At 70.5% G+C, this 109,014-nt stretch carries 123 protein-coding genes, 2 tRNA genes and 1 riboswitch (1 of these 126 only partly in view); of the genes, 74 read left to right on the plus strand and 51 right to left on the minus strand.

Annotated features, from left to right (window positions below; all coding sequences use genetic code 11):
• Window positions 1-148: 148 nt before the first annotated feature.
• The 3 genes from P0084_RS04220 to P0084_RS04230 all read right to left on the minus strand — a co-directional run bounded on the left by P0084_RS04220 (window position 149) and on the right by P0084_RS04230 (window position 3,697).
• Complete coding sequence (locus P0084_RS04220; protein WP_308915566.1) at window positions 149-688, minus strand: hypothetical protein; 540 nt, start codon at window positions 686-688, stop codon at window positions 149-151.
• Window positions 689-777: 89 nt separating this feature from the next.
• Window positions 778-1,200, minus strand: coding sequence for a response regulator (locus tag P0084_RS04225; RefSeq protein ID WP_308915567.1), 423 nt, complete (start codon window positions 1,198-1,200; stop codon window positions 778-780).
• Window positions 1,201-1,384: 184 nt separating this feature from the next.
• A complete protein-coding gene (locus P0084_RS04230) occupies window positions 1,385-3,697 on the minus strand; it encodes a DNA topoisomerase IV subunit A (RefSeq protein ID WP_308915568.1) in 2,313 nt (770 codons plus the stop codon).
• A gap of 158 nt (window positions 3,698-3,855) precedes the next feature.
• Here P0084_RS04230 and P0084_RS04235 point away from each other — a divergent pair, with 158 nt between their 5' ends.
• The 7 genes from P0084_RS04235 to P0084_RS04265 all read left to right on the plus strand — a co-directional run bounded on the left by P0084_RS04235 (window position 3,856) and on the right by P0084_RS04265 (window position 8,410).
• Entirely contained in the window at window positions 3,856-4,443 is a 588-nt protein-coding gene (locus tag P0084_RS04235; RefSeq protein ID WP_308915569.1) for an SH3 domain-containing protein, read from the plus strand.
• Between the two features lie 22 nt (window positions 4,444-4,465).
• Window positions 4,466-5,287 carry an SDR family NAD(P)-dependent oxidoreductase gene (locus P0084_RS04240; RefSeq protein WP_308915570.1) on the plus strand — a complete coding sequence of 274 codons (822 nt, stop codon included), beginning with the start codon at window positions 4,466-4,468 and terminating at the stop codon, window positions 5,285-5,287.
• Between the two features lie 22 nt (window positions 5,288-5,309).
• A complete protein-coding gene (locus P0084_RS04245; RefSeq protein WP_308915571.1) occupies window positions 5,310-5,519 on the plus strand; it encodes a twin transmembrane helix small protein in 210 nt (69 codons plus the stop codon).
• The gene (locus tag P0084_RS04250; protein WP_308915816.1) at window positions 5,519-6,091 is read left to right on the plus strand and encodes a cob(I)yrinic acid a,c-diamide adenosyltransferase; all 573 of its coding nucleotides are present in this window, start codon (window positions 5,519-5,521) and stop codon (window positions 6,089-6,091) included. The genes P0084_RS04245 and P0084_RS04250 overlap by 1 nt, the downstream gene beginning before the upstream one ends.
• A gap of 218 nt (window positions 6,092-6,309) precedes the next feature.
• Complete coding sequence (locus P0084_RS04255) at window positions 6,310-7,068, plus strand: electron transfer flavoprotein subunit beta/FixA family protein (RefSeq protein ID WP_308915572.1); 759 nt, start codon at window positions 6,310-6,312, stop codon at window positions 7,066-7,068.
• The gene (locus tag P0084_RS04260; protein WP_308915573.1) at window positions 7,069-7,995 is read left to right on the plus strand and encodes an electron transfer flavoprotein subunit alpha/FixB family protein; all 927 of its coding nucleotides are present in this window, start codon (window positions 7,069-7,071) and stop codon (window positions 7,993-7,995) included.
• A 139-nt stretch (window positions 7,996-8,134) separates the two neighbouring features.
• Window positions 8,135-8,410: a hypothetical protein gene (locus P0084_RS04265; protein WP_308915574.1), complete on the plus strand. Its 276-nt coding sequence runs from the start codon at window positions 8,135-8,137 to the stop codon at window positions 8,408-8,410.
• On the opposite strand, the gene P0084_RS04270 is transcribed toward P0084_RS04265, so the two are convergent.
• The 4 genes from P0084_RS04270 to P0084_RS04285 form a co-directional block, all read right to left on the minus strand.
• Window positions 8,407-9,087, minus strand: a complete 681-nt coding sequence (locus tag P0084_RS04270) for a Crp/Fnr family transcriptional regulator (protein WP_308915575.1) — start codon at window positions 9,085-9,087, stop codon at window positions 8,407-8,409. The genes P0084_RS04265 and P0084_RS04270 overlap by 4 nt on opposite strands.
• Entirely contained in the window at window positions 9,084-10,943 is a 1,860-nt protein-coding gene (locus P0084_RS04275; protein WP_308915576.1) for a CHASE2 domain-containing protein, read from the minus strand. The genes P0084_RS04270 and P0084_RS04275 overlap by 4 nt, the downstream gene beginning before the upstream one ends.
• Complete coding sequence (locus tag P0084_RS04280; protein WP_308915577.1) at window positions 10,940-11,557, minus strand: FecR family protein; 618 nt, start codon at window positions 11,555-11,557, stop codon at window positions 10,940-10,942. Before P0084_RS04280 ends, P0084_RS04275 begins: the two co-directional genes overlap by 4 nt.
• 106 nt (window positions 11,558-11,663) lie before the next feature.
• On the minus strand, window positions 11,664-12,560 hold the full coding sequence (locus tag P0084_RS04285; protein WP_308915578.1) for a DUF6473 family protein: 897 nt from the start codon (window positions 12,558-12,560) through the stop codon (window positions 11,664-11,666).
• 169 nt (window positions 12,561-12,729) lie between these two features.
• Here P0084_RS04285 and P0084_RS04290 point away from each other — a divergent pair, with 169 nt between their 5' ends.
• Together P0084_RS04290 and P0084_RS04295 are read left to right on the plus strand one after the other, a co-directional pair.
• Window positions 12,730-13,608 (plus strand): 3-hydroxybutyryl-CoA dehydrogenase, encoded by an 879-nt coding sequence (locus P0084_RS04290; RefSeq protein ID WP_308915579.1) that lies wholly within the window; start codon window positions 12,730-12,732, stop codon window positions 13,606-13,608.
• A gap of 338 nt (window positions 13,609-13,946) precedes the next feature.
• Complete coding sequence (locus P0084_RS04295; protein WP_308915580.1) at window positions 13,947-14,564, plus strand: hypothetical protein; 618 nt, start codon at window positions 13,947-13,949, stop codon at window positions 14,562-14,564.
• Between the two features lie 81 nt (window positions 14,565-14,645).
• Here P0084_RS04295 and P0084_RS04300 read toward each other — a convergent pair whose 3' ends face one another.
• From P0084_RS04300 to P0084_RS04325, 6 genes are all read right to left on the minus strand, one after another.
• Complete coding sequence (locus tag P0084_RS04300; protein ID WP_308915581.1) at window positions 14,646-14,915, minus strand: HPr family phosphocarrier protein; 270 nt, start codon at window positions 14,913-14,915, stop codon at window positions 14,646-14,648.
• A 27-nt stretch (window positions 14,916-14,942) separates the two neighbouring features.
• Window positions 14,943-15,335 (minus strand): PTS sugar transporter subunit IIA, encoded by a 393-nt coding sequence (locus P0084_RS04305; RefSeq protein ID WP_308915582.1) that lies wholly within the window; start codon window positions 15,333-15,335, stop codon window positions 14,943-14,945.
• The gene (rapZ, locus tag P0084_RS04310; RefSeq protein ID WP_308915583.1) at window positions 15,332-16,246 is read right to left on the minus strand and encodes an RNase adapter RapZ; all 915 of its coding nucleotides are present in this window, start codon (window positions 16,244-16,246) and stop codon (window positions 15,332-15,334) included. Before rapZ ends, P0084_RS04305 begins: the two co-directional genes overlap by 4 nt.
• 7 nt (window positions 16,247-16,253) lie before the next feature.
• The gene (locus P0084_RS04315; RefSeq protein WP_308915584.1) at window positions 16,254-16,754 is read right to left on the minus strand and encodes an HPr kinase/phosphorylase; all 501 of its coding nucleotides are present in this window, start codon (window positions 16,752-16,754) and stop codon (window positions 16,254-16,256) included.
• A gap of 4 nt (window positions 16,755-16,758) precedes the next feature.
• On the minus strand, window positions 16,759-18,405 hold the full coding sequence (locus tag P0084_RS04320) for a sensor histidine kinase (protein ID WP_308915817.1): 1,647 nt from the start codon (window positions 18,403-18,405) through the stop codon (window positions 16,759-16,761).
• 97 nt (window positions 18,406-18,502) lie between these two features.
• Entirely contained in the window at window positions 18,503-19,204 is a 702-nt protein-coding gene (locus P0084_RS04325) for a response regulator transcription factor (RefSeq protein WP_308915585.1), read from the minus strand.
• Between the two features lie 333 nt (window positions 19,205-19,537).
• On the opposite strand from P0084_RS04325, the gene P0084_RS04330 reads away from it, so the two are divergent.
• The 3 genes from P0084_RS04330 (at window position 19,538) to P0084_RS04340 (ending at window position 22,763) form a co-directional block, all read left to right on the plus strand.
• Window positions 19,538-21,151, plus strand: coding sequence for a phosphoenolpyruvate carboxykinase (locus P0084_RS04330; RefSeq protein ID WP_308915586.1), 1,614 nt, complete (start codon window positions 19,538-19,540; stop codon window positions 21,149-21,151).
• Window positions 21,136-21,663 (plus strand): DUF3859 domain-containing protein, encoded by a 528-nt coding sequence (locus tag P0084_RS04335; RefSeq protein ID WP_308915587.1) that lies wholly within the window; start codon window positions 21,136-21,138, stop codon window positions 21,661-21,663. Before P0084_RS04330 ends, P0084_RS04335 begins: the two co-directional genes overlap by 16 nt.
• Window positions 21,664-21,821: 158 nt before the next feature.
• Complete coding sequence (locus P0084_RS04340) at window positions 21,822-22,763, plus strand: DUF4394 domain-containing protein (RefSeq protein ID WP_308915588.1); 942 nt, start codon at window positions 21,822-21,824, stop codon at window positions 22,761-22,763.
• Window positions 22,764-22,831: 68 nt separating this feature from the next.
• Here P0084_RS04340 and P0084_RS04345 read toward each other — a convergent pair whose 3' ends face one another.
• Window positions 22,832-23,623 (minus strand): sulfite exporter TauE/SafE family protein, encoded by a 792-nt coding sequence (locus P0084_RS04345; RefSeq protein ID WP_308915589.1) that lies wholly within the window; start codon window positions 23,621-23,623, stop codon window positions 22,832-22,834.
• A gap of 557 nt (window positions 23,624-24,180) precedes the next feature.
• On the opposite strand from P0084_RS04345, the gene P0084_RS18515 reads away from it, so the two are divergent.
• Window positions 24,181-24,537 carry an acyl-CoA dehydrogenase family protein gene (locus P0084_RS18515; RefSeq protein ID WP_374213593.1) on the plus strand — a complete coding sequence of 119 codons (357 nt, stop codon included), beginning with the start codon at window positions 24,181-24,183 and terminating at the stop codon, window positions 24,535-24,537.
• Window positions 24,432-24,827 carry an META domain-containing protein gene (locus P0084_RS04350; RefSeq protein WP_308915590.1) on the plus strand — a complete coding sequence of 132 codons (396 nt, stop codon included), beginning with the start codon at window positions 24,432-24,434 and terminating at the stop codon, window positions 24,825-24,827. Before P0084_RS18515 ends, P0084_RS04350 begins: the two co-directional genes overlap by 106 nt.
• Here the strand turns inward: P0084_RS04350 and P0084_RS04355 are convergent.
• Window positions 24,802-25,818, minus strand: a complete 1,017-nt coding sequence (locus P0084_RS04355; protein ID WP_374213594.1) for an NAD(P)/FAD-dependent oxidoreductase — start codon at window positions 25,816-25,818, stop codon at window positions 24,802-24,804. The two genes, P0084_RS04350 and P0084_RS04355, sit on opposite strands and share 26 nt — an antisense overlap.
• 47 nt (window positions 25,819-25,865) lie before the next feature.
• Here P0084_RS04355 and mnmC2 point away from each other — a divergent pair, with 47 nt between their 5' ends.
• A complete protein-coding gene (mnmC2, locus tag P0084_RS04360) occupies window positions 25,866-26,528 on the plus strand; it encodes a tRNA (5-methylaminomethyl-2-thiouridine)(34)-methyltransferase MnmC2 (RefSeq protein WP_308915592.1) in 663 nt (220 codons plus the stop codon).
• Window positions 26,525-27,424: a DMT family transporter gene (locus P0084_RS04365; protein ID WP_308915593.1), complete on the plus strand. Its 900-nt coding sequence runs from the start codon at window positions 26,525-26,527 to the stop codon at window positions 27,422-27,424. Before mnmC2 ends, P0084_RS04365 begins: the two co-directional genes overlap by 4 nt.
• A gap of 33 nt (window positions 27,425-27,457) precedes the next feature.
• Here P0084_RS04365 and modC read toward each other — a convergent pair whose 3' ends face one another.
• Genes modC through P0084_RS04390 form a run of 5 tightly spaced genes read right to left on the minus strand, consistent with a single transcriptional unit; the run spans window position 27,458 to window position 30,938 of the window.
• Window positions 27,458-28,498, minus strand: coding sequence for a molybdenum ABC transporter ATP-binding protein (modC, locus tag P0084_RS04370; RefSeq protein WP_308915594.1), 1,041 nt, complete (start codon window positions 28,496-28,498; stop codon window positions 27,458-27,460).
• Window positions 28,495-29,190: a molybdate ABC transporter permease subunit gene (gene modB / locus P0084_RS04375; protein WP_308915595.1), complete on the minus strand. Its 696-nt coding sequence runs from the start codon at window positions 29,188-29,190 to the stop codon at window positions 28,495-28,497. The genes modC and modB overlap by 4 nt, the downstream gene beginning before the upstream one ends.
• A complete protein-coding gene (modA, locus tag P0084_RS04380) occupies window positions 29,187-29,915 on the minus strand; it encodes a molybdate ABC transporter substrate-binding protein (RefSeq protein WP_308915596.1) in 729 nt (242 codons plus the stop codon). The genes modB and modA overlap by 4 nt, the downstream gene beginning before the upstream one ends.
• Window positions 29,893-30,516 (minus strand): SDR family NAD(P)-dependent oxidoreductase, encoded by a 624-nt coding sequence (locus P0084_RS04385; RefSeq protein WP_308915597.1) that lies wholly within the window; start codon window positions 30,514-30,516, stop codon window positions 29,893-29,895. Before P0084_RS04385 ends, modA begins: the two co-directional genes overlap by 23 nt.
• Window positions 30,516-30,938 (minus strand): DUF1178 family protein, encoded by a 423-nt coding sequence (locus P0084_RS04390; RefSeq protein WP_308915598.1) that lies wholly within the window; start codon window positions 30,936-30,938, stop codon window positions 30,516-30,518. Before P0084_RS04390 ends, P0084_RS04385 begins: the two co-directional genes overlap by 1 nt.
• A gap of 72 nt (window positions 30,939-31,010) precedes the next feature.
• On the opposite strand from P0084_RS04390, the gene P0084_RS04395 reads away from it, so the two are divergent.
• Both P0084_RS04395 and P0084_RS04400 read left to right on the plus strand, forming a co-directional pair.
• On the plus strand, window positions 31,011-31,514 hold the full coding sequence (locus P0084_RS04395) for a glutathione peroxidase (RefSeq protein WP_308915599.1): 504 nt from the start codon (window positions 31,011-31,013) through the stop codon (window positions 31,512-31,514).
• Window positions 31,515-31,528: 14 nt separating this feature from the next.
• Window positions 31,529-32,638: an arginase family protein gene (locus P0084_RS04400; RefSeq protein WP_308915818.1), complete on the plus strand. Its 1,110-nt coding sequence runs from the start codon at window positions 31,529-31,531 to the stop codon at window positions 32,636-32,638.
• 311 nt (window positions 32,639-32,949) lie between these two features.
• On the opposite strand, the gene P0084_RS04405 is transcribed toward P0084_RS04400, so the two are convergent.
• The 8 genes from P0084_RS04405 to P0084_RS04440 all read right to left on the minus strand — a co-directional run bounded on the left by P0084_RS04405 (window position 32,950) and on the right by P0084_RS04440 (window position 40,876).
• On the minus strand, window positions 32,950-33,486 hold the full coding sequence (locus tag P0084_RS04405) for an RSP_2648 family PIN domain-containing protein (protein WP_308915600.1): 537 nt from the start codon (window positions 33,484-33,486) through the stop codon (window positions 32,950-32,952).
• 4 nt (window positions 33,487-33,490) lie between these two features.
• The gene (locus P0084_RS04410) at window positions 33,491-34,690 is read right to left on the minus strand and encodes an RSP_2647 family RNA methyltransferase (protein WP_308915601.1); all 1,200 of its coding nucleotides are present in this window, start codon (window positions 34,688-34,690) and stop codon (window positions 33,491-33,493) included.
• Between the two features lie 43 nt (window positions 34,691-34,733).
• Window positions 34,734-34,886 (minus strand): RSP_7527 family protein, encoded by a 153-nt coding sequence (locus P0084_RS04415; protein ID WP_308915602.1) that lies wholly within the window; start codon window positions 34,884-34,886, stop codon window positions 34,734-34,736.
• Window positions 34,887-35,036: 150 nt separating this feature from the next.
• Entirely contained in the window at window positions 35,037-36,161 is a 1,125-nt protein-coding gene (locus P0084_RS04420) for a hypothetical protein (RefSeq protein WP_308915603.1), read from the minus strand.
• A 142-nt stretch (window positions 36,162-36,303) separates the two neighbouring features.
• On the minus strand, window positions 36,304-38,961 hold the full coding sequence (locus P0084_RS04425) for an ATP-binding protein (RefSeq protein ID WP_308915604.1): 2,658 nt from the start codon (window positions 38,959-38,961) through the stop codon (window positions 36,304-36,306).
• A gap of 7 nt (window positions 38,962-38,968) precedes the next feature.
• Window positions 38,969-39,163: a hypothetical protein gene (locus tag P0084_RS04430; RefSeq protein ID WP_308915605.1), complete on the minus strand. Its 195-nt coding sequence runs from the start codon at window positions 39,161-39,163 to the stop codon at window positions 38,969-38,971.
• Window positions 39,160-39,588: a response regulator transcription factor gene (locus P0084_RS04435; RefSeq protein WP_308915606.1), complete on the minus strand. Its 429-nt coding sequence runs from the start codon at window positions 39,586-39,588 to the stop codon at window positions 39,160-39,162. Before P0084_RS04435 ends, P0084_RS04430 begins: the two co-directional genes overlap by 4 nt.
• A 37-nt stretch (window positions 39,589-39,625) precedes the next feature.
• Window positions 39,626-40,876, minus strand: a complete 1,251-nt coding sequence (locus tag P0084_RS04440; RefSeq protein ID WP_308915607.1) for a short-chain fatty acyl-CoA regulator family protein — start codon at window positions 40,874-40,876, stop codon at window positions 39,626-39,628.
• A gap of 231 nt (window positions 40,877-41,107) precedes the next feature.
• On the opposite strand from P0084_RS04440, the gene P0084_RS04445 reads away from it, so the two are divergent.
• The 7 genes from P0084_RS04445 to P0084_RS04475 all read left to right on the plus strand — a co-directional run bounded on the left by P0084_RS04445 (window position 41,108) and on the right by P0084_RS04475 (window position 49,359).
• On the plus strand, window positions 41,108-42,484 hold the full coding sequence (locus P0084_RS04445; RefSeq protein WP_308915608.1) for a substrate-binding protein: 1,377 nt from the start codon (window positions 41,108-41,110) through the stop codon (window positions 42,482-42,484).
• A 142-nt stretch (window positions 42,485-42,626) separates the two neighbouring features.
• Window positions 42,627-43,658: a branched-chain amino acid ABC transporter permease gene (locus tag P0084_RS04450; RefSeq protein WP_308915609.1), complete on the plus strand. Its 1,032-nt coding sequence runs from the start codon at window positions 42,627-42,629 to the stop codon at window positions 43,656-43,658.
• 136 nt (window positions 43,659-43,794) lie between these two features.
• Complete coding sequence (locus P0084_RS04455) at window positions 43,795-44,949, plus strand: branched-chain amino acid ABC transporter permease (RefSeq protein ID WP_308915819.1); 1,155 nt, start codon at window positions 43,795-43,797, stop codon at window positions 44,947-44,949.
• Between the two features lie 2 nt (window positions 44,950-44,951).
• On the plus strand, window positions 44,952-45,713 hold the full coding sequence (locus P0084_RS04460; protein ID WP_308915610.1) for an ABC transporter ATP-binding protein: 762 nt from the start codon (window positions 44,952-44,954) through the stop codon (window positions 45,711-45,713).
• 78 nt (window positions 45,714-45,791) lie between these two features.
• On the plus strand, window positions 45,792-46,547 hold the full coding sequence (locus P0084_RS04465) for an ABC transporter ATP-binding protein (protein WP_308915611.1): 756 nt from the start codon (window positions 45,792-45,794) through the stop codon (window positions 46,545-46,547).
• A 67-nt stretch (window positions 46,548-46,614) separates the two neighbouring features.
• Entirely contained in the window at window positions 46,615-48,576 is a 1,962-nt protein-coding gene (acs, locus tag P0084_RS04470) for an acetate--CoA ligase (protein WP_308915612.1), read from the plus strand.
• 186 nt (window positions 48,577-48,762) lie between these two features.
• A complete protein-coding gene (locus P0084_RS04475; protein WP_308915613.1) occupies window positions 48,763-49,359 on the plus strand; it encodes a hypothetical protein in 597 nt (198 codons plus the stop codon).
• A 79-nt stretch (window positions 49,360-49,438) separates the two neighbouring features.
• Here the strand turns inward: P0084_RS04475 and P0084_RS04480 are convergent, their stop codons facing one another.
• The 5 genes from P0084_RS04480 to P0084_RS04500 all read right to left on the minus strand — a co-directional run bounded on the left by P0084_RS04480 (window position 49,439) and on the right by P0084_RS04500 (window position 53,786).
• Window positions 49,439-49,687: a hypothetical protein gene (locus P0084_RS04480; protein ID WP_308915614.1), complete on the minus strand. Its 249-nt coding sequence runs from the start codon at window positions 49,685-49,687 to the stop codon at window positions 49,439-49,441.
• A 158-nt stretch (window positions 49,688-49,845) separates the two neighbouring features.
• Window positions 49,846-49,922, minus strand: a tRNA-Arg gene (locus P0084_RS04485).
• A gap of 56 nt (window positions 49,923-49,978) precedes the next feature.
• The gene (locus P0084_RS04490; RefSeq protein WP_308915615.1) at window positions 49,979-51,370 is read right to left on the minus strand and encodes a sensor histidine kinase; all 1,392 of its coding nucleotides are present in this window, start codon (window positions 51,368-51,370) and stop codon (window positions 49,979-49,981) included.
• Between the two features lie 203 nt (window positions 51,371-51,573).
• Window positions 51,574-53,052 carry a dihydrolipoyl dehydrogenase family protein gene (locus tag P0084_RS04495; protein ID WP_308915616.1) on the minus strand — a complete coding sequence of 493 codons (1,479 nt, stop codon included), beginning with the start codon at window positions 53,050-53,052 and terminating at the stop codon, window positions 51,574-51,576.
• Window positions 53,049-53,786, minus strand: a complete 738-nt coding sequence (locus P0084_RS04500) for a TVP38/TMEM64 family protein (RefSeq protein WP_308915617.1) — start codon at window positions 53,784-53,786, stop codon at window positions 53,049-53,051. The genes P0084_RS04495 and P0084_RS04500 overlap by 4 nt, the downstream gene beginning before the upstream one ends.
• A gap of 242 nt (window positions 53,787-54,028) precedes the next feature.
• On the opposite strand from P0084_RS04500, the gene P0084_RS04505 reads away from it, so the two are divergent.
• The 5 genes from P0084_RS04505 (at window position 54,029) to yidD (ending at window position 55,567) form a co-directional block, all read left to right on the plus strand.
• Window positions 54,029-54,319 (plus strand): BrnT family toxin, encoded by a 291-nt coding sequence (locus P0084_RS04505; protein ID WP_308915618.1) that lies wholly within the window; start codon window positions 54,029-54,031, stop codon window positions 54,317-54,319.
• A 19-nt stretch (window positions 54,320-54,338) separates the two neighbouring features.
• A complete protein-coding gene (locus tag P0084_RS04510; RefSeq protein ID WP_308915619.1) occupies window positions 54,339-54,596 on the plus strand; it encodes a BrnA antitoxin family protein in 258 nt (85 codons plus the stop codon).
• A gap of 109 nt (window positions 54,597-54,705) precedes the next feature.
• Window positions 54,706-54,840, plus strand: coding sequence for a 50S ribosomal protein L34 (gene rpmH, locus P0084_RS04515; RefSeq protein ID WP_012177012.1), 135 nt, complete (start codon window positions 54,706-54,708; stop codon window positions 54,838-54,840).
• 95 nt (window positions 54,841-54,935) lie between these two features.
• Window positions 54,936-55,265 (plus strand): ribonuclease P protein component, encoded by a 330-nt coding sequence (gene rnpA, locus P0084_RS04520; RefSeq protein ID WP_374213595.1) that lies wholly within the window; start codon window positions 54,936-54,938, stop codon window positions 55,263-55,265.
• Window positions 55,266-55,366: 101 nt separating this feature from the next.
• A complete protein-coding gene (gene yidD, locus P0084_RS04525; protein WP_308915821.1) occupies window positions 55,367-55,567 on the plus strand; it encodes a membrane protein insertion efficiency factor YidD in 201 nt (66 codons plus the stop codon).
• 93 nt (window positions 55,568-55,660) lie between these two features.
• Here the strand turns inward: yidD and trpA are convergent, their stop codons facing one another.
• The gene (gene trpA, locus P0084_RS04530) at window positions 55,661-56,458 is read right to left on the minus strand and encodes a tryptophan synthase subunit alpha (RefSeq protein ID WP_308915620.1); all 798 of its coding nucleotides are present in this window, start codon (window positions 56,456-56,458) and stop codon (window positions 55,661-55,663) included.
• A gap of 60 nt (window positions 56,459-56,518) precedes the next feature.
• On the minus strand, window positions 56,519-56,914 hold the full coding sequence (locus tag P0084_RS04535; RefSeq protein ID WP_308915621.1) for a VOC family protein: 396 nt from the start codon (window positions 56,912-56,914) through the stop codon (window positions 56,519-56,521).
• Between the two features lie 56 nt (window positions 56,915-56,970).
• On the opposite strand from P0084_RS04535, the gene P0084_RS04540 reads away from it, so the two are divergent.
• The 5 genes from P0084_RS04540 (at window position 56,971) to P0084_RS04560 (ending at window position 59,653) form a co-directional block, all read left to right on the plus strand.
• Window positions 56,971-57,162 carry a hypothetical protein gene (locus P0084_RS04540; protein ID WP_308915822.1) on the plus strand — a complete coding sequence of 64 codons (192 nt, stop codon included), beginning with the start codon at window positions 56,971-56,973 and terminating at the stop codon, window positions 57,160-57,162.
• 68 nt (window positions 57,163-57,230) lie between these two features.
• On the plus strand, window positions 57,231-58,328 hold the full coding sequence (ychF, locus tag P0084_RS04545; RefSeq protein WP_308915622.1) for a redox-regulated ATPase YchF: 1,098 nt from the start codon (window positions 57,231-57,233) through the stop codon (window positions 58,326-58,328).
• 109 nt (window positions 58,329-58,437) lie between these two features.
• Window positions 58,438-59,001: a L,D-transpeptidase gene (locus tag P0084_RS04550; RefSeq protein WP_308915623.1), complete on the plus strand. Its 564-nt coding sequence runs from the start codon at window positions 58,438-58,440 to the stop codon at window positions 58,999-59,001.
• A 57-nt stretch (window positions 59,002-59,058) separates the two neighbouring features.
• Window positions 59,059-59,148 (plus strand) — tRNA-Ser (locus P0084_RS04555).
• Window positions 59,149-59,191: 43 nt separating this feature from the next.
• On the plus strand, window positions 59,192-59,653 hold the full coding sequence (locus P0084_RS04560; RefSeq protein ID WP_308915624.1) for a globin domain-containing protein: 462 nt from the start codon (window positions 59,192-59,194) through the stop codon (window positions 59,651-59,653).
• Here the strand turns inward: P0084_RS04560 and P0084_RS04565 are convergent.
• The gene (locus tag P0084_RS04565; RefSeq protein ID WP_308915625.1) at window positions 59,650-60,288 is read right to left on the minus strand and encodes a GDSL-type esterase/lipase family protein; all 639 of its coding nucleotides are present in this window, start codon (window positions 60,286-60,288) and stop codon (window positions 59,650-59,652) included. The two genes, P0084_RS04560 and P0084_RS04565, sit on opposite strands and share 4 nt — an antisense overlap.
• Window positions 60,289-60,399: 111 nt before the next feature.
• Here P0084_RS04565 and P0084_RS04570 point away from each other — a divergent pair, with 111 nt between their 5' ends.
• Entirely contained in the window at window positions 60,400-61,506 is a 1,107-nt protein-coding gene (locus P0084_RS04570; protein ID WP_308915626.1) for a PLP-dependent transferase, read from the plus strand.
• Between the two features lie 64 nt (window positions 61,507-61,570).
• Here the strand turns inward: P0084_RS04570 and glpD are convergent, their stop codons facing one another.
• The 3 genes from glpD to P0084_RS04585 form a co-directional block, all read right to left on the minus strand.
• Complete coding sequence (gene glpD, locus P0084_RS04575; protein WP_308915627.1) at window positions 61,571-63,142, minus strand: glycerol-3-phosphate dehydrogenase; 1,572 nt, start codon at window positions 63,140-63,142, stop codon at window positions 61,571-61,573.
• Between the two features lie 96 nt (window positions 63,143-63,238).
• A complete protein-coding gene (uraH, locus tag P0084_RS04580; protein ID WP_308915628.1) occupies window positions 63,239-63,583 on the minus strand; it encodes a hydroxyisourate hydrolase in 345 nt (114 codons plus the stop codon).
• Window positions 63,580-64,404 carry a bifunctional allantoicase/(S)-ureidoglycine aminohydrolase gene (locus P0084_RS04585; protein ID WP_308915629.1) on the minus strand — a complete coding sequence of 275 codons (825 nt, stop codon included), beginning with the start codon at window positions 64,402-64,404 and terminating at the stop codon, window positions 63,580-63,582. The genes uraH and P0084_RS04585 overlap by 4 nt, the downstream gene beginning before the upstream one ends.
• 50 nt (window positions 64,405-64,454) lie before the next feature.
• On the opposite strand from P0084_RS04585, the gene P0084_RS04590 reads away from it, so the two are divergent.
• Both P0084_RS04590 and P0084_RS04595 read left to right on the plus strand, forming a co-directional pair.
• Window positions 64,455-65,111 carry an HAD-IA family hydrolase gene (locus P0084_RS04590; protein WP_308915630.1) on the plus strand — a complete coding sequence of 219 codons (657 nt, stop codon included), beginning with the start codon at window positions 64,455-64,457 and terminating at the stop codon, window positions 65,109-65,111.
• A gap of 110 nt (window positions 65,112-65,221) precedes the next feature.
• Window positions 65,222-65,683 carry an NUDIX hydrolase gene (locus P0084_RS04595; protein WP_308915631.1) on the plus strand — a complete coding sequence of 154 codons (462 nt, stop codon included), beginning with the start codon at window positions 65,222-65,224 and terminating at the stop codon, window positions 65,681-65,683.
• A 9-nt stretch (window positions 65,684-65,692) separates the two neighbouring features.
• Here the strand turns inward: P0084_RS04595 and P0084_RS04600 are convergent, their stop codons facing one another.
• The 7 genes from P0084_RS04600 to miaB all read right to left on the minus strand — a co-directional run bounded on the left by P0084_RS04600 (window position 65,693) and on the right by miaB (window position 72,419).
• A complete protein-coding gene (locus P0084_RS04600) occupies window positions 65,693-65,824 on the minus strand; it encodes a hypothetical protein (protein ID WP_308915632.1) in 132 nt (43 codons plus the stop codon).
• A gap of 87 nt (window positions 65,825-65,911) precedes the next feature.
• Window positions 65,912-67,096 (minus strand): methionine adenosyltransferase, encoded by a 1,185-nt coding sequence (metK, locus tag P0084_RS04605; protein ID WP_308915633.1) that lies wholly within the window; start codon window positions 67,094-67,096, stop codon window positions 65,912-65,914.
• Window positions 67,097-67,100: 4 nt separating this feature from the next.
• Window positions 67,101-67,150: riboswitch (SAM-SAH riboswitch) on the minus strand.
• Between the two features lie 9 nt (window positions 67,151-67,159).
• Window positions 67,160-68,563: an apolipoprotein N-acyltransferase gene (gene lnt / locus P0084_RS04610; protein ID WP_308915634.1), complete on the minus strand. Its 1,404-nt coding sequence runs from the start codon at window positions 68,561-68,563 to the stop codon at window positions 67,160-67,162.
• A gap of 72 nt (window positions 68,564-68,635) precedes the next feature.
• On the minus strand, window positions 68,636-69,508 hold the full coding sequence (locus P0084_RS04615; protein WP_308915635.1) for a hemolysin family protein: 873 nt from the start codon (window positions 69,506-69,508) through the stop codon (window positions 68,636-68,638).
• A 56-nt stretch (window positions 69,509-69,564) separates the two neighbouring features.
• Window positions 69,565-69,984 (minus strand): rRNA maturation RNase YbeY, encoded by a 420-nt coding sequence (gene ybeY, locus P0084_RS04620; protein WP_308915823.1) that lies wholly within the window; start codon window positions 69,982-69,984, stop codon window positions 69,565-69,567.
• Window positions 69,985-70,034: 50 nt separating this feature from the next.
• Window positions 70,035-71,054 carry a PhoH family protein gene (locus tag P0084_RS04625; RefSeq protein ID WP_308915636.1) on the minus strand — a complete coding sequence of 340 codons (1,020 nt, stop codon included), beginning with the start codon at window positions 71,052-71,054 and terminating at the stop codon, window positions 70,035-70,037.
• Between the two features lie 42 nt (window positions 71,055-71,096).
• Entirely contained in the window at window positions 71,097-72,419 is a 1,323-nt protein-coding gene (gene miaB, locus P0084_RS04630) for a tRNA (N6-isopentenyl adenosine(37)-C2)-methylthiotransferase MiaB (protein WP_308915637.1), read from the minus strand.
• Between the two features lie 276 nt (window positions 72,420-72,695).
• Between miaB and P0084_RS04635 the strand changes: the two genes are divergently transcribed.
• Window positions 72,696-73,199: a hypothetical protein gene (locus P0084_RS04635; RefSeq protein WP_308915638.1), complete on the plus strand. Its 504-nt coding sequence runs from the start codon at window positions 72,696-72,698 to the stop codon at window positions 73,197-73,199.
• A 139-nt stretch (window positions 73,200-73,338) separates the two neighbouring features.
• Here P0084_RS04635 and P0084_RS04640 read toward each other — a convergent pair whose 3' ends face one another.
• On the minus strand, window positions 73,339-73,812 hold the full coding sequence (locus P0084_RS04640) for an Hsp20 family protein (protein WP_308915639.1): 474 nt from the start codon (window positions 73,810-73,812) through the stop codon (window positions 73,339-73,341).
• Between the two features lie 225 nt (window positions 73,813-74,037).
• Here P0084_RS04640 and P0084_RS04645 point away from each other — a divergent pair, with 225 nt between their 5' ends.
• From P0084_RS04645 to P0084_RS04675, 7 genes are all read left to right on the plus strand, one after another.
• Window positions 74,038-74,298, plus strand: coding sequence for a type II toxin-antitoxin system Phd/YefM family antitoxin (locus P0084_RS04645; RefSeq protein ID WP_308915640.1), 261 nt, complete (start codon window positions 74,038-74,040; stop codon window positions 74,296-74,298).
• On the plus strand, window positions 74,295-74,723 hold the full coding sequence (locus P0084_RS04650) for a type II toxin-antitoxin system VapC family toxin (protein WP_308915641.1): 429 nt from the start codon (window positions 74,295-74,297) through the stop codon (window positions 74,721-74,723). Before P0084_RS04645 ends, P0084_RS04650 begins: the two co-directional genes overlap by 4 nt.
• Complete coding sequence (locus tag P0084_RS04655; RefSeq protein ID WP_308915642.1) at window positions 74,720-75,817, plus strand: class II histone deacetylase; 1,098 nt, start codon at window positions 74,720-74,722, stop codon at window positions 75,815-75,817. Before P0084_RS04650 ends, P0084_RS04655 begins: the two co-directional genes overlap by 4 nt.
• A gap of 130 nt (window positions 75,818-75,947) precedes the next feature.
• Window positions 75,948-76,655 (plus strand): CoA transferase subunit A, encoded by a 708-nt coding sequence (locus tag P0084_RS04660; protein ID WP_308915643.1) that lies wholly within the window; start codon window positions 75,948-75,950, stop codon window positions 76,653-76,655.
• 34 nt (window positions 76,656-76,689) lie between these two features.
• Complete coding sequence (locus tag P0084_RS04665) at window positions 76,690-77,718, plus strand: PAS domain-containing protein (RefSeq protein ID WP_308915644.1); 1,029 nt, start codon at window positions 76,690-76,692, stop codon at window positions 77,716-77,718.
• A gap of 41 nt (window positions 77,719-77,759) precedes the next feature.
• Window positions 77,760-78,386, plus strand: coding sequence for a 3-oxoacid CoA-transferase subunit B (locus P0084_RS04670; protein ID WP_308915645.1), 627 nt, complete (start codon window positions 77,760-77,762; stop codon window positions 78,384-78,386).
• Window positions 78,386-78,673 (plus strand): GNAT family N-acetyltransferase, encoded by a 288-nt coding sequence (locus tag P0084_RS04675; RefSeq protein ID WP_308915646.1) that lies wholly within the window; start codon window positions 78,386-78,388, stop codon window positions 78,671-78,673. Before P0084_RS04670 ends, P0084_RS04675 begins: the two co-directional genes overlap by 1 nt.
• A 34-nt stretch (window positions 78,674-78,707) precedes the next feature.
• Here P0084_RS04675 and P0084_RS04680 read toward each other — a convergent pair whose 3' ends face one another.
• A complete protein-coding gene (locus tag P0084_RS04680) occupies window positions 78,708-79,532 on the minus strand; it encodes a lytic transglycosylase domain-containing protein (protein WP_308915647.1) in 825 nt (274 codons plus the stop codon).
• Window positions 79,533-80,035: 503 nt separating this feature from the next.
• Here P0084_RS04680 and P0084_RS04685 point away from each other — a divergent pair.
• From P0084_RS04685 to rpsD, 17 genes are all read left to right on the plus strand, one after another.
• Window positions 80,036-80,269, plus strand: coding sequence for a hypothetical protein (locus tag P0084_RS04685; RefSeq protein WP_308915648.1), 234 nt, complete (start codon window positions 80,036-80,038; stop codon window positions 80,267-80,269).
• 144 nt (window positions 80,270-80,413) lie between these two features.
• Window positions 80,414-81,256, plus strand: a complete 843-nt coding sequence (gene cpaB, locus P0084_RS04690) for a Flp pilus assembly protein CpaB (RefSeq protein WP_308915649.1) — start codon at window positions 80,414-80,416, stop codon at window positions 81,254-81,256.
• A gap of 191 nt (window positions 81,257-81,447) precedes the next feature.
• On the plus strand, window positions 81,448-82,818 hold the full coding sequence (locus P0084_RS04695; RefSeq protein ID WP_308915650.1) for a type II and III secretion system protein family protein: 1,371 nt from the start codon (window positions 81,448-81,450) through the stop codon (window positions 82,816-82,818).
• A 5-nt stretch (window positions 82,819-82,823) separates the two neighbouring features.
• Entirely contained in the window at window positions 82,824-83,480 is a 657-nt protein-coding gene (locus tag P0084_RS04700) for an OmpA family protein (RefSeq protein WP_308915651.1), read from the plus strand.
• A gap of 364 nt (window positions 83,481-83,844) precedes the next feature.
• Complete coding sequence (locus P0084_RS04705) at window positions 83,845-85,173, plus strand: AAA family ATPase (RefSeq protein WP_308915652.1); 1,329 nt, start codon at window positions 83,845-83,847, stop codon at window positions 85,171-85,173.
• A gap of 19 nt (window positions 85,174-85,192) precedes the next feature.
• The gene (locus P0084_RS04710; protein WP_308915653.1) at window positions 85,193-86,677 is read left to right on the plus strand and encodes a CpaF family protein; all 1,485 of its coding nucleotides are present in this window, start codon (window positions 85,193-85,195) and stop codon (window positions 86,675-86,677) included.
• Between the two features lie 3 nt (window positions 86,678-86,680).
• On the plus strand, window positions 86,681-87,649 hold the full coding sequence (locus P0084_RS04715; protein ID WP_308915654.1) for a type II secretion system F family protein: 969 nt from the start codon (window positions 86,681-86,683) through the stop codon (window positions 87,647-87,649).
• A gap of 11 nt (window positions 87,650-87,660) precedes the next feature.
• Complete coding sequence (locus P0084_RS04720) at window positions 87,661-88,638, plus strand: type II secretion system F family protein (protein WP_308915655.1); 978 nt, start codon at window positions 87,661-87,663, stop codon at window positions 88,636-88,638.
• 2 nt (window positions 88,639-88,640) lie between these two features.
• Window positions 88,641-89,198 (plus strand): tetratricopeptide repeat protein, encoded by a 558-nt coding sequence (locus P0084_RS04725; RefSeq protein ID WP_308915656.1) that lies wholly within the window; start codon window positions 88,641-88,643, stop codon window positions 89,196-89,198.
• A gap of 35 nt (window positions 89,199-89,233) precedes the next feature.
• Entirely contained in the window at window positions 89,234-90,049 is an 816-nt protein-coding gene (locus P0084_RS04730) for a tetratricopeptide repeat protein (RefSeq protein WP_308915657.1), read from the plus strand.
• A gap of 1 nt (window position 90,050) precedes the next feature.
• On the plus strand, window positions 90,051-90,557 hold the full coding sequence (locus tag P0084_RS04735; protein ID WP_308915658.1) for a prepilin peptidase: 507 nt from the start codon (window positions 90,051-90,053) through the stop codon (window positions 90,555-90,557).
• Between the two features lie 43 nt (window positions 90,558-90,600).
• Window positions 90,601-91,923: an ATPase gene (locus P0084_RS04740; RefSeq protein WP_308915659.1), complete on the plus strand. Its 1,323-nt coding sequence runs from the start codon at window positions 90,601-90,603 to the stop codon at window positions 91,921-91,923.
• A gap of 174 nt (window positions 91,924-92,097) precedes the next feature.
• Entirely contained in the window at window positions 92,098-92,496 is a 399-nt protein-coding gene (locus P0084_RS04745) for a hypothetical protein (protein WP_308915660.1), read from the plus strand.
• Window positions 92,497-92,533: 37 nt separating this feature from the next.
• Entirely contained in the window at window positions 92,534-94,939 is a 2,406-nt protein-coding gene (locus tag P0084_RS04750; protein WP_308915661.1) for a ligase-associated DNA damage response DEXH box helicase, read from the plus strand.
• A 62-nt stretch (window positions 94,940-95,001) separates the two neighbouring features.
• On the plus strand, window positions 95,002-95,667 hold the full coding sequence (gene pdeM / locus P0084_RS04755; RefSeq protein ID WP_308915662.1) for a ligase-associated DNA damage response endonuclease PdeM: 666 nt from the start codon (window positions 95,002-95,004) through the stop codon (window positions 95,665-95,667).
• Entirely contained in the window at window positions 95,664-96,203 is a 540-nt protein-coding gene (locus P0084_RS04760; RefSeq protein WP_308915663.1) for a lipocalin family protein, read from the plus strand. The genes pdeM and P0084_RS04760 overlap by 4 nt, the downstream gene beginning before the upstream one ends.
• A 423-nt stretch (window positions 96,204-96,626) precedes the next feature.
• Complete coding sequence (rpsD, locus tag P0084_RS04765) at window positions 96,627-97,247, plus strand: 30S ribosomal protein S4 (RefSeq protein ID WP_308915664.1); 621 nt, start codon at window positions 96,627-96,629, stop codon at window positions 97,245-97,247.
• Window positions 97,248-97,312: 65 nt separating this feature from the next.
• Here the strand turns inward: rpsD and P0084_RS04770 are convergent, their stop codons facing one another.
• Window positions 97,313-98,275 (minus strand): hypothetical protein, encoded by a 963-nt coding sequence (locus tag P0084_RS04770; protein WP_308915665.1) that lies wholly within the window; start codon window positions 98,273-98,275, stop codon window positions 97,313-97,315.
• A gap of 149 nt (window positions 98,276-98,424) precedes the next feature.
• Here P0084_RS04770 and P0084_RS04775 point away from each other — a divergent pair, with 149 nt between their 5' ends.
• Entirely contained in the window at window positions 98,425-99,021 is a 597-nt protein-coding gene (locus tag P0084_RS04775; RefSeq protein ID WP_308915666.1) for a hypothetical protein, read from the plus strand.
• Here P0084_RS04775 and P0084_RS04780 read toward each other — a convergent pair.
• Window positions 99,018-99,851, minus strand: a complete 834-nt coding sequence (locus tag P0084_RS04780) for a hypothetical protein (RefSeq protein ID WP_308915667.1) — start codon at window positions 99,849-99,851, stop codon at window positions 99,018-99,020. The two genes, P0084_RS04775 and P0084_RS04780, sit on opposite strands and share 4 nt — an antisense overlap.
• Window positions 99,852-100,013: 162 nt before the next feature.
• On the opposite strand from P0084_RS04780, the gene P0084_RS04785 reads away from it, so the two are divergent.
• From P0084_RS04785 to ybgC, 4 genes are read left to right on the plus strand one after another with little or no spacing between them, the layout of a single operon-like run.
• Window positions 100,014-101,267, plus strand: coding sequence for an MFS transporter (locus P0084_RS04785; RefSeq protein ID WP_308915668.1), 1,254 nt, complete (start codon window positions 100,014-100,016; stop codon window positions 101,265-101,267).
• Between the two features lie 23 nt (window positions 101,268-101,290).
• Complete coding sequence (gene msrA, locus P0084_RS04790) at window positions 101,291-101,941, plus strand: peptide-methionine (S)-S-oxide reductase MsrA (protein ID WP_308915669.1); 651 nt, start codon at window positions 101,291-101,293, stop codon at window positions 101,939-101,941.
• A gap of 11 nt (window positions 101,942-101,952) precedes the next feature.
• Entirely contained in the window at window positions 101,953-102,576 is a 624-nt protein-coding gene (locus P0084_RS04795) for a hypothetical protein (protein WP_308915670.1), read from the plus strand.
• Complete coding sequence (gene ybgC, locus P0084_RS04800) at window positions 102,573-102,974, plus strand: tol-pal system-associated acyl-CoA thioesterase (protein ID WP_308915671.1); 402 nt, start codon at window positions 102,573-102,575, stop codon at window positions 102,972-102,974. Before P0084_RS04795 ends, ybgC begins: the two co-directional genes overlap by 4 nt.
• Window positions 102,975-102,998: 24 nt before the next feature.
• Here ybgC and P0084_RS04805 read toward each other — a convergent pair whose 3' ends face one another.
• Complete coding sequence (locus tag P0084_RS04805; RefSeq protein ID WP_308915672.1) at window positions 102,999-104,123, minus strand: spore photoproduct lyase family protein; 1,125 nt, start codon at window positions 104,121-104,123, stop codon at window positions 102,999-103,001.
• A gap of 98 nt (window positions 104,124-104,221) precedes the next feature.
• On the opposite strand from P0084_RS04805, the gene P0084_RS04810 reads away from it, so the two are divergent.
• The 6 genes from P0084_RS04810 to pal form a co-directional block, all read left to right on the plus strand.
• Window positions 104,222-104,794: a hypothetical protein gene (locus tag P0084_RS04810; RefSeq protein WP_308915673.1), complete on the plus strand. Its 573-nt coding sequence runs from the start codon at window positions 104,222-104,224 to the stop codon at window positions 104,792-104,794.
• Window positions 104,795-104,924: 130 nt separating this feature from the next.
• Window positions 104,925-105,629, plus strand: a complete 705-nt coding sequence (gene tolQ, locus P0084_RS04815) for a protein TolQ (RefSeq protein WP_308915674.1) — start codon at window positions 104,925-104,927, stop codon at window positions 105,627-105,629.
• 3 nt (window positions 105,630-105,632) lie between these two features.
• Window positions 105,633-106,121 (plus strand): ExbD/TolR family protein, encoded by a 489-nt coding sequence (locus P0084_RS04820; RefSeq protein WP_308915675.1) that lies wholly within the window; start codon window positions 105,633-105,635, stop codon window positions 106,119-106,121.
• A gap of 2 nt (window positions 106,122-106,123) precedes the next feature.
• Window positions 106,124-107,290 carry a hypothetical protein gene (locus P0084_RS04825; protein ID WP_308915676.1) on the plus strand — a complete coding sequence of 389 codons (1,167 nt, stop codon included), beginning with the start codon at window positions 106,124-106,126 and terminating at the stop codon, window positions 107,288-107,290.
• An 80-nt stretch (window positions 107,291-107,370) separates the two neighbouring features.
• Window positions 107,371-108,702, plus strand: coding sequence for a Tol-Pal system beta propeller repeat protein TolB (tolB, locus tag P0084_RS04830; protein ID WP_374213597.1), 1,332 nt, complete (start codon window positions 107,371-107,373; stop codon window positions 108,700-108,702).
• A 12-nt stretch (window positions 108,703-108,714) separates the two neighbouring features.
• A protein-coding gene (gene pal, locus P0084_RS04835) for a peptidoglycan-associated lipoprotein Pal (protein ID WP_308915678.1) crosses the window boundary here: on the plus strand, window positions 108,715-109,014 show its 5' portion. It continues 225 nt past the right edge of the window; only the first 300 of its 525 coding nucleotides appear in the window; it begins with the start codon at window positions 108,715-108,717; its stop codon lies beyond the right edge, outside the window.

Here is a 109,014-nt window from a genome sequence, read left to right on the forward strand (position 1 = left end):
CAATCGTGCCAATGTTCACATGCGGCTTGTTACGCTCGAACTTCGCCTTCGCCATCTCGGTGACCCCATAAGTCGCAAAGGGGCCGCGCGCGGCCCCGGTCCTGATTCCGCGCGCCGTCTAGCGGGGGTGCCGTTGGAGCGCAAGCGCTCAGGTGGACAGGCCCAGGGCCTCCGGGTTGCGCCGCATCCAGCCCTGCACCTTGCGGGCCATGTTCCGGGCCAGCGTGCGCATCTGCGCGTCACCGTCCTTCATCAGCCCCGATCCGATGAACAGCCCGTCCGCCCCCTCGAAGGTGGTCAGCTGCTCGGGTCCGGCGACCTTCTCCTGCGGATCGGCGGTCCAAAGGTTCGCGGTGACGACCAGGATCGACTTGGGCGACAGGACGACGGGGATCCCCGGCGGCGCCAGCGAATAGCCGTCGAGGTTGAGCGCGATGTAGTAGTCGGTGCCGCCGCGATAGCGTCCGAACCGGCGGGACAGCTCCTCCTCCATCACGGCCTGCCATTGGTCCAAATCGCCGTCGCGGCTGGGCGGGACCTTCTGGGCGTTCCGCGTGACGACGATTGGTGCGACCAGCTGGAACCGGCCCAGGTCCACCGCCTCCTCGGTCAGGGGATCGGGCGCGGCGCAGGCGGCCAGCCCCCCGAGGGCCAGCGGCCCCATCGCGCGGCGGGTCAGGGTCTTCATGCGGCGCCTCCCGATGATCGGCCCGTGTTCATCGGGGCCATGTCGCCGGGCCGGTCCCCGGGGCGCAAGCCGGAACGGACGGGATCCGATCAATCACCCGACAGCAGTGTCCGGATCGCCGCGGCCATGGCGCCCCCGGTGAACGGCTTGGCGATCACCGGAGCGCCCGCGAGCGCGTCGGGCCGGACCATCCCGTCGCCATAGCCGGACACGAACAGGAGCGGGACGCCCGCGGCGGCCAGCCGTTCGGCAACCGGGATCGACGTCTCGGCGCCCAGGTTCACGTCGAGGACGGCGCAGTCCGGCGCGGCCGCGTCGATGGCCGCCATCGCGCCGGCGACCGAGGACGCGACGTCCACGACCCCCGCGCCCATCGCGGTCATCATGTCCTCGATGTCCATCGCGATGAGCAGGTTGTCCTCGACCACCAGAACGCGGTCCGGGAACGCGGGCCGGGACACGGCCGCCATCGTCGCGGGCATCGCCCCGGCCCCGTCCATGTCGTCACGCATGCCGACGACCATCGACACCTTGCGCCCCGGCCAGCGCGATCCGCCGGCGGATGTCCGATCCGTATCCTTCCGCCCCAAGCGGTCCCATCGCTTCACCCCCCATCGATAGGCGATGTGTGACCCGGCGGCGTCCCGATTTCAATGCCTTACGCGATATTCGGTGAACGGGCCCGCGACCGGCGCGTCAGACGCCGGTGTCGAAGCGGTTGTCGCGGGGAAAGCCCCTGGGCGCCATGCGTCCGGCGGAGGCGCGCGCGCCCTGCCAGTCGGAGAGATCCGCCTGGTGGCGCACCCGTCCGGCCGGATCGCGCCAGCGCAGGCCATCAGCGAGCGTCACGACGCGCAGGTCCGACAGGCCGCCATCCTTGAACCGCTGGAGGCGCACCCCCTTGCCGCGCGGCATCTCCGGCAGGTCGGACAGGGGGAAGACCAGCATCTTGCGGTTGTCGCCGACGCAGGCCAGGTGGTCGCCGTCGGCGACCACGGGCGGCAGGGCCGCGACGTCGCCGCGGACGTTGAGGACCTGCTTGCCGGCGCGGCGGTTCGCGATCAGCTCGTCCTCCGCGACCACGAAGCCGTCGCCGGCCGCCGATGCGACCACCAGCCTGCGGCCGGGCGCGTGGACGAACAGGTCCACGATCTCGGCCTCCTGCGGCAGGTCCACCATCAGGCGCAGGGGTTCGCCCATCCCGCGCCCGCCCGGCAGGTCGCTGGCGCGGATCGTATAGGCCCGTCCGTTGGACGCCCAGGCGATCAGCCGGTCCGTGGTCTCGGCGTGGAACACGAAGGCGCGGGCGTCGCCGTCCTTGTACTTGAGGTCCTTGTCGAGCGCCTGGTGCCCGGACAGGGCGCGGATCCACCCCATGCGGGAGCAGACCACCGTCACCGGCTCCCGCTCGATCATGGCTTCCAGGGGCACCTCCGCCACGTCGCCGGGCAGATCGAAGCCGGTGCGCCGCGCGCCCAGTTCGGTGCCCTTGCCGAATGCCTTGCGCACGGCGCGCAGCTCGGCGGCGATGGCCTTCCATTGCAGCGCGTCGTCGTCCAGCAGGTCGGCCAGGCCCGCGCGTTCGGCCATCAGGGCGTCGCGCTCGCGGATCAGGGCCATCTCCTCCAGCCGGCGCAGGGCGCGCAGGCGCATGTTGAGGATCGCCTCCGCCTGGACGTCGGACAAGGTGGGATCCCCCTTCGCCGGCAGGGGGGAGACGTAGGCCCCCTCGTCCGCCGCCCGCGCGTAGGGCTCGCCCCACGGGCTGTGCATCAACGCCTGCTTGGGCGCGTCGTCGTAGCGGATGACGTCGATCACGCGGTCGAGGTTCAGATAGGCGAGGATGAAGCCTTCCAGCACCTCCAGCCGGTGGTCGATCTTGCCAATGCGGTGGCGGGACCGGCGGCGCAGGACGTCCTGGCGGTGGTCCAGGAAGGCGCGCAGCACCTCGCGCAGCGAGCAGACCTTCGGCGTGACGCCGTCGATCAGGACGTTCATGTTCAGGCTGAACCGCGTTTCCAGATCGGACAGGCGGAACAGGGTCGCCATCATCGTGGCGGGATCGACGTTGCGGGACCGCGGTTCCAGCACGATGCGGATGTCGTCCGCGCTCTCGTCGCGGATGTCGGCGAGGATGGGGACCTTCCGGGAATGGATCAGCTCGGCCAGCTTCTCGATCAGGCGGGACTTGGGGACTTGGTAGGGGATCTCGGTTACGACGACCTGCCACTGGCCCTTGCCCAGATCCTCGATCACCCAACGGGCGCGCAGGCGGAAGGCGCCGCGCCCCGTGCGGTAGGCTTCGGCGATGTTCTCGGGCGGCTCGACCACGACGCCGCCGGTGGGGAAGTCGGGACCCGGCACGTGTTCGAGCAAGGTGTCGTCGCGGGCATTCGGCGACTTGATGAGGTGCAGGCAGGCGGCGATCAGCTCGTCGAGGTTGTGGGGCGGGATGTTGGTCGCCATCCCCACCGCGATGCCGGCGGCCCCGTTGGCCAGGAGGTTCGGAAAGGCGGCGGGCAGGACGACCGGTTCGCGCAGGGTCCCGTCGTAGTTGTCGCGGTAGTCCACCGCGTCGGCGTCCAATCCGTCCAGCAGCGCTTCGGCAGCTGCCGTCAGGCGGGCCTCGGTGTAGCGGGCGGCGGCGGGGTTGTCGCCGTCGACGTTGCCGAAGTTCCCCTGCCCGTCCACCAAGGGGTATCGGATGGTGAAGTCCTGCGCCAATCGCGCCATGGCGTCGTAGATCGCGCCGTCGCCGTGGGGGTGGTAGTTGCCCATCACGTCGCCGGAGATCTTCGCGGACTTTCGGAACGCGCCGGTGGGCCGCAGCCCCAGCTCGCGCATCGCGTAGAGGATGCGGCGGTGCACGGGCTTCAGCCCGTCGCGCGCGTCGGGCAGCGCGCGGTGCATGATGGTGCTGAGCGCGTAGGTCAGGTAGCGCGCGCCGATGGCGCGACGCAGCGGCTCGGCCACGATGGCGGCGTCGGGGTCGATGGGCGTGTCGGTCATCGCAACGGTGTATTCACGTATTCTTAGGCGGACAAGCAGGCGGAGGGTTCTGCTAGGGGTGGAGTGTGATACCTCCCCGACATCCGGGGGAACCGACGGCCCCGTTCGGTGCGTTGGTGATTCGATGCGTGACGAGTTGCCGTCAGGAGAGAATTGATATGCTGCGATTGACCTTCACCCTCGCCGCCGCCCTTTTCGCGGGACTGTCGATCTGGGGCGAGCCGGAGGAGGCCGTCCTGGTGGCGGAGGCGCCGTCCCAGGCGCCGGCCATCATGGCGGCCAACGCCGCCGAATACGACCGTCCCGTCATCCTGGACACGCAGGCCAGCACGCGCGGCGTCGTGACGCGCGACGCGGTTGCCGGCGGTTCCGGCATCGCGGTGCCCGATGCGGCGGTCATCGCGGCCTCCACCCCCGATCCGGGCGCGACCTATACGGTGCGCGCACCGATCGGCGAGCCGGTCCGCATCTCGTTGATCGCGGAGCCCGCGGCGGACACGGCGCTGGACCCGGCCATCGGCCTGGATGCTCAGGCATCCGGGGGCGCGGCGGACATGCTGGTCGTCACGGGCAGCCGGGTGAACCTGCGCGCGGGGCCGTCGACGCAGAACCGCGTCGTGGGATCCCTGACCGAGGGCACGCGCGTCGAGCGGATCGCTGACGACCCGTCGGGCTGGGTCGAGTTGCGCGATCCCGCGACGGGGCAGACCGGCTTCATGTCGGGCCGCTTCCTGGCGCCCGCATAAGACCCCGCGCCCGACCCCGCCCATGGCGCGGTCCATCCTCGTCACCGGCTGCTCGTCGGGCATCGGGCGCGATGCCGCGTTGCATCTGCACGCGCTGGGCTGGCGGGTGTTCGCCGCCTGCCGCAAGCCCGCGGATTGCGACGCCCTGCGCGCGCTGGGGTTTGCGGCGCCGCTGATCGACTACGAACGCCCGGACACGATCGCGAGCGGTCTGGACGCTGTGCTGGACGCCACCGGCGGGACGCTGGACGCGCTGTTCAACAACGGCGCCTATGCGATCCCCGGCCTGGTGGAGGATCTGCCCGGCCCCGCGCTTTCCGCCATCCTGCAGGCCAACGTCGTCGGCTGGCACGACCTTACGCGGCGCGCGCTGCCCGTCATGCGGGCGCGGGGCCAGGGGCGGATCGTGCAGTGCAGCAGCGTGCTGGGCTTCGTGGCCGCGCCATGGCGGGGGGCGTACGTCGCGAGCAAGTTCGCGCTGGAAGGGCTGACGGACACGCTGCGGCTGGAGTTGCGTGGCAGCGGGATCCACGTCTCGCTGATCCAGCCCGGGCCGGTGCGCACCGCCTTCCGCAGGAACGCGCGGGCGCAGTTCGAGCGGTGGATCGACTGGCGGGCGTCGCCCAACGCCGACCGCTACGGCGCGCTGCTGGAGCGGTTCGGGTCGGAGGCCCCCGACCGGTTCGAGGTGCCCCCCCGCGCCGTCACGGACGCGCTGTTGCGCGCGCTGACCGACCGCCGCCCGCGGGCGCGCTATCGCGTGACGGCGCCGACGCGGGTGGCCACAATCGCGCGCCGCGCCCTTTCCACGAGGATGCTCGACACCATCTTGTCGCGCAACTGAGCGACCGGCCGAAGGATCCCGCATGCGCGACGACCCCCTTTTCTACGTCATCGTCCTGGCATGCCTCGTGGTGCTGGGGATCCTGATCCTGGGGATCGGGGGCTTCGCCAAGGGTGGCGAGTTCAACAAGAAGCACGCGAACAAGATCATGCGGTGGCGCGTCGGGATGCAGTTCCTCGCGGTGCTCCTGCTGGTGGGCTTCGTATGGCTCCGGTCCACGGGGGCGAACTGATGGTGGTGCTGTCGAAGATCTACACCCGCACGGGCGATGCGGGCACGACCGCGCTGGGCGACGGGACCCGGGTGCCCAAGACCGACCACAGGGTCGACGCCTACGGCACGGTGGATGAAGCCAACGCCACGATCGGCATGGCCCGCCTGCATGCACGGGGCGACATGGACGCGGCGTTGTCGCGCATCCAGAACGATCTGTTCGACCTGGGCGCCGACCTGTGCCGCCCCGACCCGTCGAAGGACGCGGAGGCCGAATACCCGCCCCTGCGCATGGTGCCCGCCCAGGTGGACCGCCTGGAGGCGGAGATCGACGCGATGAACGACGCGCTGGAGCCCCTGCGTTCCTTCGTGTTGCCGGGCGGATCGCCCCTGGCCGCGCACCTGCACCTGTGCCGGACCGTCACGCGGCGGGCCGAGCGCCTGACGATGGGGCTGTCCCAGGACGCGGAGGTGACGGAGGCGGCGGTCAAGTACCTCAACCGCCTGTCCGACTGGTTCTTCGTGGCATCGCGCATCGCGAACGACGACGGCAAAGCGGACGTGCTGTGGGTTCCGGGCGCGAACCGCTGATGCCGTCGGCGTCTGAGCCGTCGGCGGCTGGAAGGATCGATCCGGGAATTCGAAATCGGATGTGAACGGCAGTCGACGTCGAAGCGCGGCCGGTCGGTCCGATCTTGTGACGTGAACGTCAGAACGTTGCGTCGGTGGGGGCCGGTGCGTCGTTTTTCGCCTGTCGTCGGGTCGTCCGGTCCGCTATCCCTCCCGCCAAACCTGCCGGAGGAACAGCCATGAAAGTCCTCGTGCCCGTGAAGCGGGTGATCGACTACAACGTGAAGGTGCGCGTGAAGGCCGACGGGTCGGGCGTGGACCTGGCCAACGTCAAGATGTCCATGAACCCCTTCGACGAGATCGCGGTCGAGGAGGCCATCCGCTTGAAGGAGAAGGGCACCGCGACCGAGGTGGTCGCCGTGTCCATCGGCACGCCCAAGAACCAGGAAACGCTGCGCACGGCGCTGGCGATGGGCGCGGACCGCGCCATCCTGGTCCAGGCGACCGAGGACGTGAACGAGGACGTGGAGCCCCTGGCCGTCGCCAAGCTGCTGAAGGCCATCGTCGACGAGGAGCAGCCGCAGCTGGTCCTGGCGGGCAAGCAGGCGATCGACAACGACATGAACGCCACCGGCCAGATGCTGGCCGCGCTGACGGGTTGGGCGCAGGCCACCTTCGCGTCCGAACTGTCGGTGGACGGCGAAACCGCCACCGTGACGCGGGAGGTCGATGGCGGCCTGCAGACCATAAAGGTCAAGCTGCCCGCGATCGTCACCGTGGACCTTCGCCTGAACGAGCCGCGCTATGCGTCGCTGCCCAACATCATGAAGGCTAAGAAGAAGCCTCTGGACACTAAGACGCCGGCGGATCTGGGCGTGGACACCACGCCCCGGCTGTCCGTGGTCAAGACCTCCGAGCCGGAGCTGCGCAAGGCGGGCGAGATGGTCGCGTCGGTGGACGAGCTGGTCGAGAAACTGAAAGAAGCGGGAGCCGTCTGAATGTCCGTCCTTCTGATCGCCGAAGTCACCGACGGCCAACTGGCCGTGGATGCCACCGCCAAGGCGCTGACCGCCGCGGCCCAGCTGGGCGACGTGCATATCCTGTGCGCGGGCGCCCAGGCGTCGGCCGCCGCCGAGACGGCCGCCACGCTGCAGGGCGCGTCGAAGGTCCTGGTGGCCGAGGACGCGACCCTCGGCCACCGCCTAGCCGAACCCACCGCGGCGCTGATCGCGGGGATGGCGGAGGGCTACACGCACATCGTCGCCCCGTCGACCACCGACGCGAAGAACGTGATGCCCCGCGTCGCGGCCCTGCTGGACGTGATGGTCCTGTCGGACGTCAGCGGCATCGTGGACGGCGACACGTTCCTGCGCCCGATCTATGCGGGCAACGCGATCCAGACGGTGAAGTCGTCCGACCCGGTCAAGGTGATGACGATCCGCACCGCGGGCTTCGACCTGGCGGGCGACGGCGCGTCCACCCCGATCGAGACCGTGTCCGTGTCGGACGACCCCGGCCTGTCCGAATGGCTGGAGGACAAGGTCGCCGCGAGCGACCGACCCGAACTGACCAGTGCAGGCCGCGTCGTGTCGGGCGGGCGCGGCATCGGGTCCGAGGACGGGTTCGAGATCGTGGAGAAGCTGGCCGACAAGCTGGGCGCCGCGGTGGGCGCGTCGCGCGCGGCAGTCGATTCCGGCTATGCCCCCAACGACTGGCAGGTGGGGCAGACCGGCAAGGTCGTGGCGCCCGAGCTCTATGTCGCGGTCGGCATCTCCGGCGCGATCCAGCACCTGGCCGGCATGAAGGACAGCAAGGTGATCGTCGCGATCAACAAGGACGAGGAGGCGCCTATCTTCCAGATCGCCGATTACGGCCTCGTCGCTGACCTGTTCACCGCCGTGCCGGAGCTGACCGAAAAGCTGTAGGCCCGTGCCGACACACCGGTCCCGGCCTAATATCGGCCGGGGCCTGTTGTGCCCTTCCCTACCCCTGTGATCCGCATCACAGACCCGCCGCCGCCCCGGCGTTAGCCGTCCCCATCGGACGGATGAGCGGGGGGCGACGATGGACGAGGTGATGGCGGCGATGGTCGATCCGATCGGTTGGCTGGTGCTGATCGGTGCCGGTCTGCACGCGATCGGCGGCGCGTTCCGCGACCAGATCGTGTTGCGGACCATCCTGCTGGCCGGATCGTTCCACTACCTCGCCTATTACTTCGCCGTGACGGACGATCCGCTCTGGCCCGCGATCCTGGGGACGGGAGCGACGATGTGCGGGAACACGGTCGGGCTGGTCCGCGTGATCCTCGCCCGCCGGCGCGACCGCCGGGTCCCCGCCTAGGACGCGTCCGCCAGGGCCGCCAGATCGGGGATCCACAGGACGCCCCCGTCCATCGCGACGAGGCCGTCCGCCGTCAGGGCGGCCAATTGCTTGTTCGTCGCCTCGCGCGTGACGCCCAGCATGGCGGCGAGTTCGGCCTGGCCGAACCGACGGCGGAACCGTGCGCCCGGACCATGAGCCGTGGCGTGCGATTGCGCGAGGTCGTGCAGCAGACCGGCCACCCGCGCGCGCAGCGTCAGCAGCGTGGCGGCCCCGAACCGTCCGGTCAGGGCGCGCAGGCGGGCGCAGACGACGCCGATCAGATGGGTCCGCAGATCCGGGAATGCGTCGAAGGCGGCCCGGAACGCCACGCGGGGAAGGAACAGGATCGTGGCGGGCTCCATCGCCGTCGCACCCGCGCTGCGGGGCGCGCCGTCGAGCAGCGCGATCTCCCCCAGGAGATCGCCCGGTTCGGCCAGGGCCACCGTCACCTCCCGCCCCGCGGGCGTGCCGATCCAGACCCTTATCAGGCCGTCCAGCACCACACGGAGGCCATCCGCCGGATCGCCCGCGTCGAACAGTGTCTGGCCGCGATCCAGACGTTGCAGCGTGCAGGCCCGGGCCAGGGCATGGAGGGCCGGGACGTCCAGCCCATCGAACAGGCCGGTGTCGTGCAGGATCGCCACCCGGTCCGTCATTCCGGTCGCCCGCCGTCGCCCCACAGGTGGACATGTCCGTCACGCCCGCGGAGTTCGTGAAGCCCGATGTCCCGCAGCCCCAGTGCCGCGGTGCGCGCCGCGGGATCGCCGTCCTGCTGCAGCAGGGCGTCCGACAGCACGACCGCGTGGCCCTGGTCCTTCGCGACCCCCTGGAGGCGGCTGGCGGTGTTCACCACGTCTCCGGCGATTGTCACGTGGCGGTGCCGCGCGGCGCCCGCCACCGTCGCGCGCACCCTGCCCCAATGCGCACCGATCCGCACCGGCGCGATGCCGGTCGTCGTCGCGCGGATGTCGCCCACGAAGTCGAGCGCCGCCGCCGCATCGCCGGGGCGCGGTTCGGGCAGGCCGAAGATCACCATGGCGCCGTCGCCCGCGAAGCCCTCGACCACCCCCCGGTGGCGGGCGGCGCATTCTGCGACGGCGTCGTGGAACCGGCGCAGCAGGGCCACGGCGCCGTCCGGGCCCGCGCGTTGCGCCAGGGCGGTGTAACCCGCCAGGTCGACGAAGACCGCCGCGGCCTGCTGCGCGCGGCCGTCGAAACCGGGTCGCGCGGCGTCGGCCAGGGCGTCGACCATCAGGGGCGATTGATAGCGGCCCAGGTTCGCGGCGCGGCGGGTTCCACGGATCGTGCGAACCGCCATACCCGTCCCGGTCCCCAGGGTCAGGGCCGCCAGCGCCGTCGCCCCGTCGAGCCACAGGCCGGACACGAAGGCCCATTGCAGCCCACCCGCGGCCGCCCCCCAAACCCCCGCCGCCAGGAGCGGACCCGTCACGGGCGGGGCCAGCCCCGCCGCCAGCACCGTCAGCACGGCCAGGACCGGTGCGATGGTCAGGTCGATCGCCCAGGTCGCGGGGTCGCGGCGGAGATGCCGTCCGTCCAAAAGGTTCGCCGCCAGCGTGGCCTGCGCCTCGACCCCCGGCAGCATCGGATCGAAGGGGGTGGCGTGACGGTCACCCGCACCGGCGACGTCGATCCCGAGGAACACCACCCGCCCCGCCAGGTCCGCCACGGCCACGTCGCGCAGTGGCCATGTGGGCACGGTGCCACGCGGGCCGTGATAGACCAGCGGCACCGCGCCGAACCGGTCCAGGGGTATCGCGGCGGCGGGCGTCTGCACCGCGCTGCCAGGCGCACCATCGGCCCCCCGGCCGCGCAGGATCAGCGGCGCGAACCGTTCGGGCACGGCCTGCCGGACGGCAGATAGGGCCAGGGCCGGAACCCAGGTTTCCCCGTCCTCCCCCATCAGACGTCGGCCCGCGGGGATGCGGCGCAACGCGCCGTCTGGTTCCAGCACGACGTTCGCGTGCCCCATGACGGATGCCGCCGCGAGGGACGCGACCGGCGCGCGGGGGACGGCCGCGAAGAGATCGGGCATGTCCACCAGCACGTCGAACCCGCTGCGCGTCAGATCGGGAGCGGCGGCGGGGGGTGCGCCATCCGGACCATCGCCCCGCGCGACCGCCAGGACGGGGGTCGGGACGATGCCGGCCAGCGCGGCCGCCAGGGCCGGGTCGCCGTCGCGCGGACCGAGCAACAGCAGGTCCAGCGCGATCCCGGCCGCGCCGCGCGCGTCGATCGCGCGGACGGCGTCGGCCAGGGCGGCGCGCGGTGGCGGGAACTCACCCAACGCCGCGATGTCGCGGTCGTCGATCAGAACGACGGCCACTCCGTCCGGCGACGCCAAGGGCCCCCGCAAGGCGAAGCGCAGGTCCAGCGACCATCCCTCGACCGCCCGCCCGAATCCGGTGGACGCACCCGGCTGCAACGCCCCAAGCAGCAGTCCCGTCAGGGCGGCGAAGGCCACGAGGGGCCAGGCGCGACGGATGGACGTCACCGTGCCGTCCAGTCACCCCCGAGCCTTCGGGCGAACCCTTCGATCCGTTCAGCACCCCAGGATTTCGGCGGCCCGATCACGCCGTCGGCCGTGACGTCGACCCCCTCGCCCGCGTCCAACGCGACGGCGCCACCGCGACCGGCCACCAGCACCCGGCCCTTCGACACGAACGCTGCGGTGGCACGATCCTCGACGGCGACGGCCCACGTGGTGGACCGAACGGCCGCGACGGCGGACGGCGTGCGGACCTCGAACCCACCCGGGCGGCCGCGGTCGAGGAAGAACCCGGCTATGCCCCGGAACAGGTCCACGCCCGGGCGTTCGCGACCCGGGGCCATGATGCGTTCGAGCGCGATCAAGGTCCCAGGGCCGATCGTCATCTCGAGCCCCGTGTTGCAGCGCAACGTGGCACGCCCCGAGGGACCGGTTCCGATCCGGTCGGCGCGGGCCAGGACGTGTCCCGGAACGGCCGCGACCGAGCGACCGCCCCGCTCCAGCACCACGGCATCGGTGACGCGGACGACCTGACATACCTCGACCGTCTGTGCGTCCGCGGGTGTCACGAGGACCAGGACGGCGCAGGATGCGGCGGCGAGTCGTGATCGTATCGGCATGAACTTCCCCCGGTCGGCCTGTCCTTACGGCAAGCCATGCGCCGATCGGGGCGCCACGTCCAGGGCGCGGCGAGGATCCGGGGGCGCCCTGTTGGAAGCCGGGACGTCAGGCGGCGGTCGCGTCGCCCTCTTCGTTCGTGCCGGGCGTTCGATCGGCCGGGGCCGGATCGACCTCCCTCGCCGGATCGGCACGCGAAAGCAGGTCCTTCAGGACCGGCGCCAGCCGGTCGGCCAGCGTGGCGTGCGAGGACGGGGCCATCGTCAGGCGCGCGCTTTCCACCTCGGACGGATCGAAGTCCAGGTCGTCGAACTCGCCCGCCGCGTCGGCGGTGCGCATGTCGGCGCGGAGGACGACGTCCACGTCGTCGCGCAAGTCGTCGACCATCGCGTCGGTGACGAAGAGCGGCGGTCGGCCAAGGTCGCCCGGCGCCGCGTCCCCGTCCAGCCACAACAGCACCTTGGGACAAGCGAAGCCGTCCAGGAGCGTGGTCATCCGGGCCGTCCAGGCCTCCCGCAGCTCGGCGACCACGCGCTCGAACCGCGCCGGGTCCCGGTCGCGCAGGTCGCACAGCATGTGGCCGGTGAAGACGAAGTCGCTGAAGTCGACCTCCGGGAACAGCTTGGTCATCTTCTTGGAATGGCGCAGGAACCGGTCGTTCCGCCGCGGATGGACGGTGTAGAGCCGGTTGGACAGGTTCTGCGCGCCCATCACCTGCACCACGGCCAGGTCCGCCCCCGCCGCGTGCGCCAGGAGCGCCTCGTCCTTCGCGAACACGTCGACGCCGCCGTTCTGCACGCCGAGGTTCGCGACCGGGCGGTCCAGGGCGCGGGCCAGGCGGTCGGTCAGGGGGTCGGGGACGTAGCGTCCGTGCACCTCCGACGAGCCGATCACCACGACGTGGGGCGCCGCGGGATCGACGGCGGGTCCGCGGAAGGCCAGCTTGCTGTCGCCGTACCGGCAGGGGGCGTGGTCGGACCCGGGGGGGCTGCGCTCGAAGCTCATGTCACATGCTCGATTCGTCACGTCTCCCGTGGGTTGTGGGGGCCAAGCCTTACCGAAGGGTCAAGGCGCGGATACGTGTCGAATGCGACCGATGCCGCCGCCCCGTTCTTGTGCGCGGCAAGGGCATCGCTATGGTCCCGGCGAAGCCGCGGGCCAGGGGATCGGACTTATGGAGATATCGACCATCGGCGTCGTGGGCGCGGGTCAGATGGGCAACGGCATCGCGCATGTCTGCGCGCAGGCGGGCTATGGCGTGATGCTGACCGACGTGGGGCAGGACGCGCTGGACCGCGCGCAGGCCACGATCCGCCGCAACATGGACCGGCAGGTCGAACGCGGCAAGACGACGGAAGCGGAGCGCGACGACGCCCTGGGGCGCATCGGCACGACGCTGACACTTGCCAACCTGGGCGCCGCCGACCTGATCATCGAGGCCGCGACGGAGCGCGAGAGCGTGAAGCAGGCCATCTTCGAGGACCTGTTGCCGCATCTGCGCCCCGACACGATCCTGACGTCGAACACGTCCAGCATCTCGATCACCCGGCTGGCCAGCCGCACCGACCGGCCCGAGAAGTTCATGGGGTTCCACTTCATGAACCCCGTCCCCGTGATGCAGCTGGTCGAGCTGATCCGCGGCATCGCCACGGACGAGGACACGTACCGCGCCTGCCTGGGGGTGGTGGAGCGCCTGGACAAGCAGGCCGCCGTAGCGGAGGACTTCCCCGCCTTCATGGTCAACCGCATCCTGATCCCGATGATCAACGAGGCGGTCTATACCCTCTATGAAGGGGTGGGGACGGTGACGTCGATCGACACGGCGCTGAAGCTGGGCGCGAACCACCCGATGGGTCCGCTGGCCCTGGCGGACTTCATCGGCTTGGATACTTGCCTGGCGATCATGAACGTCCTGCACGACGGATTGGCGGACACCAAGTACCGCCCCTGCCCGCTTCTGGTGAAGTACGTCGAGGCAGGGTGGCTGGGGCGCAAGACGAAGCGGGGGTTCTACGACTATCGGGGGGACGGGGAGCCTGTGCCGACGCGGTAGGGGGCGACCCCATCGTTGGCATAGCATATCCCGGTCGGCGAAAGTTAATTTCGCTATTCGTCATTGCATGACGATTTGCACGCGAATACGCATTGGGATTATCGAGATACGAGATATTACGGACCTAAGCGATGATGTACCCCGCGAGCTAACAGCATTTCTGCCGCAGCCCGAAGTTCTAGGCCCTACCAATCTGTGGCCCTGAACATGATACGGCGACGCATGTCTTAATAATTGGAACAACGCGCGAAAAAGATGTATCAATGCGATCAAAAGCAGTCACTCTCTTTCGTGCGTTAGCCTGCATCTTTTCGTTGATCACTTTGGCACCTGCGGCGATGCCAGACACAGCAAACATATCTCCCGATATCGACAAGCATACCTGTTGGACTAGCGAGAGAACAATCACAAATGGTCAAAGATCGTTCCAGAGACTCTTGGAGCGCGTTCTTGACTTTGAAGTCATGGGGCGGGTCGATGACGCTTATCGCTGTCTTGATGAGGAAATAGAACATGAGACGGGCGGGGTAGCCGCGTCGAGAAGTCGAATGCTGACTTTCTTCTTACTTGGTATGGATATTGCCAGACGGGAAGAGAATCGTAGCAAGGCTATATCATACGGCTTTACGGCCCTTAAGTGGCTTGCGCAAGAACACCGTGTCGATAATCAAATTTCACGTCCTTTTTCATTATCGATCAAAGAGAAATCCGACGAAATCGTTATGACTGTGTCCGCGATAGCTGACATTTATTATCATATGGGGGATCATAAGACTGCCGATCTATATGAAGGTCTTATTGCACACCGCTCATGCAACCCGATGGTTCTCTCTACTGAGATAGTATGGATGCAGCGTCTGAAGGAAGCGAGGCGCTGGAGGCTGGAACAACATGATGCGCTGCCTCCTGTGGCGTGCCCCTCGGCAGATGCGTTTCTCAGAATATTGATGCCGTAATTCTGAGGGCTCTTGATAGACGCAGCCGTACCATCAGTATCGAAAACACTGGACGGTTGCATGATGCGACGGACGGCGCCACTACATCCCCTCCCCGAACTTGTCCGCAACGAGGACCCCCAGCGCCGCCAACAGCGCGTCCGCGTCCGGACCCGTCGTCTCCACCTCGATCGTCGTGCCGCGGCTGGCGGCCAGCATCAGCAGGCCCATGAGGGAATCGCCGGTCGCGTCCAGCCCGTCGCGGGACACGATCGCGGTAGCGTCGTGCGCCTCCACCACCTCCACGAACTTGGCCGAGGCGCGGGCGTGGAGCCCCTTCTCGTTGACGATCTCGAACGTGTCGCGCGGCATGGGGCCCCCTGACCAAACGATGCGTGGTCAGGCGCCCGGCCCCTCCACCACGTCCATGTAGCGGGTTCCCGCGGCCTTGGCCAAGGCGACCGCCTCGCCCACGGGCTTGCGCCGGGACCGGGCCAGCTTGATGAGGCTGGGGAGGTTCGCACCGTAGAAGATGACGCGGTCGCGCTTCACGCAGGCGGGCATCGACAGATTGCTGGGCGAACCCCCGAACATGTCGGTGACCACGACCACGCCGTCGCCCTGGTCGACGTCGTCGGCGGCGCGGCAGATCTCATCCTGCTTGCTGGCGCGGTCGCAGCTGGCCCCGACGGAGATGGCGTGCAGCGCGTCCTGTGGCCCGATCACGTGCTCGATGGCGCGGCGATACTCCTCCGCCAGGCCACCATGCGCCACGATGACGATGCCGATCATACGCTACCCCCGGCGGCCCCGCGCGCGACGCGGTCAAGCTCACGGTGGCGAATAGACACCCGCCACCCGGCCTCCGCAAGGGAGGCGGCGAGCTTTTCCGTAACGGCAACCGAGCGGTGGCGCCCGCCCGTGCAGCCGAACCCGACGGTCAGGTGGGCGCGCCCCTCCGCCTGGAAGGCGGGCAGCAGGTCGAGCACCAGATCGAGGACGCGACCGAAGAACGGATCGTGCCGCGGATCGGCCGCCACGTGGTCGGCCACGCGCGCGTCGAGGCCCGTGAGGGGGCGCAGGTCGGGGTTCCAATGCGGATTGGACAGGAAGCGCACGTCGAACACCATGTCCAGCCCCCGCGGCAGCCCCCGCTTGTAGCTGAACGACTGCACCGACAGAGCAAGCGCCCGACCGTCGCCCGACAGGTGGCGCCGCACCTCCGCCTTCAGGTCGTGGACGGTCAGGTTCGTGGTGTCGATCACCACGTCGGCCCGGTCCACGAGCGGGGCCAGGATCTCCAACTCCTGCGCCACGCCCGCCTCGACGTCGCCGTGGGGGTTCATCGGGTGCCGGCGCCGGGTCTCGGAGAAGCGGGCGACCAGCCGGTCGGCGGAGCAGTCCAGGTACAGCAGGCGCATGGTTCGGGCGGGGTCGCGGCGCAGGTGCTCGGCCAGGGACAGGGTCGCGTCGACGCCGAAGTCGCGGTTGCGCACGTCCACGCCCAGGGCCAAGCGGCCGGGCAGCGCGCCCTCGAACAGGCGGGGCATCAGCGACAGGGGCATGTTGTCGATCGCCTCGTAGCCCGCATCCTCCAACGCGTGGATCGCCGTGCTGCGGCCGGCGCCCGACGGCCCGGTCACCAGCACGACGTCCGGCGCATCGACGGCCTGCGGGCTCGGGGCGGGGGGACGCTGGGTCATGGTCGGATCACAGATGGCCACGGGAACCGCCGCCACAAGCCCCCGTGCCGCTGCGTCGCGGCATCGTGTTCCGCAGCCACAGGATCAGCTTCGCCGCCGTGTCGGGCCGCACCGCCTGGCGCAGCACGGGGAGGCGCAGGCCCAGCACGTCCAGGTCCTCCGGTGCCGGAATGCGTGGGGGGTCGCCCCCGAGCAGGACGACCGCGACCGGTTCGGCCTGCGCCACGACCGGAACCCCCACGACCCCCAACCCGCGCAAGTCCATCGCCGCGGGGCCGCCGTCCGGACGCGAAACGCGCAGCCCCCCGCCGTCCCGCGTCAGCAGGCACAGGTCGTCCGCCACCAGCGCCGCCCCCGCCACCATCATCTGCGCCGCCATGCCGGACTTGCCGATGCCCGGGGGCCCGCACAGGCACAGCGCCCGGCCGTCCACCGCCACCGCCGTCGCATGCATCGACACGGCGTCCGCCCGCCCGCCCACGGGCCGGAGGCGGGGCAGATCGGTCATCGCGTCACGTCGGCAACCCCACGACGAACCGCGCGCCCAGCGGATCGGACGTCGCGTCCGCTTCCGTCGGGCGGATGTTCTCCGCCCAGATCACGCCGCCATGCGCCTCCACGATCTGCTTGGAGATCGCGAGGCCGAGGCCGGAATGGTTGCCGAACTGATGCTCCGGCCGCTCCGAGTAGAAGCGCGCGAACACCTTCGACAGCGCCGCCTCCGGTATGCCGGGGCCCGTGTCCTCGACCACGACCAGCACGCGGTTGTGCCGCTGCCGCATCCAGACGCGCACGGCATCGCCTTCCTCGCAGAAGGACAGCGCGTTGGTGATGAGGTTCACGATGACCTGCGCCAAGCGGTCCTCCAGCCCGGTGATGCGGATGGGGGCGGCGGGCAGGTCGGCGATGAAGTCGATCTCCTCCGTTTCGGCCAGCGTGGCGTGGTACTCCGTCAGGCGGCGCACCATCCGCACCAGGTCGAACTCCGCCTCGTCTTCCTTCACCAGCTCGCTGTCCAGCCGGGACGCGTTCGAGATGTCGCTGACAAGTCGGTCCAGGCGGCGGACGTCGTGCTCGATCACCTCCAACAGGCGGGCCCGCTGCAGGTCGGTCCGGGCGACGGCCATCGTCCCGATCGCGGACCGCAGGGACGCGAGGGGGTTCTTGATCTCGTGCGCCACGTCCGCGGCGAACTGCTCGTTCGACTCGATCCTGTCGTAGAGCGCACTGATGAGGCCGCGGAGCGCGCCCGACAGGCGCCCGATCTCGTCGGGCCGCGCGGTCAGGTCGGGTATGCGCACCCGCTCCGGCGTGGTCAGCCCGCCGCGCCGCGCGGCACTGCGGTCCTTGCCCAGTTCGGCGGCGGCGGCCAGGTCGGACAGGGGGTTCGCGATGGTCGACGCCAGCACCAGGCTGAGGCCGATGGACACCATCAGTGCCAGAACGAACATCTGCAGCAGCTTCTCGCGCTCGACCCGGACGAGGCGCTCGATCTCGCCGGTGCCCGTGGTCATCGCCAGCGTGCCGACCACCGTGCCGCGATGCCGGATCGGCGTCGTCACGGTGTAGCGTTCGCCCGCCGCGTCGTCATGCGCGTGGATGACCGTCTCGCCGGGGCGGGCCCCGTCCAGCATGGCGCGCGCCACGTCGATCTCGGACCGGGGTGGCGCGACCTGCGGACCGCGCATCGCGGCCAGGCGCGACCAGACCGCGTTCAGGAACCCGGTGATCAGCGTCGTGCGCTCGTCGGCGTCCGACAGTCCCACCACGTCCGCCGCCGCGCCCCCCCCTTCCGCCTGGGCGACGAGGACGCCCGCGGAATCGAAGACGTGGACAGTGACGCCGGGCGGCAGGGCGGCGCCGTCCAGCACGGTCCGCGCCGCGTCGCCCCCATCCGCGGCCAGATTGACCGGCTCGCCCGCGGGCAGCGAGGCTTCGAACACGTTCGTGGCCAGGCGGGCCTCGTTGACCAGTCCGCGTTCGCGCTGCGTCGTCAGGGATTCGTCGCCCGGATCCAGGAACAGCACGCCGGAGACCAGGACGCCGATGGCGATCAGGTTGAACAGGATGATCTTGCGCGCCAGCGGCGACCGGTCGAGCGCGATCAGACCCCGGCGGCGCGGCCTGGGGGACGGGACCTGCGCGGCGGGGGCCGCCACGTCGGGGGCATGGTCCGGGACCGGGACACCCGGCAGGTCGTCGCGTCGCCGCCCACCGCCCGCGGGGATGTCGGCCGCGACGGCCACGCCCCCGCCCTCAGACCTCGTTGTAGCGATAGCCGATGCCGTACAGCGTCTCGATCGCCGTGAAGTCGGCATCGACGCTTCGCATCTTCTTGCGCAGGCGCTTGATGTGGCTGTCGATCGTTCGGTCGTCCACGAACACCTGGTCGTCGTAGGCCACGTCCATCAACTGGTCCCGCGACTTCACGAAGCCGGGCCGTTGCGCCAGCGCCTGAAGCAGCAGGAACTCGGTCACGGTCAACGTGACGCCCTGCCCCTTCCACGTCACGGCGTGGCGCAGGGGGTCCATCGTCAGGTCGCCGCGGGTCATCACCTGGGCGTCGTCGGCGGCCTCGGGCGCATGGCCCGACACGGCCTCGTTGCGCCGGAGGATCGCGCGAATGCGCTCGACCAGCAGGCGCTGGCTGAACGGCTTCCGGACGTAGTCGTCCGCCCCCATCCGCAGACCCAGCACCTCGTCGATCTCGTCGTCCTTCGACGTCAGGAAGATGACGGGCACGGCCGATTTCTGACGCAGGCGCTGAAGCAGGTCCATGCCGTCCATACGGGGCATCTTGATGTCCAGCACGGCCAGCTCCGGCATGTTGCGGTTGAACGCGTCCAGCGCGGACTGCCCGTCGTTGAAGGTCTCGACCTCGAAGCCCTCGGCCTCCAAGGTCATGGAAACGGACGTCAGGATGTTCCTGTCGTCGTCCACAAGCGCGATGCGCGACATGGTCGATGTCCTCGTGTTGCCTGCCTTGCTGCCGTCGTTTTCCGTCCACCTTCGGGGGTGGGGACGGCGGGATCAATCTCCGGGCGCGAATCACCGCCCTTCCGCTACCGGGTGTGGCCCCATCGCACTTAAGGCGGAGTTAAGCGCCACGCCGGGGCCACGTGCCTGCCTGAATGTTTGCGCCAACGGGCCGCATGGTTGCGCTAACGTCGGCTGCCGCCGGAACGCGGGCGTGATATACCTCGTTGACAGACGACCCTTCGGAAATGTCCGAGACGCCGGCGGGTCGGGCAATTTCGTTTCGTCGCCTCGGCGGCGGTAGAGGAGGATACGATGACCGACCCCGTCCGCACAGAACCGCGCGCGAACCCCGACCACACCCTGGCCCATCAGGGGATCGATGGCCTGGGACAGGTCCATTACAACCTGACGGAGCCCGCCCTGATGCAGCACGCCCTTCAGCGGGGTGAGGGCACGCTGGGGCGGGGCGGGGCGCTCTATGTCTCGACGGGCAAGCATACGGGGCGCAGTCCGAAGGATAAGTTCATCGTTCGCACGCCCGGCGTCGCCGACGACATCTGGTGGGACAGCAACGCCGCCATGTCGCCCGACCGGTTCGACGCGCTGCACGCCGACATGCTGGCCCACATGAGGGGACGCGATCATTACGTGCAGGACCTGTTCGGCGGCGCGGACCCGGCGCATCGCCTGGACGTCCGCGTCGTGACGGAGCTGGCGTGGCATTCGCTGTTCATCCGTCACCTCCTGCGCCGTCCCGACGCCGCGGATCTGACTGGCTTCGTGCCGGAGTTCACGATCCTCAATTGCCCGTCCTTCAAGGCCGACCCCGATCGCCACGGCACCCGGTCCGACGTGGCCATCGCCCTGAACTTCGACGCCAAGCTGATCCTGATCTGCGGCACCGAATACGCGGGCGAGAACAAGAAGTCCGTCTTCACGCTTCTGAACCACATCTTGCCCGAGCGCGGCGTCATGCCGATGCACTGCTCGGCCAACCACGCCATCGGCAAGCCGACCGAAACGGCCGTGTTCTTCGGCCTGTCGGGCACGGGCAAGACGACCCTTTCGGCCGCCCCCGACCGAACGCTGATCGGCGACGACGAACACGGCTGGTCCGGCACGGGGACGTTCAACTTCGAGGGCGGCTGCTACGCCAAGACGATCAACCTGTCCGCGGACGCGGAGCCGGAGATCTTCGCCACGACCACCAAGTTCGCCACTGTGGTCGAGAACATGGTCTTCGACCCAGACACGCTGGAGCTGGACTTCGAGGACGACAGCATCAGCGCGAACATGCGCTGCGCCTATCCGCTGGACTACATCTCGAACGCGTCCGCGACGGCGCTGGGCGGGCATCCGAAGAACGTCGTGATGCTGACCTGCGACGCCTATGGCGTCCTGCCTCCGATCGCCCGGCTGACGCCCGCGCAGGCGATGTATCACTTCCTGTCGGGCTTCACGTCCAAGGTCGCGGGCACCGAACGGGGCGTGACGGAACCGCAGCCGACCTTCTCCACCTGCTTCGGGGCGCCGTTCCTGCCTCGCCGGCCGGAGGTGTACGGCAACCTGCTGCGCGACAAGATCGCCAAGCACGGCTCCGATTGCTGGCTCGTCAACACCGGCTGGACCGGCGGCGCCCACGGCACCGGCTCGCGCATGCCGATCAAGGCGACGCGCGCCCTGCTGTCAGCCGCGCTGTCCGGAAGGCTGGCGAAGGGGCCCTTCCGCCGCGATCCCAATTTCGGCTTCGACGTGCCCGTGACCTGCGACGGCGTGCCCGACATCCTGCTCGATCCGCGCCGGACATGGGCGGACAAGGACGCATACGATGCGCAGGCAAAGAAGCTTGTGGACATGTTCGCCGAAAACTTCGGACAGTACGTCGACCATATCGGCGACGACGTGAAGGCATGCGCGATCGGCTGACCCCCGTTCTGACCCTGGCCGCCCTGCTTTGCGGGGCGGTTCCCGCTGGCGCGGGCATCGTCCTGGTGGATGCGGGCGTCGTCTGCCCGGCGATCCGCGAGACCGTGGATCGCGTACCCGCTCCCGACACCGAAGCGGGGCACGTCGATCTGATCGGGGGCGACCTGACCTTCGACCTTCAGACCGGCGCGGTGCCCTTGATGCGTCACCTGTCCTTCGGCCTTCGCGTGCGCAACGAGGGCGACGCGCCCGTGGAGGCGGTCGTCGTGGTCGTGCACCCGCCCTTCGGCGCCCGTCGGGTGGCGCGCGAATCTTGGGCTCACGACGTCCCAGCGGGCGACACGGCACTGAACCTGTTCACCTTCGACCACCCGTACGAGATGGTGCCGGGCCGTTGGACCTTCTCGTTCGAGGTCGGGGGCGAGACGGCGCTAACGGTGCCCTTCGACGTAGGCGCGCCGGGCGCGGAGGCGGCGGTCGATGCCGTGTGTTTGGGCGCGCTCGCAGTCTGAGCCGGCGGCAGCAACGGACGGATTCGCGAAAAGTTTCAGGGGGCCGGACCGAGGCCGCGTTTGCGCCGGTGACAGGTGTTCATCGGTTAACCGACCGTTAACCTAATGCCCGCGCGTCGCGAACCGGCGCGCGCGTAACCGGGAAGGAACACCGATCCATGACGAACCGTACCTTATACTATGCCCTTGGCTTGTCCGCCGCCATGGCGACATCCGCCGCTGCGCAGACCGCCTTTATCCTCGGCGACAACGGCAACGACCTGCTCGGCTTCGACGTCGCGGGTGGCGGCACGTCCTCGGTGATGTTGTCGACCGGGTCCTCGCCCCTGTCGCTGGACGCATTGACCTATCGTCCGCAGACGAACCAGCTCTATGGCTACGAAGGATCCGCGGGCACGCTCTATACCGTGGACGTCGCGAGCGGCGTGGCGACGCAGGTGTTCCAGGATTCCGGCCTGCCCGGCGGGATCGTGCAGTTCGACACGAATCCGAACCTGGACGCGTTCCGCTTCATCAACCAGTCGGGCGCGAACGTCGTGTACTTCCCCGACGATTCCGCCGATACGAACGGCCGGGCCGGCACCTTGCTGACCGATCCGGGCACCGTGAAGCCGCTGGTGTATGCCGACGGCTACGAGAACGACCCCGACGCGGCGGGCGATCCGTTCCTGGTCGGCAACGGGTACACGAACCAGTTGCCGCTGGCCGACGCGCAAGCGCAGCCCGACGCGCTGCTGCAATACGTCCTGGATGACAAGACCGGCACGCTGGGTATCCTGGACAACAATGACGGCACCGTGGACTTCGTGGCCGACATCGCGATCGACTTCGACAACATCGGCGGGTTCGACGTCTTCACGGACGGCGACACCGACATCGGCTATGCCGCGCTCGACGTGAACGGGGTGGGCTCGCTCTATCAGATCGACTTGACCACCGGTGCCGTGACGGAGATCCTGGGCTTCGGTGCGAACACCGACCCCACCACGCTCGCCGTCTTCGATGCCGACATGACGGTCATTCCCGTGCCGGCTGCAGGACTGCTGCTGCTGTCGGGCCTGGGCGGCCTGGTCCTGGCGCGCCGCAAGAAGACCGCCTGACGCCATCCATAGCGGGCATCCCGGTCCCCGGGGTGTCCGTCGCGACGACCCCCGGGGGCGGGGTGGCCCTAGCCGCTGAGCAGACCCCGCCGGATCAGGTTCAGCCCCGCGACGACCAGCACGATCAAAGTGATGCGCCGGACCCGGTCCGCGTCCAGCCGGTCCCGCAGCGCCAGCCCGATCAGCAGCCCGACGAGGGAGGCGGGCAGCATCGACGCGCTGAAGAGGGCCGTCTCGGCGTTCAGGATGCCCGACCGCAGGTGCCCCAGGACCAGGGGGATGGACCCCAGCCCATAGATCACGCCCTGCACCACCATCTGGCGATCCTTCGGCGTCCCGATCGCCAGCAGGTACAGCACGGTGGGCGGCCCCCAGGTTCCCGCCAGCCCACCCAGCGCACCGGCCAGGGTCCCAAGGCCCCATTCGGCCGCGTTGCGTCGCCGGGGCGGCACGGTTGGCCGCCAGCCGATCAGTTGGATCGCAGACAGGATCACGACCGGCACGCCCAGCACCAGCAGGAACGCCTGGCGCGGGATGGACGTCACGAACTGGGCCGCCACGAAGATCGCGACCATCACGGTCACGACGTAGCGCCAGTGCAGCCGCACCGCCTGCCCCGCCGGCGCCAGCCCGGTCCGGAAGACCTGCACCGCGTTGGTCGCCACCACGGGCAGGATCAGGCCCGCGAGTGCCAGGCGCGGATCCATGATGGTCGACAGGCCGGAGATCATGACCAGCGGCAGGGCGAACCCCACCGCGCCCTTCACCATCCCGCCCGTCAGCGCGACCGTCATCGCAAGGGTCCAGATCAGGGGGGTGAACGCGTCCATGACCTCGGTTACGCCTTCGCCGCAGGACATGTCACGTGGTTCGATGGGGTCTCCACCAATCCGCGCCGATCCGGTGTCCGGCAAGCAGGCTACGCCGCGACCGCACGTCTGCCGGAAGGGATCCATGCTTGCGATACGCTGCTCGACCCCGGCGACCTATGGATCGATGCCATGGCTCGCGACGCGCGGCCCGGCGTCGACTGCGACGCGGGGGTAACGACGACCGCCCCGTCGTGGACGAAGGACTTTCGGAGGGCGCGATCGACATCCCGGAACACCGCGTCGTGCGAGAATACGCGCGCTCCTTCGAAGGCTTCCGTGTCGAAGGCGCGAACCTCCCGGGCGGGGCGGATGGCCGCAGTTCGAAGGATTCAATATGCACCGCCGGAACCGCCCGCATCCGGACCCCCTCGCGTGGCACGGGCAGCGATGGATCGCGCCCGGGACCATGCCGAGGGGCACGAGCAACTCAGCGAGCCGCTGGCCGCGTTTCCCAATATGGGCGAGACGCCGGTGATGCCGTGCGCCAGGGTCGCCGTCGCTCGGGGAATCTCTTGTTTCTCCCCCCAAACCGGAGGGACGAAGGCATGCGCCGCGACCCGAAGGCGGGGATGGCGGAGCCGTTGGCCGCCCGCGTCGCCCGGACCTGCGCGGACGATGCGGTGCAGGTCCACGGGGGCGACGGCTTCGCGCGTGAATACGATGCTGACCGCCTGCGTCTCCGATGCGCGGATCCTGTCCATCGTCGAACGGGCCGCCTAGATACGGGGCCGGGTCATCGCGCTGCCGCGACGACGGGGATTGCCCGCCGGACTTCGACATGCCGTAACGCGGTTCCATGCGCCCCTTCCTCGTCCTCCCCCTGCTTCTGGGCTTCTGCCAGCCCGACGAGACGATCTCGGGCCATTCGGACCGCGGCGCCGTATGGCACCTGGTGGAACTGAACGGCGAGCCCTTCGACGCCCCCGCCACCCTGTCCTTCCCCGAGGAAGGGATCGCCCGGGGCCAGGGCCCCTGCAACACGTTCCGCGCCACCCAGGCTGCCCCCTATCCGTGGATCGAGATCCGCGGCATCGCCGCCACCCGCATGGCCTGTTCCGATTTGGACGCAGAAACCGCCTATTTCGCGGCTCTGCGCGAGGCGACCTTGGTGGAGGCGTCGCCTCGCATACTGCTCCTGACTACCGAGGACGGGATGGAGGCGGTGTTCACGAACGGCCCCCCGGCAGACTGAGCGCGGGATCGAACGCGTCCGGCAGGGCCAGAGGACCGCCCGCGATCGCATCGGCCAGCCGTTCCGCCGCCAGGGGGGCCACAGCGAAGCCGATCTTGAACCCGCCATTCGCGATCCAGTGCCGGTCCCGCCCAGGCCAGCGCCCCACCATCGGGGACCGCGTCCGGGCCCGCGGCCGCAGCCCGGCCCAGCGCTCCACCACCGGGGCGTGGGCCAGGTCGGGCACCGCCGCGCGCGCACGCGCTACGACATCGTCGAGCAGCGCATCCGTTCCCGGATGCCCGAACGACCGCTCGGAGGTCGATCCGACCCCGACCGTCCCATCCGCGTGCGGCACGACATGCAGTCCGTCTACGTACAGTTGCGGCAGATCGCGGCGGTCCAGGCGGAGGGTCGCCGCCTGTCCCTTGATCGGCGTGCCCGACCCGGTGGCGTCCAGTCCCGCCCAGCCCGTCGCGTGGACCACCTGCCCGCCGTCGGGCGCATCCGGTTCCACCGTGCCGTCCAGCGCGCGGACGGCATCGGCCAGCGCTCGGCAGGCGCGCCGGGGGTGCAGGCGGGCGGACAACGTGTCGTGGACGACCTTCGGCGTCGCGGGGGACCAGCCGCCGGGGGCGTCCACGACCGCCCAGGTCGCCGCGCCCTGCCATAGGCCGTGCGCGGCCTCGGCCCGCTCCACCGCCCGGGCCATCGCGGCCTCGTCGGGGATGGGCTGCAACCGTCCCGTCCGGGCATATCCCGGATCGCCGCCGCCGACCTGCGCCACCGCGGCCCACCAATCGGACGCAATGAGTAGGGCATCGCGCTGGAACGCCTTCGTTTCCGTCCAACGCTCGGGCGCATGGGGGGCCAGGGCGCCCACGATCCCGCCCGACGCGCCCGCCGCGACGCCGTGGGGATCCACAACCGCCACCCGCATCCCGCGGCACGCGCAGGCATAGGCGACCGAAAGGCCGGCCACGCCCGCGCCACGCACTGTCACGTCCGGCATTGCCATCGCATCCCCCCTGCCCCATCGCTGCACCGGGGAGATGTGCGATGGACGTCGAGCGGCGCAACCCGTCCCTGGACTGGAAGGACGGCGTCCCCGTGGCGTCGGCCTTCGGCGATCCGTACTACTCCCTGCAGGACGGCGTGGCCGAGACGCGGCACGTCTTCCTGTCGGGCAACGACCTGCCCGCCCGGTTCCGGGACGGGTTCCACGTCGCCGAGCTGGGGTTCGGGACGGGCCTGAACTTCGCGGTCACCATCCAGGCGTTCCGCGCCGCCGCCCCGGGGCGGCGCCTGCGCTATACCGCGTTCGAAGCGTTCCCCCTGCATCCCGGGGACCGGGCCCGGGCGCTCGGGGCGTTCCCCGACCTGCCGGACCCCCTGCCGCCGGGTTGGGACGGCATCGCGCCGGTCGCGAAACCTGACTTCGACCTGATGATCGTGCCGGGCCATGCGGACGCGACCCTGCCCGACTGGGACGGATGGGCGGATGCCTGGTTCCTCGACGGCTTCGCGCCGGCACGGAACCCCGACCTGTGGACGCCCGCCCTGATGGCGGACGTCGCCGCGCATACGGCGCCGGGCGGCACCTTCGCCACCTATACCGCGGCAGGGCATGTCCGCCGGGCCCTGGCGGCGGGCGGCTTCGCGGTCGAGCGGATCCCGGGCTTTGGTCGCAAGCGCCACATGACGCGCGGCCGGCTCCGATGACCCGCAGCGACGACCGGCTGGGCATCGCGATGATGTCGGCGACCATGCTGCTGCTGGCCGTGCAGGACGGGTTCAGCCGTCACCTCGCGGGGGAGTACAACGTCTGGATGGTCGTCACGATCCGGTACTGGTTCTTCGCCATCCTGGCGCTGGGTCTCGCCGCGCGGCGCCCCGGGGGGCTTCGACGGGCCTGGGGCACGCCGCGTCCGATCCTGCAGGCGTGCCGTGGCGTGCTGCTGGTCTTCGAGATCTGCGGCCTGGTCGCCGCCTTCACCGTCCTCGGCCTGACCGAGAGCCACGCGATCTTCGCACTGTGCCCCTTGCTCATCGCTGCACTGTCGGTGCCACTCCTTGGGGAACGGGTGGGTCTGTGGCGATGGCTGGCCATCGGCGTTGGCTTCGTGGGCGTTCTGGTCATCCTGGACCCCGGTGCCGGCGTCGTATCCCCCTTCGCCGTCCTGGCACTGGCATGCGCCTTCGCCTTCGCGCTCTATTCCGTGCTGACGCGGCTGGTCGCGCGGACGGACGATGCCCTGACCAGCTTCGTTTGGACGGGCGTGGCCGGTGCCATCGCCATCACGCCCCTCGGGCTATGGGCATGGGAGCCGATGGCCCCGGCCGACTGGGGGTGGATGACGGGCCTGTGCGCCGTCGCCGCCCTGTCGATGTTCATGCTGATCAAGACCTACGAGACGGCGGAGGCCAGCGTCGTCCAGCCCTTCGCCTATCTGCAACTGGTCTTCGTGACGATCATCGGCGTCACCGTCTTCGACGAGGTCGTCAGGCGGGAGGTGCTGATCGGAGGTGGCATCGTCATCGGGGCCGGGCTGTTCACGTTGTGGCGGGCGCGGCGGACGGGTGCCCGCGGCCCCCAGCACGGCCACCCCCGGGCCTGACGGGTCGTCGCCCCCCCGCCGCCGCGCCCCCCGCTACCCCCCGATATCGGCGCGCGCGATGGCGGTGGCCTTCACGATGGCCCAGGCCGGCATCCCCTCCACCAGGCCGAGCCGATTCAGCGATGCCTGGGTGATCCGCGACAGCAGATGGGCCTTTCCCGCCCGCAGGCGCAGCATCGCCCCCGGACCCTCGCCCGGATGGATGGCAGCGACCTCGACCGGCAGGACGTTCATCGCCGACAGGCCCGCCGGCCGGACGGTCGCGAGCATGACGTCGGTCGCCGGAATGCGCACGCGAACGACCCCGCCGGGCACCGCGCCATCGACCGGCAGCGACAGGACGCCCGCCCCCGTCTCGATCCGCGCGATGCCGCCCATGGCCGACAGGACGCGACCGTCCAGCACGGCGCCCGCCGCGCGCGGCCCGATCACGGCGGCCAGCGCGGGATCGGACAACAGCGCCGCCACCGGCCCCGCACGCACCACGCGGCCGCCCCGCATCAGCACGAGCGTGTCGGCGAGGCGCGCGACCTCCTCCATAGCATGGGTGATGTAGAGGACGGGGACCCCGCCCGCGCGCAATCCTTCGAAATGGGGCAGGATCCGGTCCCGCAGGCGGTGATCCAGGGCGGCCAGGGGCTCGTCGCAGATCAGCAGGCGCGGGCGGCGCAGCAACGCACGGCCCAGCGACACGCGGGCGGCCTCCCCCCCCGACAGGTGGATGGGCTTGCGGTCCAGCAGGTGCAGCAGATCCAGGCGGGCGGGGATGTCCGCCAGGTCGTCCGACGGCGCACCGAAGAGCAGGTTCCGCCGGACGTCCAGATGCGGCATCAGCCGCGGCTCCTGGAACACGTATCCGATGCCGCGACGGTGGGGCGGCAAGACGGACAGGTCCCGTCCATCCAGGGCGACGCGCGCACGCGCGGGTCGGTCCAGACCGGCGACGACGCGTGCCACGCTGGTCTTGCCCGCCCCGCTGGGGCCGAACAGGGCGGTCACGCCCGCCCCCAGGGACAGGTCGACATCGAGTTCGAATCCGCCGCGGATCAGCCGCACGGCGATGTCCAGCGTCACGCGGGGTCCCGCAGCCGCGTGGCCATGCGGCGGGCGACGACGTCGGACAGGACTACCGCCGCCAACGACACGGCGACGGCGACCGCGACGAGGCCACGGACGGACGCCTCGCCCCCGGGGACCTGCAGGAAGGCATAGATCGCGGCGGGCAGGGTCCGCGTCTCGCCGGGGATGGACGCGGCGAAGGTGATGGTGGCCCCGAACTCTCCGAACGCCTTCGCGAAACCCAGCGTCACGCCCGCGAGCAGGCCAGGGGCCATCAATGGCAAGGTCACGCCCCGCCACACCGCCCAGGGGGACCGGCCCAGCGTGGCGGCGGCCTCCTCCAGCCCGGGGTCGACGGCTTCGATGGACAGGCGCATGGGGCGGACCATCAGCGGCAACGCCATGACGCCCGCCGCCAGCGCCGCGCCGGTCCAGCGGAAGGCGAGCGGCAGGCCCATCGCTTGCAACGCCGCGCCGAGGGGGGCCGAGGGCGCGAAGAGCAACAGGAGCGCATAGCCCGTGACGACGGGGGGCAGCACCAGGGGCAGATGGATCGCGGCGGCCAGAAGGTCGCGGCCCCGGAAGCGGCCCCGGGCCAGGAGATGCGCGAGTGCCAGGGCCAGGGGGGCGGTGAGGACGGTGGCGGTCAGGGACACGCGAAGCGACAGGGCCAGCGCCTGGACGGCCTCCGGCGGAAGGTCGATCATGCGGGGGTGAAACCATGCGCGGCGAAGACGTCGCCCGCGCGGGTCAGGTCGTCGATCAGGGCATGGGCCGGGGCGCCAGCCCCCGCCGTGACCGCGGCGAGGTACTCGATGGGATCGTGCGCGTCCGGGGGGACCTCCGCGACCGCGTCCACCCCGGCCCCCAGGTCGGAGCGATAGACGACCCCCAGCGGCACGTCCCCCCGCGCCACGTAGGCCAGCGCCGCGCGCACGTTCTCCGCCACGATCAGGCGATCGACCACGGCGTCCCACAGGCCCAACGACACCAGGGCCTGTCGGGCATACCGTCCGGCGGGCACGGACAGCGGATCGCCCATCGCCAGGCGCCCGTCGCCCAGGCGGTCCAGGACGGCGTCGGACGTCAGGGGAAGGGGCGCGCCCCCCGCCCGCGCGGCGAAGACCAGGACGTTGCCCGCGACCACGTGCGCGCGCCCCACGGCCCCCTGCCCGATCAGCCAGTCCATCCAGTCCCGCGCTGCCAGGATCACCACGTCCGCCGGCGCGCCGTGGGCGATCTGCCGCGCCAGGGTGCCCGATCCGGCATAGGTCAGCCGCGTCCCCGGCAGTGCCCATCCGTCCAGCACGGTCTTGAGCGAGGCGGCCGCGAAGACGGTCAGTACGTCCTCCGCGCCCGCCGCCCCGGCGACGCAGTACGCGGCCCCGCCCGCCAGGACGGCGCGGCGATCAGAACGGAATGGCGATGCCATCGTGATCCAGGAATGCGCCCGTGGCGTCCAGGTCCAATTTTTCGAACCGGTCCCACAGGCCCCGGGCGCTGTCCCGCGGGGCGACGGCGGCGCTCGCGCCGCCCATGTCCGTGCGGACCCAGCCGGGGTGGTATATCCCCACCGCGATGCCCTGCCCCTTCAGGTCGATCGCCAGGTTGCGCCCCAGATTGACCGCCGCGGCCTTCGACGCGCGATAGGCATAGGACCCACCAGAAGCCCGCGCCTGCGACCCCATGACCGATGCCACGATCGCGATGCGCCCGCCCCGCGACAGGTTGCGCCGCTGCGCCTGCACGGTCAGCAGCACGCCGGTCACGTTCGCCGCGAAGGTTCCGGTCAGGTCGTCCGTGGTCAGGGTCGCCAGGTCCCTGCCCTTATCGAGATAGACGCCCGCGTTGCAGACCAGCAGGTCCAGCGCGCCGATCCGTTCCGCCAGCGCGGCCTGCTGTGCCGTGTCGGTCACGTCCAGCGGATGGTCCCCGTCCCGGGTGGTGCCCGTCACGTCGTGGCCCCGGGCGCGCCCTTCGGCGACCAGTGCCGCGCCGATGCCGCGGGACGTGCCGGTGATCAGCGCGCGCATCAGTTCGACTTCGCCTTGGGCCGGAACGGCAGGGGCGCGATGGGCACCCCGTCCTCCAGCAGGGACTTCGCCTGCGGCGCGGTCGCCTCGCCATAGATCGCGCGGGCGGGCTTGTCGCCCAGATGCTGCGCCCGCGCCTCCGCGGCGAATCCGTCCCCGACATAGGTCGCTTCCGATTCGACCTTGCGGCGGATCGCGGCGAGGGCGTCGGCCATCCCCGCCGGCACGTCCGTCGATACCTTGGGCGCCATCAAGCCCTTGCGCACGCCGCCGCCGCCGCAGACGGCGCAGGTCAGGTGCCCCTTCGACACAAGGGTGTCGTAGGCGTCGGCGTTCGCGAACCACGACTCGAAGTCGTGTCCGTCCTCGCAGCGAAGGGCATAGCGGATCATGGCGGCACCGGTCTGACGTGGACCGGTCACGTAAGCAAGCCCGCGTCCCATGCAAGCGCGCGCGGCGTTGGACCGAGGCCACGCCGGGCCTATCTATCCGCTATGCGCGTGCCATTCCTCCTGCTGCTCACCGCCCTGCCCGCCACGGCCTTCGAGTTCGAGGCGATCGAGGGGGGGATCATCGACCTGGACGCCCTGTCCGATCGCGCCGTGCTGGTCGTCAACACGGCTTCCCTGTGCGGATTCACCGACCAGTACGCCGAGTTGCAGGAGCTGCACGAGCGGTACGGGGACGCGGGCCTGACCGTCCTGGGGGTGCCGTCCGACGACTTCCGGCAGGAACTGTCCGACGACGCGGCGGTGGCCGCGTTCTGCGAGGTCAACTATGGGCTGACGATCCCGCTGACGACGATCACGCCGGTGCGCGGGTCCGACGCGCATCCGTTCTATCGCTGGCTGGCCGACACGCATGGGAAGGCGCCGCGCTGGAACTTCAACAAGGCGCTGCTGGCGCCCGGCGGCGACCTGGCGGCGTTCGAGGGGGCGGGCGTGCGCCCGACCTCCCCGCGCATGATCCGCGCCATCGAGGGCGTGCTGCCGCGGTGAGCCCGCCCCCGGTCATGCTGGGGCACGACATCTATCGGGGGTCGTCCTATGGGCCCTGGCACCCCCTGCGGGTGCCGCGCGTGTCCACGGTGATGGACCTGTCCCGCGCCCTGGGCTGGCTGCCGCGGGATCGGTTCGTCCGCTCCCCCCGCGCCAAGCCGGATGCGCTGCGCGTCTGGCACACCGCGACCTATGTCGGGGCCTTGCGGGACGCGGAAACCGCGGGGGAGGTCACGGACGCGGTCCGTGACCGGCACGGCCTGGGGACCACCGCCTGTCCCGTGTTCCCGGAGGTGTGGCGCAGGCCCGCGACCTCGGCGGGCGCGTCGTTCCTGGCCGGCGACCTGGTTGCGCGGGGGGGCGTCGTGCACCATCCGGGCGGGGGCACGCATCACGCGATGCCGGACCGCGCATCGGGCTTCTGCTATCTGAACGATCCCGTGCTGACGATCCTGTCGGTCCGCCGGGCGGGGGCGCGGCGGGTGGCGTATGTGGACATCGACGCGCATCACATGGACGGCGTGGAGCATGCGTTCCGCGACGATCCCGAAACGCTGCTGATCTCGTACCACGAGGAACGGCGCTGGCCCTTCACCGGGCATCTGTCGGACGGGGGGATCGGGCAGGTGTTCAACCTGCCCGTCCCGCGCGGTCTGAACGACACGGAGGCGGGCGCGATCCGCGACGCGCTGATCGTGCCCCTGCTGGAGCGGATGGCCCCGGATGCCATCGTGATCCAATGCGGCGCCGACTGCCTGGAGGAGGATCCCCTGTCCCGCCTGGCGCTGTCGAACCGCCTCTATGCCGACACGATGCGCGCGGTCCTGCCGCTGGCGCCGCGCGTCGTGGTGCTGGGGGGTGGCGGCTATAACCCGTGGTCGGTGGGGCGGTGCTGGACGTTGCTGTGGGGCGTGATCGCAGGGCGGGACGTGCCGGACCGCCTGCCGGCCGAGGCGGAGGACGTCTTGCGGGGGCTGGAGTTCCGCGGCAACAGCCGGGGCCGGAACCCGCCGGACCACTGGTTCACCACCCTTCAGGACGAGGGGCGACCCGGGCCGGTGCGGGCGGAGGTGACGGATCGCATCGAGGCGTTGCGGACGCGCGACGACGTCCTGATCCCGTGAGGGCGTCATGCTGCGGTGCGGCGAACAGCCTTCGGTCCGGGGCGCGATGGGCGGATCGCGATGCCATCAGTGTGACCGGGAGCGTCGTGGGGTGCAACCGGGCGCCGCCCCCTTGCACGCAAGGGTTTCGCCGGGGCGAGGCGGCGCCCGGCGCGCATCCCGGCGGGCGATGGGGACGGGTCGGCGCCTGTCTGCTTTGCGTCTGCGTTCCGTCTGCCCGGCGTCGGACGGGTTTCCCGATTCGGGGGTGACGGTCGGGCGCGCGGCCAGCGGGACCGCCGCGCGAGCGGGGGGCGTGTCGCGCCGGATCCTCAGCCCACGGCCTTGCCGAACCGGGGCACGCGGGATCGCTTCATCAGGGCGCGGACGTCCATGTCGTGGCCCATCGCCGCGGCGCGGTCCCGGACCCCCGCCGCGATCTGGCCGACCGCCCACGCGTCCCGCCCCCACAGATCCAGTAGGAACCCGTCCGGATCCCACAGCGCCACCCCTTCGGCCGCGACCTCCGCCTTCGGGAAGTCCTTGCGGTTGAACGTCACCAGCCGGTCCGCGGACCCGTCGATCGCAGAGGCCAGGACGTGGACGTCGTCCGGGTCGGGCAGCCAGAGGCGCGCCGTCGTCCGGTCCGTGGCGGAAACCTCCGCGTCGGGCCAGGCGTCCCGCAGGAGCGCGATCTCGGCGCGCGCCTGCTCCTCCGCGCCCGGGCCCAGCTTGGGCGTGGCGCGGGCCCATTCCTCCAGGATGCGGGCGGACCAGAGGGGACGGTAGAGGCCGGCGGCGGCGCAGCCCAGCAGCACCTCGCGCAGGACGGTGGGGAACAGGACGTTCGCGTCCAGGAGGACCTTCACCCGGTCAGTCCAACCGGAAGGTCAGGCATTTAAGGTATCCGCTTTCGGCCAGTTGCGGATGCACGGGGTGGTCGGGACCCGCGAAGCCGGTGCGGACCAACTGCGCGCGGCGGCCCGCGCGTCCGATCCCGCGGATGCTGGCGGCGCGGAACTTGTCCAGATCGGCGGCGTGCGAACACGAGCAGAGCGTCAGGACCCCCCCGCCCGCCACGAGGGCGGCGGACAGGCGCGCCGTGCGTTCGTAGGCGCGCAGCCCCTTCTCCAACGCGGGCTTGGCGGGGGCGAAGGCGGGGGGGTCGGCCACCACGACGTCGAACGTCTCGCCCGCCAACGCTTCCATCGCGGCGAAGGCGTCGGCCTTGCGCATGTCCAGGCGGTCGGCGACGCCCATCGCCTCCGCCCCCCCGCGGGCCAGGTCGAGCGCGGGGGCGGACCCGTCGACGGCCAGAGCGGAAGCGGCGCCCTGCGCCAGCGCGGCCAAGCCGAAGCCCCCGACATGGCTGAACACGTCCAGGACGCGCTTGCCCCGGGCCAGCCGCGCCACGAAGGCGTGGTTGGCTCGCTGGTCGTAGAACAGCCCCGTCTTCTGCCCGCCGAGCAGGTCCGCCAGATAGATCGCGCCGTTCATCGGCACGCGGACGGGTTCGGACACGGTTCCCAGCAGCACCGCCGACGCGTCGTCCAGCCCTTCGGCGGCGCGGGCCCGCCCGGTGGCGGACTTCACGACGGCCCGGGCGCCCATCGCGACCAGGACGTCGACGAACAGGTCCATCCGGGCGTCGGCCCAGGCGGCGTTGGGCTGCACGACGAAGGTGTCGCCGAACCGATCGATCACGACGCCGGGCAGGCCGTCCGCTTCCGCGTGGACGAGGCGATAGAAGGGCGCGTCGAACAGCGCTTCGCGCAGCGACAGCGCGGTGGCCAGGCGATCCGCCAGCCAGTCGCGGTCGACGATCGCGGCCGGATCGCGGTCCAGCACGCGGACGGGGATGCGGCTGTCGGGGGTGACGGCGGCGCAGGCCAGCGGGGTGCGGTTCGCGTCCTCCAGCACCGCGACGGTGCCGGGGGCCAGCGCCCGTGTGCGGCGGTCCAGCACCACCTCGTCGGCGAAGGCCCAGGGGTGGCCCCAGCGGATGCGGCGGGCGTCCACCTTCGGGCGCAGGCGGATCGTCGGGCGGGGGGGTGCGTCGGAATCGTCGTCCATCGCCCGCGCCTTATCGGCTGCGGGCGGCGGACGGAAGCGTCGATCAGGCGGTGCGGGCCTTCGCGGGATGCCCGACGCCGGACAGGCCGCGCAGGCTGGCGACGAGGCGGCGCGCGCCGCGGCGCAGGGCTTCGGCGCGCATGTGGCGGGCCCGACGCTCGATGGCGATCAGGTCGACGGTGTTCACGGTATTCATGGTCTTCTCCTTCGCGGGACCGGCGTCACGTCGCCGGACCCATCGTTTCGGTGCGTTCCTCCCCCGACACCCGACCTAGGGGGCGAGGCGGCCGACCACCAATGCCGGGCGCGAAACCCCGCCATGCGCCGCACGCATCCGCGCGGCGGGTCAGAGCGCGGGGAGGTCCGGCAGGTCGTCGAGATCGGGCAGGTCGGGCAAGTCCGGGAGATCGGGCAGGTCCGCCGCCGCGGGCATCGGCGCTGCAGGCGTCCGGTGGGCGGAATCGGGAAGGGCCGGGGCTTTCGGCGCCTGGGCGGGCACGGTGCCGGCGGCACCCGTCAGGACCGGCAGGGTCGCGGTTTCCTCCGACGGATCCGCCCCGTCGACAGAGGCCTCCCCCCCGTCGCCGACCTTCACCGCACGCAAGCCGTTCTTCTGGCCCAAACGGCCCGGGATCGTGCCCGCGCTCCGGCGCGGACCGGGCCGGCCGCCGCCGAGGGTCCCGCCGCACAGGGTGAGGCGGGACAGCGCGCCCGCGGGCAGCGGGATCGTGTCGCCGACCTTCAGGCCGACCAGCTGCGACAACGGCAGGGTGATCGGCGGCAGCATCGCTTCCAACCGCACGCGTCCGTTCGACAGCACGTCCTCCGGGGTGCGCGCGGGGGGCGGGGCCGCGGGGGGCGGGGCCTTCGCCGCCGCCGCGGGCTCGGCCGCAGGCGCGGGCAGGCCCGGGCGCAGCGAGGCGGGCAACAGCAGGATGACCGTCACGTCGCGGGCGCCCATGCCGACCGTCAGCGATGCCGTGCAGCGGATCACCGTTTCGGCCCGGACGTCCAGCGCGAGCGATCGGCCGCTCGTCAGGTGCCGGGCGGGATCCAGCTTGGCGATGCGGGTCACGCCGAGGGCTTCCGCCAGTTCCCCGAGCAGGGCCGCGGCGAAGGGACGCGACAGCGCCGCGTCGATGCGCGTGGGCTTGCGGGCCGCCCGGCCCGGACCGTCCACGCGACCCAGGGTCTGCACCTCGACCAAGGCGTCCACCAGGGCGCAGTCGATGGCTATGGCCCCGACGGGGGCGCCGTCCGCCGCCGTCAGCGGCAGCACCATCGTCGGATCCGGCAGGGCCTCGAAGGCCGGCCCCGCATCCGGCCTGTCGGTGTCGCAGGCCGTCACCTCGACGTCCAGGCCGGCCATGCGCGCCCCGGTCCGGTTCAGGGCGTCGCGCGTCATGGCGACGAGCCCGGGCACGGCCTCCGCCGCCCCGTCGGTCGCGGCGGGAGCGATCAGCCTTGCCATGCGCCGGAGCGCGGGATTGAACGAATCGGCGGACATGAGACCCGTGCCTGAGAACGCCCCGGTCATGCATTCAACTGGTTAACATATGCTTCTGACGGCCCGGCCGCGCCGGCATCCCCGCGGCGGGCGGGTTCCCCGCGCCTCACTGGGCGGCGATGGCCCGGCCTGCGGCCCGGGGGATCCGCACGCGGAACGCGCCCCCGTCCCGTCCCGGCAGATAGGCGATCGAACCGCCCAGCCGGTCCATTACCTCGCGGCAGATCGCCAGGCCCAGGCCCGCGCCCCCGGCATGGGCGTCGTCCGTCAGGCGGGCGAACTTCTCGAACGCGAGCGCGCGATCTTCGGGCGCGATGCCCGATCCGTTGTCCACGAAATCGACCGCGACGACCGCGCCGCCGGGTTCCGCGCGGATGGTCAGGCGGGGGGCTTCGGCGTCGCAATACTTGGCCGCGTTGGCGATCAGGTTGATGAACACCTGCAGGAGCCTGTCGGGATCGGTCGTCACGCGCACGGCCTCGCCCGCGGGGTCGCGGTCGATTGCCAGCGCCCCCGGCCCGTCCGGCGCCGCGGCCAGGACGGCGCGGTCGAGGACGTCCGCGAGGGTGACGTCCTGCAATGACAGGACGACCTGGCCGCTTTCGAGGACGCCCAGGTCCAGCAGGTCGTCCAGCAGACGGGTGAGGCGGCGGCTTTCCTCCCCCACGATCGCGGCATAGCGCGCCCGCTCGGGCGGCGGCAGATCCTCGACCGCCAGGATCTCGGCGAAGGCGCGGATCGAGGTCATCGGGGTCCGAAGCTCGTGGCTGACCTGGGACAGGAAGGCGTCCTTCTGGGCCGAGATCCGGGTCAGCTTCGCGTTGGCCTGGCGCAGCTCCGCGGCGGTGCGTTCCAGTTCGCGCGACTGGGCCTGGAGGCGGGCGGACTGCTCCAACGCTTCCGCGGTCTCGTCGGCGGCGTTCATCAGATCCTCCACCGAAACGGGGCGGCGTCCGCTGATGTCGGCCACCATCGCGTGCGCGGTGGCCGCGCCGACCGATCCGGCCAGCCTGCGCTCGACGGCGTCCATCAGGTCCGCGGTCGGCAGCGGGGTGTCGCCGTCGCGGCCCTGCGCGCGCGCCTGGCCCGCGAACAGGGCGCGCGCCTCGCGGTAGCCGAGGATGCGCTGGGCCATCAGCATCAGATCCTCCGCCCCCGCGAGGCCGCCCCGCGCGGCGGGACGGGCGGCATCGCCCGTGGCGTGGTCGAAGCGCGCCGCCTGCAGGCGTTCCAGGTCCGTGGGCTCGGTCAGGAGCGACACGACCGCCAGGAGTACGACGTTCGCGCCGAGCGACAGGACCAGCGCGGTGACGAGCGGGTCGCCCTGCAGGCCGAACATCGCCTGCGGCCGCAGCCAGGCCAGGCCGAACGGCCCGTCCGCCATCAGGCCCGACAGGACCGGACCGTCGAAGACCGGCAGCAGCATCGTCCACAGCCAGACGAGGAACCCCGCGCCGATCCCGACCGCGGCGCCCGCGCGCGTGGCGTCGCGCCAGAACAGGCCCGCCAGCAGGGCCGGCAGGATCTGCGCCAGCCCCACGAAGCTGACCAGCCCGATCGCGGCCAGGGCCGCCGTGCCGCCCGTCACGCGGTAGTAGGCCCAGCCCATCGCCACCACGAGGACGATGGCCGCCCGCCGCGCGCGCAGCGCCACCGCCCGCATGTCGCCCGACATCGTGGCCCCCGCCATCCCGCGCCGCGCCAGCCAGAGCGGCATGACCACGTGGTTCGACAGCATCGTGGCCAGCGCCACGGCGGTCACGATCACCATGGACGTGGCCGAGGAGAAGCCGCCGAGGAACGCCAGCATCGCCAGGTCCCCCTGCCCCGCGGCCAGGGGCAGCGTCAGGACGAAGAGGTCGGGGTTGCCGTCGGGCAGGCGCGCCAGCCCCGTCGCGGCGATGGGCACGACGAACAGGCACATCGCCATCAGATAGGCCGGGAACGCCCAGGACGCGGTGAACAGGTGCGCGGGGTCCGAGTTCTCGACCACGGTGATGTGGAACATGCGCGGCAAGCAGATCACGGCGGCGGCGGACACGAAGATCAGCCCGGCCCAGCGCCCCGATGCCGCCTGCCAGTCGGACAGGGGCGAGGCGGCGACCACGTCCCAGGTCGCCCGGATGCCGTCGTTCAGGTGCCACACCACGAAGGCCCCCACCGACAGGAGCGCGATCAGCTTGACCACGGCCTCCACCGCGATGGCGGACACGATGCCGTCGTGCCGTTCGCCCGCGTCCAGGCGGCGCGTGCCGAACAGGATGGTGAACAGCGCCAGCCCCCCCGCGACGGACAGGCCGAGCCAGACGGGATCCGCCGCGACCGGCCCCTGCGCGAAGGCCCGCACGCTGAGGGTGACGGATTGCAGTTGCAGGGCGATGTAGGGCGTGGCGCCCACGACGCAGAGCAGCGTGACGAGGGCCGCCAGGGCGGGCGACTTGCCGAACCGGGCCGACAGGAGGTCGGCGATGGAGGTGATCCGCTCCGCCCGCCCGATGGCCACCAGCCGGCGCAGGATCCACCACCAGCCGACGAAGACCAGCGTCGGGCCCAGGTAGATGGTCATGAACTCCAACCCCGACCGCGCGGCGTAGCCCACCGCGCCGTAGAAGGTCCAGGCGGTGCAATAGACCGACAGCGACAGGGTATAGACGAGCGGCCCGCGCAGGAGGCGGTTGCCGGGCCGGCGTTCCGCCACGAAGGCGATCGTGAACAGGAAGGCGACATAGGCCAGGCAGGCCAGCGCCAGCCGTTCGGCGGTCATGCCGGCGTCACCGGGCGTGGCGGGACAGCCACCAGGCCAGCGCGATCAGCACGGTCCAGGCGGCGAACAGATAGGCCATCCAGGGCGCGGTCGCCCCTGCCGCGCCGGGCGTGCCCGACAGCATCAGGTCCGGCAAGAGGAACAGCCCGACCCCCAGGAGCGGCAGGAGCCGCACAGCGTCGGTCCCGCGCGGCGCCTTCACGCGACCCGTCCGCGCGCGGCGAGCCGGGCGACGCGCTCGACCAGCTCGGCGTTCGAGAAGGGTTTGGTCATGAAGGCAGTCACGCCCAGCGCCTCCGCCCGTTCGCGGTCCTTAGCCTGCCCCTTGGCGGTCAGCATCAGGACGGGCAGCCGGGCCAGCGGCCCTTCGCGGACCGCCGCGAGGATGTCGAACCCCGAGCGGCCCGGCAGCATGACGTCGAGCACCACGACGTCGGGGCGGTGCCGTTCGACCGCCGCGACCGCGCTGGTGCCGTCCGAATGGGTCGAGACGTGCCACCCCGCCCGGCCCAGGAGGAAGGCGATGGCGGTGGCGATGTTGGGCTCGTCCTCGATCAGCAGGACATGGCCGGGGGTCCCTCCGTTCGGGGCGGCCACCTCGGCGGACGTTCGGCCTGGATGCGTCATGGCCGGCCTCCCCTCCGTCCACGTCTGTTCGACACACTCACCCACCGGCCCCGTCCTGTCCAGCCCCGGTCAGGGACGGCTCGCGCCGCGCGGGGCAGCCGGTGCGGGGGCAGACCCGGCAGCCGGGTCCCACGGGCAGGGGCGTCGCATCCGCGCGTCCCGCCGCCCGCGTCACCATCATGGTCGCTTCCAGCACGGGACCGTGGGTGGTGCCGGCCGCGACCTCCACCGCCGCGTCGGCGATCCAGACCGCGTCGTCCGGCGTCGCGAGATAGGTGCGGATCGGATGCATCGGCCGGGCGAAAGCGGCATGGACGGGCCAGAGCGCGCAGCCCGAGCCGGCGGAGGGCAGGACGAAGCCCGCCACGTCGCGCCGTCGCAGCACGGCGCCCGCCGCGTCGCAGACCACCAGCCCCCGGGCGGGATCGAGCGCCGCGATCCGCCGCAGGACCAGGGGCACCGGGACGCCCGCGGCGGCGGCCAGGTCCGCCGGGATCGCGGCGGGGTCCGGTCGCGGCAGGGCCGCCGCATCGGCGCGGTCGCGTTCGAGGGCGGCGGAGGCCAGGCCGCGCGCATCGGGCGGCAGGTCCGCCACCAGGGCCCGGACATCCGCGGGCGCACCCCCCGGCTCCGGGCGCGGCCGCGCGGACAGGAACGCCTGCGCGACCTCCGCCGGGGTGCCGTGCTCCGCCCGCTCCCCCTGGGCGTCGAAGAACCCGGTCATCCCCTCCGCCGCCCGTGCCAGCCGGCGCGATTCCACGTCGAGGTTGTCGTGGAACCGCCGCAGCCAGGCGGCGTCCAGCGTCGGCGACTGGGCCAGGATCGACGCGGTGGCGCGCACGGAGCTGACGGTCGACAGGATCTCGTGCATCGCGTCGGCCAGGGCGGGGTCGTTCGCCAGGCGATCCGACAGCGCGGCGATGCGGGCGCGGTCCCGTTCGGCGCGACCGACCAGTTCCGCCACCAGACGGGCCCAGTCGGGAAAGCGCCTGACGAGTTCCGGCGCGTCGCCCACCACCCCGTCGCCGAGCCCGGATTGCCGGGCCGCGACGCGCAGCGCATCCAAAAGCTCCGGCTCCCCGTCGCCAAGCAACTGCGCCCGGTCCACGCCGAGCACCTCCGCCAGCCGTCCCAGGAGGGCCCCGGCGACGGGGCGGCGGTCGTGCTCGATCAGGTTGAGGTAGGACGGCGAGATGCCTGCCGCCGCGGCGGTCTGCCCTTGACGCAGACCCAGCGTCAGCCGCCGTTCGCGGATGCGCGCACCCGTCGGCGTGGCCCGTTCCCCCATGTACACCCCCCTCGCCGCGGTGCCGCATGTTTTCGCCGCACCCGCGCGTGGAGGTTTTTACAACGATACGACGGACACGGTAAGTATCTTCACAGAATTACCGCAGGTTCGATACGGGGCGTTGCCAGATGACCCCTCAATCGGGATACAAGCCGCGTGCGTCCATTCGATGGACACGCGCCTTCGGTCGATGGGAGCGATCGACGGGCGAACTTCACAGGGAGGGTCTTCATGACCAAAGGCAACTTCACACGTCGCGGCGTGCTGCGCACCGGCGCGGCGGCGGGTACCGGCCTCGCGGCGCCGACGATCTTCACCGGCGCGGTTTGGGCCGACGCCCATACCGGCTTCACCAACGCGCCCCAGGGCGACACCGTCACGCTGGGCTTCAACGTGCCCCAGTCCGGCCCCTATGCCGACGAGGGCGCCGACGAGCTGCGCGCCTTCGAGCTGGCGGTCGAACACCTGAACGGCGAAGGCGACGGCGGGATGCTGTCCACCTTCTCCGAGCAGAACCTCGACGGCACCGGCATCATGGGCAAGCGGGTCGAGTTCGTGACCGGCGACACCCAGACCAAGTCCGACGCCGCCCGCGCCTCCGCCCGCTCGATGATCGAGCGCGACGGCGCGATCATGGTTTCCGGCGGCTCGTCCTCGGGCGTGGCCGTGGCCGTGCAGGCGCTGTGCCAGGAAGCGGGCATCATCTTCATGGCGGGCCTGACGCACGCCAACGACACGACCGGCAAGGACAAGCGGGCGAACGGCTTCCGCCACTTCTTCAACAGCTACATGTCCGGTGCCGCGCTGGCCCCGATCCTGGCCGCGCAATACGGGAACGACCGCAAGGCGTACCACCTGACGGCGGACTACAACTGGGGCTACACGACCGAGCAGGCGGTGCGCGAGTCGACCGAAGCCCTGGGCTGGGAAACGGTGAACACCGTCCTGACACCCCTGACCCAGACGGACTTCAGCTCCTACATCACGCCCGTCCTGCAGTCGGACGCCGACATCCTGGTGCTGAACCATTACGGCGGCAACATGGTCAACTCGCTGACCAACGCCGTGCAGTTCGGCCTGCGGGATCGTCAGGTCAACGGCAAGCAGTTCGAGATCGTCGTTCCGCTGTATTCCGAGCTGATGGCGCGGGGCGCGGGTCAGAACATCGCGGGCATCCTGGGGTCCCAGAACTGGGACTGGAAGCTCGAGAACCAGCTGGGCGACCGGTATTCCGGCACGAACGCGTTCGTGCAGTCCTTCGGCACGAAGTACGGCTTCCCGCCGTCCCAGGCCGCGCATACCTGCTACGTGCAGACGCTGCTCTATGCCGACGCCGTGCAGCGCGCGGGCAGCTTCAACCCCTGCGCGGTGGTCGAGGCGCTGGAAGGCTTCGAGTTCGACGGCCTGGGCAACGGCCCCACGCTGTATCGCGCCGAGGATCACCAGTGCTTCAAGGACGTCGTCGTGGTGCGCGGCAAGGAGAACCCGGAGAACGAGTTCGACCTGGTCGAGATCGTCGAGGTCACGCCGGTCGACCAGGTGACCTATGCCCCCGACCACCCGCAGTTCGCGGGCGGCTCGCTGGGCGAGTGCAACCCGGGCGCCTGACGCCCGCCCGGCCCCCGGCTCGACCGGGGGACCCGTCCGACCCGGTAGGACGCCCTCGAACACGGCGCGCGGCCCCCATCCGGGCCGCCGCCCACCCCACACGACACCCCATCCCCTTCCCCCACGCACGAGGACCGGACCGATGGACGCCATCATCCTTCAGATCCTGAACGGGCTCGACAAGGGCAGCGCCTATGCCCTGATCGCCCTGGGATTGACGCTGATCTTCGGCACGCTGGGGGTCGTCAACTTCGCCCACGGCGCCCTGTTCATGCTGGGCGCGTTCTGCGCCGTGACGCTGTCGCGCCTCCTGCAGCTCAGCCACGAGGTCGTGGACGACACGCGCACGGACTTCCTGGGCAACCCGCTGACGGTCGACGTGCCCTACGTCTACGACATCTTCGGCGAATCGGCGGGCGCGGCGATCATCGACTGGGCCGTGCCGCTGGCGATCCTGTTCGCCATCCCGATCATGATCCTCATCGGCGTGGTCATGGAACGCGGCCTCATCAAGCACTTCTACAAGCGTCCCCACGCGGACCAGATCCTCGTCACGTTCGGGCTGGCCATCGTCCTGCAGGAGGTCATCAAGTACTTCTACGGCGCCAACCCGATCCCCACGCCCGCGCCGTCCGCCTTCGTCGGCAGCTTCGACTTCGGGGCGGTCCTGGGATTCGATCCGGGCAGCATCGTGTATCCCTACTGGCGCCTGATCTACTTCTTCTTCGCCGCGATCGTCATCGCCGCCGTCTTCGCCTTCCTGCAGTTCACCACCTTCGGCATGGTCGTCCGCGCGGGCATGGCCGACCGGGAAACGGTGACGCTGCTGGGCATCGACATCGACAAGCGGTTCACGATCATGTTCGGCCTGGCCGCGGCCGTCGCGGGACTGGCGGGGGTGATGTACACGCCGATCAACAGCCCCAACTATCACATGGGGATGGACTTCCTGGTCCTGTCCTTCGTGGTGGTCGTAGTCGGCGGCATGGGCAGCCTGCCCGGCGCCGTGCTGGCCGGCTTCCTGCTAGGCATCATCGAGGCCTTCGCCTCCATGTCCGAGGTGCTGGAGATCCTGCCCGGCATCAACCAGATCGTGATCTACCTCGTGGCGATCATCGTGCTGCTCACCCGTCCCCGCGGCCTGATGGGCCGCAAGGGCGTGATGGAGGACTGACCCCATGACCGATCAAGTCACCAACGCCTCCGGCGCCCCGATCCCCGCCGCCCAAACCCGACGCGACGCGCGCGACCGGGTCCTGGGACTGGGCAAGAAGGATTTCGGCCTGTTCCTGCTGGTCATCGCGCTGACGATGCTGGCGCCCTTCATCCTGAACCCCTTCCCGGAAGGGTCGGCGCTGTCGCAGTTCAACGCGGGCTATCCGGACCTGATGCAGCGGTTCGTGATCTTCGGCATCTTCGCGATCGGCTTCAACATCCTGTTCGGCCTGACGGGCTATCTGTCGTTCGGCCACGCGGCCTTCCTGGGGGTCGGCAGCTATGCGGGCATCTGGGCGATGAAGCTGCTGACGCTGAACGTCATCCCCTCGATCGTCACGTCCATCGTCGTCGCGGGCCTGTTCGCCGCGATCGTGGGCTTCATCTCGTTGCGCCGGTCGGGGATCTACTTCTCGATCCTGACGCTGGCCTTCGCGATGATGTCCTTCGCGCTGGCCTATTCGGTGCTGACCCCCATCACGGGCGGCGAGACGGGAATGCAGCTGCAGTACTTCGACCCCCGCATCCTCGACGGGCCGTTGGAACCGGGGACCACGCCGCGCGCCAACCTCTTCGGGCTGGAGATGGCGGCGTCCTATCAGTTGGAGGTCGGGGCCTGGCTGTTCACCTTCAACGCGGGCTACTACATCGCCGCGATCGTCATGCTGATCGCCTTCTACCTGGCCATCCGCATCTTCCGGTCGCCCTTCGGCATGATGCTGCGCGCGATCAAGTCGAACCAGCAGCGGATGAACTACACCGGCCTGAACTCCAAGCCCTATACGCTGGCCGCCTTCATCATCTCCGGCATGTATGCCGGGCTGGCGGGCGGGCTTCTGGTGGCGATGGACACGCAGGTCGGCGCGGAACGGATGTTCTGGACCGCGAGCGGAGAGGTCGTGCTGATGACGATCCTGGGCGGCGCGGGCACCCTGATCGGCCCCGTCCTGGGCGCCGGCTTCATCAAGTACTTCGAGAACATCGTCTCGAAGATCAACGAATCCACGCTGGAGGCCTGGTTCGCCTTCCTGCCCGGCGGGCTGTCGGACGCCGCGGTGGCGGTCGTCTATCCCTTCGTGGGCAAGGGCTGGCACCTGACCCTGGGCCTGCTGTTCATGGCGGTCGTCATCTTTCTGCCCGGCGGCCTGGTGCAGGGCGGCAGCAAGCTGGCCACCGTGTTCCGGCGCGACAGGAACGCGGGTCCGGTCGAAGGCGCGGCGGCCGAGAAGCGCCAAGCGGCGGAGGATTGAGCATGGGCATCCTCGAGGTACGCGACGTCTCGAAGCGGTTCGGCGGCCTGCAGGCCCTGGGCGACGTCAACCTGTCGGTGGCCGAACGGTCGGTCCACGCGATCATCGGGCCGAACGGCGCGGGCAAGTCGACGCTGCTGAACTGCCTGGTCGGCAAGCTGATCCCCGACACCGGGTCCGTCAGCTTCGAGGGCCAGTCGGTGCTGGGCCGCAAGCCGCACGAGATCAACCAGATGGGGATCTCGCGCGTGTTCCAGACGCCGGAGATCTTCGGCGACCTGACCGTGCTGGAGAACATGCTGATCCCCTGCTTCGCGCACCGGGACGGCGCGTTCGACCTGAGCGCCTATGCCAACATGATGTCCGACACCGAGATCGTGGACCGCGCGGAGCATGCGTTGTCGGACATGCGCATGGCCGACAAGCGACACATGCACGCCGCCAGCCTGTCGCGGGGCGACAAGCGCCGGTTGGAGATCGGGATGTGCCTGGCGCAGGAGCCACGCCTGCTACTGCTGGACGAGCCCACCGCCGGCATGGCGCGGGCCGACACGAACAACACGATCGACCTGCTGCGCGAAATCAAGGAAACCCGCCCCATCACCATCTGCATCATCGAGCATGACATGCACGTCGTGTTCAGCCTGGCGGAACGCATAACCGTGCTGGCGCAGGGCACGCCCCTGGTCGAGGACACCCCCGACAGGATCAAGGGCCACCCGAAGGTGCGCGAGGCCTATCTGGGCGAAAGCTCCGGCCATTGACCGGGATGGCGGGGTGAACCCCGCCCTGCCCAAACCGTAGGGCGGGGTCCGCCCCGCCACCCACCGGAGGACACCGACATGAACGTCAAGCCCGACTTCACCCGCAGCGCCAACCAGGCCGCGACGGCGCCAGCCTACTTCTCGGTCCACGACGTCCACGCGTATTACGGCGAAAGCTATATCGTCCAAGGCGTCAGCTTCAACGTGCACGAGGGTGAGATCCTGGCCCTGCTGGGGCGCAACGGGGCCGGCAAGACCTCCACGCTGCGGGCCTGCGCCCGCCTGGGCAACCCGGAGGTCCGCAAGGGCGAGATCTGGCTGGACCACCAGCCGCTGCACACCATGTCCGCGCACCAGGCCTCCGCCGCGGGGCTGGGGCTGGTGCCGGAGGACCGCCGCATCATCCCCGGCCTGACCGTCGAGGAGAACCTGAAGCTGGCGCAGATCGCGCCGCCGATCGGCTGGTCGCTCGACCGCGTCTACGACCTGTTCCCCAAGCTGCGGGAACGCCGCCGGCAGGAGGGCGTGACCCTGTCGGGCGGCGAGCAGCAGATGCTGTCCATCGGCCGGGCGCTGACCCGCGACATCAAGGTCCTGCTGCTCGACGAACCCTACGAAGGCTTGGCCCCCGTCATCGTCGACAAGATCGAGGAGGCCCTGATCGAGATCAAGAAGCTGGGCATCACCACGATCCTGGTCGAGCAGAACGCCGTGCGCGCCCTGACGCTGGCCGACCGCGCGGTCATCCTCGACACCGGCGGCGTGGTCTTCGACGGCACCGCGGAAGAGGTCCTGAACGACGCCGCGTTGCGTTCCGAGTATCTGGCGATCTGAGACCGATCCGCTACACCGGTCGACACGCACGAACCCGCCCCCCGGCGGGACCAGAGGGAGTGACGCTATGCCCGACGATCCGATCTTTCCGCCTTCCGATGACATGGCGGCCCGGTCCCATGCGGACCGCGCGACCTATGACCGGATGTACGCCGAGAGCATCGACGACCCGGTCGCCTTCTGGGCGGAGCATGGCAAGCGAATCGACTGGATCGAACCCTATACGCAGGTGAAGGACACCTCCTTCGCGCCGGGGAACGTGTCGATCGAATGGTTCCGCGACGGGGTCCTGAACGTCGCGGCCAACTGCATCGACCGGCATCTGGCGACGCGGGGGAACGAGACGGCCATCATCTTCGAGCCCGACGACCCGTCCGTCGTCGAGGGCGGCGGCGCGCAGCACATTACGTACCAGCAGCTGCACGCGCATGTCTGCAAGTTCGCCAACGTCCTGAGGGGGATGGGCGTCGGTCGCGGCGACCGCGTCGTGATCTACCTGCCGATGATCCCGCAGGCCGCGTACGCGATGCTGGCCTGCGCCCGGATCGGGGCCATCCATTCCGTCGTCTTCGCGGGCTTCTCGTCCGACGCGCTGGCCGCCCGCATCGACGGGTCGGAGGCCAAGGTGGTGGTCACCGCGGACGAGGCCCCGCGCGGGGGCCGGGCCACGCCCCTGAAGACCAACGCCGACGCCGCCTTCGACAAGGCCCGCACGACGCCGAAGATGCTGGTGGTCAAGCGGACGGGCGCGGACGTCCCCATGACGGAGGGTCGCGACGTCTGGCTGCACGAGGCGGAGGACGGGGTCGACAACGATTGCCCGCCCGAACCGGTGAACGCGGAGGATCCGCTCTTCATCCTCTACACCTCCGGTTCGACGGGGCAGCCGAAGGGCGTGGTCCACACGTCGGGCGGCTATCTGGTCTATGCGTCGATGACGCATCAATACACGTTCGACTATCACGACGGGGACGTGTTCTGGTGCACCGCCGACGTGGGCTGGGTCACGGGGCACAGCTACATCGTCTATGGCCCGCTGGCGAACGGCGCAACGACCCTGATGTTCGAGGGCGTGCCGACCTTTCCCGATGCCGGCCGCTTCTGGGAGGTCTGCGCCAAGCATCGCGTCACGCAGTTCTATACCGCCCCCACGGCGATCCGCGCGCTGATGGGCAAGGGTGACGAGCACGTGACGAAGCACGACCTGTCGTCCCTGCGCCTGCTGGGCACCGTGGGAGAGCCGATCAACCCCGAGGCCTGGATGTGGTACCACCGCGTCGTGGGCGGCGGACGATGCCCCATCGTGGACACGTGGTGGCAGACCGAGACAGGCGGTCACCTGCTGACCCCCCTGCCCGGCGCGATCCCCACCAAGCCCGGCAGCGCGACCTTGCCCTTCTTCGGCGTGAAGCCGGTGATACTGGAGCCGACGACGGGCGAGGCGATCCACGACAGTCCCGCAGAGGGCGTGCTGTGCATCGCCGACAGTTGGCCCGCGCAGATGCGGACCGTGTGGGGCGACCACGAGCGGTTCGAGAAGACGTATTTCGGGGATTACGCGGGGTACTACTTCACCGGCGACGGATGCCGGCGCGACGCGGACGGATACTATTGGATCACGGGCCGCGTGGACGACGTCATCAACGTGTCCGGCCATCGCATGGGCACCGCGGAGGTCGAGTCGGCCCTGGTCGCCCACCCGAAGGTCGCCGAGGCCGCCGTCGTCGGATACCCCCACGAGGTCAAGGGACAGGGCATCTATGCCTATGTCACGCTGATGGGCGGTCAGGACTACACCGACGACCTGCGGGCGGAGCTGTCGAACTGGGTCCGCAAGGAGATCGGCCCCATCGCCAAGCCGGACCTCCTGCAATGGGCGCCCGGCCTGCCCAAGACCCGGTCCGGCAAGATCATGCGCCGCATCCTGCGCAAGATCGCGGAGAACGATCCCGGCTCGCTGGGGGACACGTCCACGCTGGCGGACCCGTCCGTGGTGGACGACCTGGTCGAGAACCGCATGAACCGCTGACGACCGCGCCGGGCGGTGAGGATCCGTTCACCACCGCCCCACCATCCGTTAACCACCCTTACCGAAACCTTTCCCCGCAGGCCTGGAATTAAGGTCTGCGAAAGGTTTGGCGGCGACTCTCCCTATCGTGGACCAAGCAATGGAATCGCCGGAATCGTCCGGCCTCTTGCAGGAAGGAGCCGCAACATGACAAGCATCGTCGGCTTGCTCGGGGGCGGGCAGAACAATCAGCCCCCCAGGAACGACCCCCCCGCGAACAACGGGAACGGAAACGAGCCGCCCCCCGACCAGAAGCCCGTGGACCAGTCCGGCGGAAGCCAGGGCGCCAGCAACGACGGCAATACCGGCGGTTCGGGATCGAACGGCGGCCAAGCCGGCGGTAGCGGACAGGGATCGGGCGGAACGAACGGCACCCCGCCGCCCGCGACCAAGACCACGGCGCAGCCGAAGGGGGCGACCCCCTATGTCGCCTTGCCGGCCGTCAGCCCGGAGAAAGTGGCCGAGGCCGCGCAGGCCGTCCGCGAGGAGGCGGCCGCCATCGCCGCGGAGGCCGAAGCGGCCGCGGCACAGAGCAAGGCCCGTTTGGAACGAGCCTTTGCACCAGACACGGACCAGGACCGCGCCCGCACCTTCGCGCTGGCCGCGCAGGACCGGCAGGCGAACGAGGCGCTGATCGCCGCGATCACGCCCCCCCCGGAACGTGCGCCGTCGCTGCGGGAGAGTGCGGAAACGGTGCGCAGCTTCGGCCCCCCCGCCCCCAAGGCGGAGACGCAGGCCGCTTGACGACCGCCCGACCGGACATCCGAACGGCCCCGCCCAATGGCGGGGCCGTCTTCGTTGGGTCAGGACCGCCGCCTTTGTTTCAGAACTGGTCCCAATGGGTAAGGATCAGCACGATCGGCGCGAGGAAGGCGAACCACAGGCAGAACAGCCCGGCCCAATAACCACCCTTCACCCACAGCCGCTGCATGTCGTCGAATTGGCCCGTCTCCGGGGCACGGACGCCCGCCTCCCGCGCCGCTTCGGTGCGTTCGGCCACGGCCTGCCGGGCGGATCGCACACGGCGCTGCAGGTCCGCGCGATAGTAATCGGTCATGTTCTCCGGGCGCATCGTCGTCTCCAGCGTGCTTTGACATCCGATGTGGCGCGGGGACCGCGTTCGTCCAGCCGCGCGCGAACGATTTCCCGCGCGGCCCGGATCGCGTACCACCCCGCGCAGCGGTGCCATACCGGAAAGGGCGCTCGGAGCGTTCGATCGTCAGAAGGGGATGGCGCGCTGGGGAGGATTCGAACCCCCGACCCCTTGATTCGTAGTCAAGTACTCTATCCAACTGAGCTACCAGCGCGTCGGGAAGGCAGATAGAACGGTGTGGCCCCCGGCGCAAGCGGGAACGACCGCCTCTCAGTCGTTCAGGCCACCCTTCGGGATCCGGATCGCGAAGACGGTCCCATCCGTGTCGCTGCGCTCCAGGTCCAGCGAACCGCCATGGCCGCGCACCAGCTCGGCGGCGATGGCTAGGCCCAGACCGGTTCCCCCCTTGCGCGCGTTGCCCTGAAACGCCTGGAACAGGTTCTCACGCGCGCGGGGCGGCAGGCCGGGCCCGGTGTCGGCGACGGTGATCGTCCAGCCGTCCGCGTCCTCCCTCGCCTGCATCGCGATCTCGCCCGGGCGGCCCGTCGCCTCGATCGCTTGGCGCGCGTTGCGGACCAGGTTGCTCAGCACGCGGAACATCTGCTCCGCGTCCATGCGCACGCGCATCCCCGGGGGGATGTCGGTCGTCAGCGTGATCGGCCCGTCGTCGCCGATGGCTAGGCGCGCCGCTTCGACGATGTCGGCGGCCACGTCCTCCAAGGGGGCCATCTGCAGGGCGGGCGGGGCCTCCTCCGCGCGACCGAAGGCCAACGTGCTCTCGGTCAGGTTCACCGCGCGGGTCAGCGACGCGACGAGCTTGGGACCCACGCGCTTGACGGTCGGATCCTCGACCGATCCCAAGCGGTCGCCCAGCAGGGTGGCGGTGGTCAGGATGTTGCGCAGGTCGTGGCTGATCTTGGCGACCGCCGTGCCCAACTGCGCCAGGCGGTCCTTCTGTCTAAGCAGCTGGCTAAGCTGCGTTTCGAGGTCGCGCAGGGTCGTTTCCGCGGTGCGCAGCTCGGTGATCTTCGAGCGCGGCTCGACGATGCGGCTGGCATCCTCGGGGGCGGCGGCGAAACGGTTCATCTGATCCACCAGCGCGCGGATCGGGCGCACCAGGAGGCGGCGCACGGCCAGGAAAAGCAGGAGCGCGGTGATGACGCTGATGACGGCGGAGAGCCAGAGGATGTTGAGGCCGTAGTCGATCATGGCGGCGCGGAGGGGCTTGGTGTCGACCGCCGCCTCGATCTGGATGCCGCCGCCGTTCGCGGGCTCGCCGATGACGCGGATCACCTCCGGGTCGGCCATGACGTAGCGGACGAGCGCGTCGCGCATCAGCGCCAGGGCGGAGGGGTCGCGCAGGTCCACCGTGCGGGCGACGGGGCCGCCGACATCGGAGGACAGCATCAGCTGGCGCAGGTCGTCGCGGCGCAGGACGACGTTCAGGACGCCAGCGTTTTCAAGGAGTTCCGCCTCCACGTCCGGGTCGATCATCCCGTCGTTCGCCAGGAGCGCCAGCGACGCGATCTGGGCGCGTTCCATCCGTTCGGTCAGGTAGTCGAGGCGGTAGCGGGCGATGGAGGGGACGAAGATCAGGACCTCCGCCAGCATGACGAACAGGATCGTCAGTACCAGGAAACGGCCGGAAAGGGAGGTCAACATGGCGGTTTATTCCGACCCCCGGATACGCGAAAATGGACGTACACCCCCCGTACACCCCCCGTACACCCCCCGTGCATACGATCGGGCGTACCGCCGGGCGTGGAGCGCCCCCCTTGCCCCGGGGGCCCGCTCCGTGTGTCGGGGCGGATTCGGGGTCCGGGACGACGGCGCGGCGGGCGGGCCCGCGGGCCCGCCGGACCCCGTCAGGGCAGCCAGCGCTGCACCGCGCGGACGACGCGCTTGACGGTGTCGTTCTCGAACAGGCGGGGCGCGTAGTACTGTCCCGCCGCGCGCTTCGAGATCTCGCCCAGCGTCGGGTACGGCGCGACCATGGCAGCCACGGCGCCGATCTTCAGCTTGTTGGCCAGAACCAGCGCCCATAGCCCGATCAACTCGCCGGCCTGCGCGCCCGCGATGGAGGCCCCCACGGGGCGGCCCTTCACGATCATCACCTTGATGAGCCCTTCGGTCTTGCCTTCGGCGATGGCGCGGTCGTTCTCGTGATACGGGAAGCGCAGGACCTCCACCGCGTCGCCATGCTTCTCCCTGGCCTGCGCCTCCGTCAGGCCGACCTGCGCCAGCTCCGGGTCGGTGTAGGTGGCCCAGGGGATGTGATCGGTCCGCGCCCTGGCGGGCAAGCCGAACAGGATCGGGCGGATGATCGTGGCCCCGTGATAGCCCGCGACGTGGGTGAACTGGAACCCGCCCGCCGCGTCGCCGATGGCATAGACGCGCCTGTTCGTGGTCCGCAGATCCGCGCCGACGGTGACCGCGCGGTCGTAGTCGATGCCGGCCGCGTCCAGGTTCAGGGACTCCACGTTGGCCTTGCGGCCCACCGCCATCAGCAGGTGGCTGCCCGTGACGGCGCCCGATGCGGTGTGGACCGTGATGCCGTCCTCGCCCTGCGACACGCGCTCGGCGCGCGCACCCGACAGGATCTCGACGCCCTCCTCCTTCAGCCGCGCCAGGACTATGGCCGCGAGCTCCGGATCGTCCTTGGCAAGCGGCGCGCCCCCCTCCACCACCGTGACGGGGATGCCCAGGCGGCGGTGCGCCTGCGCCATCTCCAGCCCAATGGGGCCGCCGCCGACCACGATCAGGTGGTCGGGCGCCTCCATCAGGTCGAAGATCGTCTCGTTGGTGTAGTAGGGCACGTCCGCGAGGCCGGGAATCGGCGGCACGAACGGGCTGGACCCGGTCGCTATGACGATCCGGCGCGCGCGGATGCGGTAGGGGCCGGCTTCCACGGTCCTGTCGTCGACGAAGCGGCCGTATTCGCGGATGACGCGGACGCCCAGGCCCTCGAACCGCTCCTGGCTGTCGACGGGGGCGATGGTGGCGATGGCCCCGTGCACGTGCCGCTTGGCCTCGGCGTAGTCGATCTTCGGGTCCACCGGCGTCACGCCGAAGGGTGCGCCGGTCGTCATGGCATGGGCGTGCTTGGCCGCCGCGATCAGGGCCTTGGACGGCACGCAGCCGAAGTTCAGGCAGTCGCCGCCCATCCTGTGCCCTTCCAGGAGGGTCACGTCCGCACCCATCTGGCTGGCGCCGTAGGCGACCGACAGGCCGCCCGATCCGGCCCCGATGACCAGCACGTCGGTCTTGATATCCTGCGGCGTGTCGGTCGGCCTGGCGGTGCGGTCCTTCGTGAAGATGTCCTTCGTGGTGTCGATGGCGTTCATTGAGCCGTCCCCCGAACCTTCTTGATGACGATGGGCAGCAGGGCCAGCGCGGCCAGGCCCAGGATGGGGCCGATGATCTGCGGCTCGAAGATGATGCCGAAGTCGGGCGTCTCGCCCCGGGCGAAGACCTCGCCCAGACCGGCGCCGACCCAGGTGTAGACGGCCGTTCCGGGCAGGATGCCCAAGAAGGTCGTAACGACGTATTTCAACAGGCCCACGCCCACGAAGGCGGGGATCAGGTTCGCCACGAAGAACGGCACCGCCGGCACGAGGCGCATGACGAAGAGGTAGCTGGTCTCGTCCGCGCGGATGCCGTCCTTGATCTTCTTCACCGCGCCCCCGCGGCCGTCGATCCTGGCGGCCAGGCGGTCGCCTAACCCGTGCTTGGCGGCGAGGAAGATGGCGGTCGCGCCGATCGTGGCGCCGACCGCGTTGAACAGGACGCCGGGGAACAGGCCGAACAGGAACCCGCCCGTCAGCGTCGCGATGGCGGCGCCGGGCAGCGAGAAGGCGACGATCAGGACATAGAGCCCGACGAAGGCCAGGGCCGTGAGGGCGTAGTTCGCGTCGCGGAAGCCGATCAGAGCCTCGCGGTTGTCGGCCAGGGCCTGGAACGACAGCCAGTCGCGCAGGAACACGAAGCCCAGCACCGCAGCGGTCAGGATCGCCGCCAAGGGCAGCAGCCGCTTCGCACGGTCGAGGCTGGTGGGTTTCGTCATCGTCGTGTCAGCCATGATGGGACCTCCCATGGGGCAACTAGGGCGACGGGATGAACCGTCCGTTCACGGGCTACCTGACGCGGGGGCGGCGTCGGGGATACCCACCCTCACGCGGGCGTGTCGGGACGTGACGGTGACGGGGCGGAACGGGGGGATTGTTTCGGCCCCGGCCTGCGAGGGGCGACGGTTGTTACGGGGACGACCACCCGCCGACCCCGGGGCCTTTCCCCGTATGACGATCCGTCATACATGGGGCCATGGAGTTCGAGTGGGACGAGGCGAAGGCGCGTGCGAACTACGACAAGCATGGAGTTCGCCTCGACGTCGGTCTCGCCGTGTTCCTCGACCCCGACCGTATCGAATGGCGGGACGACCGGCATGATTATGGCGAGAGCCGGACGATCATACTGGGATTGATCGACGACCGCCTCCATTGCGTCGTCGTCACGTCGCGCGATGATGGCCGCACCATGAGGCTGATTTCAGTTTGCAAGGCCGACAAGAGGGAGATACGACGCTATGGGCAGAATCGTCCGCACGACGCTTGATCCGAACGACCCCCCCCGCATGAGCGATGCCGAGAAGGTCCGCTTCGACGCGATCCGGGACGAGGACATCGACTATTCCGACATACCGGAACTGGACGACGCGTGGTTCGCGCGTGCCACGCGCCCCGGTCGGGAGGGCCCGCGCGAGGCGGTGACGATGCGCCTGCCGCCGCGGGTGGTCGCGTTCTACAAGGGCCAGTCGCCGCAGGGCTATACCAGCCGCATGGCCGACGTGCTCGAAGCCTATGCCAAGGCGCACGCACGGGACGACGGCTGACGCGCCCGGGGCCCGTTGACGCGACCGCATCCCCGGTCTATCCGCCGGGCTTCCATTCCACCGGGCCACGGAGCAGCGACGTTCCGGCCCCCGATCCGGGAGCACGGCGATGAAGCGCACGTTCCAGCCGTCCAACCTCGTCCGCAAGCGCCGCCACGGGTTCCGCGCGCGCATGGCCACGAAGGCCGGGCGCAAGATCCTGAACGCCCGCCGCGCGCGCGGCCGCAAGTCGCTGTCCGCCTGACGGGCACAGCCGACACCGTCCGCCCGACGGACACGATCGGCCCCACCGACGCCGCACCGGACATCATTGCGCCGGGGGTCCCGCCCCCGGCGTCCTTGCGCGTGCTGCGGTCCCGGCCCCAATTCCTGCGCGCGGCACGGGGGCGGCGGGCGCCTTCGGGGTCGTTCCTGCTGCAGGCGCTGGATCGGAACGACGGCGACCCGGCCATCGGCGTGGGCTTCACCTGTTCCAAGAAGGTCGGCAACGCGGTGGCCCGGAACCGGGCCAAGCGCCGCCTGCGCGAGGTCGCGCGCCTGATCCTGCCGGAGGCGGGGCGGCCGGGATGGGACTATGTCCTGGTGGGACGGCGGGACGAGACCGCCACACGCGACCGGCCCGGACTGCAGGCGGACCTGCGCGCCGCCCTGGCGCGGGTGCACCGGTGACGGGCGGCGCGGGTCCGGACGGTCCGAACCCGAGCGCCGCAGGCGCGTGCCGCTGTCGTGGAACGGCCCAACGGGGTGACGCGCCCGGCCCCGTCGCGGGCATCCTGCGGGGCGGGGTCCGGGCCTATCAATTGATCCTGTCGCCTTGGCTGGGGACCAACTGCCGGTTTCAGCCGACCTGCTCCGCCTATGCGATGGAAGCGTTGGAGCGACACGGCGCGCTGCGCGGCGCCTGGTTGGCGGCCCGACGGATCGCGCGCTGCCGTCCCTGGGGCGGATCGGGCTACGACCCGGTGCCCTAACGGGGCGGAGGCTGCAATCGGTCGACGGCCGCGTCCGTCAGGTGGGACTGGCCGATGCAAGGGACGGCGCCCCCTGCCCCGCCGCGGGCGGCATCACCCCCCGCCGCCGTGCGCCCCGGCCGCCAGGTCCGCCACGTAGCGCAGCACGTCGTCCACGGATTCGCCCCGCCCGATGCGTTCCACGATGGCTGATCCCACGACGCACCCGTCCGCGACGGCGGCGATGTCGCGCGCCGCATCCGGGGTCTTGATGCCGAACCCCACGACCACCGGCAGGTCAGTCCGGGCCTTGATGCGCGCGACCTCGGGCGCGACGTCTTCGGCGGCCGCCGCGCCGGCCCCCGTGATCCCGTTGATCGACACGTAGTAGACGAAGCCCGACGTGTTGCGCAGCACGGCGGGCAGGCGCGCGTCGTCCGTCGTGGGCGTCGCGAGGCGGATGAAGTCGATCCCCGCCGCCTGCGCGGGGAGGCACAGCTCCGCGTCCTCCTCCGGCGGCAGGTCGACGACGATCAGGCCGTCGACGCCCGCGTCCTTCGCGTCGGCGAGGAAGCGGTCCACCCCGCGCGAGAAGATCGGGTTGTAGTACCCCATCAACACGATCGGGGTCGTGTCGTCGCCTTCGCGGAACGCCCGGATGGTGTCGAGCGTGCCGGCCAGCGTCATCCCGCCCGCGAGCGCCCGCTGCCCGGCCAGCTGGATCGTCGGGCCGTCCGCCATCGGATCGGTGAAGGGGAGGCCGACCTCGATGATGTCCACGCCCGCGCCCGGAAGCCCCGCGATGACGGCGCCCGCCGTCGCGGCGTCGGGATCGCCCGCCATGACGTAGGACACGAAGGCGGGGCGGCCCTGCGCGCGGAGGCGGTCGAAGGTGGCGCTGATACGGCTCATGGTCGTGGTCCCCCGGCGATGGCCGCGCGGGGGTATCGCGCCGGGCCGCACGGCGCAACGTCATGCGTCGACGTAGATCATCCAATCGGTGCCGAACCGGTCCGTCACCTGCCCGAAGCCGGGCGCGAAGAAGGTCGGGCCGAACGGCATCGCCACGGTCCCGCCATCCGCCAGGCCGTCGCAGAGCGCCCGCCCCGCCGCCATGTCGGCCACGACGTGCATGATGGACGCGCCCTTCGGGGCCGTCTGGCCGGTGGCCACGTCGTCGCCCATCACCGCCCATCCGTCGCCGCGCAGCTCCGCGTGCATGATGCGGTCCTCGTCCGCGGGGCCGGCGCCGGGTACGGGTTCGGGGGCGTCGCCGTAGCGCATGAGGGTCAGCGCGCCGTTGAATAGGCCGTCGTAGAAGCGGAACGCGTCGGCGCAGGTTCCGTCGAAGTGCAGATAGGGGGTCATCGCGATTCTCCGCCTGGGGTTCTGGCATGATAACGGATCGCCCCTATCTGTCGGCCATGAATTACCTGCTCGCACTCCTGCTGCCGCCCCTGTCGATCTTCCTGGCGGGACGCCCGATCCTGGGAATCGTGGTGTTCTTCATCTGGATTCCCGCGCTGCTGTTCTCCGGCGGGCTGACGCATCCGATGTTCATCATCCTGGCCTGGCTGGTGATCTTCGAGGCCCGCAACCGGCAGACCCGGCTGTAGGGGCACGCCTTGCGGCCCCGACGGCGCGCGCCTATCTGGGCCGCGCTTTCGGGAAAGGGGACATCGTCATGGGCTTCCGCATGGGAATCGTCGGGCTGCCGAACGTCGGCAAGTCCACCTTGTTCAACGCCCTGACGAAGACGGCGGCCGCGCAGGCCGCGAACTTCCCGTTCTGCACCATCGAGCCGAACGTGGGCGACGTGGCGGTGCCCGACGCGCGCCTGCACACGCTGGCCGGGATGGCGAAGTCCAAGCAGACGATCCCCGCGCGCATGACGTTCGTGGACATCGCAGGGCTGGTGAAGGGCGCGTCCAAGGGCGAGGGGCTGGGCAACCAGTTCCTGGCCAACATCCGCGAGACCGACGCCATCGCCCACGTGCTGCGCTGCTTCGAGGACGGGGACGTGACGCATGTGGACGGCCGCGTGGACCCGGTCGCCGACGCGGAGGTGATCGAGACCGAACTGATGATCGCCGACATGGAGAGCATCGAGAAGCGGCTGCAGGGCCTGTCGCGCAAGGTGCGCGGCGGCGACAAGGAGGCGGTGCAGCAGGAACGCCTTTTGCGGGACGCGTTGGCCGTGCTGGAAGACGGGCGCCCCGCGCGGGCGGTGGACGTGGCGGACGAGGACCGCCGGGCCTGGGGGATGCTGCAGCTGCTGACGGCGAAGCCAATCCTGTATGTCTGCAACGTCGACGAAGGGTCGGCGGCCGAGGGCAACGCCCATTCGCGGGCGGTGGCGGACATGGCGGCGGCGCAGGGCGCGGCGCATGTCGTGATCTCCGCCGCGATCGAGGAGGAGATCGCGCAGCTGCCCGACGACGAGGCGGCCGAGTTCCTGGAGGAGATGGGCCTGGCGGAGCCGGGCCTGGACCGGCTGATTCGCGCGGGATACGACCTGCTGGCCCTGGAGACGTACTTCACCGTGGGTCCCAAGGAGGCGCGCGCCTGGACGATCCGGCGCGGCACCACGGCGCCGAAGGCCGCGGGCGTGATCCATGGCGACTTCGAGAAGGGGTTCATCCGGGCGGAGACGATATCCTACGACGACTTCGTGACGCTGGGGGGCGAGGCGCAGGCCAAGGAGGCGGGCCGGATGCGCGCGGAAGGCAAGGGATATACGGTGAAGGACGGCGACGTGCTGCACTTCCTGTTCAACACCTGAAGGCTTCCTTCACACCCATGTGTTTCCCTAGGCGGAACGGATGGGGTATCCCCGCGTAGGACCGGTACCGCGCAGATCGCCGCGCGAACGACGACATTGGATGACGACCATGGACAGACGCACATTCCTGGCCTCCTTCGCGGGGGCCTCCTTCTTCGCCTTCGACGCGGCGCGCGCGCAATCGACGCGGGGGCCGCAATTCGACCCCGTGATCGTGCGCACCCGCGAGGGGGTGGCCCCGAACGAGCTGCACGTGATCCCCGACAGCTTCATGCTGTACTGGACGATGCCGGGCGGCCAGGCGATCCGCTACCGCTGCGGGATCGGGCGTCCGGGGCTGTACGAATCGGGCCAGTTCTACGTGGGCGCGAAGAAGGAATGGCCGTCCTGGACCCCCACGCCCGAGATGATCGAGCGCGACCCCGACAGCTACGAGCAGTTCGCGGACGGGATGCCGGGCGGACCGGACAACCCCTTGGGCGCCCGCGCGCTGTACCTGTTCGAGCCGGGACGCGGCGACACGTTCCTGCGGATCCACGGCACCAACGCCCCCCGCACCATCGGGACGGCCGTGTCGAACGGCTGCGCACGTCTGATCAACTCCGAGATCATCGACCTGTATCCGCGCGTGCCGATGCGATCCCGCGTGGTGCTGTACCCCCAGGGCATCTGAACGCCGCGATCCGATATCGCCTTGCCACCCCTCCGCCCTGCCCCTAGACGGGTCGGCGGAGACGTGGCCGAGTGGTCGAAGGCGCTCCCCTGCTAAGGGAGTAGGCGGGAAACCGTCTCGAGGGTTCGAATCCCTTCGTCTCCGCCACCCCCATCCCTTTGCGATGCCGATGCCTGCCGGGAGGCGCACGATGACCACGCTCTACGACGTCGCGGGTGGGCGCGAGGGCCTGCTGGCGATGACGCGGCTGTTCTACGACCGCGCGGTCCGGGACGACCTGATCGGCGCGATGTTCTCCGCGGCGGCGGCGGAGCATGCGGAATACCTGGCCGGTTGGCTGTCGGCCTCGTTCGGGGGACCGCGGGACTATCTGGCGACGCGGGGCGACCTGTCGTTCGTGATCTGGAAGCATGCCGGGCTGGACATAACGGAAGCGCAACGCCGGCGGTGGGCCGACCTGATGATGCAGGCCGCCCGCGACACCGGCAAGCCGGACGCCTTCCTGGCCCCCTACGGGCGTTTCGTGGAGGCGATCACGGGCAGCGTGCGGCAGCATTCGCGGATGCCCCTGCCCGAGATGCGCGCGATGCTGGGCCTGCCGCCGGGCGGTGCGATCCGACCCTTGCGGGACGACGACGCCCCGGCCCCCTAGGCCGCGGCGTCCAGGCCTGACAGGACGTCGGCGACGGCGCGACCCAGCGCCAGATGCCCTTCCGCCGTCAGGTGGACGCCGTCGACGGGATCCACCGCGGCGTGGCGTCCGGCATCCAGGAAGGGCCATTGCAGACGCGCGGCCTCCGCTTCCAGGGCCGGTGCGACGGCACGGGCACGGGCACGGCCGCCCTGGAACGCCTCGGCCAGGATGCCTGTCTCCTCCAACGGGACGGGGGCGATCAGCAGCAGCCCGGGCGGACGGCCCTGCGGACCCGCATCCGACGCCCGCACGAGGTGGGCCAGACGGACGGCGCCCGCGGCGATGTCCCAGCCGCGCAGGCCGAACCGGGCCTTGCAGTCGTTCGTTCCCAGCATGATGACGACGCGGTCGATGGGCCTGTGCGTTTCCAGAAGCGCGGGCAGGACGCGCAGGCCGTTCTTGTGCGCGCCGTCGATCGGATCGTCGTGGACGGTGGTGCGGCCCGGCTGCCCTTCGACCACGACGTCGAGGCCCGTCAGCCTGGCCGCCACGTCCGGCCAGCGCGACCCCGGCGGAAGTCGGTCCAGTTGGCCAGGGCGCGACAGCGCGACCGTGCCGTGGGTGTTGCTGTCCCCGAACGCCAGGATCGTCATGCCGGTCCGTCCCCTTCCCCGTCTGCCCCCGCAGCCTAGGGGGGCGACCGGGGCTTGTCACGGTTGACGCGCGCGGACGCCCCCCCTAGCCCGTCGGACCGGAGGATCGCGATGACGAAGCCCGATGCCGACGCCGCCGCGATGCGGCTGCTGCACCACCGGACCGCGGCGCTGGCCGTGGGCGATCCGGTGGCGGAACCGCTGGTCGCCACCTCGACCTTTCGACTGGGGGACGGGGATCCGGCGCCGGACGCGATCTATGGCCGCTATGCCACGGCCAACGTCGAGGCGGCGGAGGGGCGGTTGGCCCATGTCGAGGGCGCGCCCTGCATCCTGTTCCCCGCGGGGATGGGGGCCATCGGCGCGACGATGCTGGCCTGCGCCGGGGCGGGGGACCGGGTCGTGGTGCCGTCGGACGGATACATGCACAGCCGCGTCGTCCTGCGCGACATCCTGGCCCCCCTGGGGGTGGAGGGGGTCGAGGTGCCCACCCTCGACCTGCCGGACGCGGATCTGGACGGCGTGGCGCTGGTCCTGGCGGAAACGCCGTCGAATCCCGGGCTGGACGTGATCGACGTGGCCGCCCTGGCCGAACGCTGCCGCGCGGCGGGGACGCGTTTAGCGGTGGACAACACGTTCTGCACCGGCTTCCTGCAGCGTCCGCTGGACCTGGGCGCGGACGTCGTCGTGTCCGCCGACACGAAGGCGGCGGGGGGCCATTCCGACCTGATCCTGGGACACGCCGCCACGCGGGACGCCGCGCTGGGGGACCGTCTGCGCGCCATCCGCAAGTTCATGGGCATGATCCCCGGTCCGTTCGAGGCCTGGATGCTGTCGCGTTCGCTGGAAACGCTGGAGGTGCGGCTGGACCGGATGTGCGCCAACGCGGCGGCCGTGGTGGCGTCGATGGCGGAGGCCGGTCTGCCGGTGTCGTGGCCCGGCCTGCCGTCCCATCCGCAGCATGCGCTGGCGATGAGGCAGATGCGCGATCCGGGTTACGTGTTCGGCGTCACCCTGCCCGACCGCGCGACCGCGATGCGGTTCCTCGACCGCTCGGGCATCCTGTCTGCGACGTCGTTCGGGGGCACGCATACCAGCGCGGACCGGCGCGGTCGGTGGGGCGACGCGGTGCCGGAAGGGTACCTGCGGATCTCCGCCGGGATCGAGCCGACCGGGCCGCTGCTCGATGCCGTGCGGCGCGGAATGGCCGCCCTCTGACGCGACCGCGAGGTCGCATCGCCCGGCGATACGCTCCCCGCAGGAGCGTGGTCCCGGGGACGTCCTATTCCGCGGCGGCGTTCATCGACCCGCGCTGCCCCGTCATCCATTCGTCCAGCCTGGCGACCTGCGCGTCCGTCATGCGCAGGCCCAGCTTCGTGCGGCGCCACAGGACGTCCGCGGCCTCGCGGGCCCATTCGACCTGCATCTGCCAACGGACCTCCGCCTCGGTCAGGGTGTTGCCGAAATCCTCGCCCAGGTCGGAAGCCTGCTTGGCGGTGCCCAGGACGTCGGGGGCCTGGGTGCCATAGGCCCGGACGAGGCGCAGCGCCCAGTGATCGGTCAGGAACGGATAGGCCGCCCGCAGCATGCGCACCTGGGCCGACACGCCATCGACGGGAAAGTCCCCGCCCGGCAGGGGGGCGTCGGCGGTCCAGGGCTCGCCGACCGTCAGGTGATCGCCGATCTTCTCGAGCGCGCTTTCGGCCAGGCGGCGGAAGGTCGTGATCTTGCCGCCGAACACGTTGAGCACCGGCGCGCCGCCCCCGGCGTCCACCTTCAGGACGTAGTCGCGGGTCGCCGCCGTCGCGGACTTCGCCCCGTCGTCGTAGAGCGGACGCACGCCCGAATAGGTCCACACGACGTCGTCGGCGGTCAGCTCCCGCTCGAAGTAGCCGTTGGCGAAGCGCAGCAGATAGTCGCGTTCCTCCGGCGTGCAGACGGGCTTCTCGTCGGGGTCCGTATGCTCGGCATCCGTGGTGCCGATGAGGGTGTAGTCGTATTCGTAGGGAATGGCGAAGATGATCCTCCCATCGGGTCCCTGGAAGAAGTAGCACTTGTCGTGTTCGTAGATCCGCCTGGTCACGATGTGGCTGCCGCGCACCAGGCGCACGCCCTCCTTCGCGTTGGACCGGACGACGCCGCGGATGACGTCGCCCACCCAGGGACCGGCAGCGTTCACGAGCATCCGGGCGCGGACGGTGCCGGTCCGCTCGCCCTTCAAGGTGACGACCCATTCGTCGCCATCGCGTTCCGCGCTGACGACGCGCGTGCGGACCGACACGTCGGCGCCGCGATCCGCCGCGTCTCGGGCGTTCAAAGCGACCAGGCGCGAATCCTCAACCCAGCAATCGGAATACTCGAACGCCTTGCGGAAGCGATCCTCCAACGGGGCGCCTTCGGGCGTGCCGTCCAGGGATATCGTCGACGTGCCGCGCAGCAGCTTCGAACGGCCAAGGGTATCGTAGAGCAGCAGACCCGTGCGGATCAGCCAGTCGGGGCGCGATCCCTTCAGCCACGGCATGACCGCGCCCAGGAGTTTCGAGGTCGGCGTGCCGCCCTCGAAGCGCATGTCGGGCGACAGGGGCAGCACGAAGCGCATGGGCCAGCTTATATGGGGCATGTTCCGCAGGAGCACGTCTCGTTCCATCAACGCCTCGCGCACCAGCCGGGCCTCCCAGTATTCCAGGTATCGCAGGCCGCCGTGGAACAGCTTCGTCGAGGCCGAGGACGTGGCCGACGCGAGGTCGTTCATCTCGGCCAAACCGACGGACAGGCCCCGCCCGGCCGCGTCGCGCGCGATGCCGCAGCCGTTGATCCCGCCCCCGATCACGAAGAGGTCGTAGGTGTCGCGCATGGCGGTCGCTCCCGCGTTGGTCGTCCATTGGGGCCGTTCGGACCCTAGCCCATCCGGATACGGCACGACAACGCGGGCCGTCGCCGCATGGGTCCGTCAGCTGCCCCGGTAGGTCGAGTACCCGAAGGGCGACAAGAGCAGGGGCACGTGGTAATGCGCGTCCTGCGTCATGGCGAAGCGGATGGGGACGCGATCGAGGAACGCATCGTCCGCGCCGAGCGCGCGCAGGTAGTCGCCCGCGTGGAACGTCAACTCGTAGGTGCCGTGCGCGAAGGCGTCCCCCGGCAGGATGGGGCCGTCGGTGCGTCCGTCCGCGTTGGTGACGGCGGTCGTCACGTGGCGGGAGGCGTCGCCGTCGAGCGCGTGGAGCTCGATGCGCAGCCCCGCGGCGGGCCGTCCCCGCGCGGTATCCAGCACATGGGTGGTCAGGAAGCCCGTCATCGTTCGTCCCCCGGGATCAGCGGCACGTGCCGGTTCACGTCCTTGTAAAGCAGGTACCGGAAGGGGCCCGGGCCCGCCGCATAGCAGGCCTGCGGGCAGAAGGCGCGCAGGATGGCGGTGTCGCCGGCCTCCATCTCGATCCAGTCGCGGTCCAGCTTGTAGACGGCCTTGCCCTCCAGCACGTGGATGGAATGCTCCATCACGTGCGTTTCCTCGAAGGGGATGGTCGCGCCGGGCTGAAAGGCGACCACGTTGACGTGCATGTCGTGGGCCATGTCGGCGGGGTCGACGAAGCGGGTCGTGGCCCAGCGCCCGTCGGTGCCGGGCATGGCGGTGGTGGTGGCGTCCGCCGTGGCGGTGACGAAGCCGGGGGGCGGGACCACGCCGTCCGCAGGCCGCCACCGCTTGCGGTACCAATGCACCGTCGCGCCGCCATCGCGCGCTTGCAGCCCCCAGGGGACGCCCGGCGGCAGGTACGCGCAGTCCCCCGGCCCGAGGTCGTGATCGGCGCCCCCCACGGTCAGCACGGCCGATCCGGCCACGGCATAGAGGATTCCCTGCGCGGCCGGGTCGGGTTCGGCCCGGTCGCACCCGCCGTCGGCGGCGACGTCCAGCAGGTAATGGGCGAACGTCTCGGCCAGGCCGGTCGTGGGACGGGCCAGGATCCACATCCGCATGCCGGTCCAGCCGGGCAGGTGCGACGTGGTGATGTCGGACAGGCAGGCCCGCGGGATCAGCGCATAGGCCGGGGTCAGGGCCGCGCGCTGCGTCATCAGCGCCGTTTGGGGCGGCAGGCCGCCGGGGAAGTCGGATGTGGTCATGGCCCCGTCCCTGCCGCATGGTGGCGGCGGGGTAAAGGAAGGGAGGAGCCATGGTCGGCCTGCGCGCGGATGCGGTGATCTTCGACCTGGACGGCACGCTGGTCGACAGCCTGCTCGCGATCCGCGCGGCGATCCTGGAGGTCTGCGACGCGATGGGCCTGCCGCTGCCCGAACCGGCGGCCGTGCGCACCTTCGTCGGCAGCGGCGTGCCGGTCGGGATGCGACGCCTGCTGGCATGGGCCGGGGCCGACGCCGCGCGGCACGACGAGGCGGTGGAGCGGATGGGCGCGGCATACCTGCGCGTGCCCGCGGAGGCGAACACGGTCTATCCGGGCGTCCGGAACATGCTGGCGGCCCTGCGAGATCGGGGGTTGGCCCTGGCGGTCTGCACGAACAAGCCGATGGCGCCGACCGCGAAGGTCCTGGACGGCTTGGCCCTCGGCCCGTTCGATGCGGTCGTGGGCGGGGACACCCTGCCCGTGCGCAAGCCGGACCCCGCCCCCCTGCGGCACGCCGCGTCCCTGCTGGGGGTGCCGGTCGCGCGTGCGCTGTACGTCGGCGACAGCGAGGTGGACCACGCGACGGCCGCCGCGGCCGGGATGCGCTTCGCCTTCGTGGAAGGGGGGTATCCGAACGGGCCGATGGGGGACCCCGCCCCCGCCCTGCACCTCGCCGCGCTGGCCGACCTTCCCCGCGCCATCGTCTGACCCTGCGACGTCGCGGAACCTTCGTTTGCAGGATCCGCGCCCCTATGTCATGGAGCGATCCCACCCGCGTCGCGGGGCTTCGGAGCGGATCGGTGTCGAGGAACGGAATCATGCAACGGACGCGTCGTCAGGTCGCGGCCCTTCCGCTTCGGTGGAAGGGACGGAAGGTCCAGGTGCTGATGATCACCTCCCGCGACACGGGCCGGTGGATCGTGCCGAAGGGCTGGACGATGAAGTCGGTGAAGCCTTGGGCCGCCGCCGCGATCGAGGCGCTGGAGGAGGCGGGCGCGAAGGGTCACATCGGGCAGGAGCCGGTCGGGAGCTATGGCTACGACAAGCTGCTGGACAACGGCCAGGCGGTGCCCTGTCGGGTCAAGGTCTATCCGATGATCGTCGACAAGCTGAAGTCCGACTGGAAGGAGAAGGCCGAGCGGCGGCGTCGGTGGTTCGACGCGGGCGAGGCCGCCGAACTGGTGGACGAGGATGAGTTGGCCGGGCTGCTGCGCGATCTGGCGCGCAAGCCGAAGGCTCTGCCCGTCGCGGGACCGATGCTGCGGAAGGCGACGGGCTGACCCGCGGGGTCAGCGCCGCGGGCGGCGGGGATCGTCGCGGACGGGCACGGGAATGGGGTCGTGCTGCGGGGACAGCGCACCGCTCAGCGCATCCTTCAGCGCATCAAGGAACTTCTCGATCGGTCCACGGCGTCCGGCCATCTCGCATCTCCCTGTCTCGGAGCCAGAGGTGGGGCGGCAAGGGGGCGGGTTCAAGGATTAATTCTGTCGCACCCGCCTGATCGCGCTTCAGATTTCCGCCAGAAGCGCGTCCTTCAGGTCCGTCCGCTCCCACCCGAATCCCCCGTCCGCATCGGGGGCCCGACCGAAATGCCCATAGGACGCGGTGCGCGCATAGATCGGTCGGTTCAACCCCAGGTGGTGACGGATTCCGCGGGGCGTCAGGTCCATGGCCCGCCCCACCGCATGCTCGATCCGCTCCTCCGGCACGTCGCCGGTTCCGTGGGCATCGACATGGATCGACAGCGGCTTGGCGACGCCGATCGCATAGCTCAACTGCAACGTGCACCTGGTCGCCAAGCCCGCCGCGACGACGTTCTTCGCGAGGTAGCGCGCCGCATAGGCGGCCGAGCGGTCCACCTTGGTCGGATCCTTGCCGGAGAACGCCCCCCCCCCGTGCGGCGCCGCGCCGCCATAGGTGTCGACCACGATCTTGCGCCCGGTCAGGCCGGCATCCCCGTCCGGTCCGCCGATCACGAAGGTGCCGGTGGGGTTCACCCACCAGGTGGTCGCATCCGTCAGCCAGCCGTCCGGCAGGACCTGCCGGACATAGGGCTCGACGATCCCGCGCACGTCCGCAGACGTGAGGTCCGGATCGAGATGCTGGGTCGACAGTACGATGGAATCGACGCCGACGGGGCGCCCCCCCTCGTAGCGGACGGTCAGTTGCGATTTCGCGTCCGGTCCCAGTTGGGGCGCGTCGCCCGACTTCCGCGCCTCCGCGAGGCGGCGCAGGACGGCGTGGGCGTACAGGATTGGGGCGGGCATCAGCTCGGGCGTTTCGTTTACGGCATACCCGAACATGATGCCCTGGTCGCCCGCGCCCTCCTCCTTGCCGTCGGCGGCATCGACGCCCTGCGCGATGTGCGACGATTGCCGATGCAGGAGGTTCGTGACCTTGCAGGTCGCGTGGTGGAACTTCTCCTGCTCGTAGCCGATGTCGCGGATGCACTCGCGCGCGATCCCCTCGATCCGGTCCATCGTCCGGGTCAAGGCGTCCGGATCCTTCAATCCGATCTCGCCTCCCACGATGACGCGGTCGGTCGTGGCGAAGGTCTCGCAGGCGACGCGCGCCTCCGGCTCCTCGGCGATCAAAGCATCGAGCACCGCGTCCGAGATTCGATCGCACACCTTGTCGGGATGCCCCTCGGACACGGATTCCGAGGTGAAGGTGTAGTCTTGCCGCAGGCTCATGGAGTGCTCCGATGTTCGATCCGCCGCCCCGTCAGGAAGCCGTTGGGACGCTGATTCGAACGGCTATGTGCGAACACGCGCGCATGCAATGATCCCCGTGGCCAGCAGCGCGACCATGGCCGCCAGCGCGGGCCAGTCCCCCAGACGTCCGTACGCCGTCGCATCCGCCGCGGGCGGCAGGGCGGAATCCAACGCCCCCGCCACGCCGAGGGGCAGCGCATCGCGCAGCCCGCCGCGCGCGTCGATCACCGCCGACACGCCGGTATTGGCCGCGCGCAGGACGGGCAGGCCGCTTTCGGCGGCGCGCAGGCGGGCCAGCGCAAGATGCTGCGCAGGTCCCGCGAAGGTGCCGAACCAAGCATCGTTCGTCAGGTGCAGGATCGCGCGGGGCCGGTCGGGAAGACGCCACAGATCCTGCGGGAAGATCGCCTCGTAGCAGATCAGAGGCAGGACGGGACCGATCCCGGGCAGGTCGATCGTTCGCGGTCCGGGTCCCGCCGCGAAGGTGCCCGCGAGCTGCGCGGCCAGCGGTGCCAGACCCACGCGCGCGACCAGCGCCGGAAACGGCAGGTATTCCCCGAAGGGGACCAGCCGGTGCTTGTCGTAGATCGCCCCGACCACGCCCCGTGGTCCCGTCAGCAGCGCGGCGGCGTTGCGGGGGCTGCCCTGCGGTCCGTACCGCTGCACGCCGATCAGGACGGGTGCGACGGCCGCGCGCGCCAGCATGGGACGCACGTCGTCGGATCGGTCCAGCAACACGGGCATCGCCGTTTCCGGCCACACCACCACGTCCACGTCGCCCGCCCGCGCGGTCAGCTCCAGGCCGCGCGAGAAGAAGATGCCGATCCATTCCGGGTCCCATTTGAGATGCTGCGGCGCGTTCGGTTGGATCAGACGCACGACCGGGGCGTCCGCATCGGGGGTCGGCGCGTCCGGGACGGCCAGCCCCGCGCCCAGGGGCAGCATCCAGACCACGACACCCGCCGCGGCGGACGGGACGCGCCCCATCGCCACAAGGGCCGCGCCCAGCAGGACGGCCAGGCCCAGTCCGTGCGCGCCCCCCCAGGCCGCCGCCGGCAGGGCGGGGCTTTCGATCAGGACATGGCCCGGCAAGGCCCAGGGAAAGCCCGTCAGCACATAGGATCGCATCAGCTCCGCCAGCCCCAGGCCGGCCGCGGCGCCCAGCGCCCCCCCGACGCGGGCGCCCAGGGTCAGACCCGCCCACCAGAAGATCGCCATTCCCAGCGCCATCCCGATCAGGGCGATCGGTGCCAGGAATCCCGTGGCGGCGGCATCGACCAGGAAGGGCTCGGTGATCCAGTGCAGCACCAGCGCGAAGTGCCCCAGCCCGGCGGCCAGCGCGCACCAGCCGGGGCGGCGGGCGCGGACCATCAAGGCCAGAAGGCCCGCATAGCCGGCGAGCGCCACGGGCCACAGCGACCAGGGGGCCTGTCCCAGCCCCGCCATCGCGCCGGAGGCCAGGGCCAGCGCAGGTGCCAGGAACGCGCGCAGCCGCGCCGGGGGCGTCCCCGCCAGTCGTCAGATCCCCTGTACGGCGGCGGGCGGGTTCAATCGCACCCGCAAGCGCTTGATGCGACGGGGATCGGCATCGACGACCTCGATCTCGGGTCCGTCGGGATGGGGCACGACCTCGCCCCGGGCGGGAACCCGGCCGGCCAGCATGAAGACGAGGCCGCCCAAGGTGTCGATCTCCTCCTCCTCGCCCTCGGGGGCCAGCTTGCGCCCGATCTCCGCCTCGAAATCCTCCAGGGGCGTGCGGGCCAAGGCGAGGTAGCACCCGGACTTCTCCTGCCGCCAGAACTGCCCCTCCTCCTGATCGTGCTCGTCCTCGATCTCGCCGATGACCTGCTCGATCAGGTCCTCCAGCGTGACCAGGCCGTCGACGCCACCATACTCGTCGATGACGAGCGCCATGTGGATGCGCTGGGTCTGCATCTTGGTCAGCAGCACGCCGATGGGCATGGAGGGCGGAGCATAGATCAGCGGACGCAACAGGGGCTTCAGGTCTAGCGCCTTGTCGCGGTCCCCGTTGAAGCCGTGATGCAGGGCCAGGTCCTTCAAGTGGATCATGCCCAAGGGCTCGTCCGGCGTCGTCTCGAAGACGGGTATCCGGGTGAAGCCCGATTCGCGGAACTTGGCCACCAACTCGTGCAGGGGGATGTCCAGGGGCACAGCCACGACCTCCGCGCGGGGGACCAGCACGTCGTCCAAACGCTTGAGGCGCAGGTTCATGAGGCCCGTCACGGGACCGACCGGCGCTTCGGCTTCGGCCTTGGGGTCGCGTTCGGGGGTGGTGGTCCCGAACAGGCGCGACAGGAATCCCGGGCGCGCGTGCGCCGCCGCAGATCCGTCGTCTTCCGCGGGGTCGTTCGCCCCGGACGATCCGTCCATATCAACCGCCCCGCTTCGGGGCCCTTCCGCATGGCGCCGCGATCGAGCGGCGCACTCTAGGATATACCGTCCTCGTACGGATCGGGAAGGCCCAGTTTGGCTAGGATGCGACGTTCCGCCTGTTCCATCGCCTCCGCCTCGGCGTCGACCTCGTGGTCGTGGCCCAGCAGATGGAGGACCGCGTGGACGATCAGATGAGTGACGTGGGCCTCGAACGGCTTGCCCTGCATGGCCGCTTCCCGCGCGCAGGTGTCGAACGATATGGCGATGTCGCCCAGTTCCGCATCGCCCGGCGGAACGCCGGGGGTCCGTCGCTCCGACGGCCAGGACAGGACGTTCGTAGGCTGCTCCTTGCCGCGGAACTGCGCGTTCAGAGCAGCGATGCGGTCGTCGTCGCAGGCCAGCAGCGCGACCTCGTAGGCATCGGGATCGAGGCCGGCATGGGCCAGGGCGGCGTCGCAGGCGCGCTGGGCCATCGCGTCGAGGGGGACGCTCGTCCAGCGCCCGCCCTCCTCCACCACCTCGATCACGGACGGTCGGGGGCGTCCCGATGGACGTTGCGCGCCGCTTCCCGCTTGGCGTCGTCCGCGTCGTAGGCGTCGATGATGCGCGCGACCAGGGGATGGCGCACGACGTCCTGCGCCGTGAAGTAGTTGAACCCGACGCCTTCGACGCCCCGTAAGATCCCTTCGGCGTCGCGCAGGCCGGACTGCACGCCGCGGGGCAGGTCCACCTGGCTGCGGTCGCCGGTGATGGCCATGACGCTGCCCTGCCCCAGTCGGGTCAGAAACATCTTCATCTGCATGGTCGTCGTGTTCTGCGCCTCGTCCAGGATGACGAAGGCGTTCGACAGGGTGCGGCCCCGCATGAAGGCCAGGGGCGCTATCTCGACGCGCTTGTCCTCGCGCAGCTTCTGCAGTTGCTTGCCCGGCAGGAAGTCGTTCAGCGCGTCGTAGAGCGGCTGCATGTAGGGGTCGACCTTCTCGTCCTGTGTGCCGGGCAGGAAGCCCAGCTTCTCGCCCGCCTCCACCGCCGGGCGGGTCAGAATGATGCGGTCGACCTCGCCCGAGATGAACTTCGACACGGCCACGGCCACCGCGATGTAGGTCTTGCCCGTTCCCGCGGGGCCGATCCCGAAGGTCAGCTCGTGCGACAGGAGGCTTCGCACATAGGCGCGCTGGGCTTCCGTCCGCGGTTCCATGGTCTTCTTGCGGGTGCGGATCTCCAACGATTCGGGGGGAAACATCTCGGCTTGGTCGCCGGGCCGGACCTCGCCGTCGTCGCCGCGCAGGCGGATCAGGCCGTCGATGGCCCCCATGTCCACGCCCCGGCCCGCTTCCAGCCGTTCGTACAGGGCGCGCAGAACGTCGTGAGCGGCATCCGCGGCCTCGCCGGTGATGGTGAACTCGTTGCCGCGATGGGCGATGCGCACGCCCATCAGCTGTTCGACCTGCGCGAGGTGGGCGCCGTGGGCGCCGACCAACTGCGCGGCCAGGCGGTTGTCGGGAAGGGTCAGGCGGGTTCCGGTCGCTGCGGTGGTGGCCAAGCCGTTCGATCCTCTCGCAAATCGGGGCGTCTGTGGGAGAGTCTAGACCAATTCCGCCGCAAGGGAATTGGGGGCCGCCGCGGTGACCCGGGCGCGCACGATCCGGCCACCCCACCCCGCCGCGTCCGCCACGTGGACGGCGTGGAGGTGCTGGGACTTGCCGACCATCTGCCCCGGCAGGCGGCCCGGCTTTTCCAGCAAGACGTCGACGATCCCGCCCACCATCGCTTCCTGGGCCGCCCGCTGCTGAGCCGTCAGGAGGGACTGCAGGCGATGCAGGCGCTCCGCGGCGACCGCGGCCGGAACGCCGGCGCGTTCGGCGGCCGGCGTGCCGGGGCGGGCGGAGTACTTGAAGCTGTAGGCCTGCGCATAACCGACGCGCTCGACCAACCGCAGCGTGTCCTCGAAGTCGGCATCCGTTTCGCCGGGAAAGCCCACGATGAAGTCGCCCGACAGCGCGAGGTCCGGTCGCGCAGCGCGCAGCCTGTCGACGATGTCGACGTATCGGGCCGCCGTGTGCTTGCGGTTCATCGCCTTCAGCACGCGGTCGCTGCCGGACTGCACGGGCAGGTGCAGATAGGGCATCAACTCGGGGCATTCGCCGTGGGCGGCGATCAGGTCGTCGGTCATGTCGTTGGGATGGGACGTGGTGAAGCGGATCCGTTCCAACCCGTCGATGTCCGCCATCGCCCAGACGAGGTCGGCCAGCGACCACGTCCGGCCGTCGGGCCCCTCGCCGTGGTAGGCGTTCACGTTCTGACCGAGCAGCGTGACCTCCCGGACGCCCCGGTCGGCCAGGGCGCGCGCCTCGTCCAGCAGGCGGCGGACGGGGCGGCTGGCTTCGGCGCCGCGGGTGTAGGGGACGACGCAGAAGGCACAGAACTTGTCGCAGCCTTCCTGCACCGTCAGGAACGCCGTGGGGCGCGCGGCGGGGGTCCTAAGCTGCGGAAGATGCTCGAACTTGTCCTCGTCGGGCATGTCGGTGTCGATCGCCCGCTCGCCGCGGTTCGCGCGCGCCACGAGGTCGGGCAGGCGGTGGTAGGATTGCGGCCCGACGATCAGGTCCACGGCGGGCTGTCGCGCCGCGATCTCGGCCCCTTCGGCCTGCGCCACGCAGCCCGCGACGCCGATGCGCAGATCGGGGTTCCGGGCCTTCAGGGGCTTCAGTCGGCCAAGCTCGGAATAGACCTTCTCCGCCGCCTTTTCCCTTATGTGACAGGTGTTCAGCAGGATGAGGTCGGCGTCGTCCGGCGTGTCCGTGGCGACGTAGCCCTGCGCCGCCATCGCCTCCGCCATGCGTTCGGAATCGTAGACGTTCATCTGGCAGCCATAGGTCTTGACGTGCAGCTTCTTGGGCGCGGTCATGGCGACGTCCTGCGGTTGGATGGGACCGGATAGCGCGCGCCGCCAGGGGCCGCAATCGGGCGTGCACCCCCCGTACACCCCCCGTACACCCCCCGTGCATACGCAGGAGCACCGTTTCGGGCTGACGCTGCGCGACACAGGACCATTCCGACATAGGGGGCGGTGTCCGGCGGTCCGGTCGGCGTCGCCCGCAAACGTGATCGGCGCGGTAAGGGACCCTTAAGATCCGCGGCCCATCACCTCCCGCATCGAAATTCCACGCGGAAGGACCCGGGCATGGACGCGGACGACACGACGGAGGTCACGACCGGACAGGCGATCGCCTTGTGCGCGCTGCGCGCATCGCTGGGGATGCTGCTGGTCTGGTGGGGGCTGGCAAAGGTCGTGACGCCGGGCACCGGGATCGGGATCCAGAAGCAATTCTACGGCGACGTGTTCGGCTTCGGGGCGCAAGACCTGCAGCAGATGTTCGGCCTGATGCAGGCCGCGATCGGCTTGTGCGTCGTGCTTGGGTTCCTTCGGATCGTATCGCTTCCCCTGCTCCTGGCCATCACGGGGTTCAGCGCGGTGATGATCTGGTCCGCGCTTCTGGACCCGTTCGGCCTGTGGCTGCCGGTCGAGAGGATCAGCGGGATCCAGCATCTGTTCTATCCCAGCGTCATCATCCTGTGCGGAGCTGCCCTGATGCTGTGCTTCAAAGCCCAGGACCGCCTGAGCCTGGACGCGTGGTTGTTCGGAGGGATGGAGGCGGAGGACGAGGAGGATTGGGTTCTGGATTGACCGCTGCACCCTGCCACCCAAGGGGTCATCGGTCCGTCGTCACGGTGGACCGCCGATCCGATCGACCCCGCCGTGGAACGCGAAAGGGGCACGCCCCGAATGGGACGCGCCCCCTGTCCGGGCCCGATGGTGGAGTGGATCAGGCCTCGACGGTCTCGGTCGCCTCGGCCTCAATGGCCTGAGCCTGCGACGTGTCGCCCGCGATGGCGATGCGACGCGGCTTGAGGGCCTCGGGGACCTGACGCTCCAGCTCGATGTGGAGCATGCCGTTCTCGTGGCGGGCGCCCGTCACCTGGACGTGGTCGGCCAACTGGAACGTCCGCTCGAAGGCGCGGGTCGCGATGCCGCGGTGGAGGTAGGTGCGCTTCGTCCCGTCGTCGGCCTTCTTGGCCGCGACGACCAGGGCGTTCTGGCGGGCCTCGACGGTCAGCTCGTCACCGGTGAACCCGGCCACGGCGATGGAGATGCGGTACGCATCCTCGTCCGTCTTCTCGATGTTGTAGGGGGGGTAGCCGGCACCGGCGTCGTTCGTCGCGACACGGTCGAGCAGGTCGGCCATGCGGTCGAAGCCGACGGTGGCACGGTAGAGCGGAGTGAAGTCGTAGGTACGCATGTTGCATCCTTTCGCAAGCGATACATGGGCGGCCCCCTTCGATGTCGAACGGAGGCCTGTCTTGGTCGTGACCGGACCCTATGGCGGCATCCGGTAGGGATGATCTGGGGAGGGCGTGGGGCGGGTTCAAGAGGGTCCGCGCAGCGGTCCTTCGCGTTACCGGATAGCTTACCTCCGACGGCCACACGATGTAGTCACGTTTCGACATCTGGCCGGGAGGCGGGAATGCAAACGATCACGAGCCGCAAGTTCGACCAGGATGCCAGCGGCGCGAAGCGCGCCGCCGCCTCGGGCCCGGTCTTCATCACGGATCGAGGCCGCCCTGCCCACGTCCTGCTGACCATCGAAGCCTATCACGCCCTGGCCGGGCGGCACCGTCCGGAGGGGGCGACGATCGTGGACATGCTGTCGGACCCCGCGGCGGCGGGCATCCCGTTCGAGCCGGAGCCGGTCCGCGTATCGCCGCGGGACGTCGATCTGGGTTGACGTTCGTCCTGGACACCAATGTCGTCTCCGAACTGCGCCCAGCGCGAACGGGTCGTGCCGATCCCGACCTGGTCGCCTGGGCCGAAAGCGTCACCCCGTCCGCGCTGTTCCTTTCCGTCATGACGGTGCTGGAGCTGGAGGTCGGCATCCAGCGGGTGGCGCGGCGGGATCCCGCGCAGGCCGAGAGCTTGCGGGCGTGGATGGAGAACGGCGTGCGGACGGCCTTCGCCGGGCGGGTGCTGCCGTTCGGAGAGAATACGGCCATCCTGTGCGCGGGACTGCACGTGCCGGACGACCGCCCCGACCGGGACGCCATGATCGCCGCGACAGCGATGCAACACGCCTCCACGGTCGTCACCCGGAACGTGTCGGACTACGCGCCCACGAGCGTCCCGATCCTGAACCCATGGGATACCCTTCGATGACCACGGCCTTCCTGCACGACGAGCGCACGTTCTGGCACGGCGGCGGCAACTATGCCCAGATGGCGCCCGTGGGCGGGCTGGTGCAGCCCATCGCGGGCGGCGGGGGCCTGCCGGAAGATCCGGAAACGAAGCGTCGGCTGGTCAACCTGATGCGGGTGACGGGGCTGATGGGGGAGCTGGACGACGGCACCGCCGCGCCCCTGACGCGCGAGGACCTGTTGCGGGTCCATCCGGCGGCGTACCTGGACGCGTTCGAGGCGGCGTCGGACGCGGGCGGGGGCGAGTTGGGGCCGCGCGCGCCGTTCGGGCCGGGCGGATACGGGATCGCGGCCCTGTCGGCGGGGCTGGTGGCCGAGGCGGTGGAGCGGGTGGCGACGGGGGCCGCGCGCAACGCCTATGCGCTGTCCCGTCCGCCGGGGCACCATTGCCTGCCGGATCGGCCCAACGGGTTCTGCCTGCTGGCGAACATCCCCCTGGCGGTGGAACGGGCCCGCGCCCGGGGGCTGGTGGGGCGCGTGGCGGTGCTGGACTGGGACGTCCATCACGGCAACGGGACCGAGGCCATCCATGGGGACGACCCGGACATCCTGACGATCAGCGTGCACCAGGCGGCGAACTATCCGGTGGATACGGGCGGGTTCGACATGCGCGGCGCGGCCGGGACGAACCTGAACGTCCCCCTGCCCCCGGGATGCGGCCACGCCACGTACCTATTGGCGATGGACCGGCTGGTGCTGCCCGCGATCCGGGACTTCGCGCCCGATCTGATCGTGGTGGCCTGCGGGCTGGACGCGGCGATCAACGACCCGCTGGGACGCATGATGGCGACGGCCGCGACCTTCGACGCGATGACGACGCAAGTGATGGATCTGGCGAACGACATCTGCGGCGGGCGCTTGGTCATGGCGCACGAGGGCGGCTATTCAGAAGTGTACGTGCCATTCTGCGCCCATGCCGTGATCGCGCGGATGGCGGGCAGCGGGGCCGTGGCGCCCGACCCGTTCGCCGACGTGTTCGCGCGGCGGCAGCCGGATGCGGGGTTCGAAGGCTATGCGGCCGGCGTGATCGACGCGATGGCGGCGGCGCTGGGTTAGGGCGCGGCACGGTCGCGCCCGGGCCCAGGCTCGGGGCCGGGTCGCACGGGGGCGGGCTCGGCCCGCCCCCGTGCGAATTGACTTCGCAGACCCCCTGTTTCAGAACCGGAAAGCGCGACCGGGGGGACAGATGCAGAAGATATACGACGACGCCGCATCGGCGCTGGACGGGTTGCTGTTCGACGGCATGTTCATCGCGGCGGGCGGCTTCGGGCTGTGCGGCATCCCCGAACTGGCGCTTCAGGCGATCAAGGACGCGGGCACGAAGGATCTGACCTTCGCGTCCAACAACGCGGGCGTGGACGATTTCGGCATCGGCATCCTTCTGCAGACGCGGCAGGTGCGCAAGATGATCAGCAGCTACGTGGGCGAGAACGCGGAGTTCATGCGCCAGTACCTGTCCGGCGAGCTGGAGTTGGAGTTCAACCCGCAGGGCACCCTGGCCGAGCGCATGCGCGCGGGCGGCGCGGGGATCCCCGGCTTCTATACCAAGACGGGCGTGGGCACGGTCGTGGCCGAGGGCAAGGAGCTGAAGGAGTTCGACGGCGAACCCTATGTCCTGGAGCGGGGCATGGTCGCCGACCTGTCCATCGTGAAGGCCTGGAAGGCGGACCGCACGGGCAACGCGGTGTTCCGCAAGACGGCGCGCAACTTCAACGTGCCCGCCGCGACCTGCGGGCGCGTCTGCGTCCTGGAGGTGGAGGAGATCGTCGAGACGGGGTCCCTGGACCCCGACGCGATCCACCTGCCGGGCATCTACGTCCACCGCATCGTGCAGGGCGCGCACGAGAAGCGGATCGAGCAGCGCACGACGCGGCCGCGCCCGGACGCGGCCTGACGCCATGAGCGGGGGGATGGCGGCCACGGGGGACTTGACGAGGCGCCGATTGGCGACCGTCGTGGACGAGCAGACCGCGCTCGATGGGTTCAGCCGGGTCCGCGTCGCCATGGTGCTGACCGACCCCCGCGCCGACGACAACCCCATCGTGTACGTCAACGCCGCCTTCGAGCGGACCACCGGATACGAGCGCAGCGCGGTGATCGGGCGCAACTGCCGCTTCCTGCAGGGCGATCGGACCGAAAAGGCCGACGTGGACGCCCTTCGCGGGGCGATCGCGGCGTCGGAGGACGTGACGGTCGATATCGTGAACTATCGCGCCGACGGCGAGCCGTTCACCAATCGCCTGATCGTGGCCCCGATCCACGACGCGCGCGGCGAGGTCATATACTTCCTGGGCATCCAGAAGGAGCTGCACCCTTCCGAGCGGGAGCGCGACGAGCTGGGCGACCTGCTGCGCAAGATCCGCGGCCGCGTCGCGGGCGACCTGTCGGAGGTGCTGGACGGGCTGGACGACGGGCTGGACGACCCCGACCCGGCCCACCGATACGGCCAGCTGCACCGCCGCCTGGGCTGCCTGCAGCAGGTGTACGAGGCGATGCGCCTGGCGGACGACCAGCGCCCCGCCGCGGCCCGCGCCCGCATCGACCTGGGCGCGCTGCTGTCGCGCATCGCCACCGGCATCGCCCACGAGGACAGCCAGCCGGGCATCCGCTACGTCCAGGCGATCGAGCGGATCGACGCGGGCGCGGATGCCGCCGTCCGGGTGTCGCTGCTGCTGTCGGAGGTCCTGTCGAACGCCTTCGCCCACGCCTTCGACCGCATGGACGAGGGGCTGGTGGAATGCCGCGTCACGCAGCTGGCGGCGGGCGGCCTGCGCGTCACGGTGACCGACGACGGCGTGGGGCTGCCGGCGGGTGCGCTCTATCCCGACCCCGGCACGATGGGCGGACGCCTGATCGCGCGCCTGCTGGCCGGCCTGGACGCGACGCTGTCGCCCGTGCGCGGCGCCGCGGGCACGGTCGTGGTGATCGACGTGCCGGTGGACGCGGTCACGAACTGACGCGCCCCCGCGGCGCCCCAACCACGGATTGGACCGACGACATGCCTTGGGATCGCAACCAGATGGCCGCGCGCGCCGCGGAGGAGTTGGAAGACGGGATGTACGTGAACCTCGGGATCGGGATCCCGACGCTGGTCGCGAACTACGTCGGCGACAAGGAGATCACGCTGCAATCCGAGAACGGCATGCTGGGCATGGGCCCCTTCCCGCTGGAAGGGGAGGAGGACCCCGACCTGATCAACGCGGGCAAGCAGACCATCACCGAGCTGCGGCGCACGGCGTACTTCGATTCGGCCACGTCCTTCGCGATGATCCGCGGCGGCAAGATCGCCTGCGCGATCCTGGGCGCCATGGAGGTCGCGGAGAACGGCGACCTGGCCAACTGGATGATCCCGGGCAAGCTGGTGAAGGGCATGGGCGGGGCCATGGATCTGGTCGCGGGCGTGGGCCGGGTGGTGGTGGTGATGGACCACGCCAACAAGCACGGCCAGTCGAAGCTGTTGCGGGAATGCACGCTGCCGTTGACGGGAACGGGCGTGGTGGACCGGATCATCACGAACCTGGGCGTGCTGGACGTGGTCGAGGGCGGGCTGCGGATCGTGGAGCTGGCGGACGGCGTGACGGAGGACGAGCTGCGTTCGCTGACCGAAGCGACGCTGGTGGCGTGATGGGGGAGGCGATCGAGCACGTGGCGGAGGCGTCCGACGGGCGGTGGGTCCTGTCCCGCGACGGGGCGGAGGCGGTGACGACCTATTCGCGCCTGTCGCCGACGAAGATCATCGTCGACGGGACGGAGGTGCCGACCGCGCTGCGCGGCACGGGCGCGGGCAAGGCCCTGTTCGATCACGTCGTGGCGCAGGCCCGGGCGGACGGGTTCAAGATCGTGCCCCTGTGCCCGTTCTTCATGGGGCAGTCCCGCAAGCACCCCGACACGGCGGACGTGTTCGAGATGTGACCGACGCGCGCGCGGGGGACGCGGCGATGCCCCGTCACCGCGCGGCGAAGTTCCGCGGCACCAGCGTCGCGTCGAACAGGCAGGCGTCACCGGGCAGTTCGGGGGGCTGGGCGCAGAGCAGGCGGGCGGTGGCCCAGGCGGCCATGACCTTCGGGACGTAGGCGCGCGTTTCGCGGTACGGGGGGACGCCGCCATGGTCGCGCACGGCGCCTTCGCCCGCGTTGTAGCCCGCCAGCGCGAGCACCGCGTCGCCGTCGAAGTGGTCGATCAGCCAGTCGAGGTACGCGACGCCGCCCCGGACGTTCTGGTCCGGGTCGTTCCGGTCGGTCACGCCGAACCGGTCCGCGGTGGCGGGGATCAGCTGCATCAGGCCGGACGCGCCGGCGGAGGACAGCGCGTCGATCCGGCCCGACGATTCGACCGCGATGACGGCGAGGACGAGGGCGGGCGACACGCGGCTGCCTGCCGAATGGCGCAGGATCGCGGCGCCGTGCGCTTGCGCGATGCGGCGCATGGTCGACAGCGACGGGGCCGTCACGCCGCTGCCAGGGGGCGCGTCCGCGACCCGGCGGGCGGCCAGGCCGAACCGTCCGGGCACGGCGCCCGCCCCCGGGGGAACGGCGGTCCAGAACCAGTCGTGCCCCGCGCCCGTGGCCCGCGGGGCCGATGGGGCCGCGCCCTCCGGCGCCGCGGCGGGCGGCGGGGCCGGTGCCGCGACGGGGGCGGGGTCGATGCGGATGTCGATGCGGGGCGCCGTGCTGCCGGGTGCGGGCGGGCGGACGCGCTTGAATATCACCTCCGCCGCCGCGGTGGCGGGGATCGCGGCGGACAGGGTCAGGATGAGAATCGGGACGCGCATCCCCCCAGCCTGACGTGCGGCGGCCCTGCGGTCAGCCCGGCGTGGGCGGATCGGGCGGGTCCGTGGCTCGGGCGCCGCGGTTCCGGGGCGGGCGGGCGGCTTTCCGCCCGGGCCCCCTGTCGGCCCCCCCGTCGCCCCATTCTCGCCCCATTCGCGGGACAGGTTGGTTAACACGCCGACCGAGGGGTTCGGCGAAACCGCACCGGGTCAACCCGGGCACAGGCAGGCCCCGAGCAGTCGCCGCAACCGTCCCGCCTCTCCCCGGGACCGCGCGGCCCAACCGGATCAGCATGCCGCATCGACGGGTACGCCCGACGAGGGACGGACAGGCGGGGTTGCGTGGAACCGAGACGCAGCCCCGCCACCGTGCATCCGACGCCCCCACGAAAACACCGCGCCCCCGGCGCGCCGCTTCCCCATTCGCGCCAAGATTGGACGGCATACCCGTTCCCATCGACGCGGGCCGTTCGCCCCGTCATCCAGTTCCGAGTGGAGAGATCACCATGACCACCTTCTTCAAGACCTTCCTTTCCGACGAATCCGGCGCCGTCACGGTGGACTGGGTCGTCCTGACCGCGGCCCTCGTGGGCCTGGGCCTGGCCGCGATGGGGGTCGTGCGCTCCGGCGTGGCGAACCTGTCCGACGAGATCGGGTCGCAGTTGGCGAACACCGATCCGTCGGACAACACCTTCACGGCGGCGGAGCGGACGGCCGGGACGGCGCTCGAGACGGAGTGACGTCTGGACTACGTTCCGACCGTTCCAATCCTGCCGGGGGCGCCGCGGATCGCGGCGCCCCCGCCTCGTTCCGGCCCCCTGCCGGTGACGATATCTTAAGCCTCCGCCCCTAGGGGTGGCGGCGAGTCCCGGAGGGTCCCGTCCATGCGTATCGTCTTCGTCCTCGTCCTCCTTGCCGGTCTCGGCCTCGCCGGTTTCGCCGTGATGCAGGCGCAGGGCCGGTTCGCGGCCTATCAGGACGCCCTGGACGAGACGGCGGGCCGGGTCGTGGACGTCACCGACGTCTACGTGGTCAAGCGCAGCCTGACCTATGGCGACGTGCTGACCCCGGACGACGTCGCATCCGTGGCCTGGCCGACCGCCGCCCTGCCCGATGGGGCCTTCGCGTCCCTGGACCAGATCTTTCCCGAAGGCGGCGAAGGCCCCCGCACGGTGCTGCGGTCCATCGAACGCGGCGAGCCGCTGCTCGGCGTCAAGGTCACCGCGCCGGGCGCCAGCGCGGGGGTGGCCGCCAGTCTGACGCCGGGCATGCGCGCCTTCGCGCTGCAGGTGGACGTGACCTCGGGCGTGTCAGGCTTTCTGCGTCCGGGCGACCGCGTCGACGTGTACTGGACCGGATCGGACGAGCATGGCGGCCTGACCCGCCTGATTCATCCGAGCCTGCCCCTGATCGCCATCGACCAGATCACGGACGGCCAGCGCGGCGCGCCCACGATCGCGCGCACGGTCACGGTCGAGGCCCCCGCGGCGGTCGTGGCCAAGCTGGCCCAGGCGCAGGCCACGGGACGGCTGACCATGGCCCTGGTGGGCGTCCAGGACGAGACGACGTCCGAGAACGTGGAAGCGACCCTGTCCGAGATCCTGGGCCCGCGCGAGGTCGCGGCGGCGGCCCCCGCGCCCGAAGTCGCCCCCGCGCCGAAGGTCTGCACCATCCGCACCCGCCGCGGCGACGCGGTGGAGGTCATCCCCGTCCCCTGCGCCCCGTGATTCGACCGCCCGTCCGTGTGACATAAGACACACGGCCCGCCGCCTTAACGTCGCCGTCCAAGATCCCCACGGTGGACGGCCCCCCCCTGCCCGGCGCAACGTGACCGGGACGCGCGCCCCACGCGTGTCCCGCACGAAAGGAAGGCGTCAGACCTTCCGCGGATCGGGCAGTCAGGCGAAAGGCAGGCACGATGTCGACATATGGATTCTTGCGCGCGGCCGCGGTCGCGCTGCTGTCCCTTGGCGTCGTCGCGCCTGCCGCCACCCAGGCCCAGACCCTGCGGCTGGCCGAGGGGGGGCTGCAACAGGCGCTCCGGGTGCCGTTGAACCGCGCCATCGTGCTGGAAAGCGACGCCCCCTTCGCGGAGCTGTCGATCGCCAACCCCGCCATCGCGGACATCGCCACCCTGTCGGAGCGCACCGTGTACGTGCTGGGCAAGGCGCCGGGACGCACGACCCTGACGATCCTGGGCCAGAACGGCAGCCTGATCGCCAATGTGGAGGTCCAGGTCACCCCCGACATCGCCGAGTTCAAGGAACGCCTGCGCGAGATCCTGCCGGGCGAGCACGTCGAGGTGCGGACCGCAAACGACGGCATCGTGCTGTCGGGCACCGTGTCGTCCGCGCAGAAGGTCGAGCACGCGATGGAGATCGCAGAACGCTATGCCCCCGACCGGGTGCTGAACCTGATGGTCGTGGGCGGCACGCAGCAGGTCATGCTGAAGGTCCGCTTCGCCGAGATGCGGCGCAACGTGGCGAAGAACCTGGGCGCGCAGCTGTCGGCCGCGGGCACGGACGTCACCGCCAGCGGCGGCGGCACGGTCACGAACCCCGCCGGCATGTTCAACGTCAGCTTCGGCATCGACGATCTGAGCTTCCAGCTGATGCTGCAGGCGTTGGAAACGAAGGGCCTGGTCCGCACGCTGGCGGAGCCGAACCTGACCGCCCTGTCCGGCCAGCCCGCGCAGTTCCTGGCCGGCGGCGAGGTCCCCATCCCCGAGATCGACGACGAGGGCAACGTGGGCGTCGCCTATCGCCCGTTCGGGGTGGAGCTGACCTTCACGCCGACGGTCGTGGACGGCGACATCATCAACCTGAAGCTGGACGCCTCCGTCAGCGACGTGTCGGAGGACGCGACCGTGCCGATCGGCAACGGGGCGCAGGCCTTCACCTTCACCCGCCGCCAGACCGCCACCACGGTCGAGTTGCGCGACGGGCAGTCCTTCGCCGTGGGCGGGCTGCTGCAGGACGACTTCAGCGACACGGTCAACCAGGTTCCCTGGCTGGGCGACCTGCCCGTGATCGGCGCCCTGTTCCGGTCCGCGGGCTATCGGCGCGAGCAGACGGAGCTGGTCATCATGATCACCGCCTATCTGGTGTCCCCCACCCGGGGCGAGGCGATCGCCACGCCGCTGGACACGATCCGGCCCCCGTCCGAGAACGAGCTGTTCACCCGTGGCCGCATCTCCGGCGAGGGGACGCGCACGACGGCACGCTCCACGCGCGGCTCCGTGCCCCTGGGACAGGATCTGGGCGGCAACTACGGCTACGTTTTGGAGTGATCGCGATGCGGCATCCCCTGGTCCTGGCCGCGGGCGCGGCGCTCCTGGCGGCCTGCACGGTCGTCGACCCCGACGCGCCCGCCGGGTCGCACGCGATCGGCCCCACCTTCGGCGTCGCGACGCGGGCCAACCAGGCCGTGCATTCGGGCGAGGTCACGGCGTTGAGCCATCTGGGCACGCGCTTCGCGGACACCGTGCCCACGACCCTGACCTTCGCGTTCAACTCCGCCGCGCTGGACGCGACGGCCCGATCGGTCCTGGATCAGCAGGCCGGGTTCATGCAGCAGTTCCCCGAGGTGCGGTTCAGCGTGTTCGGCCATACCGACCTGGTAGGCAGCAACGGATACAACCTGGCGCTGGGGCGCAGGCGCGCGGAAGCGGCCGTGCGCTATCTTGCGGCGCGGGGCGTGTCCCCCACCCGGCTGGAGGCGCTGGTCTCCGAAGGGGAATCGCAGCCGGTGGTCCCCGTTCCGGGTCCCGAGCGGGCCAACCGGCGCACGGTGACGCGCGTCAGCGGCTTCCTGCAGGAACACCCGATGGTGCTGGACGGCAAGTACGCGCAGATCGTGTACCGCCGCTACGTCGCCAGTTCCGGCCAACCGGCGACCGGCTCCGGCGGGGCGACGTCCACCGCGGGCGCATCGGCCCCCGCAGGCGGGTGACCACCCCCGACCCGGGCGGCGCGCCGGTGGGGCCGACCCCGTTTCGGTGACGACGGCCCCGCGACGTGCGCGACGGCATACGATCCGATAGCGAAGGCCGATACCGCCATCACGGACCAGGCAACGTCGCGGTCGCGAGGGTTCCGTGACGGTGCGGATGCCCGTCCGGCCCGACCCATCGAACGGGCCTGCCGCATTTTAAGCGAATGTGGCGATTGATCTTACCGTCATTTTCACGATCCCCGCTGCATCGTCGCGGCTGCGGGTCGCCCCTTGGCCCCGCCGGGCGATTCGCGCCCGTACCGGATGAACGGACCCGCCCCCGACCGGGCGCGCGTCGCCTGCAAGGACGAGACACGCCGCCATGAGCGCAAGCCCCGCCCTCGACACGGATCCGGCGCCCCTGGAGGCGATCACCATCTCGCGCGACGTGCAGGAGTTCGACCTGCTGATCGACGACATGGATGCCGAGGTCGGCGAGGGCTGGGGCGACCTGACCCTGGCGGAGGCGGCGACGTTCCTGACCCAACAGGACGCAGCGGACCTGAAGTTCGTGGTGGTCGCCGTCGACGAGGCCGACGAGGGCGAGCTGCCCGCCATCACCGCCGTCGTGCGGCAGGCGAAGAAGCTGGGGCTGCAGGTCGTGCTGGTGGCCGACGGCCTTGGCCCCCTGGTGATGCACGAGCTCCTGCGCGCGGGCACGGACGATTTCGCCCCCTATCCCCTGCCCGAAGGCGCGCTGGCGGAGGCCGTGGCCCGCGTTCGCGCGCCGCGCACGGACAAGGCTGCCGAGCTTCGCGCCGCGGCGCAGGAGGCTGCCCCCGCCCCGGCCCCGATCCCGGCGGCGGCCCCCGCCACGGGGGGCGGCGCGGACGGGGCGCCCCTGATCCTGGCCTTCCAGAGCATCGCGGGCGGCGCGGGCGCGTCCACGATCGCCACGAACGTCGCGCACGAGATCGCGGAGGCCACGGGCACGGACGGCCCGTCGATCTGCGTGCTGGACCTGGGCCTGCAATTCGGATCGGTCGCGACCTACATGGACCTGCCGCGCCGCGAGAGCATCATCGAGATCCTCGCCGACACGGCGGCCATAGACGAGCAGGCGTTCCGCCAGGCCCTGCAGACGGTGGACGACCGCATCCACGTCTTCACCGCCCCCGACGAGCTGCTGCCCCTGGACATGATCGGGCCGGACGACGTGTCCGCCCTGATCGACCTGGCCGGGCAGTGCTTCGACGTGGTGATCGTGGACATGCCCGGTACGCTGACGCAATGGACCGACACGGTGATCGACGCGGCGCGCCACTTCCACGTGGTGCTGACGCCGGAGGTGCGGGCCGCGCAGAACGCCCTGCGCCTCGTCCGCCTGATGCAGGCGGAGGAGCTGTCGCTGGACCGGATCACCTGGGTCGCCAACCGCGTCGTCGGACGTGCCGAGCTGGCGGGCAAAGGTCGGATCGAGCGCATGGCCGAGAGCCTGGGCATCGCCATAGACGTGGTCCTGCCCGACGGGGGCGCGCATGTCACGGATGCGAACGACCAGGCCGTTCCCGTCGCGGGGGTCGCCGCGCGCAACCCCTTCCGCCGCGAGGTCGCGGCCTTCGCCGCGCGCCTGCTGAAGGACGCGCCGGCGGCGAAGGAATCGAAGCCCAAGCGCCGGGGCTTCGCGTTCCTCGGCCTCAAGTTCGGTTAGACGACCGGGGGATCCAGCCATGTTCCAACGCTACAAGAAGCCCGCGGGCGCCAAGCCCGTCGCTGCCCGGCCCGCCCCGGCGGAGGCCCCGACCGACGAGCCTGCCGCCGAGCCCGCGGCGGCGGCGGCGGCCGCGCCCATGCGCCGGACGGCCGCCCCGGAGCGGCCGCCCCGCGGGCGGTCGGCCAAGGTCGCGGCGGAGGCCACGCCGGAGGACGGGCGCCTGAAGCGGCGCGAACGGATCGAGCATCTGAAGACCGAGATGCATCACCGCCTGCTGGACAACCTGAACCTGGGCGCCATCGAGAAGGCCGACCCCGCCGCCCTTCGCGCCGAGATCGTGGCCATCACGTCCGACGAGCTGGCCGAGATGGGCGTGATCCTGGGCAAAGAGGACCGCCAGACCCTGAACGCCGAACTGTTCGACGAGGTCATGGGCCTGGGACCGCTGGAGCCGCTGCTGAAGGACGAGACGGTCAACGACATCCTGGTGAACGGTCCGCACAACATCTTCATCGAGCGGGCGGGCAAGCTGGAGAAGTCGGAGATCCGGTTCAAGGACGAGCGTCACCTCCTGCGGATCATCGACAAGATCGTGTCCGCCGTTGGCCGCCGCGTGGACGAATCCAACCCCTATGTCGACGCGCGCCTGAAGGACGGAAGCCGGTTCAACGCGATGGTGCCGCCCGTCGCCGTCGACGGCAGTCTGGTGTCGATCCGGAAGTTCAAGAAGGAGAAGCTGGGCGTCGACGACCTGGTCACCTTCGGCGCCTTCACCGAGGCGATGGCGGCCTACCTGCAGGCCGCGGTCGCGTGCCGGCTGAACGTCGTCGTGTCGGGGGGCACGGGATCGGGGAAGACGACGACGCTGAACGCGCTGTCGTCCTTCATCGGCCGCAAGGAGCGCGTGCTGACCATCGAGGACACGGCCGAGCTGCAGCTGCAGCAGGACCATGTCGGCCGCATGGAGAGCCGCCCCCCCAACGTCGAGGGCAAGGGCGCGGTCACGCAGCGCGACTGCCTGAAGAACGCGCTGCGGATGCGTCCCGACCGCATCATCGTGGGCGAGACCCGCGGCGAGGAGGTGATCGACATGCTCCAGGCGATGAACACGGGCCATGACGGGTCGATGACCACGATCCACGCCAACAACGCCCGCGACGCGGTCAGCCGGCTGGAGAACATGATCGCCATGGCGGGCATCGAGATGCCGCTGAAGGCCACGCGCAACCAGATCGCGTCCGCCGTGAACCTGATCGTGCAGGCCAGCCGCCTGCAGGACGGATCGCGCCGCATGACGTCCATCACGGAGGTCACGGGCATGGAGGGCGAGGTCATCACCCTGCAGGAGGTGTTCCGCTACGAGCGCACGGGCCTGGAAACGGACGGCACGATCATCGGCCACTTCACCGCGACCGGCGTGCGCAGTCATTACGCGGACCGGTTCAAGGCGTGGGGCTACGACCTGCCGTCCTCGATCTACGACCCGACGACGGGGGGCTGAGCGATGCAGCTTTCGATCGAACCGCTGATCTATCTGGGCATCTTCGCCGGGATTTATCTGATGATCGGCGGCATCTACATGCTGGTCTTCGGGCAGTCGATCAAGCTGAACAAGCGCGTCAACCGGCGCCTGGGCCTGATCGAGAAGGGCGGCAGCCGCGACGAGGTGATGGCGCAGCTCCGCAAGGAGATGTCGCAGCACGAGGGCGGACGCAGCGTGCCCCTGTTCGCGGCGCTGGCCGACAAGGCGCAGAAGGCGAACCTGGCCTTCACGCCCGGCATGCTGATCGGCCTGATGGCCGGCCTGACGGCGGTGACCTTCGCGGCCCTGACCGTGCTGTCCAGCGCGGGCCTGCCGCTGCGGATCGCCGTGTCGATCGCGTTCGGCATCGGCGCGGTCTTCTTCTGGGTGAACGGGGCGGCCAAGAAGCGCCTGGCCCTGCTGGAGGAGCAGCTGCCCGACGCGATCGAGCTGATCGTCCGGTCGCTGCGTGTCGGGCACCCCCTGTCGTCGTCCATCGGCATCGTCGCCAAGGAGATCGCCGACCCGCTGGGATCGGAGATGGGATTCATCGCCGACGAGGCGGCCTATGGGCGCGACGTGTCCGACAGCCTGCGGTCGCTGGCCGAACGCACGGGGCTGCAGGACCTGCGCTTTCTGGCGGTGGCCGTGGGCATCCAGCAGAAGTCGGGCGGCAACCTGGCCGAGATCCTCGAAGGCCTGAGCAAGGTGGTGCGCGCCCGGTTCAAGCTGTTCCGCAAGGTCAAGGCCATCACGGCGGAAGCGCGCTGGTCCGGCCTGTTCCTTTCGGCCTTCCCCGTCCTGGCGCTGGTCGGCATCAACGTGATGGAGCCGGACTACTATTCGGACGTGAAGGACAGCGCGTTCTTCCTGCCCGCCGCGGGGGTGGTGTTCGTGTTCCTTGTCGTGAACGTCGTGTTCATGCGCATAATGGTCAACATCAAGGTCTGAGGGGGACGTCGATGGACGCCGTGCTGTCGCTGATCGAAGCGTATCTGGGCCCCGACGGCCTGATCTGGGTCGCGGGGGGCGCGGGCGCGCTGCTGGTCGTGCTGGCGCTGCCGATGCTGCTGCGCAAGCCCGCCGACCCGATGGCGCGGGTCCGGGCGGAGCGGGCCAAGACGTCCGGCGGCGCTGCGGCGGGCCTGGAGCGCCTGTCCCGCCACGGCGCCACCAACGCCTTGCTGGAGAAGTACGCCGCCATCCTGGAGCCCGAGGACGAGGCGGCCCTGTCCTCCACCCGCGCAATGCTGCTGCGGGCGGGCTACGCGCATCGCGACGCGGTCCGCACCCTGACCGCCGCGCAGCTGATCCTCGGGCTGGGGCTGCTGGCGCTGGGCGTGCTCTACGTCCTCGTGCTAGGCACGGAGCTGAGCCCGGAGATGATGGGCCTTTATGCCGTGGGCCCCGGCGTGGCGGGATACTATGCGCCGAAATACTGGTTGAAGAAGCGCGTCGCCGCCCGGCAGGAGGAGATCCAGGACGGGTTTCCGGACGCGCTCGACCTGCTTTTGGTCTGCGTGGAGGCGGGGCAGTCGCTGGACCAGGCGATCGTGCGCATGGCCCGCGAGATCGAGCCGTCCTATCCCGCACTGGCGCAGGAGTTCCTGTTGGTCAGCCAGGAGATGAAGGCTGGTAAGGACAAGGGCGACGTCCTGCGCGCGATGGCGGACCGCTGCGACCTGCAGGACATCACGTCCTTCGTCACCGTGCTGATCCAGTCCCAGGCCTTCGGCACCTCCGTGGCCGAGGCCCTGCGGATCTATGCCGCCGAGATGCGCGACAAGCGCGTCATGCGCGCGGAGGAGAAGGCCAACGTCCTGCCCACGAAGCTGACCGTGGGGACCATGATGTTCTGCGTGCCCCCCCTGCTGATCATTTTGATCGGACCGTCCATACACGGCATCGCGACGTCGTTGGGCGGATCGGGGGCCTTCTGACGGTGCGGCCCGGGGGGATCGCCGTCGCCGTCGCCGTCCTTCTCTGCGCCTGCGCGGGCGACGGGGGGGATCCCGGCGGGGACCCGCTGCGGGCGCCCGGCCCGGCGGACGGGTCGTCCGTCGATCCCTTGATTGTGGGCGACCGCCTGCTGGCCGCGGGCGAGGCGGAGGCCGCGATGGAAAGCTATGTCCGGGCAGCCGCCCTGCGCGGTCCCACGCCGGAGGTGCGCCGCGCCATCGCGGGCGCGAACCTGCGTCTGGGCCGCCTCGGCCTGGCCGAGCGCGACCTGCGCGCGCTGGTTCGCGCGGATCCGGACGACCCGCGGGCCTGGAACGATCTGGGCGTCGTGCAGATGGAACGGGGCGAGATCCCGCAGGCGCGACAGTCGTTCCGCCGCGCCTTCGCGCTTGACCCCCGCGACGACCCGTTCGGCGACAACCTGCGCCTTTCGCTGTCCCGGCTGGATCGCCTGCGCTATGACGGGGATCAAAGGGACGCCTTCACCCTGACCCGGCGCGATGACGGCACGTTCCGCATCGCGCCCCGGTCGGTCGAATGAAGAGGGCGCGGGCAGTGAAGGAAGGATGTCGGGTCATGCGCCAATCGGTGTTGTCGGGCGTGGCGCTGGTCGTGGCCCTGTCGCTGGCGGGCTGCGACCGGGGGGGATCCTCCGTTGCGGACGATCCCGCGCTGCAGGATATGCTGCTGGCGAACGCGCCGCCCGAACGCGCCGTGCGGACGTTCCGCGAGCGCGTCGCCGCCTCCCCCGAGGCGCTGGAGCCGCGCCGCGGCCTGGCGCAGTCGCTGATCCGCGCGGGCCGCACGCCCGAAGCCCTGCTGGCCTGGGAGGACGTGGTGGAGCACCCCGACTCCACGGATGCCGACCGCGTCGAGTATGCCGGGGCCCTGGTGCGCGAAGCGCGGTGGGCGGACGCGAAGGCCACGCTGGACGCGATCCCGCCGACGCATCGCACCTTCGACCGCTATCGGCTGGAAGCGATCGTGGCCGACAGCAGCCAGGACTGGGACCGCGCCGACAGCTTCTACGACACGGCGCTGGGGCTGACGACGGAACCCGCGGGCGTGCTGAACAACTGGGGCTTCTCGAAGCTGACGCGCGGCGACGTGGAGGCGGCGGAGCGGCTGTTCACCCGCGCCATCACCGAGGACGACGACCTGTTCACGGCGAAGAACAACCTCGTCCTGGCCCGCGCGACGCGGCGCAACTACGCCCTGCCCGGCCTGCGGGCCAGCGCGGAGGAACGCGCGCAACTGATGCACACGGCCGCCCTGGCCGCGATCCGGCAAGGCGACGTCGACATCGCGCGCAACCTGCTGGAACAGGCGATCGATACCCATCCCCGCCACTTCGAGCCGGCCGTCCGCACCCTGCGGTCGCTGCGGGGCTGACATGGATCTGGCGCTGCCACCGGTGCAGGGGCTGGTCTTCGGGCTGGCCAGCCTGCCAATCTGCCTGTGGGTCGCCTGGACCGACCTGTCGGCGCTGAAGATCCGCAACTCCGCCGTGCTGTCCTTGTTGGCCGTGTTCGCGGCGGGGGGGCTGGTCCTGATCGGGCCGAACGCGGATCTGGCCTGGCGGATCGTCCCGTTCGCCGCCGTCCTGGTGATCGGGTTCGCGCTGACGGCGGGGGGCGTCATGGGGGCGGGCGACGCCAAGTTCGCCGCCGCGATGGCCCCTTTCGTGGCCCCCGGCGATGCGGGCGCAATGGTCGCGATCCTGTGCGTCTGGCTGGTCGCGTCCTTCGCCGTCCATCGGGCCGCGCGCGCGGTGCCGGCCGTGCGGGGCCTGGCGTCCGGATGGGACAGCTTCGCCCCCGGCCCCGCCTTTCCCATGGGCGTGCCGCTGGCGGGCGCGCACGTCACCTATCTGCTGCTGGCGGCCGGTAACGGAATCTGAAGGCCCGGGCGGCCAGATGGCTCCACCCGATGGAGCCCCGCCCATGAACGTCCGCGCCGATCCCAGCCTGTCCGAGCGCGTCGCGCCCCCCGCGCCGCCCCGGACGCTGGAGGATACCGGCCTGTCCCCCGTGATCCTGCGGGAGGTCATGCTGAAGACCATGTTCCGCAAGTCCGTCGAAACGGTGCGCGAAGTCGGGGGCGCCATCCACCTGCCCATCCCCCTGACGCAGGAGCTGATCGACCAGTGCCGCGGGCAGGGCCTGGTCCAGGCCACCGGCACGCTGCACGCCGGATCGTCCGGCGAGATGGGGTTCGAACTGACCGAGGCGGGCACCGCGCGCGCCACCGCAGCCCTGGGCCAGTCGGAATACTACGGCGCGATGCCCGTCCCGCTGGAAGCCTACAAGCTGCAGGTCAAGTCGCAGTCGATCCGCGATATCACCATCACCCGCGACCGGCTGACCCGCGCCATGGGCCACCTGATCCTGCCCCCCGACCTGCTGGGGCAGCTGGGACCCGCCGTCAGCAGCGGGCGGTCGATCCTGATGTACGGTCCGCCGGGCAACGGCAAGTCGTCCATCGCGGAAGGCATCCGTGCCGCCCTGGGCGACCACATCTGGATCCCCCGCGCGGTCGAGTATGCGGGCCAGGTCATCACCGTGTACGACCCCATCGTCCACCAGGCGATCCCCCGGCGAGACGACGACGGCGGCCTGCGCCGCGGCGGCATCCGCGTGGACGAACGCTATATCCTGTGCCGCCGGCCCACGGTGATGACGGGGGGCGAGTTGACGCTTTCGATGCTGGACCTGAACTACAACGCGGTCGCCCGGACCTATCAGGCGTCGTTGCAGCTGAAGTCGACCGGCGGCGTCTTCATCGTCGACGACCTGGGCCGTCAGGAGGAGGCGCCTCAGAAGCTGATCAACCGCTGGATCGTCCCAATGGAGATGGGCTACGACATCCTGTCCCTGCAATCGGGCGAGAAGTTCGAGGTGCCCTTCGACACGCTGGTCGTGTTCTCGACCAACTTCCATCCGAACGCGATCTTCGACGTGGCCGCGTTGCGGCGGATCTTCTTCAAGGTGCTGATCGACGGCCCGTCGCAGGCGGACTTCCTAAAGATCTTCGCGCTAATCGCCAAGAAGAAGAAGGTCAAGCTGAACGAGCGTGCGCTGATCCACCTGGTCAAGCGTAAGTACCCGACGATCGAGAACGTCTATTCCTCCTATCACGCGCCGTTCCTCCTCGATCAGATAACCGCGATCTGCGACTTCGAACAGCTTCCCTACGAACTGACGCCCGAACTGATCGACAGGGCCTGGGCGAACCTGTTCGTGAAGGAGGCCGACTTCGATCACTGACCGACGTCCCCGTGTGACGCAGGCGCCGCACTCGCCCGGCCTCCCGCCCGCCGCGCCCCATTCCTGCCACATTCCGCGGAGAGTCCTGATCGCAATCAAAAAGACGAGCAGGCAGATATGGACAGGCAATCGACGCGGTCTCGGACCGCGCTTCTATCCTTGTTGGCGGGCAGCGTGAGCCTAGCGGTCTGGGCAAGTGTGGCCCTGGCGGACCGGCTGGAACGGGTCACGGTCAGCGCCGATGCACTGATGGAACAGACGGCGCGCGGAGAGTTGCGGGAAGCCCTCGAGGGCGCGTGCGCCGTGACCGGGTGCGACGCGCGGGCCCTGACGGCGATCCATACCGCAGGCATCGCCGCGATGTCGAACACGGAACTACGGTCGGCGACCGAGGCCGCATCGGACATCGCAGCAAACAGCGCGGAGACCCTGCGCGCCTATCTTCGCGCCGTCACGAACGGCAATGTCCCCGCCCCGGGGGTCCACCGCCGCCTGTCGGCGCAAGCCGCAGCCGACGCGGCGTTGGCACGGTTCCACAGATCCGAACTGGCTGCGCGCGGGCGGGAGAGCTGAACTCGCCCGCGGCCGGAGCGGCGCTAGCTGGCGGGGCATGGAATTGCCCCCCGCCCTGGCGAACTGGCTGGCGCGTCGCCACTGGTCCCTGCACCCCCATCAGGCCGAGATGCTGGAGCGCGCGGGCGAGCCGTCGCTCCTGCTGATCGCGCCGACGGGGGGCGGCAAGACCCTGGCGGGCTTTCTGCCGACGCTGACCGACATAACCGAGAACGGGCACGAAGGGCTGCACACGCTCTACATCAGCCCGCTCAAGGCACTCGCGAACGACATCAAGCGCAACCTGTCCACCCCCATCGAGGAGGCGGGCCTGCCCATCCGGGTGGACGACCGCACGGGCGATACGTCGCAGACCCGGCGCAAGCGGCAGCGCGCGGACCCGCCCCATATCCTGCTGACGACGCCAGAAAGCCTGGCGTTGATGATCAGCTATCCGGACGCGGCGCGGACGTTCCGGGGCCTGCGACGGGTGGTGGTGGACGAGATCCACGCCCTGGCCGAGAACAAGCGCGGCGATCAGCTGATGCTGGCCTTGTCGCGGCTGCAGACCCTCGCCCCCGACCTGCGCCGGGTGGGTCTGTCGGCCACCGTGGACGACCCGGCGGTGATCGCGCACTACCTGGCCCGACATCCCGATCCCTGCCCCATCCTGCATGCCGATCCCGGACCCGCCCCCGACATCGCCATGCTGCCCACCCGCGACCCGCCGCCCTGGGCGGGTGCGGGCGGGCGATACGCCATCCCCGACGTGCTGGACCAGGTGCGCCGCCACAAGACCACGCTGATCTTCCACAACACCCGCGCCCAGGCGGAGATCTTCTTCCACAACCTGTGGCTCGCCAACGAGGACGACCTGCCCATCGGCATCCACCACGGGGCCCTGTCGCGCGAGGCGCGGCTGCGGGTGGAACAGGCGATGGTCGCGGGCGAACTGAAGGCCATCGTCGCCACCGGGTCGCTGGATCTGGGCATCGACTGGGGCGACGTGGACCTGGTGATCCAGGTCGGCGCGCCCAAGAAGGTGAAGCAGCTCGTCCAGCGGATCGGGCGCGCGAACCACCGGTACAACGCGCCTTCGAAGGCCCGGCTGATCCCGGCCAACCGGTTCGAGGTCGTGGAATGCGTGGCGGCGTTGGAGGCCGTGGCGGCGGGCGAACTGGACGGCGATCTGCGCCTGGACGGCCCCCGCGACGTCCTGTGCCAGCACATCGCCATATGCGCCTGCGCGGCCGACTTCTCCGCCGACGACCTGTACGCGGAGGTAAAGACCGTCGGTCCCTATTCCGCCCTGACGCGGCCGCAGTTCGACGAATGTCTGACCTTCGTGGCGACGGGGGGCTATGCCCTTCGCGCCTACGACCGCTATCAGCGGCTGAAGGAGCGGTCCCCGGGCATCTGGGGTCTGCGCGATCCCCGATCGGCGCGGCAGATCCGCATGAACCTGGGCACGATCATCGACACCGACACGCTGAAGGTCCGGTTCAAGGGACGGGGCGGCTTTCCGTTGGGCGAGATCGAGGAGGGGTTCGCCAACACCCTGGTCAGCGGCGACACGTTCCTGATGGGCGGCCAGGTCGTGCGGTTCGAGAACATGCGCGAGATGACCGTGGAGGTCAGCCCCAACCCCAACAAGGAACCGCGCATCGCCACCTTCATCGGCTACAAGTGGACGACGTCCGTGCAGTTGGCGGACCGCATCCAGCGCATCCTGCACGAGGGCGACTTCAGCGCGTTCCCGGCCCATACGCGCGACTGGCTAGACCTGCAGAACCGGTACAGCCGCATGCCCGAGCCCGGCCGCCTGCTGATCGAGCAGTTCCCGCGCGACGGGCGCAACCACATCGCCATCTACGGCTTCGCGGGGCGCAATGCGCACCAGACCCTGTCATTGCTGATCACCAAGCGGATGGAGGAGGCGGGCCTGGACCCCCTGACCTTCGTATGCACCGACTACGCCGCGCTCATCACGGGGCTCCGGCGCGTGCCCGACGTGGCCGCCTTCATGCAGCACGACGGGGTCCACGCCGCGCTGGAATCCTGGCTGGCAGGTAACGCGGTGATGAAGCGGACCTTCCGCTCGGCCGCGATCATCGCCGGGCTGATCGAGCGCAACTTCCCCGGCAAGCGGTCGTCCGGCCGCCAGGCGACGTTCAGCAGCGACATCCTCTACGACACGCTGCACCGCTACGACCCGGACCACTTGATGTTGAAGATCACGGAGGAGGAGGCGATGCGCGGGCATATCGACTTCGGCCGGGTCGAACTGCTTCTGGAAACGGTGGGCGACCGCATCGATCAGCTCGACCTCGACCGCGTCACGCCCCTGGCCGCGCCCCTGTTCCTGGAACGTGGGATCGTACCGATCAAGGGCCGCGCGGAGAGCCGGCTGATCGAGGAGGAGGCGGCGAAGCTTCTGGCCGAGGCGGGGCTGGAGCCCGGGTGACGTTGCCGCCCCCCGACCGAGCGCCCTTGCACAGCGTAAGGACCCGTGATTCTGAATCGGTCATGGGAACGCGGATCACGTTCGAGTTTGCGGGTCAGGTGCTGACGGCGATGCCGTCGGGCGCGCTGTGGTGGCCGGATCGGAGCCTGCTATGCGTGTCCGACATGCACCTGGGCAAGTCGGAGCGCATCGCGCGGCGCGGCGGGACGCTTCTGCCGCCCTACGAGGTCGTGGACACGCTGACCCGGTTGCAGGACGACATCGCGCTGACGGATCCCGCCCGCGTCGTCAGTCTGGGTGACACGTTCGACGACATGGACGCCGCCGAGGCCCTGGCGCCGGGGTTCCGTGACTGGATTGCGCGATTGATGGGCGGGCGCGACTGGACCTGGATCACGGGCAATCACGACCCTGCCCCCACCGGATTGGGCGGCCACGCGGCCGACGGATTGGAATGCGGACCGCTGCGCTTCCGTCACATCGCCACGCCGGACGGCATCGGCGAGGTGTCGGGCCACTACCATCCGAAGGCCGCCCTGCGCGTCCGAGGTCGCGCGATCTCCCGGCCCTGCTTCCTGCGCGACGGGAGGCGGCTGATCCTGCCGGCCTACGGCACCTATACCGGCGGTCTCCGATCGCGGGACCGCACCCTGGCCGAGTTGATGGCGCCTGGCGCGCGCGCGGTCCTGACGGGCAGTCCGATGGTCGAGATACCGATGCCTCGATGAGGGCCGGCGCCGTTCTGCTGATCCTCGCGCTCCTGTCGGGATGCGCGAAGGTCGCCGCCCCCTTCCTGCCCGCCTATCGCGACACGTCCGTCCCCATCGCGTCGAAAGCGGACTTCGACCTGGGGCGCTTCGCGGGCCGCTGGCACGAGGTGGCGAAGTTTCCCGTGCCGTTCCAGACCGGCTGCGCGGGCGCGGTCGCCGACTACTCCCCCGCCGGGCCCGGCCAGGTCGCCGTGCGCAACACGTGCCTGGATCCGGATGGTCGGGCCCTGCGGGCGATCACGGGCCGCGCGCGCGTGACGGGGCCGGGACGCCTGGACGTGGCGCTGTCGGGCGTCCCGGGGGCCGCGCCGCTCTGGGTGTTGTGGACGGACGCGGATTATCGCGTCGCGGTGCTGGGCCAGCCGGACGGTCGCGCCGGCTGGATCGTGTCGCGCGATCCGACCCTGCGTCCCGATCTGATGGAGGCGGCACGCGAGGTGCTGGCCTTCAACGGCTATGACATCGCCCGTCTCGTCCGATCTGGCAAAAAGTAAGTTTCGTGTCGTTCGAACGGGTTAATGACCTCTTCACGATCTGTTCCGCGACGTTCCGAAATCCGGGTTTGACCTGCGAATCACCGACCTGCTAGTAACGGGCAACGGCGCGGATTGAGCCGTTAAAACCGATAAAAAACAACACGGTAGCAGGCAGGCGAATATGCGTGGCCGCGTCATTTCCGATGCGTCGCGCAGCAGGCATTCGGGCGGCGGAACGCGGTTCCTCCGCCCGATCCGTGGTTTTGGCGCCCCCCTCCCGCGCATCGCTTGACACGTCCCCGCGCCGTCCTTATCCGGCCCGCTCACATTGGTGTTGGCGGCCCCCGCGAGGGGATGCCTGTCGGCCCCGGATCGCATCCGGGGCAAAGGACAACGCCCTTCACGCGCCCTCCGGGGTGCCGTCATCGAAGGAGAACAGCGGTGAGCAAACGCACCTCTGCCAAGTACAAGATCGACCGCCGGATGGGCGAGAACATCTGGGGCCGTCCGAAGTCCCCGGTGAACCGCCGCGAGTACGGCCCCGGCCAGCATGGGCAGCGCCGCAAGGGCAAGATGTCCGACTTCGGGCTGCAGCTGCGCGCCAAGCAGAAGCTGAAGGGCTATTACGGCGACCTGACCGAGAAGCAGTTCCGCCGCATCTATGCCGAAGCGGTCCGCCTGCGCGGCGATACCGGCGAGCAGCTGATCGGATTGCTGGAGCGTCGGCTCGACGCGGTCGTGTACCGCGCCAAGTTCGTGGCGACGATCTTCGCGGCCCGGCAATTCGTGAACCACGGCCACGTGACGGTGAACGGCAAGCCGGTGAACATTCCGTCCTATCGGGTAAAGGAAGGCGACGTCATCGCCGTGCGCGACAAGTCCAAGCAGCTCGCGGTGGTCATGGAGGCCAGTCAGCTGGCCGAACGCGACGTCCCCGACTACGTCGAGGTGGACCACGGCAAGATGACCGCCTCGTTCGTGCGCACGCCGGGCCTGTCCGACGTCCCCTATGCCGTGATGATGGAGCCGAACCTCGTCATCGAATACTACGCGCAGAACTGATCGCCGCCGTCGCGCGGGGATGCGGGGCCGTCCTTCGGGGCGGCCCCGTCGCGTTCGTGGCCCTCTCAGCGGCGCGGCTCGACGAGGCGGCCCAACCGTTGCAGCAGGGCACTTACCCCGGACGGCGCGGCATCGCGGGGCGCGGGCTGCGCCGCGGCGGCTGCCGCCGGGCGGCCCGCCACCCACACTTCGACCAGTCCCGTCCGCGGCGAGGGGCGATAATCCGTGAAGTCGCGCAGGGGAACGTCCAGGGCCGCCGCGGCGGCGGCGGCACCTGGCCTGTCCGCCGCATGGTAGAACCGCATGTGCGTGTCCCGGATCCGGAATTCGACCGCGACGGGGTCCGCGGCAGCCCATCCCGCCGCACGCAGCGCGTCGGCCACCTCGTTCCGCGCCGCGCGGGGAACGCCGGACGGGACGTGGACGACCAGGTCCACGGACAGCCGCAGCATCAGGTCGGGCGCGGGAGGCGGCCCGTACACCTCCGGCGGCCCGATGAATGCATCCCCTCCGGACATGCGCGCCGTCGGGGGAACGGGGGGCCCGGTGGGCGGGGCGATGTCGGCCGGGACCGCAGGGGCCGCGGCGATGTCGATCGGGGCGATGGGACCGCCAGCCGGGGCCGATGCGGCGACGGGGGCCGGTATCGCCGGGGGCGCGGAAAGGATCGCCGGCGCCGGCGGCGCCAGCAGCGTCACGACGGCCACCGGCTCGACCTCCCCGTCGACCCATTCGGAAAGGACGACGCCGATCGCGATCCCGGTGCCGACCAATGCAATGGCCGCCACGCCGCCTGCGACCCAAGGCCATGCGGCCCGGGCCGACCGGTGGTCCGAGGCGGCCGCGGACGGGCCCGCCGGTCCCACGGCCCGGATCGGCGTCACCGACCCAGGCTCCGATCGGCGGGTTTCCGCCCGCTGGGCCAGGACCTTCGCACGCTGCACGCGGGCCGCGGCCAAACGCCGTTCCCAAGCCGCTTCGTCGTAGGGCAGCGATCGGTCGGTCCCGTGTTCGATGGAACGCTTCACGTCCGTCAAGGCAACCCACCCCCCGATAGGGCCGAACCATGCCCCGACATCCCCAAGCGGCCGGAACCGAGGTCGGGATTCCCTGACTTCCCCGACGATGGCAGCGTGCATATGCCGGAGGGTACAGGGATCGCAGGGGATTTTCCACGATGATGCACGATGTGCCGCGCCGCCGCCTGCGCCGTCGTCTCGCCCAGGCCCGTCCACCGGAACAAGGCGCGGCGGCGGGCCCTTCGATCCCGGGGGCGATGATGCGCTTGGCCGAGAACCGCCTCGACCTGATGGTCGATCCGATCCAGTGCCGGTCGTTCGATGACGGGACCGTGACCGCATGCCGGGCCATCGATCGCCGCGGCGACCTGCTGTGGGTCGTCTGGCACCCGGATCACCCGCATGGATATCCGTCGCGGCGCGAACATGCCGCCAGCGCGGTGGCGGAGGCGACGCAGGCCTGGAAGCGCCGGCGCGCGATCCGTCACGACTGGACGCACGTGAAAGCCCTGGCCCGCGACCTGCGCTGGGGTCGAACGGCCTTCGACGTCACGCGGGAGGACGCGGCCGAAGCGCCCTTGGCCGACGCGGGGATCGACGCCTTCCTGGCGCACCTGGGTCTGGGCGGCGCACGGCGAGTGCCAGGCTGGTTCTTGGCGTGGTTGATGCCGTTCGAGCCACGCATCGGGTATGTCCTCCATACGGCGGAGCGGCGCACGGCCACGGCCGGGGAACCCGATCCGACCCCCGTCTAACGGTTCGCCGCGGGTGTGACGGCGTCGGGCAGGCCCATCTCGGACGTATCGAGCACGTAGTGATACGCCCATTCGCGGATGCGGCTTACCAAGTCGCGCCGCTCCCCGTCGGGCAGATAGGGCAGGTCCTCCAGGATGGTGGCCGTTGCGGTCCATACCGATCCACCGCGTGCCTGCGCGGCCCGGGCATGGCGAAGCACGGCCACGGGGGTCTGCCGATCGGCGCGGGGCGCCCCGTACCACAACGCCAGGGGGGCCGCGTGCAGGCCCGCGACCAGTTCCGCCAACCGGTCCCGCGCTTCGCCCGGCGGGGCGGCGCCCACCTCGGACAGCACCGCGAAGGTACGGCCCTGCTGCACCGTCTGACGCACCGACAGCAGGAAGCTGACGGACATGGTCAACACGACCATCCCGTTCACCCCCACCAACGTATCGACGATGCCCCACCCCGCGGTGGCAGGCGTGGTGCGCGCGCCACCCAGCGTCGACAACAGATGCCCGGCATGGGACGCGTGATCGGCGACCGTCGGCTCCGCGCCGGGGTCGGACAGGTCGATCGACGGGTCCCCCGAAGCGAAGACCAGCGTCCAGCCCAGCCACGTCCCAAGGATCCAGTAGAGCGCCACGGCCGACATCACCGCGACGCCGGACGCCCGCGTCAGCACCCGCGCGGCCCCCATCCCGGGGATCAGCTTCAACAAGCCGAAGGTGCAGCGCCCCATCCAATAGGTCGGCGTGCGCAGTGCCGTCGCCGCGACCGTGGTCACGAGCAGGTCGACCGTGACGACGATCAGAACGGCGGTCCCGCAGAGCAGAAGAACGATGTCCATGGGGTTCCGTCCGGGTGACGACGGCGACGCTGCCATCCCCGGGGTAACGCCTGGGCGATTCGCCGAGTTCCGCGTCGGACCGCGTCGCACCCCGGGCCCGCGGCCCCGATCGGCGGCGCGCGGGCGGTGGACATGCCCCCCACCCGGGCGTAGCCGACGACCATGCGCATCGTGCCCCTGTCCGACGCGAAGCACCTGCCCGTCTGGCAGCGCCCCGCCGCCCTGCTGATGCTGATGGCCTTCGCGATGCCGATGGCCTTCGCGACCTGGTCGGCGCTCCTGAACAACTTCACCGTGGAGGTGGCCGGCTTCGACGGCAGCGATATCGGCTGGCTCCATTCGGTGCGCGAGGTGCCTGGCTTCCTGGCCGTCGGCGTCATCGCCATCATCGTGTTCGTGCGCGAACAGGTTCTGGCGCTGTCGAACCTGATCCTGCTTGGCGTGGCGACGGCGCTGACCGCGCAGTTCCCGTCGCTCGCGGGTCTGCTGACCGTCACCGTCCTGTCGTCCATCGGCTTCCACTACTACGAGACGGTGAACCAGTCGCTGCAACTGCAATGGCTGCCCAAGGACCGGGCCCCCGCGATGCTGGGCATCCTGCTGGCCGTGGGCTCGGGGGCGACGCTGCTGGCCTACGGTGCGGTGGTGGCGACGTGGCGGGCGTTCGACCTGTCCTACGACACGGTCTATTGGGCGGCGGGCGGCTTCACTGCATTCGTCGCCGTCTTCGCGCTGCTGGCCTATCCGCAGTTCGAAAGCCCCCATCCGCAGATCAAGAGGATGGTGCTGCGGCGGCGGTACTGGCTGTATTACGCGCTGCAGTTCATGTCGGGCGCGCGGCGGCAGATCTTCGTCGTGTTCGCGGCCTTCATGATGGTCGAACGCTATGGCCTGCGGGTGGACCAAGTCACGGCGCTGTTCATGGTGACCCTGGCCATCAACATGGTCGCGGCCCCCCTGATCGGCCGTGCCGTGGGGCGGTTCGGCGAACGCGCCGCGCTGGTGGTGGAGTATTCCGGCCTGCTGGGCGTGTTCGTGTTGTATGCCGGCCTGTACGCCTTCGATTGGGGCGTTTGGACGGCCTGCATCCTCTATGTCGCGAACCACCTGTTCTTCAGCCTGGCGCTGGCGATCAAGACCTACTTCCAGAAGATCGCCGATCCGGGCGACATCGCCCCCACGGCGGCGGTGGCGTTCACGATCAACCACATCGCGGCCGTGTTCCTGCCCGCCACGCTGGGATACCTGTGGCTGTCCTCGCCCGCGACCGTGTTCGCCCTGGCTGCCTGCATGGCCGGCGTGTCGCTTGGCCTGTCGCTCCTGGTGCCGCGCCTCCCCCGGCCGGGCGCGGAGACGGTGATGGCCCGCCCCTCCCCAACCGCGCCGGGCGACCCCATATCCGTGGCGACGCGATAGCAGCCCAATCCGGAGGACGCCCCATGTTCCTGTTCCAGCGCAAGAAGGCCGAGATGGTGTCGAAGGACGACGCCCTGCCCGGCCGCGACGCCCCCATCCCCACCGCGGAGACGCACCACGTCTTCGGGCACCCTCTGTCGAACGAAGTGCCCGACGGCATGGCGGAAGCGATGTTCGGCATGGGCTGCTTCTGGGGCGTGGAACGCATGTTCTGGAAGCTGCCTGGCGTCCACATGACGCTGGTGGGCTATGCGGGGGGTTACACGCCCAACCCCACCTACGAGGAGGTCTGCTCCGGCCGGACGGGCCATAACGAGGTCGTGCGCGTCATCCACGACCCGGACGTCGTGTCCTACGACGACCTGCTCAAGGTGTTCTGGGAAGGCCACGACCCCACGCAGGGGATGCGGCAGGGCAACGATGTGGGCACGCAGTACCGCAGCGGGATCTACACGTACTCCCCCGAGCAGCGCGCCGCCGCGGAGCGGACCAAGGCCGCGTTCGAGAAGCGGCTGCGGTCGGCGGGCTTCGGCGCGGTGACGACCGAGATCGTCGACGCGCCCGCATTCTATCACGCGGAAGGGTATCATCAGCAGTACCTGTCCAAGAACCCGGGCGGCTATTGCGGCATCGGCGGGACCGGCGTGACCTGTCCCGTGGGGGTGGACGCCTGATCGCTGGTGCGATGGACGCGGCGGCGGTCGAACGGCTGTTCACCCGCACGGACGGCACCTTCCTGTGCGCGCGGTGGGGTCGGCCCATCGCGCCCGTGGCCTTCGGGGTGGTCGATCGCACCGTCGCCGTGCTGAAGGGCGCGGTGGAGGCGCTGTGCCTTCTGACGAACCACCAGGTGACCGAGACGGACCCCGAACTCGGCGCGAACCTGATGTTCTTCTTCGTGCGATCCTGGGACGAGTTGGCGGACGTGCCGAACCTGGACCGACTGATCCCCGACATGGCGACGCTGCTGGTACGCTTGAAGGACACGGGCGCGAACCAGTACCGTGTCTTTCGCTTCGACGAGGGGGGCGCAATCCGCGCCTGCTTCGCCTTCGTGCGGATGGACGACGTCCTGTCCGACGTTCCCGCCGAGACGCTGGCCTTGAACCAGATGGTCCAGGCTATGCTGGTCTGGTCGGATGCCGCCTTCACCGACGCCTCGCCGCTTGCGATGGCCAACGGCGTGGCGGTGTTGCGGCCCGACGTCGCGGACGTGATGCGGGCGACCTACGACCCCGTGCTGCCCCCGATGTCGCAGGACCCCGCCCATGCCCTGCGCATCGCCGCGCGGCTGGGGCGCGTGCAGTGACACCCCATCGCTGGCCGCTCCGGGTCTATTACGAGGACGTGGACCTGGCGGGGATCGTCTATTACGCGAACTATCTGCGCTTCGTTGAGCGAGCTCGGTCCGAGATGATCCGGGAGGTTGGAATCGATCAAGCCGCGATGCGCCGGGACGGTTCGGTCTTCGCCGTCCGGCGGGTGGAGGCCGATTACCTGCGGCCCGCCCGCTACGATGACGAACTGGTGGTGGAGACGGCGCTGGCGGACGTCATGGGGGCGCGGTTCATGCTGGACCAGACGGTGCTGCGCGACGGCGAACGGCTGTTCGCGGCCCGCGTCCAGATCGTCTGCATCGGGTTGGACGGCCGACCGCGGCGCCTGCCGGATGCGATCACGAGGATGGCGGTGCTGTCTTCTCCATGACTCATCGTGGAGCAATCTAGTGCATCAGGTCCAGTACAGGACCCGCGCCCCCGACAGGTGTGCGTCGATCAACCCCTCCAGCGTCGTGCGCATGTCGCGCATCAGGGCCGCGGGATAGACGTACTTCACGTTCCCGAACTTGCCGAACTTCCGGACGCGCACGGCCTCGTCCATCTCCAGCGTGGTGGCGGGATACCAGCCGGTCAGGATCTCCTTCGATCCGGGCGTGAAGCGATGCGTGATCAACTCGACCGTCAGGTCGGCCCCGTCCGGCAGAGCGGCAGCGGCCTGCGCGAACAGTGCGGCATAGGCCTCCTCCCAGTCCTCCACGGGCATGATGGGCGCGACGGTCAGCCCGACGGGATAGCCCGCCGCGGCCATGCGTCCCAGGGCCGACAGCCGCGCCGCCACGGGCGCGGTCCCGCCCTCCCACCGGCGGGCGACGATGTCCGCGTTGACCGATGCCCGCATCCGGGTGCGGCCGTTGTGGGGCAGGTCCAGCAGGTCGTCCACGTGGTCGTACTTGGTCGTGAACCGCAGGCCCATGTCGCCCTGGGTGCCGAACCGTTCGATCAGCGTCGCGAGGCCGCCGGTCAGATGCTCGATCGCCAGGGGGTCGGTATAGCAGGACGCCTCGAAGGTCGTGCCCTCGTCCGCGCGAGCGTCGGTGGCGGAGGTGATCGTCCCCTGTCCCCGATGGTCCAGCGCGGCCTGCCAGATGGCATTCAGGTTGCTGAAGGCCCGCGTGACGGGTGGCCCCGTCAGCGACCCGGCGAGATAGCAGTACTGGCAATGCGCGGGACATCCCGTCGCCAAATCCAGCCGGAAGTCGGCGGAGGGCGGGATGGGCTGCAGCCGCAGGCTGGAGGGCGGCGCGGTCGTGATCGCGAGCGTGGACTTCGCGCTGCGGTACGTCTGGCGCTCGTCCCCGCCCTTCAATCCCGTCAAACGGGCCGCATGCACGACCTCCGCCCCCAGTTCCGCGCCGACGCGGGCCGCGCGTTCGGCCACGGGGCTTCCGGCGGCCGCCTTCAATATGACGACGCGGCGGGGCCGCCAGAACCGGGCGCGGCGATTCACGGGGGCGTCGGGCTGCGGGTCGGCGCGGCCCGGATCGGTGCGGGGGTCGAGGTGGGGGGACAGATCCATGGGACGCCAACACCGGACCCCCCGGGGGCGCGTTCCCATCGCACGGACAGGGAACGACCGATTCGCGCGGGGCGTTGCCGGTCCGTTAGGAGCTCGACATGCCCAGAGATACCAGCGCCATGGCCGACCCGGAGGAGGCACACGACTATGCGCCGCCCCAATCCCCGGAGGAGGATCATCCGCTGTGGCTGGCGATCAAGATCGGGACCGCGATGTTCCTGGCGGATCTCGTGTGCTCGAACCTGATTGGGTTCTCGTCGCCGACATGGTCGATCATCCTGGCGGCGTACCTGTCCGTGCAGCCCCCGATCGCCGGGCGGGCCAGTGCGGGGCGGCGGCTGCTGGCCATGCTACTGGGCCTGTCGCTCGGGGTGGCGGGGGCCTATGCGAACCAGTTCGTCCCAAACGGCGCGTCCGCCGCGACCTTCGCGGTCATCGGGCTCGTCGGCGGGTACATGGCGTCCAAGGGGGCCGACTACCTGTTCGCCGCGGTCGTGGCGACGGTCATCACCTTCGTCGGCCAGTCCGGCGAGGAGACGGTCTTCGTCGAGGCGATGCAGGCCGGTATCATGATCCTAGTCGGCTGCATCGTCGGGCCGGGCACCGCCTGGACCGTGGAACGGCTGCGGGGCTGGCTGCACGACCGCGGCAGCGGCGTGCCGGGAACCTAGACGGGTCTGGACGGGCCTCGCACGCGACATCCGCGCGCGATGCCCGACACCCCCTCGCCCCCCCCGATTCGATCTGCTAACCTGGCCCGAACAAGACCGGAAAACCGGTCGTCATAGGGCGGGCAGTCCAATGGAAACGGTTGCGTTGACCGGCGTCACGGACGCCGACTTCAGCATGTGGTCGCTGTTCTGGCGAGCCACGATCGTGGTCAAGCTGGTGATGGTCGCGCTGTTCGCGGCGTCGGTGATGGTGTGGGCCGTCTGGCTTCAAAAGGTCGTGCAGTTCCGCGCCGCGCGTCAGCGGGCGGCGAAGTTCGACCGCGCCTTCTGGTCGGGCGACCCCCTGGACGAGCTGTACGACCGGATCGGCGACAAGCCCCGCAGCGCGTCCGAGCGCATCTTCACCGCCGCGATGGGCGAATGGTCGCGCAGCCACCGCGACGACGGCGCGCTGATCGCGGGCACGCAGGCGCGCATCGACCGCACCATGGACGTGGCCATCGCGAAGGAACGCGACCGTCTGACCAGCGGGCTGACCTTCCTCGCGACCGTGGGGTCGGTCGGCCCCTTCGTCGGCCTCTTCGGCACGGTTTGGGGCATCATGCACGCCTTCCAGCAGATCGCCGTATCGCAGAACACGTCGCTCGAAGTCGTGGCGCCGGGCATCGCGGAAGCGCTGCTCGCGACAGGCATCGGCTTGTTCGCGGCCATTCCGGCGGTCGTCTTCTACAACAAGCTGACCCGCGACGCGGGCCGGATCGTCGGCAACTACGAGGCCTTCGCCGACGAGTTCGCCACCATCCTGTCGCGCCAGCTCGACGCGGACGCGGCCTGACCGATGGCTGCGGGCGTCCAACCCCAGGGCGGCGACGCCCCCCGGCGCAGGCGGCGGTCCCAGGCCGGCGGCGCGCCGATGGCCGAGATCAACGTGACCCCCTTCGTGGACGTCATGCTGGTCCTTCTGATCATCTTCATGGTCGCGGCGCCCCTGCTGACCGCGGGCGTGCCCATCCAGTTGCCCGAAACCGCCGCCGCCGCCCTGCCTCAGGAACAGGAGGAGCCGCTCGCCGTCACGGTGGCCGCCGACGGGCGCGTCCTGATCGGCAGCACGGAGGTGCCGCGCGACGAACTCGTGACGCGGTTGGCGGGGATCGCCACCGAACGCAGCAGCGGCAAGGTCTTCCTGCGGGCCGATGGCGGCGTGCCCTACGCGGAGGTGATGGTCGTGATGGGCGCGCTGAACGCGGGCGGGTTCCGCGACATAGGCCTCGTCACGGATCCCGGCGGGCCGCGGCTCGACGACGGTTCCGCGTCCGAGGCGCGGTAGCGATGGAGTTGCGCCGGGCGGTCGCCGTGTCCGGCACGGCGCACGGCGCGGTGGTGCTGTGGGCGCTGGTCGGCGGTTGGTTCGCCGACCCGCCCAACGACGACAACCTGTCCGTGGCGGAAGTCTCGCTCGTGACCCCGGCGGAGTTCGACGCCCTCATCTCGGCCGAACCCGCACCGGTCGAGACGCCGCCCGCCCCGGAACCGCCCGAGGTGGTACCCGATCCCGCCACCCCGCCGGAAGCGGAAGCGCCGCCACCCCGCACGACGCAGCCCCCCGCCCCGGCGGAGGTCGCCAGCGACACGTCGCCCGACCTGTCCGCCGCGACGCCGACGCCCGTGGCGCCACCAGACGACACGCCGCCCGAAGCGCCCACGGCCCCGGCGGAAGCGCCCGACGCCGCCCCGTCCGACACGCCCGCCCCGCGCGAGGCGCCGCGCGTCGCGTCCCAGCCCGCACCCGCCCCGCCCCCCGCGACCGAAGCCGCGCCGCAGGTCCAGGCCCCCGCGGCGCCCTCGCCGGTGGACGACCCCGTGCTCGAGGCGGACATCGCCGCCGCCCCGGAGGAGGCCGCCCCCGTCATCGTCACCGAAGCCGACCGGCCCGCGGCCGCGCCGGAACGCTCCGCCCGCCCCCAGCGCCGCCCGCAGCGCGTCGCGGCGGCCGTGTCCCGCCCCGATCCGGAGCCGGACCCCGAACCGGCGCCCCCGCCCGACCCCGCACCGGCGGAGCCTTCCCCCGCACCGGAGCCGGAGGTCCCGTCCGATCCCTTGGCGGATGCCATCGCGGGGGCGGTGGCCGACGCCATCGCCCAGCCCGACCCCGCACCCGCATCCCCCGCCGGGCCGCCCCTGACGCAGGGGGAGCGCGACGGCCTGCGCATCGCTGTGCAGAATTGCTGGAACGTCGGCGCCATGAGCACGGAGGCCCTGCGCACCCGCGTCACGATCTACATGGAGATGACGCGCGAAGGGCTGCCCCGCAGCGACACCCTGCGCCTGATCGGCTTCGACGGCGGGTCGGAGGCGGCGGCCCAGCAGGCCTACGAGTTCGGGCGCCGCGCGATCCTTCAATGCGGGCGCACGGGCTTCGACCTGCCGCCGGAGAAGTACGACCATTGGCGCGAGATCGAGATGACGTTCGACCCCTCGCAGATGCGGGCGCGGTGACGATGCGTGTTGAGGTTGCCACCATCCGGCGTGATAATGCGCGCCGAAGCGACGCCCCGAGGGGGGCGACTGGGGGAAAGATGCGACGGTTCCTGGCGGCGTGTGCTGCATGCCTTGCGATGTGGGGGGGGCAGGACGCGGCCCTCGCGCAGTCCCCCGGCCCCCTGCGGATCGAGATCACGGACGGGGTCATCGAACCCCTGCCCTTCGCGGTCCCCCCCTTCATCGCGCGCAACGACGCCGCCGCAGGCCTCGCGGTCGACCTGACCCGCGTGGTCGCCGCCGATCTGGCGAACACCGGGCTGTTCCGCGAGATCCCGCAGGACGCCCACGTCGCGCGGATCACCAGCTTCGACGCGCCGGTGGGCTATGCCGACTGGAAGGCGATCGGGGCGCAGGCGCTGATCACCGGGTCGGTGCTGGTCGAACCCGATGGCCGCCTCGTCGTGCAGTTCCGCCTGTTCGACGTCTTCGCCGACGCCCCCCTGGGCGAGGGGCTGCAGTTCGTGGGCACGGCGGAGGGCTGGCGCCGCATGGCGCACAAGGTCGCCGACGCCGCCTACAGCCGCATCACGGGCGAGGATCCGTACTTCGACAGCCGCGTCGTCTTCGTGGCGGAGACGGGGCCGAAGGACGCACGCCTCAAGCGCTTGGCCGTCATGGATTACGACGGGGCGAACGTGCGCTATCTGACGTCGTCGGACGCGCTGGTCTTGGCCCCGCGGTTCAGTCCGGACGGGCAGCGCATCATCTATACCGGCTACGAATCCGGCTTCCCGCGCGTGACGGTGCTGAACGTGGCGGACCTGGCGCGCCGCACCATCGGCACGGACCTGGAGAACATGAGCTTCGCGCCCCGCTTCAGCCCCGACGGGATGCGCGTCGTGTATTCGGCGGAAGTGGCGGGCAACACCGACCTCTACGCGCTGGACCTTTCCACGGGGGGCACGACGCGCCTGACCTCCGCACCGTCGATCGAGACGGCACCGTCCTTCAGCCCCGACGGCACCCGCATCGTGTTCGAAAGCGACCGTTCGGGCGCGCCGCAGCTCTACGTCATGTCGGCCTCGGGCGGGGACGGGCAGCGGATCAGCTTCGGCGAGGGCCGCTACGGCACGCCCGTCTGGTCCCCCAAGGGCGACTACATCGCGTTCACCAAGCAGAACGCTGGCCGGTTCCACATCGGCGTCATGCGCGCGGACGGGGCCGAGGAACGCCTCCTGACCGGCGCCTTCCTGGACGAGGGGCCGACCTGGGCGCCCAACGGCCGGGTGGTCATGTTCACCCGTGAAACGCCGGGCGCCGCGGGCGCGCCCGCGCTCTATTCCGTCGACATCACCGGGCGCAACCTCCAGCGCGCGCCCACCCCCGCCGCCGCATCCGATCCCAATTGGGGTCCCCTGTTGCCGTAAGAGGTTCCGACCATGAAGACGAACGCCTTGATCCTGTGCGCCGCCCTGGCGCTGACCGCCTGCGCGCAGCCGCAGTTCGACCGCGATGGCGGCGTGGGCGCCGACGCCTTCGGTTCCGGCGCGCTGGGCGGGGCCGGCGCCGTCGTGCCGGGCTCCGCGAACGATCCCACCTCCGCGGCCTACTTCCAATCGCAGATCGGCGACCGCGTGCTGTTCGCGGTGGACGAATCCACCCTGTCCCCCGACGCGCGCGCCGTGCTGGACGGGCAGGCGCAGTGGCTGGCGGCCAACCCCGCCTATACGGCCCTGATC

This window comes from Jannaschia maritima (assembly GCF_030973515.1).
In the GTDB taxonomy this organism is placed as follows: Bacteria; Pseudomonadota; Alphaproteobacteria; order Rhodobacterales; family Rhodobacteraceae; genus Jannaschia; species Jannaschia maritima.

Coding starts and splice junctions, on each gene's coding strand:
- P0084_RS04220 (WP_308915566.1), bottom strand. CDS start 688: ATGAAGACCCTGACCCGCCGCGCGATGGGGCCGCTGGCCCTCGGGGGG.
- P0084_RS04225 (WP_308915567.1), bottom strand. CDS start 1,200: ATGCGTGACGACATGGACGGGGCCGGGGCGATGCCCGCGACGATGGCG.
- P0084_RS04230 (WP_308915568.1), bottom strand. CDS start 3,697: ATGACCGACACGCCCATCGACCCCGACGCCGCCATCGTGGCCGAGCCG.
- P0084_RS04235 (WP_308915569.1), top strand. CDS start 3,856: ATGCTGCGATTGACCTTCACCCTCGCCGCCGCCCTTTTCGCGGGACTG.
- P0084_RS04240 (WP_308915570.1), top strand. CDS start 4,466: ATGGCGCGGTCCATCCTCGTCACCGGCTGCTCGTCGGGCATCGGGCGC.
- P0084_RS04245 (WP_308915571.1), top strand. CDS start 5,310: ATGCGCGACGACCCCCTTTTCTACGTCATCGTCCTGGCATGCCTCGTG.
- P0084_RS04250 (WP_308915816.1), top strand. CDS start 5,519: ATGGTGGTGCTGTCGAAGATCTACACCCGCACGGGCGATGCGGGCACG.
- P0084_RS04255 (WP_308915572.1), top strand. CDS start 6,310: ATGAAAGTCCTCGTGCCCGTGAAGCGGGTGATCGACTACAACGTGAAG.
- P0084_RS04260 (WP_308915573.1), top strand. CDS start 7,069: ATGTCCGTCCTTCTGATCGCCGAAGTCACCGACGGCCAACTGGCCGTG.
- P0084_RS04265 (WP_308915574.1), top strand. CDS start 8,135: ATGGACGAGGTGATGGCGGCGATGGTCGATCCGATCGGTTGGCTGGTG.
- P0084_RS04270 (WP_308915575.1), bottom strand. CDS start 9,087: ATGACGGACCGGGTGGCGATCCTGCACGACACCGGCCTGTTCGATGGG.
- P0084_RS04280 (WP_308915577.1), bottom strand. CDS start 11,557: ATGCCGATACGATCACGACTCGCCGCCGCATCCTGCGCCGTCCTGGTC.
- P0084_RS04285 (WP_308915578.1), bottom strand. CDS start 12,560: ATGAGCTTCGAGCGCAGCCCCCCCGGGTCCGACCACGCCCCCTGCCGG.
- P0084_RS04290 (WP_308915579.1), top strand. CDS start 12,730: ATGGAGATATCGACCATCGGCGTCGTGGGCGCGGGTCAGATGGGCAAC.
- P0084_RS04295 (WP_308915580.1), top strand. CDS start 13,947: ATGCCAGACACAGCAAACATATCTCCCGATATCGACAAGCATACCTGT.
- P0084_RS04300 (WP_308915581.1), bottom strand. CDS start 14,915: ATGCCGCGCGACACGTTCGAGATCGTCAACGAGAAGGGGCTCCACGCC.
- P0084_RS04305 (WP_308915582.1), bottom strand. CDS start 15,335: ATGATCGGCATCGTCATCGTGGCGCATGGTGGCCTGGCGGAGGAGTAT.
- rapZ (WP_308915583.1), bottom strand. CDS start 16,246: ATGACCCAGCGTCCCCCCGCCCCGAGCCCGCAGGCCGTCGATGCGCCG.
- P0084_RS04315 (WP_308915584.1), bottom strand. CDS start 16,754: ATGACCGATCTGCCCCGCCTCCGGCCCGTGGGCGGGCGGGCGGACGCC.
- P0084_RS04325 (WP_308915585.1), bottom strand. CDS start 19,204: ATGTCGCGCATCGCGCTTGTGGACGACGACAGGAACATCCTGACGTCC.
- P0084_RS04330 (WP_308915586.1), top strand. CDS start 19,538: ATGACCGACCCCGTCCGCACAGAACCGCGCGCGAACCCCGACCACACC.
- P0084_RS04335 (WP_308915587.1), top strand. CDS start 21,136: ATGCGCGATCGGCTGACCCCCGTTCTGACCCTGGCCGCCCTGCTTTGC.
- P0084_RS04340 (WP_308915588.1), top strand. CDS start 21,822: ATGACGAACCGTACCTTATACTATGCCCTTGGCTTGTCCGCCGCCATG.
- P0084_RS04345 (WP_308915589.1), bottom strand. CDS start 23,623: ATGTCCTGCGGCGAAGGCGTAACCGAGGTCATGGACGCGTTCACCCCC.
- P0084_RS18515 (WP_374213593.1), top strand. CDS start 24,181: ATGCGCCGCGACCCGAAGGCGGGGATGGCGGAGCCGTTGGCCGCCCGC.
- P0084_RS04350 (WP_308915590.1), top strand. CDS start 24,432: ATGCGCCCCTTCCTCGTCCTCCCCCTGCTTCTGGGCTTCTGCCAGCCC.
- P0084_RS04355 (WP_374213594.1), bottom strand. CDS start 25,818: ATGCCGGACGTGACAGTGCGTGGCGCGGGCGTGGCCGGCCTTTCGGTC.
- mnmC2 (WP_308915592.1), top strand. CDS start 25,866: ATGGACGTCGAGCGGCGCAACCCGTCCCTGGACTGGAAGGACGGCGTC.
- P0084_RS04365 (WP_308915593.1), top strand. CDS start 26,525: ATGACCCGCAGCGACGACCGGCTGGGCATCGCGATGATGTCGGCGACC.
- modB (WP_308915595.1), bottom strand. CDS start 29,190: ATGATCGACCTTCCGCCGGAGGCCGTCCAGGCGCTGGCCCTGTCGCTT.
- modA (WP_308915596.1), bottom strand. CDS start 29,915: ATGGCATCGCCATTCCGTTCTGATCGCCGCGCCGTCCTGGCGGGCGGG.
- P0084_RS04385 (WP_308915597.1), bottom strand. CDS start 30,516: ATGCGCGCGCTGATCACCGGCACGTCCCGCGGCATCGGCGCGGCACTG.
- P0084_RS04395 (WP_308915599.1), top strand. CDS start 31,011: ATGCGCGTGCCATTCCTCCTGCTGCTCACCGCCCTGCCCGCCACGGCC.
- P0084_RS04400 (WP_308915818.1), top strand. CDS start 31,529: ATGCTGGGGCACGACATCTATCGGGGGTCGTCCTATGGGCCCTGGCAC.
- P0084_RS04410 (WP_308915601.1), bottom strand. CDS start 34,690: ATGGACGACGATTCCGACGCACCCCCCCGCCCGACGATCCGCCTGCGC.
- P0084_RS04415 (WP_308915602.1), bottom strand. CDS start 34,886: ATGAATACCGTGAACACCGTCGACCTGATCGCCATCGAGCGTCGGGCC.
- P0084_RS04420 (WP_308915603.1), bottom strand. CDS start 36,161: ATGGCAAGGCTGATCGCTCCCGCCGCGACCGACGGGGCGGCGGAGGCC.
- P0084_RS04425 (WP_308915604.1), bottom strand. CDS start 38,961: ATGACCGCCGAACGGCTGGCGCTGGCCTGCCTGGCCTATGTCGCCTTC.
- P0084_RS04435 (WP_308915606.1), bottom strand. CDS start 39,588: ATGACGCATCCAGGCCGAACGTCCGCCGAGGTGGCCGCCCCGAACGGA.
- P0084_RS04440 (WP_308915607.1), bottom strand. CDS start 40,876: ATGGGGGAACGGGCCACGCCGACGGGTGCGCGCATCCGCGAACGGCGG.
- P0084_RS04445 (WP_308915608.1), top strand. CDS start 41,108: ATGACCAAAGGCAACTTCACACGTCGCGGCGTGCTGCGCACCGGCGCG.
- P0084_RS04450 (WP_308915609.1), top strand. CDS start 42,627: ATGGACGCCATCATCCTTCAGATCCTGAACGGGCTCGACAAGGGCAGC.
- P0084_RS04455 (WP_308915819.1), top strand. CDS start 43,795: ATGCTGGCGCCCTTCATCCTGAACCCCTTCCCGGAAGGGTCGGCGCTG.
- P0084_RS04460 (WP_308915610.1), top strand. CDS start 44,952: ATGGGCATCCTCGAGGTACGCGACGTCTCGAAGCGGTTCGGCGGCCTG.
- P0084_RS04465 (WP_308915611.1), top strand. CDS start 45,792: ATGAACGTCAAGCCCGACTTCACCCGCAGCGCCAACCAGGCCGCGACG.
- acs (WP_308915612.1), top strand. CDS start 46,615: ATGCCCGACGATCCGATCTTTCCGCCTTCCGATGACATGGCGGCCCGG.
- P0084_RS04475 (WP_308915613.1), top strand. CDS start 48,763: ATGACAAGCATCGTCGGCTTGCTCGGGGGCGGGCAGAACAATCAGCCC.
- P0084_RS04480 (WP_308915614.1), bottom strand. CDS start 49,687: ATGCGCCCGGAGAACATGACCGATTACTATCGCGCGGACCTGCAGCGC.
- P0084_RS04490 (WP_308915615.1), bottom strand. CDS start 51,370: ATGTTGACCTCCCTTTCCGGCCGTTTCCTGGTACTGACGATCCTGTTC.
- P0084_RS04495 (WP_308915616.1), bottom strand. CDS start 53,052: ATGAACGCCATCGACACCACGAAGGACATCTTCACGAAGGACCGCACC.
- P0084_RS04500 (WP_308915617.1), bottom strand. CDS start 53,786: ATGGCTGACACGACGATGACGAAACCCACCAGCCTCGACCGTGCGAAG.
- P0084_RS04505 (WP_308915618.1), top strand. CDS start 54,029: ATGGAGTTCGAGTGGGACGAGGCGAAGGCGCGTGCGAACTACGACAAG.
- P0084_RS04510 (WP_308915619.1), top strand. CDS start 54,339: ATGAGCGATGCCGAGAAGGTCCGCTTCGACGCGATCCGGGACGAGGAC.
- rpmH (WP_012177012.1), top strand. CDS start 54,706: ATGAAGCGCACGTTCCAGCCGTCCAACCTCGTCCGCAAGCGCCGCCAC.
- trpA (WP_308915620.1), bottom strand. CDS start 56,458: ATGAGCCGTATCAGCGCCACCTTCGACCGCCTCCGCGCGCAGGGCCGC.
- P0084_RS04535 (WP_308915621.1), bottom strand. CDS start 56,914: ATGACCCCCTATCTGCACTTCGACGGAACCTGCGCCGACGCGTTCCGC.
- P0084_RS04540 (WP_308915822.1), top strand. CDS start 56,971: ATGAATTACCTGCTCGCACTCCTGCTGCCGCCCCTGTCGATCTTCCTG.
- ychF (WP_308915622.1), top strand. CDS start 57,231: ATGGGCTTCCGCATGGGAATCGTCGGGCTGCCGAACGTCGGCAAGTCC.
- P0084_RS04550 (WP_308915623.1), top strand. CDS start 58,438: ATGGACAGACGCACATTCCTGGCCTCCTTCGCGGGGGCCTCCTTCTTC.
- P0084_RS04560 (WP_308915624.1), top strand. CDS start 59,192: ATGACCACGCTCTACGACGTCGCGGGTGGGCGCGAGGGCCTGCTGGCG.
- P0084_RS04565 (WP_308915625.1), bottom strand. CDS start 60,288: ATGACGATCCTGGCGTTCGGGGACAGCAACACCCACGGCACGGTCGCG.
- P0084_RS04570 (WP_308915626.1), top strand. CDS start 60,400: ATGACGAAGCCCGATGCCGACGCCGCCGCGATGCGGCTGCTGCACCAC.
- glpD (WP_308915627.1), bottom strand. CDS start 63,142: ATGCGCGACACCTACGACCTCTTCGTGATCGGGGGCGGGATCAACGGC.
- uraH (WP_308915628.1), bottom strand. CDS start 63,583: ATGACGGGCTTCCTGACCACCCATGTGCTGGATACCGCGCGGGGACGG.
- P0084_RS04585 (WP_308915629.1), bottom strand. CDS start 64,404: ATGACCACATCCGACTTCCCCGGCGGCCTGCCGCCCCAAACGGCGCTG.
- P0084_RS04590 (WP_308915630.1), top strand. CDS start 64,455: ATGGTCGGCCTGCGCGCGGATGCGGTGATCTTCGACCTGGACGGCACG.
- P0084_RS04595 (WP_308915631.1), top strand. CDS start 65,222: ATGCAACGGACGCGTCGTCAGGTCGCGGCCCTTCCGCTTCGGTGGAAG.
- P0084_RS04600 (WP_308915632.1), bottom strand. CDS start 65,824: ATGGCCGGACGCCGTGGACCGATCGAGAAGTTCCTTGATGCGCTGAAG.
- metK (WP_308915633.1), bottom strand. CDS start 67,096: ATGAGCCTGCGGCAAGACTACACCTTCACCTCGGAATCCGTGTCCGAG.
- lnt (WP_308915634.1), bottom strand. CDS start 68,563: ATGGCGGGGCTGGGACAGGCCCCCTGGTCGCTGTGGCCCGTGGCGCTC.
- P0084_RS04615 (WP_308915635.1), bottom strand. CDS start 69,508: ATGGACGGATCGTCCGGGGCGAACGACCCCGCGGAAGACGACGGATCT.
- ybeY (WP_308915823.1), bottom strand. CDS start 69,984: ATGGCCCAGCGCGCCTGCGACGCCGCCCTGGCCCATGCCGGCCTCGAT.
- miaB (WP_308915637.1), bottom strand. CDS start 72,419: ATGACCGCGCCCAAGAAGCTGCACGTCAAGACCTATGGCTGCCAGATG.
- P0084_RS04635 (WP_308915638.1), top strand. CDS start 72,696: ATGGACGCGGACGACACGACGGAGGTCACGACCGGACAGGCGATCGCC.
- P0084_RS04640 (WP_308915639.1), bottom strand. CDS start 73,812: ATGCGTACCTACGACTTCACTCCGCTCTACCGTGCCACCGTCGGCTTC.
- P0084_RS04645 (WP_308915640.1), top strand. CDS start 74,038: ATGCAAACGATCACGAGCCGCAAGTTCGACCAGGATGCCAGCGGCGCG.
- P0084_RS04655 (WP_308915642.1), top strand. CDS start 74,720: ATGACCACGGCCTTCCTGCACGACGAGCGCACGTTCTGGCACGGCGGC.
- P0084_RS04660 (WP_308915643.1), top strand. CDS start 75,948: ATGCAGAAGATATACGACGACGCCGCATCGGCGCTGGACGGGTTGCTG.
- P0084_RS04670 (WP_308915645.1), top strand. CDS start 77,760: ATGCCTTGGGATCGCAACCAGATGGCCGCGCGCGCCGCGGAGGAGTTG.
- P0084_RS04675 (WP_308915646.1), top strand. CDS start 78,386: ATGGGGGAGGCGATCGAGCACGTGGCGGAGGCGTCCGACGGGCGGTGG.
- P0084_RS04680 (WP_308915647.1), bottom strand. CDS start 79,532: ATGCGCGTCCCGATTCTCATCCTGACCCTGTCCGCCGCGATCCCCGCC.
- P0084_RS04685 (WP_308915648.1), top strand. CDS start 80,036: ATGACCACCTTCTTCAAGACCTTCCTTTCCGACGAATCCGGCGCCGTC.
- cpaB (WP_308915649.1), top strand. CDS start 80,414: ATGCGTATCGTCTTCGTCCTCGTCCTCCTTGCCGGTCTCGGCCTCGCC.
- P0084_RS04695 (WP_308915650.1), top strand. CDS start 81,448: ATGTCGACATATGGATTCTTGCGCGCGGCCGCGGTCGCGCTGCTGTCC.
- P0084_RS04700 (WP_308915651.1), top strand. CDS start 82,824: ATGCGGCATCCCCTGGTCCTGGCCGCGGGCGCGGCGCTCCTGGCGGCC.
- P0084_RS04705 (WP_308915652.1), top strand. CDS start 83,845: ATGAGCGCAAGCCCCGCCCTCGACACGGATCCGGCGCCCCTGGAGGCG.
- P0084_RS04710 (WP_308915653.1), top strand. CDS start 85,193: ATGTTCCAACGCTACAAGAAGCCCGCGGGCGCCAAGCCCGTCGCTGCC.
- P0084_RS04715 (WP_308915654.1), top strand. CDS start 86,681: ATGCAGCTTTCGATCGAACCGCTGATCTATCTGGGCATCTTCGCCGGG.
- P0084_RS04720 (WP_308915655.1), top strand. CDS start 87,661: ATGGACGCCGTGCTGTCGCTGATCGAAGCGTATCTGGGCCCCGACGGC.
- P0084_RS04730 (WP_308915657.1), top strand. CDS start 89,234: ATGCGCCAATCGGTGTTGTCGGGCGTGGCGCTGGTCGTGGCCCTGTCG.
- P0084_RS04735 (WP_308915658.1), top strand. CDS start 90,051: ATGGATCTGGCGCTGCCACCGGTGCAGGGGCTGGTCTTCGGGCTGGCC.
- P0084_RS04740 (WP_308915659.1), top strand. CDS start 90,601: ATGAACGTCCGCGCCGATCCCAGCCTGTCCGAGCGCGTCGCGCCCCCC.
- P0084_RS04750 (WP_308915661.1), top strand. CDS start 92,534: ATGGAATTGCCCCCCGCCCTGGCGAACTGGCTGGCGCGTCGCCACTGG.
- pdeM (WP_308915662.1), top strand. CDS start 95,002: ATGGGAACGCGGATCACGTTCGAGTTTGCGGGTCAGGTGCTGACGGCG.
- P0084_RS04760 (WP_308915663.1), top strand. CDS start 95,664: ATGAGGGCCGGCGCCGTTCTGCTGATCCTCGCGCTCCTGTCGGGATGC.
- P0084_RS04775 (WP_308915666.1), top strand. CDS start 98,425: ATGATGCACGATGTGCCGCGCCGCCGCCTGCGCCGTCGTCTCGCCCAG.
- P0084_RS04780 (WP_308915667.1), bottom strand. CDS start 99,851: ATGGACATCGTTCTTCTGCTCTGCGGGACCGCCGTTCTGATCGTCGTC.
- P0084_RS04785 (WP_308915668.1), top strand. CDS start 100,014: ATGCGCATCGTGCCCCTGTCCGACGCGAAGCACCTGCCCGTCTGGCAG.
- msrA (WP_308915669.1), top strand. CDS start 101,291: ATGTTCCTGTTCCAGCGCAAGAAGGCCGAGATGGTGTCGAAGGACGAC.
- P0084_RS04795 (WP_308915670.1), top strand. CDS start 101,953: ATGGACGCGGCGGCGGTCGAACGGCTGTTCACCCGCACGGACGGCACC.
- P0084_RS04805 (WP_308915672.1), bottom strand. CDS start 104,123: ATGGATCTGTCCCCCCACCTCGACCCCCGCACCGATCCGGGCCGCGCC.
- P0084_RS04810 (WP_308915673.1), top strand. CDS start 104,222: ATGCCCAGAGATACCAGCGCCATGGCCGACCCGGAGGAGGCACACGAC.
- tolQ (WP_308915674.1), top strand. CDS start 104,925: ATGGAAACGGTTGCGTTGACCGGCGTCACGGACGCCGACTTCAGCATG.
- P0084_RS04820 (WP_308915675.1), top strand. CDS start 105,633: ATGGCTGCGGGCGTCCAACCCCAGGGCGGCGACGCCCCCCGGCGCAGG.
- P0084_RS04825 (WP_308915676.1), top strand. CDS start 106,124: ATGGAGTTGCGCCGGGCGGTCGCCGTGTCCGGCACGGCGCACGGCGCG.
- tolB (WP_374213597.1), top strand. CDS start 107,371: ATGCGACGGTTCCTGGCGGCGTGTGCTGCATGCCTTGCGATGTGGGGG.